The sequence below is a fragment of the Jidongwangia harbinensis genome, from assembly GCF_020216025.1.
GTDB lineage: Bacteria > Actinomycetota > Actinomycetes > Mycobacteriales > Micromonosporaceae > Actinoplanes > Actinoplanes harbinensis.
This window is the reverse complement of the sequence record NZ_JAIWNC010000022.1, coordinates 1-113,696: the sequence shown is the minus strand read 5'-3', so window position 1 is coordinate 113,696 and position 113,696 is coordinate 1. Positions and strand designations below refer to the sequence as shown.

Below are 113,696 nucleotides of genomic sequence, written 5' to 3'. Positions count from 1 at the left end.
CGCGTCGCGGACCGCGGTGTGCCGCAGGTTGGCCGGGCCGCTCACCCGGGCGATCCGGCGGTGCCCCTGGGCGATCAGGTGGTCGGCCACCTCGGTGACGGCGGCCGCGCCGTCGGACCAGACGCCCTGGGTACCGGGGGCGCCGCCGACCACGACGGCCGGCAGGTTCAGTTCCTCCACCGCGGCCATCCGGGGGTCGTCCAGGCTCGGGTTGACGATCAGCACGCCGTCGACCCGTCGCTCGGCGCTCCACCGGCGGTGCACCGCCACCTCCTCGTCGAGGTCCGCGACGAACTGCAGGGCGAGGCCGAAGCCGCGGGCGGAGAGTTCGGTCTGGATGCCGGCGATGAGGTGGCGGTGGAACACCTCGACCGTCACCGCGGCCGACGAGCGCAGCATGACCAGGCCGACCGCGCCGGCCGCGGCGCCGTGCATGGCCAGGGCGGCGCCGTTCGCGCGGTACCCCATCTCGCTGGCGATGCCGAGGATGCGGCTGCGCAGGTGGTCGGACACGCCGGGGCGGTTGTTGATCGCGTACGACACGGCGATGCGGGACACGCCCGCGCGCCGGGCGATGTCGGACATGGTCGGCTGCCGAGCCACCGCGCCTCCCGTCGATCGGTTCCGATGGACATCACGGTAACCGGGTTAGGGTCCCTGGCATGAGCGTGGAGTCCGTGCCGGCGACGATGCACCGGGTGATGGGAACGGCCGACGGGGTCCGGGTCGTCGAGGTGCCGACGCCGGTGCCGGGGCCGGGTGAGGTGCTGGTGCGCACCGCGGTGGCCGGGATCTGCGGCTCGGACACGCATGCGCTGCACGGGCGGCACCCGTTCATCACGTTGCCGTACGCGCCGGGTCACGAGGTCGCCGGACGGGTGGTGGCCGGCGACGGCCGGCCGGCCGGGCAGCGGGTCACGGTCGAGCCGTTCCTGCCGTGCTGGGACTGCAAGCAGTGCCGGGCCGGCCGGCAGAACCTGTGCGAGCGGCTGGGCTTCTTCGGCTGCGCCCACGACCAGGGCGGCATGGCCGAGTATTTCACCGTCGACGCCCGCCGCCTGCACGTCGTCCCGGACGAGCTGGACTGGGCCACCGCGGCGCTGATCGAGCCGCTGGCCACGCCGGTGCACGCGATCCGGCTGGCCGGTGGGGTCCGGGACCGGACGGTGGCGATCCTCGGCGCCGGCACCATCGGGCTGCTGCTCCTGCGGGTGGCCCGGGCGCACGGCGCCCGGCGGATCGTGCTGACCGCCCGCTCCGCGGCGAACCGGGACCGGGCCCTGCGGTTCGGCGCCGACGCGGCCGTCGACGCCACCGCACCGGACGCGATCGATCGGGTACGCCGGGCGCTGGCCGAAGGGACCCCGAGCGCCCGGGGCGGCGCAAGCGGCGAGAGCGCCGACGTGGTCTTCGACTGCGTCGCCGAGCAGGACACCCTGCTCCAGGCGATCGGGATGGCGGACAAGGGCGGCACGGTCGTGGTGGTGGGCGTGCCGCCCGGTGACGTCTCGGTGCCGCTGCCGGTCGTGCAGGACAGCCAGATCCGGATCCAGGGCAGTGCCACGTACCTGCCGGAGGACTTCGCGGACGCGATCGAGTTGCTCCGGGCCGGCACGGTCACGGCCGCCGAGTTCGTCACCGCGGTGTGGCCGCTGGCGGAGGCGGCCGGGGCGTTCCGGGACGCGGCCGGCGGCGGCCAGATCAAGGTGCTGCTGGCCGCGGAGCCGGGGGTGGCGGGGTCGCGCCCGGCCGCTTAACGTTCCGGGCATGCGGGCCGACATCCGGTACGACGTGGTCGTGGTCGGCAGCGGCTTCGGCGGCAGCGTCGCGGCGCTGCGGCTGACCGAGAAGGGTTACCGGGTCGGCGTGCTGGAGGCGGGCCGGCGCTTCACTCCGGAGATGATGCCGCGGACGTCGTGGGACCTGCGCGCCTTCCTCTGGGCGCCGCGGCTCGGGCTGCGCGGGATGCAGCGGATCACGCTGCTCTCCGATGTCCTGGTGCTGTCCGCCGCGGGCGTCGGCGGCGGGTCGCTGGTGTACGCGAACACGCTGTACCGGCCGCCCGCGGCGTTCTTCGCCGATCCGCACTGGTCCGGCATCACCGACTGGGCCGCGGAACTGGCGCCGCACTACGAGCGGGCGTCGGCGATGCTGGGCGTCACCGAGCAGCCGTCGATCACCCCGTCGGACGAGGTGGTCCGGGCGGTGGCCGAGGACATGGGCGTGGGCGGTACGTTCCGGCGTACCCCGGTGGGGGTGTTCTTCGGTGCGCCGGGCCGCACCGTGCCGGACCCCTACTTCGGTGGCGCCGGACCGGACCGCACCGGCTGCCTGGAGTGCGGCGACTGCATGATCGGCTGCCGGTACGGCGCCAAGAACCGGCTCGACCTCAACTACCTCTATCTGGCCGAGCGGGCCGGCGCGGTGATCCACCCGGACACCACGGTGACCGCGGTGCGGCCGGACGGCGCCGGCTGGGTGGTGACGGCCGGGCGCCGGGAGTTCCGGGCCGGGCAGGTGGTGCTGGCGGCCGGCACGCTCGGCACCCAGCGGCTGCTGCACGCGATGCGGGACACCGGCGTGCTGCCCGGGCTGTCCGACCGGCTCGGCGTGCTGACCCGGACCAACTCGGAGGCGTTGCTGGGCGCGCAGGCGGCGGGCGTACCCCGGCGGCCGTTCTCCCGCGGGGTCGCGATCACCTCGTCGTTCCGTCCGGACCCGGACACCTACATCGAACCGGTCCGGTACGGACCGGGCAGCAATGCCATGGGCCTGCTCTCCACGCTGCTGGTGGACGGCGGCGGCCGGGTGCCGCGGCCGGTCCGCTTCCTCGGGCAGGCGCTCCGGCACCCCGGGCGGCTGCTGCGCTCGCTGTCCGTCCGGCGCTGGAGCGAGCGCACGATCATCGCGCTGGTGATGCAGTCGACGGACAGTTCGCTCACGGTACGGCGGACCCGGCGCGGCCGGCTGACCACCGGGCCGGGGCACGGACCGGCGAACCCGCGGTGGATACCGGTCGGCCACGAGGTGGTGCGCCGGATGGCGGCGAAGATCGGCGGGTATGCCGGCGGCTCGCTGGCCGACGTCGTCAACGTGCCGACGACCGCGCACATCCTGGGCGGCGTGACGGTCGGGGCGTCGCCGGAGTCCGGCGTGCTGGACCCGTACCACCGGGTCTTCGGTCATCCGGGCCTGCACGTGGTGGACGGCTCGGCCGTTCCGGCGAACCTGGGCGTGAATCCGTCGCTGACCATCACCGCGCTGGCCGAGCGTGCCCTGTCCCTGTGGCCGAACCGCGGGGACCCGGATCCGCGGCCGGCACCGGGCGACGGTTACCGGCGGATCGAGCCGGTGCCGCCCCGGGCACCGGCGGTCCTGCGCTTCGGACCGGCCGCGCCGCAGTCCTGAGCCGGACGCGACCGCGGCCCTCCCGGAGTCGGGAGGGCCGCGGGGCGGTGCCGGAGGATCAGGCCCGGGCGCAGGTGGCGCCGTTCAGCGTGAACGCCGACGGGGTGGTGAAGCTGCCGGAGTAGCTGCCCTGGAAGCCGAACGACGCGCTCGCACCGGGTGCGAGGGCGGCGTTGTGCGAGGTGTTGCGCACGGTCACCGCGCCGCTGTTGCCGGTGACCGCGGCGTTCCACGAGTTCGTCACGGACTGGCCGCTGGGCAGGGTGAAGCCGAGCGTCCAGCCGTTCAGCGCGCTGCTGCCGGTGTTCGCCACGGTCACGTTGGCGACGAAGCCGTTGCCCCAGGACTCGGTGGCGTAGGTGACCCGGCAACCGGCGGACCCGGACGGCGGCGGCGTGGTGGTGGTCGGCGGCTGCGGGTTGCCGCCGCCCCCGTTGACCGAGGCGGAGAAGTTGTTCACGGCCAGCCCGGCGCCGCCGATCCACGGCTCGAAGCCGGCCTGGATGCTGGTCAGGTACCACGAGTTGGTGATGGAGCCGCGGTTACGCACGTCGCTGATGAAGTCCAGGACGCTGAAGCTCCAGCTGTTGATCGGGGACGGCGCGACGTAGGAGACCACGTTGTTGCCGCCGTTGTTGCCGGTCCAGACCTCCCAGGTGCGCCCGCCGATGGTGGCCGAGCCGTTCCGCGAGCCGATCGGCTGGATGTTGCCCTGGCGGTTGAACCAGATCATGATTTCCATGGCGTTGACGCCGTTGGTGCGCGGCGTCGGGTCGAGCCAGATGTCGTACGACGCGTTGTACGTCGCACCGTTCACGAACGTGTAGTCGATGCTGCTGGTGGCGCTGCTGATCTGGCTGACCTGGATGGGCAGGTTGGTGCCGGGCGAGCAGTTGCTGTAGTGGCAGCCGTAGAAGACCGACGGGTACGACACCGGCGCGCCGCTGGTACTGCCCTGACCCTGCTGGCTGACCACCGAGAATCCGGTGCCGGTCACGTTGATGCACTGCTCCGCCGTGGTGCCCCAGCGGTTGTTCTGCACCACGTAGCGGCCCTGAATGGTGGTCGAGCCGTACTGCTCGCAGATTCGGGTGTCGGCCTGCGCCGGCCCGGCGACAGCCAGGGTCGTGATCGAGGCGGCGGCGAGCAGGAAGGCCGCCGCGATGCCACGGATGGCACGTCTCATGACAGCTCCTTGCGGGGATCCCCAACGGGGACGGGGGTGGATTATGGGAGCGCTCCCACCGAACGTACAACACATCGATAGACGTGAACAGTGTTACGCCGAGGTTTCGCCGTGCCGGCCCGGTGACGCGGGCGGCGTTCCGACTCGTCCGGTTTGACCCGTGCGAAGAATGCGACATGCGGATGCCACAATTTGCACTCGGAACGGCGAGCGGACAGAATGAATACGGCACGAATATCTCGGCGTGAGGACATTCACCGCACGATCGCTAACGCGCCGTCGAGTGTCGACGCCGCGTGTGTAACGTCGTCACGCAATGACACCGTTGTGGGAGCAGGCACATCATGGCCAAGCAGGTAATTACCCTTCTGACCGACGATCTCGACGGCGGTGAGGCCGATCGCACCGTCGAGTTCGGACTCGACGGTGTCAACTACACGATCGACCTGTCGGAAAAGAACGCGGGCAAGCTGCGCAAGGTGCTGGACCCGTACCTGAGCGCGGCCACCCGGGTCGGCCGCGGTGGCGGCGAGGGGCGCGGCGCGCGGCGTACCGCCTCGGCCGGAACCGGCCGGGCCAGCCGCGACCAGAATCAGGCGATCCGCGAGTGGGCCACCAAGAACGGCTACGAGGTCTCCGAGCGCGGTCGCATCCCGAGTTCCATCGTGGAGGCGTACCACAGCCGGCGATAGGCTTATCCAGGCAATCGAAAACGGCGTCGCCGGAGTCCGGCGGCGCCGTTTCGTGAAAGGTGGAGTCGGGTATGGCGGTCATCATCGTCACCGGAGCGTCGAGCGGAATCGGACGGGCCACCGCGGATCGGCTGGGCCGGACCGGAAACACCATCGTGCTGACCGCCCGGCGCGCCGCGGAATTGGCGGAGGTGGCCCGGCGGATCGAGTCGAATGGCGGCACGGCACTGGTGGTGCCGGCCGACGTACGCGATCCGGGCACCGCCGGCACGCTGGTCGACCGGACCCTGGCGGCGACCGGCCGGATCGATGCCCTGGTGAACAACGCCGGGGTCGGCGGCTCCCCCTCGGTGCTCGCCGACGACGCCGAGGTGGACGCCATGCTGGACGTCAACCTGCGCGCCCCGATCCGGCTGATGCGGGCCGTGGTGCCCATCATGCGCGCGCAGGGCGCCGGGTCCATCGTCAACATCGGCTCGGTGGCCGGCGAGATCGGCCTCGCGGGGGTGTACTCGGCCACCAAGTTCGCCCTCCGCGGGCTGACCGACTCGGTCCGCCGCGAACTGGCCGGCACCGGCATCGCCGTGACGCTGATCGAACCCGGCTTCATCGCCACCCCGCTGACCCGCCGCACGAACCTGCCCGGCCCGGAGATCGTGGCCGACGCGGTGGAGAAGGCACTGCGGCGACCACGCCGCCGGATGGTCTTCCCGGTCAAGTACCGCCTCGCCATGACGGCGGCGAGCACGCTGCCGTTCCTCGCCGACCGGATCCTCGCCGGCCGGGCCGCGGAGCGGCACGAACGCGGCCGGTGATTGAACCCGCGCCCCCCGGGTAGGCCGTAGGGATGCGAGTGGTCATCGTCGGCGCCTCCGGCAACGCCGGAACCGCGCTGCTGCAGCGGTTGCGCACCGAACCCGACCTGGATCTGGTCGGCGTGGCCCGGCGGCTGCCGCCGGCGGTCGAGCCGTACGACGCGGCCGAGTGGCACGCCTGCGACATCGGCACCGAACCGGACCGGCTCGCGCAGATCGTCACCGGCGCCGACGCGGTGGTGCACCTGGCCTGGCAGATCCAGCCGAGTCACGACCAGAAGGTGCTGTACCGCACGAACGTGCTGGGCAGCCGCGCGGTCTGCGAGGCGGTGCTCCGGGCCGGCGTACCCACGCTGGTCTTCGCCTCCTCGGTGGGCGCGTACGCGCCCGGCCCGAAGCACGAGTACGTGCCGGAGACCTGGCCCGCGACCGGGATTATCGAGTCGTCGTACAGCCGCCACAAGGCGCTCGTGGAGGCCATGCTGAACCGGATCGAGGCGGACCACCCGACGCTGCGCGTGGTCCGCCTGCGCCCGGGCCTGATCTTCCAGCGGCTCAGCGGCACCGAGATCGGCCGCTACTTCGCCGGTCCGCTGCTCCCCGCCCGCCTGCTGCGCTTCCAGCGGGTCCCGGTGCTGCCGTGGCATCCGTCGCTGCGCGTGCAGGCGGTGCACGCCGACGACGTGGCGGACGCCTACGCCCGGGTGCTGCGCTCCGACGTACGCGGGGCGTTCAACGTGGCCGCCGGGCCGGTCCTCGACACCACCCTGGCCGCGAAGGTCTTCAAGGGCCTGCCGGTGCCGGTGCCCGGGGTGCTGCTGCACGCGGCCGCGTCGCTGTCCTGGTGGCTGCGGCTGCAACCGGTGGACGCGGGCTGGGTCGAGATGGGCCTGAAGGCGCCGCTGATGTCCACCGACCGGATCACCCGCGAACTGGGCTGGCGACCGGCCACCGACGCGGTGTCCGCACTGACCGAACTGGTCGCCGGGATGGCCGACCGGGCGCACACCGACAGCCCGCCGCTCTCCGGCGACCCGGCCCTGCCCGGGCGGTTCGGCGGGCTGGTCCGGGGCCGGCTGCCCGGTTCCGGCAACCCGTACTGACCGCTCAGGCGACGGCCAGCTGCTGCGGCTCGGTCATCCAGGTCAGCGCCTCGGTCGGGCCGATCGGGGACGAGTACAGGTAGCCCTGGCCGTACGGGCAGCCGATGCCGGCGAGCACCTCCAGGTGCTGCGCGCTCTCGATGCCCTCGGCGACCACGGTCAGGTTCAGCGAGCGGGCCAGGCTGATGATGCCGGACACCAGGGTGAGCTGTTGCGGATCGTCCACGATGTCGTCGATGAACATCTTGTCGATCTTCACCACGTCGATCGGGCGCTGCCGCAGATAGCCGAGCGACGAGTAGCCGGTGCCGAAGTCGTCGATCGCGATGCGGACGCCCAGCTCCTGCAGCACCGCGAGATCCGCCCAGATCTGCTCGTCCGCGCCCATCAGCAGGGTCTCGGTGATCTCCAGCATCAGGGCCTGCGGCGGCACCCCGGCGTACTCCAGCGACGCGCGCACCTGGTCGACGAACCCGCTCTGCCGGAACTGCCGCACCGACACGTTGACGCTGACGTACGGCTGCCGGGTCCGGGGCAGGATCCGGCGCCACTGCGCCACCGTGCTCAGCGCCTCGTCCAGCACCCAGCGGCCCATCGGCACGATCAGACCGCTCTCCTCGGCCACCTCGATGAACTGGTCCGGCGCGATCACCCCGCGCACCGGATGGTGCCAGCGGACCAGCGCCTCGAAGCCGACCGCCTCGTCGGTGCCGAGATCCACGATGGGCTGGTACTGGAGCAGGAAATGGCCCTCGTTGACCGCGTGGTCCAGCGCCGACCGCAACTCCAGCCGCTCCACCATCGCGCCGTGCAGGTGGGTCTGGTAGCGCCGCCACTGGCCCTTGCCGGCCCCCTTCGCCACGTACAGCGCCAGGTCGGCCTGGCGCAGCAGCTCCTTCGCGGTGTGCGCCTCGGGCGTGGTGGTGATGCCGATGCTGGCGACCGCCTGCAGCGGCTCGCCGTCCACCAGGATCGGCTCGGTGAGCGCGGCCAGGATGCGCGACGCGGTCTCCTCCACCGCGCCCGGGTCCTGCACGTTCTCCACCAGCGCGGCGAACTCGTCGCCGCCGAGCCGGGCCGCGGTGTCGTCGGCCCGCAGCGCCCCGGAGATCCGCTCCGCCACCGCGACCAGCAACTGGTCGCCGACCGCGTGACCGAGCGTGTCGTTGACGATCTTGAAGTCGTCCAGATCGATGAAGAGCACCCCGACCACCGAACCGTCCCGGCCCGCCCGGGCCAGCGCGTGGTCCAGCCGGTCCGCGAACAGCACCCGGTTCGCCAGCCCGGTGAGCGCGTCGTGGAACGCCTGGTGGGTCAGCTCCCGCTCCAGCCGGCGCCGCTCGGTCACGTCCCGCATGGTGATGACCAGACCGGCCACGGTCTGGTCGCCGCGCAGGTCCCGGCAGTGCAGCTCCAGCGTCACCTCGGTACGCCGCCGGTCCAGCGCGCGGAAGTCCAGTCCCTGATCCGGCACCCGGCCCTCGCGCACCGAGGCCAGCAGGTCGGCCAGCCGCAGCCGGTCCACCGGGTGGATGACCTCGTACAGGCGCACGCCGGCCGGGTCACCGCCGAGGACCGTGGTGGCCGACGGGCTGGCGTACCGGATCCGGTCCTCGTCGTCCACGATCAGGATGACGTCCGAGGTGTTGAGCACCAGCGTCCGGAAGTAGGTCTCGCTGTTGCGCCGGGTCACCTCCTCGCCCAGCTCGATCCGTTCCAGGGCCAGCGCCACCTGGGTGGCCAGCACCTCCAGCGAGCGCTGCAGGCCGGGCAGGGCCCAGGTCGGCGCGCCCACGTGCAGCACGCCCACCAGCGGGTCGCCGGTGGGCCGGTCGCGCAGCACCAGCGGGCAGCGCAGCACCATGTTGAACTGGGTCAGCCGGACCGCCACCGCCCAGTCGACGTCCCGGGTGGCCACCAACCGGGCCGCGGTGCCGGACGCCCGGTCCTCGCCGGCCTGGGCCGCCACCGGGCCGGCCAGCGGCTGATCGGTCTGCGGGACGGCCAGGCCGAGCACCACCCGGTGCGGCACGTCCGCGGGCAGCAGCTGGGCCACGGCGGCCCGCACCGCGTTGCCCACCTCGTCCGCGTCGGTCGCCGACACCAGCGCCGCCGACGCCTCGCGCAGCGCACGTTCCCGGCCCACGGCCAGCCGGTGACTCGACATGATCCCGGCCATCCGCGCCAGCACCAGCAGGAAGGTGAGCGCGCAGAGGCCGCCGACCACGCCCAGGTTGGGCATCCGGCCGCCGCGCCACACCTCGATGATCAGCACGCTCGGGGCGACCAGCGACGCGGCCGCCAGCAACGCCAGCCGGACCGGCCCGATGTCGGTCGCGTGCATCGGCGCCGACCGGGTCAGCTCGGTCATCGACGGATGCAGCGCGGCCAGGCCGGCGACGGCGTACAGCGGGATCCGGCCGAACATGCCCAGGACCGAGTGGTCGCCCTGCGGTTCCAGCAGGTTGTAGCCGAACGCCGCGGTGAGCAGCGCGACCACGCCGACGGCCAGCATGCCGGTCGGCATCAGGCGGCGGCCGGACGTGGTCATCAGGCGGAACAGCAGCCCCAGGCAGAGCAGGTCGCCGATCGAGAACGCCATCCGGAACCACTCGTCGCCGTGCGGGAAGTCCAGGCCGGGCAGGCGCGGAGCGATACCGTACGCCCAGGCCAGCAGCGCCATCCCGGAGGTCAGCGTGAGCGCGTCCAGCACGCCGCCGCGGTCCCGCCGCCCGCCGGACCGGAACCGGATGAACAGCCCCAGCACCAACGCCAGCATCGGGTACACCGCCAGCATCATCCAGTTGCCCACCGCGGGCAGCCAGGACGGGGCGGCGAGCACCGACGACAGCGCGGCCACCACCGTGGTGCCGACGCTGGAGAGGACCACGGTGACCGCGAGCAGGCGCCACGGCACGGTGCGGCTGGGCCGGAACCAGCGCAGGCCCAGCACGATGACCCCGACGGTGGAGGCCCCGGCGACCAGGCGTACCGGCGTCTGCCAGGCGGGAACCAGCGCGAACCCCACGCACAGGGCCGTCATCCATGCGCCGAACAGGACGGCCGCCCACCGTGTCGGCATCCTGCTCCTTCCCGGGTCGTGTTGTCGCCGCGTTCGCCTGATCGGTCGCGAAGACGATCAACTGAGTGAAACCGGGCACAATGGGTGGGTGCTGGACTTCGTCACCGCCCATACCCGGCTCGCGCCGGTGCCCTTCGTCCCGGAACTCGTGCTGTACCAGGCCGACGAGCCGATCGCGCTCTGGGAACGCACCGAGGCCGGCGGCACCGAGCAGCCGCCGCCGTTCTGGGCGTTCGCCTGGGCCGGCGGCCAGGCGCTGGCCCGGCACGTGCTGGACCACCCCGAGCTGGTCGACGGCCGCGCGGTGCTGGACCTGGCCACCGGTTCCGGCCTGGTCGCGGTGGCCGCGGCCCGGGCCGGCGCGCGGCCGGTGACCGCCAACGACATCGACCCGTTGTCGCTGTCCGCGGCAGCGGCCAACGCGGCGGCCAACACGGTCGAGGTACGCACCGTGCAGGCCGACCTGCTGGACACCGACGAGCGGTACCCGGTGGTGCTCGCCGGCGACGTGTTCTACAGCCGCGAGATGGCCGGCCGGGTCCTGCCGTTCCTGCGCCGGGCGGCCGGCCGGGGCGCGCTGGTGCTGGTCGGCGACCCGGGGCGGGCGTACCTGCCGACCGACGGCATGATCCGGCGGGCCGGGTACGAGGTGCCGGTGGCCGAGTCGCTGGAGAGCGTGAATGTGCGGCACACCTCGGTCTGGCAGGTCCGGCCGGCGTGAGGTTACGGTGCGGCCATGGTGATCGAGGCGTACCTCTCCGCGGCGCGTACCGTCTCCGGCCTGCTCCGCGCGCCGGAGCTGGCGGACCGGTGGACTGAGCCCAGCGCGCTGGCCGGGTTCCGGGTCAGCGGCCTGGCCGGGCACCTGGCCCGCGGCGTCTTCACGGTGGAGAAGTACCTGTCCGCCGCCCCGCCGGCCGGCCCGCCGACGGTGGACGCGGCCGGCTACTTCCTGGCCGCCACCGACAGCGACCCCGGTTCCGCGACCAACCGGCAGATCCGGGAACGCGGCGAGGAGGACGCCGGCCCCGGCCCCGGCGACCTCGCCGACCGCTACGACGCGGCGCTGGACCGGCTGGCCGTCCGGCTCGCGCCGCTGGAGCCGGACCGCCCGGTGCCGATGCTCGGCGGCGCCGTGCTGACCCTGGCGGACTGCCTGGTCACCCGCATGGTGGAGCTGCTGGTGCACGCGGACGACCTGGCCCTGAGCATCGACGTGCCGGGCCCGCCGTTCGACGACCGGGCGGCCGACCTGGTGGTCGCGGCGCTGGCCCGGTGCGCGCGGCGGCGCCACGGCACCGCCCCGGTGCTGCGGGCACTGGCCCGCCGGGAGCGCGCGGACCGCCCGATCGCCGCCTTCTAAGGCGTGTTTCGGAGCGAACGGAGCAGAATGCCCGGCGTGACCAGCGTGCTCGGGTGGCGCTGCATGAACGTCACCTCGTCGAATCGCCGGGCCACCACCGGATCGACCTGCGCGGCGTCGACGATCCGGCGGGAGATCCACCGGGTCGCCCGGTACCCGCGCGGATAGGGCCCGTCGATGTGCGGCAGCGCCAGGTCGGCCCGGGTGGAGAACCCCCAGGCCGCGTCCACCACGATCCGCTGCCGCGCGAAGAAGCCGCGGGCCGGGGCCCGGACGTCATCAGAGCGGAGGTACGCGGACAGGCACGCCGCGTGCAGCGCCGCCGAACTCAGCCCCTGCGCGTAGATCGGGTTGAACGACGCGACGGCGTCACCGACGCTCACCACCCCGGCCGGCAGGCGCCGCACCGCGTGGTAGTCGCGGCGCCGGCTCTCCGCCAGGTGGAAGTTGGCCACCGGCCCGAGCATCTCCCCGGACACCACGTGGCCGAACTCGGGCGGGTACTCGTCGCGGCACCGGCGCACGAAGTCGTCCGCGGTCCGCCCGGGGCGGTGGTCCACGAACCCGGCCAGCAGCGCCATCCACCGGTCCCCCTCGACCGCGGCGAACGCCGCCCCGGCCGCCTCCGAGCCGTCCAGGGCGCCCCGCAACGCCAGCGCGGTCTTGGTCGGCGGGTCCGGCTCCGCCCGCCGGAACAGGGCGGTGGCGTAGTTGATCCGGATCGGCATCCGCCGCACCGGCGCCGCCTCCCAGCCGGCCCGCTCCAGCCAGTCACCCAGCCGGCTGGACCGGCCCATCGCGTCCACCACGAAGTCCGCCGGCTCGACCGTCTCGGCGTCCGGGCCGGCGCAGCGCACCCCGGTCACGGCGGCCCCGGTCGCCTCCAGCCCGGCCGCCCGGTGGCCGGCGAACGTCACGTTGGGCAGCGCCGAGGTGCGGCGGCGCAGCAGGTCCTCCAGGAACGGCCGGGTCAGGCTCAACGACTCCACCGGCGCCCCGGCCACCCGGCGGCGCCCGTTGCGGTACCGGGTCCGGGCGCTCGGCTCGACCAGCACGGCGCCCTCCGCCGCCGCCTGCCCGGCGAAGCCGGGAAACCAGCGGTCCAGCTGCGACCGGCCGCCGGGCTGGAGGACGTGCAGCTGGTTGCTGTGCGGCGCGCCGCTCCGGCTGCCGTCCGGGGCCGCCGCCCGGTCCGGTTCGAACACCACCACCTCGCGGGCGTGGTCGGCGAGCACCCGGGCGGCCAGCAGGCCGGCCACGCTGCCGCCGAGGACGACCGCCCGGTCGAACCACACCCGCGGCGCACCGGCGGGACCCGTCCCGCACAGGGCGTCGAAGATCGCGGCCGGGGACCGCCGACGGGCGATCAATCGGCCTCCCCGATCAGCTGGAGCAGGCCGAAGCCGTCGTCCACGGTGGCGTCCGACTCGGGCCAGCCCGCCGGGTCCTCCCGGTCGGTACGCGGCGACCGCATCAGCACCGCCGCCGCCACGTCGGCCCGGCGCGCGCAGAGCACATCGCGGCGCCGGCTGTCCCCCACCATCCAGCAGGACTCCGCCGGCACCCCGAGCGCGTCGGCGGCCAACCAGATCATCTGCGGATTCGGTTTGCGTACCCCGGCCTCGTCGCTGTAGATCTGCGCGCCGAACAGCGTGCCGACGCCGGCCCGGGTGAGAAAGTCGCGGTGCGCGGCGCCGCAGAGCGTGTTGCTCACCACGGCCATCGGAAGCCCCGCCTCGGCCAGCGCGCGCAACGCCTCCGGGATGCCCGGCCGCAGCGCCCACAAGTCCCGCCAGCACCACTCGTAACTCAGCCGGGCGGCGGAGGCCCGCACCGCCGCCCGCGCCGCCCGCGGCCAGTCCGCGGCCACGAACCGGTCCCAGACCTCGGCCTGCGGCAACTCGTCCGGGTGGTCCTCGTCGCGCCACCGCGCATAGGCGGCGTGCCCGGCGGTCAGGGCCCGCTGGATCTCGCCGGGCGGCAGCACCCCGCCGACCAGGTTGTGGATCCGCAGCACCAGATCGGGCGGCGCGGCCTGCTGCGGCGGTGCGTCCGCCAGCACGCCGCCGAAGTCCAGCAGCAGAGCGACGGGGAATGGCGGCATGGTGCCCAACCTATCGAAGTGGATTGACGCCCAGCGCCCATGCCCGGACGCCGCCCACGATGCCCGCCGTGTTCGGCACCACCACCACGTCGTCGCCCATCCGGGCGAGCTGGGCCGGCGTGATCAGCCGCGAGTTGCCGCCACCCAGGTAGACCCGGTCCCAGAGGAACACCGGCCGCAGTCCGTCCACCACGTTGCGGACCCGCCGCGACCAGAGCGCGTCGCCGAGCCGCCGCCGCTCGTGCTCGCCGATGTAGGTGTCGTAGCTCATCCCCCACCGCACCGGCGCCTGCGACATCTCCAGGTGCGGGGCCAGCGCGCCACCGTCGAACAGTGCGCAGCCCAACCCGGTGCCGAGCGTCAGGACCAGCTCGCACCCGGTGCCGGCGACCACCCCGGCGCCGTGCACCTCGGCGTCGTTGAGGACCAGCGTGGGCAGCCCGAACGCCTCGGCCAGCGCGGTCCGCGCATCGAAGCCGTGCCACGCCTCGAGCAGATCCGGGTCGACCTTGGTGCGTGGACCGCTCCGCGTCACGTAGTGCGGCGTCGCCACCACCACCCCGTGCCGCAGCATGCCCGGCATGCCGACCGTGACGCGGTCCGCGGTGGGCAGCCGCTCGCCCAACCCCAGCAGCGTCTTCACAAAAAGATCAGGATGCAGGGGGTACGGCGTCGGCACCCGCAGCGGCTGGGCCCGCATGGTGCCGGCCTCGTCCAGCACCGAACCCTTGATCCCGCCGCCACCGCAGTCGATCGTCAACGTGAATGCCACGTGGCCAGTCTGCAACGAGCACCCACATTTCCGACAGCCGACCGCCCGCTCACCCCGTTCCCCATCGGGCGTGTCGTTGCGGGGTGCGAGGCTCGTCCGTCACGCGACTTCGCCCGATATGCGGCCTCGTCCCGGCGAAATCTTGGAGGCCCGGGCGAATCTTGGAGCCGCAACGCCCCCCGGGGGGCCAGTGCGCGCCAAGATCTGGCCACGCCTCCAAGATCTGGTCGCCGCGGACCCGAGCGAGCGCCTTATCGGACATATCACCCGGGCCACCGGATCGAGCCGCTACCCGACAGCCGATCGGCGGCGCCGCGGCGACCGGTATCCTCGCGCCGATGTCCAGGACGATGCGGGTCACCACGCGAAATGCAAGCTTCCAGCAGTGGCAGGCGCTGCTGGCCAACCGCACCAAGCGGCAGCGGGCCGGCGAGTTCCTGGTCCAGGGCGTCCGGCCGATCACCCTCGCCGTCGAACACGGCTGGCCGATCCGCACCCTGCTGTACGCCGACGACCGGGCCCTGTCCGACTGGGCCCGCGACCTGCTCGACCGCACCGGGGCCACCCCGGTCGCGATGGCCCCGGACCTGCTCCGCGAACTCGGCGAGAAGGACGACGACACGCCCGAGCTGCTCGCCGTGGTGGCGCTGCCCGCGGACCGGCTGGACCGGGTGCCGGTGAGCCCGCGCCTGCTGGTCGTCGTGTTCGACCGGCCGGCCACCCCGGGAAACATCGGCACGCTGATCCGGTCCGCGGACGCGTTCGGCGCCTCCGCGGTGGTGGTCACCGGCCACGCCGCCGACCCCTACGACCCCAAGGCGGTACGGGCCAGCACCGGATCGCTGTTCGCGGTGCCGGTGGTCCGCGCCGACTCGCACCGCGCCGTGCTCGACTGGGTGGACGGGCTGCGCGCCGGCGGCCTGCCGGTGGAGATCGTCGGTACCGACGAGCGCGGTGCCGCCGACGTCGCCGACCACGACCTCACCGGCCCGCGGGTGCTGCTGGTAGGCAACGAGACGCACGGCCTGAGCGCGGGCTGGCGGGACGCCGCGGACACCATGGTCCGCATCCCGATCACCGGCGCGGCCAGTTCACTGAACGCGGCCACGGCCGCGACGGTCGTGCTCTACGAGGCGGCGCGCCAGCGGGCCCGCCTGCCCTGACCAGCCGGGCCTCCCGGGCGGCCCGGCTGGGGTTGCCGGCCCGGCTGGGGTTGCCGGCCCGGCTGGGGTTGCCGGCCCGGCAAGGGTTGCCGGCCCGGCAAGGGTTGCCGGCCCGGCAAGGGTTGCCGGCCCGGCTGGGGTTGCCGGCCCGGCTGGGGTTGCCGGCCCGGCAAGGGTTGCCGGCCCGGCTGGGGTTGCCGGCCCGGCAAGGGTTGCCGGCCCGGCTGGGGTTGCCGGCCCGGCTGGGGTTGCCGGCCCGGCTGGGGTTGCCGGCCCGGCTGGGGTTGCCGGCTCAGCTGACCTCGTCGGCCCAGACCCGCCAGTCGTCGAGGACGCCGTACAGCGCGGGCGTCAGCCAGCCCGGGGCGGACCGGCGGAACACGCCCGGATCCATCGCACCGGCACCGTCCGGCAGCGCCCCGACCAGGTGCGGCGCCAGCTCGCTCAGGTTGGCCCAGTGCACCAGCTCCGGCTCGGCCGGCCAGGCGCCGAGCACCACGCCGGCCGGCACCCCGCGACGGGCCAGCGCCTCCAGCGTCAGCGCGGTGTGGTTGAGCGTGCCCAGGCCGGCGCGTGCCACCACTATGGTGCTCACGCCCAGCGTGGTGGCCAGGTCGGCGAGCGTCCACGGGTCGCCCGACGGCCGGACCCCCATCGGCACCAGCAGCCCACCGGCACCCTCGACGAGCACCAGGTCGTGCTTCTCCGCCTCGGCGCGGATCGCGTCCACCACCTCGTACAGCTCGAGCGGCGGCTGATCGGCCACCCGGGCGGCGGCGAGCGGGGCCAGCGGTTCCGGATAGCTGGCGAGGGTGCGCGCGGTGTGCGGACCAGCGAGCCGGTTCACCAGGTCGATGTCGGTCGGTCCGCCCCCGGCCGTACCGGTCTGCCCCGGCTTGATGACGGCCACCCGCAGCCCGGCGGCCTGCGCCGCGGCGGCCACCGCGGACGTCACCACGGTCTTGCCGACATCGGTGTCGGTGCCGGTGACCAGCACGATGCCGCGCCACTCGCCGGACTCGGCGGGCCGGGCCGCGGGGCGGGCGGCCGGCTCCGGGGACTGGGCAGCGAGTTCGGCGGAGATCTCCTCGCTGAGCTGCTCACCGACCGCCGACGGGCCGGGACCGGCCGGTGCGTCCGGGATCGGCCCGACCGGCGCCGGCGACACCGGGATGGTCTCGGTGCCCGGCGACCCAGGGTCGATGCCCGGAAGTACCGGATCCGTGCCCGGGAGCCCCGGATCGGTGCCCGGCGGCGCCGGTTCCGCCGGTGCGGAGCCCGCGGGCGCCGGTTCCGCCGGAGCGGAGCCCGCGGGCGCCGCTTGCGCCGGAGCCGAACCCACAAGCGCCGCTTGCGCCGGAGCCGAACCCGGGGGTGCCGGGTGCACCGGAGCCGAACCCACAAGCGCCGCTTGCGCCGGAGCCGAACCCGCGGGTGCCGGGTGCGCGTCGGTTGTCACGGTGCACACTCCACGATCACGTCGAGGGCGCGGGCGAAGTCCGCATCCGCTACGCCCGCGTTGAGGGTGAGCCGCAGCCGCGAGGAACCGTCCGGGGTGGACGGCGGCCGGAAGCAGCCCACCGCGATCCCCCGGTCCCGGCAGTCCGCCGCCCAGGCCAGCGCGGCCTCCGGGCCCGGCGCCGGCACCGACAGGACCGCACCCGCCGGCCGGGACACCGCGAAGCCGGCCGCGCCCAGCCGAGCCACCGTCTCGCCGGCCCGGGCGGACAGCACCGCGCGCCGGTCGTCGGCCGCGCGGGCCAAGCGCGCGGCCGCCTGCACCCCGGCCACCACCGCGGGCGGCGGCGCGGTGTCGTAGATGAACGTGCGGCCGGTGTCGATCAGGTGCCGGATCAGCTCCGCCGGCCCGGCCACCACGCCGCCCGCGCCGCCGAGAGACTTGGACAGGGTGGCGGTGACCACCACGTCGGAGGCGCCGGCCAGGCCGGCCGCGTGCACGCCACCGGCGCCCGCCACGCCCAGGACGCCGAGCGCGTGCGCGTCGTCCACCAGCAGCAGCGCGCCGCGGGCCGAGGTCACCTCGTGCAGCGCGGCGAGCGGCGCCAGGTCGCCGTCCACGGAGAACACCGACTCGGTGACCACGACCGCGGGCCGGCCGGGCGCGGAGTCCAGCAGCGCGGCCACCGCGGCCGGGTCGGCATGCGGCGCGACCACGGTCTCGGCGCCGGAGAGCTTGCAGCCGTCGATCAGCGAGGCGTGGTTGTAGGCGTCCGAGACCAGCAGCGTCTCCTTGCCGGCCAGCGCCCGGACCGCGCCCAGATTGGCCAGGTAACCCGACGAGAAGACCAGGGCCTGTTCGGCGCCGAGCCAGCCGGCCACATCGGCCTCGAGCGCGGCATGCGCGTCGGTGGAGCCGCGCACCAGGCGGGAACCGGTGGCGCCCAGACCGTACCCCCGCAGTGCCGTGGCGGCCGCCGCGATCACCTCGGGGTGCCGCGACAGGCCGAGATAGTCGTTGCCGGCCAGGTCGACGACCTGGTCGTCGGCCGTCCGCGGGCGCAGCTGGCGGGTCAGCCCGGCCTTCGCCCGGGTCCGGGCCAGACGGTCCAGCGTCTCCAACCAGCCCGCCACAACGCCCGCCGCCCTTCGCTCCGCGGAACCGCCCCGTCCGGCCGTTCCGCGCCCAGATCGGGAAACTATCACCCGGCACCGACAGTTCCCCGGGACCCGCACGTCTGCGAAACCGTCGCACCCGCGCTGTAGGGTACGGGCATGTCAGCGATCCTCGACCGGGCCCGCGCCCAGGTTCTTGCAGACGGTGTGGGGCTCGACGAGGCGGGTGTGCTGGAGGTGCTGCGGTCGCCCGACGACGACCTGTCGGCGCTGCTGCAACTCGCGCACGAGGTCCGCATGCGATGGTGCGGCCCCGAGGTCGAGGTCGAGGGCATCGTGTCGCTGAAGACCGGCGGCTGCCCGGAGGACTGCCACTTCTGCTCGCAGTCCGGCCTGTTCACCTCGCCGGTCCGGTCGGTCTGGCTGGACATCCCGTCGCTGGTCGAGGCCGCGAAGCAGACCGCCGCGACGGGTGCCACCGAGTTCTGCATCGTGGCCGCCGTGCGCGGGCCGGACGCCCGGCTGATGGCGCAGATGCGCGACGGCGTCGCGGCGATCCGGGCGGCGGTCGACATCCAGGTCGCGGCGAGCCTCGGCATGCTCACCAAGGAGCAGGTCGACGAGCTGGTCGAGATGGGCGTCCACCGCTACAACCACAATCTGGAGACCTGCCGGTCCTACTTCCCCAACGTGGTGACCACCCATTCGTGGGAGGAGCGCTGGAGCACGCTCACCATGGTCCGTGAGTCCGGCATGGAGGTCTGCTGCGGCGGCATCCTGGGCCTGGGCGAGTCCGTCGAGCAGCGCGCCGAGTTCGCGGCCCAGCTGGCCGCGCTCGACCCGCACGAGGTCCCGCTGAACTTCCTCAACCCCCGGCCGGGCACGCCGCTCGGTGACCGCCCGGTGGTCGAGGGCAAGGACGCGCTGCGCGCGATCGCGGCGTTCCGCCTGGCAATGCCGAGGACCATCCTGCGGTACGCGGGCGGCCGCGAGATCACCCTGGGCGACCTCGGCACCCGGGAAGGGCTGCTGGGTGGCATCAACGCCGTGATCGTCGGCAACTACCTGACCACGCTGGGCCGTCCGGCGAACGCCGACCTGGAGCTGCTGACCGAGCTGAAGATGCCGGTCAAGGCGCTCTCCGCGACGCTGTGACCGCGCCGGAGGGCCGCACGGGCACGCCCACCGGCCCGGTGCCGTGGTGCGACCGGTGCGGCGAGGCCGCCGCCCAGGGCGATCACCGGACCTGCGCGGCGGCGCGGGCGCTGGAACCACCCCGGTTCTGCCCGGACTGCCGCCGCCGGATGAAGGTCCAGGTCGTGCCCACCGGCTGGACGGCCACCTGCGTGGAGCACGGTGACCGGCACGGCTGAGCCCGAGCCGCCGCCGCCGCCCGGCACGGCCGAGTCTGGGCCGCTCAAGGGCCGGTGGGTGACCGTGCGGCCGGCGGTGGAGGCCGACGTGCCGCGGCTGGCCGAGATCCGGGCCACCCCCGAGGTGTACGCCCGGTGGCGCGGCGACGACGACCTGGCCGCCGAGATCCGCGGGTCGATGGCCGAGCTGGGCGCCGCCTACCTGGCGATCGAGTGGGACGGCCGGGTGATCGGCGCGATCCAGTGGGCCGCCGAGGAGGACCCGGAATACTCGCACGCCAGCATGGACGTGTTCCTCGACCCCACGGTGCACGGACGCGGGCTCGGCGAGGACGCCGTGCGTACCCTCTGCGCCCATCTCGTCGACGACCACGGCTTCCACCGCCTGGTGATCGACCCGGCGGCCGACAACGCCGCCGCGATCCGCTGCTACACCAAGGTCGGCTTCCGGCCGGTCGGCATCATGCGCCAGTACGAACGCGACCCGCACGGCTGGCACGACGGCCTGCTGATGGACCTGCTGGCCGCCGAACTCGTCCGCTGACCGGGGTGGCTACTCCTCGTCCGACTCCGCGCGGGGCAGCGGACGCAGGCGTACCCGGGTGATGGCCCGGCCGGTCACCTCCACCACCTCCGCGGTGAAGTCGGGCAGCGTCACCACCTCGCCGGGCTCGGTCGGGATGTGCCCGAGCACCGCCAGCACCATCCCGGCGACCGTGGTGTAGTCGCCCTCGTCCGGCACGGTCGTCTCGTACCCGATGTCGGGCAGGTCGTGGATCGGGAACGAACCGGGCATCAGCAGCGCGCCGTCCGGTTCGCGTACCACCGCCTGCACGTCCCGGTCCGTCTCGTCGTAGATCTCCCCGACGATCTCCTCGACCAGGTCCTCCATCGTGATGATCCCGTCGATGGCACCGCGCTCGTCGACCACCAGCGCCAGCTGGTGACGTTCCAACCGCAGGCCCTTCAGCGCGTCCGACACCCGCAGCGTCTCCGGCAGGAACAGGCCCGGCCGCGCCAGGTCGTCCACCGGCCCCTTCGCCTCCACCAGGTCACGCAGGTGCACCACGCCGATCACGTCGTCCAGGCCGGCCGGCCCGACCACCGGCGCCCGGGAATGGCCGCTGTCCAGCAGCGTCCGCAACGCGTCGGGCGCCGGCGTGCCGGTGGGCAGCGTGAGCACGTCGCGGCGGGGCACCAGGATCTCGCGCAGGATCCGGTCGGCGATCTCGAAGGCACCGCTGATGATGGTCCGCTGCTCGGCGGAGAAGTCCTGCTGCGCCGCCACCATGTCGCGGATCTCCTCGGTGCTGACCTCCTCGCGCTGGGCCTTGGGGTCGCCGCCGGTGAGCCGCACCACCAGATCGGTGGCCACACCGAGGAGCCACACCGCCGGGCGGGAGATCACCGACAGAATGTCCAGCGGGCGGGCCACCAGCAGGGCCCATCCTTCGGTACGTTGCATCGCGATCCGCTTCGGCGCCAGCTCCCCGATCACCAGCGTGACGAACGTCAGCGCCATCGTCACCAGCACGATGGCGGCCGGTTCCGCCGCCGCGCCGAGGAAGCCGAGCGGCTCCACCAGCGGCTTCGACAACGACACGGCCGCCGCCGCCGAGGCGAGGAAGCCGGCGAGCGTGATGCCGATCTGAATGGTCGCCAGGAATCGGTTCGGGTCGCGGCTGAGCCGGGCCAGCACCCGCCCGCGCCGGGACTGCCGCTCCAGCCTCTGGACCTGACTCTCCCGCAGCGACACCAACGCCATCTCGCTGCCGGAGAATGCCGCGTTCACCAGGACCAGCACGAGCACGAGCACGACCTGGCCGCCTACGCCGTTCATTCCCCACGTCCCTCGGGAGCATCGATCACGAAGGCACCACGCTAGCGACCGCGGGCCCGGCCCGCCGGGCGGCAGGCGGAGAAGCCCGTCCCGTTTTCCGCCACACCCCGTGCCCGTACGCCGAACCCGGTGGCGCGCCTCTCCCCCGCCGTAGGGCGCAGCCGCGGGTCAGAAGCGGGCGAAGGAGCGGATCGGCATGCGAGGGCCGTAGCGCGGCGCCATGATGCCGCCGGCCGCCAGCAGGTCACACACCCGGCCGCGATGTCCCCGGAACGGCTCCAGCAGCTCCAGCATCCGGGCGTCGGTGCCGCGCGCCTCGCCGGCCAGGGCCCACGCCACCGTGTTCGGGATGTGGTAGTCACCGACGCTGACCGCGTCCGCGTCGCCGTACACGGTGCGGACCACCTCGGCGGCGGTCCACGGGCCGATGCCGGGCAACGCCACCAGCCGGCGGGTGGCGTCGGCCGAGTCGGGGCAGCGTTCCAGCCGGTCCGCCACGAGCGCCGCTCGCAGCAGCGTCTCGGTCCGGCGCTGTTCGACGCCGAACGGGTGGAACGTCCAGTACGGGGTCGCGGCCACGGCGGCCGGGTCGGGCGGCAGGGTGAGGTCGGCCGGGCCGGGCGCCGGTTCGCCGAAGTGCCGGACGATCGCCCGGTACGCCCGGTGCGCCTCGGTACCGGTGACCTTCTGTTCCAGGATCGCGCGGAGCAGCCGGTGGAAGGTCAGGCCGGTGGCGGGCATCCGTACCCCGGCGAAGGTCCGGGCCAGCCGCGCGATCAGCGGGTGCCGCGCGGCGAGGGCCGGGAAGCCGGCCGTCTCGTCGCGCAGGCCGGCGATCGCGTCCGCGCGCTCCACCAGCCAGGCCGCCCCCGGCCCGTGGCCGGTGGCGGTGAGTTCGGTGCGGGAACAGCTCAGGTGGAGGGTGCCGGGCCCGTCGGGGGTACGCGCGGCGAGCCGGAAGTCGCCGCCGTCGATGCGGGCGCACGGGTCGTGGCGTACCGCGATCAGGGAACGGACCGACGGGCCGAACCGGTAGTGCTCCGGCGGCGTCAGCCGTCGGGTCTCCGGTGGCGCGCTCACCCGCGCCACTGTGCCACCGATCCGGCCCGGCGGCCAGACCTGGGTGCGGACATGCCGATGGCCCTGACCGCGCTCCCGGTCAGGGCCATCGGGGGGCGACCGCGGACACCCGAGTTGGTCCGTGTCGCCTCGTACCGGAGCTGTCTTCCCGGCCCGACCGGTCCCGCGCCTCCTTTCGTCAGCCGTTTCCGTTGTCGTGCCGTGCCGCGGTGCCGTCCTCAGGGGGGTGGACGGCGTACCGGTCACCGACGGGGGGTCCCACGCGGTACGGCGACCGACAGGTAACGCCGTACCGCGGGGTTCGGATCCCGGTGCTGCGGCAGTGCTCCGTGTGTTCGGTGGAGGATGCCTGTCTTACCGCTGCCGGCCGCCCTGCTGCTGGCCGCCCTGCTGCTGGCCGTTGTCGCCCTCGGCCTGCTCGTCGCCGGCCTGCTCGTTCTGGCCCTGGTCGCCGCCCTGGTCACCCTGGTCGCCAGCCTGGTCACCCTGGTCGCCGCCCTGGTTGCCCTGGTCGCCAGCCTGGTCACCCTGGTCGCCGCCCTGGTCACCCTGGTTGCCCTGGCCCTCGTCGTCGTTGTTGCCGCCACCGCCGACCTGGATGCGGACCGCATCGAACGCCGGGGTCTGGTTGGCGCGCTCCATCATCGGGATGCGGTGCGAGCCGTCACCGGCCCACGAGGCGCACTGCGCGGTGCCTTCCTCCGGGAGACCCGTCACATTGATGGTGACCTGGTCGGGGGCCGCGCCACCGCGCCGGTCCTCGGTCGCCACGAAGAAGGCGGGTACCGGTGCCGGGTCGGGCGCCTCGTCGGTGCTGGCCAGCATGCGGCAGGCACTGTGGAAGTGGCCGCGGACGAGACCGCCCTGCAGCACCGAGCTCTCCACGTAGTAGCCGCCCTGGCCGGCCGCGAGGAACCGGTCCCGGATCAGGTTGCGGGTGCTGACCTGAATGGTGAACGCCTCACCGACGTTCACCTGCTCGGGCGCCTCGGTGATCAGCAGCGACGGGTTGTTCGCCGCGGCGCCGACCTCACCGAACTCGGTGGAGACGCACCGGTTGCCGATCTGGAAGCCGTCGTGCGGGGCCAGGTCGCTGGTCTCGCAGGTGTTGGTCAGGATGCCGAGACCGGCGCCGGGGGGCGGCTGCGGCGGGTTGTTGCCACCGTTGTTGCCGCCGTTGTTCCCGCCGTTGTTGCCGCCGGGCTGGCCACCGTTCTGACCCTCGCCGGCCGCGGTGTCCGGGCTGGCGCCCGGCGAGGCGTTGCCGCCGGTGTTGCCGCCGTTGTTGCCCTTACCGGCGTTCTGCATGACCCACTGCCGGCACCGGCTACGCATCTGTTCGGTGGTCGGCACGCTGCCGGCACCGTCGTCCGCGTGCTGCGTGGTGCGGCCCTTGTTGGTCTTGTAGGTGCCCCGCTTGGTCTCCGTCGACAACTTGCTCGACTTCGGCGCCTGGATGTTGTTGCAGGCAGCGAGGGCGCGCTGAGTGGAGCGGCGCGTGCTCGCGTCCGACACCTGTGTGACGGTCACGATACCGCCGAACGCCACGAGGGTGGCGACCGCGGCGATGATGCGGCGCCGGCCGGAGAACCACTTCGAGGACGATGATTCGCGCCGGTACTTTGACCTTCGCATGGTGACACCTTTCTTTGACACACGTGGCGGCGTTGGAGCCGGCCGAGGGGTCATGCCGTACGGCCTGGTCGGCTGGCCAGGTCCGGAACCGGACGCGGGCTACCGCGCTCGGACGATGCGCATGGTGGAGATCACGCCGGCGACGAGGGCGACGGCGAGAACGAGGAGAATGACCGACGTGTTCATGCCGGGCACCCCGCCGGTGCCGGTGGCCGCGGCGAGCATCTGCCCGTCCACCGGTACCGGCCCGGAATCCGCCTGCGGCGGAGGCGCCGTCGGCAGCGAGCCGTAGTTGACCAGTCCGCTGCTCTCCAGCAGGGTCAGGTGGGTCATCACGAACTGGTTGGTGTCCTGGGCGAGCTTCCGAACGGCGTCGTTGCGGGTGCTTGCCCGGATCGTCGCGATGGCCGGGAAGATCGCCCCGTGTGCGGCGCGGAGCCGGTCGACGTAGACCTGGTCGAACGTGGTGGCGTTCGCCGCCTTCATCTCCGCGAGCCAGCCCTCCTGCTGCCGGGTCGGCCTGTTCGGCAGCGCCAGGCCCAGCTTCTTGGCCGCGTCGATGGCGAGCTTGTCCAGCACCACGTGCTGCGCGGAGATCGCCTTGCCGATCTCCACGACCCGCGGGTCCTGCGACTTCGCCTGGGCCATGTTGCCCGCCGGAACCTCCCACAGCCCGGCGAGACGCACCTTCACCACGAAGTCACGGTCGGCGGCGGACACCGAGCCGGTGCCCTTGTTCGTCATGCCGGTCCGCGGCGGCACCGGCACGCCGTCCGCCGCGCGGGCCGGGGCCACCGGCGCCAGCAGGAACAGCAGGACGGTTGCCACGGTGCCCACAAGCCAGCGATTCGACCGGCGCGTAGAGCGGGCGGCAAACATCTTTTGACACCTCCGACAATGATTTGCGGACGACTTGAAATCTAAGTTCAGGGCTAACCTAGATCAATAGAAATGCGACGCTCTTAGGTACGACTTAAAGAGGATTTACAGGTTCCGGAAAGTAGCCGATCAGTAGCTGTAGTCAGCTCCGCCGCCACTTTCCTCCGAGTCCTCGTCGTCGTCCGCCGGAGGCGCGACAGGCTTCGAGATCTTGGGCAGGCACGTCAGATTCTTCGTGCCGTCCCCGTTCACCACGAACCATTTCCCACCGACATTCTGGCCTTTCCACGTACCGGCCTTCTTGTCGCCGATGTACCGGTATACCGGCCACTTGCCGATGGTGAGCTGCTTGGTGCCGTCCGCGCGGGTCACGGTGCCCACGTCCTTCGGGTCGACGCCCTTCAGCTTGGGCTTGCCGTCCTCGGTGAGAGCGGGCGGCCACACCTTCGCGCAGTCGCCGTTGCACCGGGACTCGACCGCGGGCTTGATCTTGTCGTCGTCGAACCGGTACAGCACGAAGCCGTCCTGGTCGGTGACGGCGTTGCCCATCCGCTTCACGGGCGCCTCGGTCAGCTCCGTGGTGATCTCGTCGTCATCCAGCTTCGGGGCCTTGGCCTTCTCGGCCGCCTTGTCCTTCTCCTTGTCGGCGGCCTTGTCGGCGGCCTCGGCCTCCTCGGCGGCGTCGTCGTCCTCGGCGACGATGTCGTCCTCGGGTGCGGACGTGGCGTCGACCGCGTTGGCGGCCGGCTCGGCGCCCCCGCCCCCGTAGTCCGCGGCGTTGTACCCCGCGGGCGCGCAGCCGGCCAGGGCGAGCGCCGCCGCGATTGCGGCGCCGACGACCTTCAACTTTCGCTTCTCGGGTACCACGGGAGCCCTCCAGCTTGGATGTCACTGCGTTTCCGGGCTGTAGTACGCGGTACGCCTGCGCGCGGTTGAACAATCGGCGCAATCAATTTCCAGGTTTTTCGGTTGAACCCTTCGAGCCGCCCGTACGTAATTGAACGGACCTCCGCACCACTCGGTCGCCCGCCGTGGTGGCGGACGCGCCGAGCGTCACGAAAAACCCGGCCGCCGTGGCGACCGGGTTTCCGTATTACGTGCGATCAGGATGTGGTGGTGACCAGTGTCTCGGTCTCACCATCCGGCGTGACCGCCTGGATCTGCAGGTGGGCGATTCCGGAACGCGGCAGTGCGGTGACCGCCGGTAGCATCAGCACCTTCGGGTTGGCCGCGGTGCCCCAGCCCTTCTCGCCCACCGTCCAGGTGGACAGGACGTCGGAGCCACCGTCGGTGCGCACCGCCACCAGCCGGCAGGTCAGCGGGCCCTTGATGTTGGAGACGGCGAACTGCACCTGGGTGCCCCAGTCCTTCGGCTGCAGCGCCGCGTCGAGACGCACCCCGCTGCGCGGGTCGGTGCTGCCGACCCGCTCACCGGTCAGGTCCGGGCCGCCGACCCCGGTGCCGTCGCCCAGCGGCAACGGGTCCAGTTGCGCCGGCCCGTTGGGACGCTGCGCCTGGGTCGGGTTCGACCGCTCCTCCGGCGCCAGCCACTCGGCGCCCGCGAACAGGGCACCGATGGAGAGCATCGCGAAGACGACCACGGCGGCGGCCAGCGAGTAGAGGCGCCGGCTGTTGGCCCGGCGGCGTTCCCGCTTCACCTCACCGATCATCGACTTCAGCACGAGGCCGTCGCGGCGCGACTCCTCCGTGGCCACCAGGGCCTCCGCGTCGACGTCGGCGAGGACGTCGGCCACCTGCAGGAAGGACTCCAGCTCGATGGCGCAGGTGCCGCACTCGATGAGGTGGTCCTCGAACCGCGCCGCGTCGTGCTCGTCCAGCACGCCCAGCGCGTACGACGCCACATCGAAGTGCTGATCCTGGGTCATTCCGTCACCCCCCGCTGCTGCAGGGCCGTACGCAGGGCCCGCAGGGCGTAGTACACACGTGACTTCGCCGTCCCCAGGGGCAGGCCAAGCACCTCCGCCGCTTCCGGGACGGTACGCCCGCGGAAGTAGGTCTCGACCAGGATCTCCCGGTGCGACTGACTGAGCGCCTTGAGCGCGTCGGTCACCGTCATCAGCTGCAGCACACGGTCGGTGTCGTCGGCCGAACTCGGGAAACTCTCCAGCTCCCGGTCGTACGTTTCCGGCGGGCGCGCGCTCACGCTGCGGTGGTCGTCGATCGCGATCCGCCGCGCCACCGTCACCAGCCAGGGCCGCAGGGACTGCTGCCCCTGAGCGCCGAGCCGGTGCGCGTTGCGCCATGCCCGCAGCAGCGTCTCCTGCACGATGTCCTCGGCGCGCTGCCGGTCACCGCCGGTCAGCCGCAGCACGAACATCAGCAACGGCCCCGCGTGTTCCTCGTACAGCATCCGGACCAAGGTGTCCTCGTGGTCCGCCGGGCTCGACGCAGCTTCGTGTCGAGGAGCCTGTCGCGGAATCACCGCACCATCATTGTCCGCACCACGGCCTCCGTCGAGAGCCTGCCACCGTCCACCGGATCGCTGCTGCGTCATCACGCACACCCCGTCCGGCGTGAGCCGTTCCATGACTGACGCATGCATCGATTCCTCCTGCCGGTGCTATCCCCGTCACCACAGTTACGGGCGGGGACCACCGGGGGGATCAATGCAAGCGGGAAATTTTCCGGAAACACGGCAGAGCCGCTGGTGAGGGGTGATAGCAAGGTTCCTCCGGGTTCCGGGCAGGGGGCCTACCGGCGCGGAACGATCGCTATCGATCCATGTGCGCCGATATGTGCGGTGGAGCACGCGAATAATACTCAGCAGCGGTCCCAACGCGAAGTGCCACCGCGAACAGTCATCCGGCCGTGGCACAGGGTAGAACCCGGAAGGGTCCGTCACCGCGCCCGCTCAGCGGCCGCGCGCCGTCGCCATGGTCAGCGCCCGGTGCAGGAACCGCACGTCACCCAGCATGCCCCGCAGCCGCCGTTCCAGGCCCGCGATCGGCACCAGATTCTGCGGCGCCCGCGGATCCTTGTACGACGACGACGCGAACCGCGGCAACGTGGCCACCGACAGCCCGGCCAGCTCCACCGCCTGGTCCGCGGTGAGGTCCGGCGAGCACTCCACCCGGACGATCCCGGCCCACGGCGCGCCGCTGGTGCCGGGCAGTCGCAGGTACCACGACCAGCCGCCCCACACCGTACCGAGGTGGAAGACCGGGGTGCGCTGCCCGGCCCGCAGTGACGTCACCACCTGGGTCAGCGCCGCCGACAGGTACTGCTTCTGCTGCGTCTTGACGTACCCGATGGTGCGCGGCAGCTGCCGCCGGTTACGCAGCGGCCCGTCCACCACCAGCAGGTCCGCTCCGTCCGAGCCGTGGTCCCGGGCCGCCGCCGAGACGTCGATCTCCAGCGCGGTCAGCGGCGCCTGGACCGCGGCCGGCAGCTTGCTCGCCTCGCCGGTGCCGCTGACCCGGTGGATCTCGTACCGCACCGAGCCGGCCACCAGTTCCCCGGCGCTCGGGCTGGCGGTGAACAACCCGCGCGAGACCCGGGCACCGGCCAGCTCGGCGACGCCGTTGCGCAGATCGCACCGGACCACCCCGGCCGCGTACGAGGCGGCCAGTCCCGGGTACGAGGTGCCGTCCTCCTCCGCCGTCCACAGCCCGGCGTCGTTGCGCCGCACGCCGTCGACCAGCAGCACCACGTCCGGGCAGCGGATGCCGCGCGGCACGTCGATCGGCGCCCACTGGGCGGCCGGCACCTCGACGTCCGTGTCGACCTGGGCGCTGCTGGGCGACGCCGGCCCGTCCGCCTCGCCACCGGAGAACGACGCCCCGTACGCCGGGTCCCACGCGTCGACGAACATCCGGGTCAAAGGCCGACCCTTTCCACGTACGCGGTCCGCGCGTCCTTGTGCACCTCGAACCGCACCGGCACCCGCTCGGCCAGGGCGTGCACGTGGGTCACCACACCGACCATCCGGTCACCGCGGGCCGCCAGATTCTCCAGGGTCGCCGCCACCACGTCGAGGGTGGCCGCGTCCAGGGTGCCGAAGCCCTCGTCCAGCACGATCGACTCCAGGCTGGCCGCCGTGGTCGACATGCCGGCCAGCTGTTCGGACAGCGCCAGCGCGAGGGCCAGGGAGGCCTGGAACGTCTCCCCGCCGGACAGCGTGCGCACCCCGCGGCGCAACCCGGCGTCGTGATGGTCGACGACGAAGAACTCGCCCTTGTCGTGCATCAGGTCGTACTGGCCGCCGGTCAGCTCCCGCAGGATCCTCGAGGCGCCGTCCACCAGCAGGTCGAGCGCCTCCTCCAGCAGCCAGCGCTCGAAGTTGTTGGCCCGCAGATGCCCGGCCAGCGACTTGGCCACCCGGTTCTCCCGCTGCAACCCGGCCCGCTGCTCGGTGAACTCGCGGGCCTGCTCGCGCCGGTCGACCAGGCGTTGCCAGGCGGCCCCGGCGCGTTCGGCGGCGACCGCGGCGGCCCGGATCAGGTCGGCGTCGGCCCGGCCGGACGGCGCGCTCAGCCCGGCGGCGGTGAACAGCGCCACGATCGCGTCGTGCGCGCGTTCCGTCTCGTCGTGCGCCGCGGCGACCGCCGCGACGGCCGCCGCCCGGTCCTCCTCGCGCCGGCGCCGCTCGGCCTCCGCCCAGGTGACCAGCGTGGTCCAGGCCGCGGTGAGGTCGTCCCGGTCGGCCGGCGGTGGGGCGAAGCGGCCGACCGCGTCGCGGGCCGCGTCGAACGCCCGCCACGCGGACCGCTGCTGCTCGTCCGCCGTGGCCACCGCGGTGCGCGCCCGCCGCTGCTCCTCCCGGGCGGCCCGGACGTCGCCGCCGGCCCGGTCCAGGTGCCGCTGCAGCTTCGCCAGCTCGGCCAGCCGCCGCTGCAGCGCCTCCACCCCCGGCGAGTCGGTGAGCTGCGTCCTGATCTCGGCCAGCCGGGCCAGCTGCTGCTCGTGCTGGGCGCGCTTGCGTTCCAGCCCGCGTTCCAGCTCCCGGGCGACCGCGTCGCGCTGCCGGAACGCGGTCTCGGCAACGTCCGCGGCGGCCCGGGCGGCCTTGCCGGCCTCCTCCGCGGCCCGCACCGCCGACCCGGCCGGCATCGCCGGCACGGTGGCGACGGCCTGCTCGCAGACCGGGCAGTGCTCCCCCGCGGTCAGGTGCGCCCGGAGCGCGGCCGCGCGGTCCAGCGTCTGCGCCTCGGCGTAGTCCGACCGGGCCTGCTCCAGCACCTGTTGTGCACCGGTCCGGGCGCCGGCGGCCAGTTCCGCCGCGGCGAGCGCGTCGCGCCACTCCTCCTCGGCCACCGACACCTCGCCGGCGACCCATTCGGCCTGGCCGGTGAGCCGGTCGAACTCGGTGTGCCGGTCCAGCAGCAGGCTCAGCTGCCCCTGGTCGCCGGCCGCGGCCAGCTCGCCGCGCAGCTTCTCCTCGCGTTCCTCGGCCAGCCGGACGCGCTCGGCCGCGGACTCCGTCTGGGCGCGTGCGGCGGCGACCGCCTCGGCGACCTGCGCGCTGCCGGCCGGCATCCGGATCCCGGCGAGCGTGGCCAGGTCGGCGTCGAGCGCGTCCCGGGCGGTCGCGACCTCGGTCTCCCGCTGGCGCAGCGCGCGCAGCTCCGGCACCGCCCGCTCGACCGCGCCGGTGAGGTCACGCATCGCGGTGAGGTGCCGTTCGGCCGCCTCGACCGCCTCGTCGTCCGCGTCGGCGAGCCCGGCCAGCACCTGGTCGATGGTGCTGAGCTGGGCCTCGGCCCGGGTGGCCCGGGTGGACGCCCGGGCCTGGATCTCCTCGTACACGTGCAGGCCCAGCAGGTTGACCAGGATCTGCTGGCGGGTGGCCGGCTTGGCGTGCAGGAAGTCGGCGAACTGGCCCTGCGGCAGCACCACGCAGCTGGTGAACTGCTCGTACGGCAGCCCCACCGCGTCGATCACCGCGCGGTCCATCTCCGCCGGGGTGCCGGCCAGCACCTCGCCCAGGTCGTCCAGGCTCATCCCGGTGTCCAGCCGGGTCACGTCGAAGCCGGGCGGCATGAGCTGCAGACCGGCGTTCGCCGTCTTGACGTTGCCCCGCCCGTCGCGGCGCACCACCCGGGTCGCGACGTACCGCGAACCGGCCGACTCGAACACCAGCCGGACCCGGGCCTCGGCCGCCGAGGGGGCGAGCGCGTTGACGATGCCTCGGGCGCCGCCCCAGCGCGGCACGGTGCCGTACAGCGCGAAACAGATCGCGTCCAGCACCGTGGACTTGCCCGAGCCGGTGGGCCCGACCAGCGCGAAGTAGTCGGCGTCGGTGAAGTCCACGGTGGTCTCGTCGCGGAAGACCGTGAAGCCGGCCAGGTCCAAGCGGATGGGTCTCATGACGCGGTGCTCACCTCGTCGTACAGCTCGTCGAAGAGTTCCCGGACGCCGTCCTCGGTGCTGTCCCGGCTGTCCAGGTAGTCGCCGAACAACTGCCGGGGCGACCGGCCGGCCCGCTGCGCCATCTGCGCGTTCCTGGTGTCCGGCACCATGTCCGGGTCGATCCGGATCTCCAGCGCGTCGGGCAACAGGGCCTGCACGTCCTCGCGCAGCCCGACCCGCGGCTTCTCCCGGATGAAGACCCGCAGCCAGGCGTCCGGCAGGTCGACCGTGGCGAGCTGTTCCAGCGTGCCGCGCACGGTACGCAACGTGCGCGCACCGCGGACCGGCACGTCGCGGACCCGGGCGGCCTGGTCCACCGCCACGTCCACGATCGCGACCGACGGGATGTTCTCCTCCTCGCCGAAGTCCACCGCCAGCGGGCTGCCGCAGTAGCGCACCGGGCACGGCCCGATGACCTGCTGCGAGCGGTGCAGGTGCCCGAGCGCCACGTAGTGCGCGTTGGTGGGGAACACGGTGGCCGGCACCGCGTACCCCATCACGGTGTGTGCGTCCCGCTCGCCGCCGCCGGTGCTCGCGCCGAAGATGGTGAGGTGCGCGGTCAGCAGGTTGATCACGCCGGGCTGGGCGAACGTCTCGCTCAGCCGCGCGATCAGCCGGGCGATGTGGTCGGCGTAGGTCTGGGTCGCCTCGGCCGCGGTCAGCTCGTACATCTCGGCGGCGCGGATCGCGTAGCGCTGGGAGAGGAACGGCAGCGCGACCAGCTGCCAGCGCTCGCCGGCCGCGGTGCTGCCGGAGATCAGCAGTTCGTCCGGGTCCTTGCCGACCGCGCCGCGCAGCACGATGCCGGCCGCGTCCGCCCACGGGCGCAGCGCGTCCAGCGCCGCGCCGTTGTCGTGGTTGCCGCCGATCGCCACCACCTGGGCGCCGGTCTGCTGCAGCGCCGACAGCGCGCGGGTCACCACCCGGGTGGAGTCCGGGGACGGCGCGGCGGTGTCGTACAGGTCGCCGGCCACGATCACCAGGTCCGGTCGCTCGGCCCGGGCGATCTCGACGACCTGGGCCAAGACGCGGATGTGCTCGTCATGCCGGGTGCGGCCCTTGAGGACCTTTCCGACATGCCAGTCCGAGGTGTGCAGGATGCGCATCGCAGAACCCTAGAACGGGATCTCGTCGTCCGACGAACCGCCGCGGCTGCCGACCACCGCGAACGGGTCGGCGCCCTGCACGATCGAGCGCATCGAGCCCGACGGCGGCGGGCCGGCCTCGGAGAAGCGGGTGGCCCAGGCCGGGAACGGGAACTCCACGCAGAGCGGCACCGGAATGTCCGGCTGGTTGACGAACATGGTGCCGGGCCGCGCCAGCAACGCCCGCTGGCGCATCGCCGGGGGCAGGAAGCCGTACTCCGGGCGGGAGGCCTCGGCCGGGTCCAGCCGCCCGACCACCCGGATCGCCGAGTTGGTGACGATCCGGCGTTCCACCTCGCTGGCGGTCTGCTGCGCGCCGATCAGGATGACGCCGAGCGAGCGCCCGCGTTCCGCGATGTCCAGCAGCACCTCCTTGATCGGCGAAGTGCCCTCCCGGGGCGCGTACTTGTTCAGCTCGTCGAGCACCACGAACAGCAGCGGCTTGGCGGTGCCGGACTTCTCCTTGCGCTCGAACTCGGTCTTCAGCGTCACACCGACCACGAAGCGCTGCGCGCGGTCCGGCAGGTTGTGCAGGTCGACCACCGTGACCTGGGCGCTCTCGGCGGTGCTGATGGCGTGCGGGCGGCGCGCCGCCAGGTCACCGCGGATCAACCGGGCCAGGTCCTTCTTGCTGCCGATCAGCCGGCGCGCGAACGCGTTGACGGTGCCCATGTTGATCGCGCTGCCGGCCCAGGTGGACCGGGTCTCGTCGTCGGTGAGCTGGTCCACCACGTGGTCGACCAGCTCGCCGTACGACCCGAGGCGGACGCCGTCGATGCTGACCCCGCCCTCGGCCGGCACCGCGTGCCGGGCCAGGTGCGCGGCCACCGAGTGCACCACCATCGTGTACTGCTGGCGTTCGTCGTCGGCGTCGGCGAACACGTACGGCAGGAGGCGCTGACCGCAGAACTCCTCGATGGTCCAGTAGAAGCTGTCCACCCCGGTGAGCCGGCTGCTGACGTCCGGGGCGCCGGACGAGTCGCCGACCCGCGGCGGCGCGTAGACCCGGATGTCCGGGAACGGCGTCGCGGGCAGGCCGAGTCGCGCGTAGGCCGCGGTGGTGGCCTCGTCGAGCTTGGTGTTCGGATGGTCGAGGAACAGCAGATCCTCGCCCTTGACGTTGAAGATCAGCGCCTTGGCGTTCACCGCGTCGCCGCCCAGCGTGCCGGAGCGGAACACCGAGTAGAGCAGGAACGTGGCGAAGCTGGTCTTGGTGGCGACGCCGGAGATGCCGGAGATCGACACGTGCGCGCCGCGGGTGCCGTCCAGGAAGTCGGCGTTCAGGAACACCGGCACACCGTCGCGCCCGGTGCCCATCGGGATCCGGCGTTCCATCCGGTCGAAGTGCAACGCGGCGTCGCGGGCCTCGCCGGTGGCCCGGTGCACCACCGCGCCGGGCGACGGCGGGACGTAGAACTCCGGGTCCACCCGGGTGGTGGTGATCTCGGCCGCCTCCTGGACCATCGCCGGCAGCGTGCCGTCGGCGATGGCGAACACGTCCGAGTCGAACTGGGCGCCCTCGTGCCGGGCCCGCACCTGGGTGACCACGCCGGCGATCGTCACCGGCTCGCGGTCGGGCAGCTCCCGGCGGGTCACCACCACGTCGTCGAGCTGCAGGTAGCTGCCCGGCGTGACCGCGGTCCAGAACTGCAGGGGGGTGGCGTCCGCGGTGCCGAGCACCCGGCCGACCGGGTCCATGTCCGGGTTTGCGCTCGGTTTTCCGCCGCGGGGAAGCTCAGGTTCGTCAGACACGCCGATCATGTTGCACCAGAGGTACGACAGAAGACGGACGGCACGTCGGTTGGCACGGGTTATCCACAACTTCTAGTGGTCATCCACAGAGTTGTCCACAAGAACTAGATCTTTCTGGCGTACCTCAGGCAGAGCATGTCGTCGCTGCGCAGAATGTGCCGCAGCGACATCTCCCGCGGCGCGGTGGGCGGGCCGTTCGCGATCCGGCCGGCGTCCCCGCCGGCCAGCAGCGGCGACACGGTCAGGCACAGCTCGTCCACCAGATCGGCCGCGGTCAGCGCGCCGAGCAGCCGCGGGCCGCCCTCGCAGAGCAGCTGGGTGAGGCCGCGCCCGTGCAGGGCGGCGAGTCCGGCCGCCGGGTCGAACTCCGGCGCACCGGCGGTCACCACGTCCGCCACCGCGGCCAGCGCGGCGCGACGGCCGGCGGGCGCGGCCGCACCGGTGAGCACGATCGGGCGGACCGGCGCGTCCGCGAAGACCAGCTGCGCCGGATCGAGATCCAGGGAGCCGGAGACCACCACCATGACCGGGAACTCGCTCAATCCGTGGGATCGGCGCCAGGCTCGCCCGCGCGGTCCGAGACGGAGTCCGTCGTACCCTTCGGTGCGCACCGTGCCGGCCGCCACGACCAGCGCGTCGCACACCGTCCGGAGTACGCCGAAGACCAGTTTGTCCCCCGGACCGGACAGCCCGCCGGAGACGCCGTCGATCGTCACGGCGCCGTCGATGCTCGACACGAAATTGACCCGCAAGATCGGCGCATCGCTCCGTGGATAGCGGCTGACCAGGGCTTCCGCGTCCAGCGACCGGTCGTCCGGCCGCGGCCAGACCTCCTGCACGGTCACGGCGAGGCGGGCCCGGTGACCGGTGGCCGGGGCTCCGGAGGCTGATGCTGGCAGTCGCACCAGGACCCGCCCCGGCAGTCCGAATGCCGGCGTTCCCGGCACGCGCGACAGATCATGGGAACGACCCTATTCGCCCGGGTACAGGCGTGCACAACAAGCCGTCTAACGGATCTTGACCCGGGAGGGGAGAGACACCGGGCCCGTGGAGGGCGATAATGCCGCCATGACGAGGCAGCCGCTCCGCTCTCCGGGCCGACCGACGCTCGATGCCGTCGCCGCGCGGGCCGGGGTCGGCCGCGGCACCGCGTCCCGCGTCCTCAACGGCTCGTCGCAGGTCAGTCCGCAGGCCAAAGCCGCGGTCGAGGCCGCGATCTCCGAACTCGGGTACGTACCCAACCGGGCCGCCCGCTCGCTGGTCACGCAGCGGACGGACTCGGTCGCCCTGGTGGTGTCCGAGTCCGAGGAACGGGTCTTCGGTGAGCCGTTCTTCGCCGGGGTGCTCCGCGGCATCAACTCCGCGCTGATCGAGACTCCGCTGCAGTTGTGGCTCGCCATGGCGGCCAGCCCCGAGCAGCGCAAGCGCATCGAGCACCACCTGACCACCCAGCACGTGGACGGCGTGATGCTGCTCTCACTGCACGACGACGACCCGCTGCCGGCGATGCTGCGCGACCGGGACATGCCGTTCGTCCTCGGTGGCCGGCCGGCCCGCCCCGACCCGGACGACGCCTACGTCGACGTGGACAACCGGGCCGGTGCCTGCCAGGCGGTGGAATACCTGCTCGAACGCGGCGCGCGCCGGCTCGCCACGGTCGCCGGGCCGCAGGACATGGAGGTCGGCCGCGCCCGCCTGGCCGGTTACCGGACCGCGGTGTCCGAGCCACACCTGATCGCGTACGGCGACTTCAGCGAGGCCGGCGGCTACACCGCGATGCAGGAGCTGCTGGCGCGTGAACCGGAGCTGGACGCCGTGTTCGCCGCCTCCGACCTGATGGCCGGTGGAGCGCTGCGGGCGCTGCGCGAGGCCGGGCGCCGGGTGCCGCAGGACGTGGCCCTGGTCGGCTTCGAGGACGCGCCCGTGGCCCGCCAGACCGAGCCGCCGCTCACCACCGTCTACCAGCCCGTCGAGGAGATGGGCCGGCGGATGGCCCAGTTGCTCATCTCGCGGATCCGCCGGGAACTCGTCGAGGATTCGCACGTTCTGCTGGAGACCCATCTGGTCCGTCGAGCATCGGCCTGATTCGGCCTAGGCTCGATGGCGCGCGCCTTATCGACTGGGACATGACTGCGCAACCCGGGTGAAACGCCGTCCTGGCAGGCTGCTGCCAGGGACGGCACTGCGTGCCGTCTTCCAGACGGGAGGAGTTGCATGTTGCTGCGGGTACGGGTCACTCTGCCGGACCGTCCGGGCGCACTCGGCCAGGTCGCGCGCACGCTGGGCGTCGCCGGCGCGGACATCGTCCAGGTGGTGGTGCTCGAGCGACTCGGCGGCCGGGCGGTGGACGACTTCACCGTCGTCTGGCCGGGCGCGGCCCGCGTGGAGCGCCTCCTCGCCGGGCTCGCCGCCATTCCGGGCGTTCAGGTGGACGGGGTCTGGAAGGCCATCGGCGCCCCCGTCTCCGGCGGCCACGACGCCGAGTTGCTGGCCCAGGTCGCGGCGAACCCGGCCGACGGGCTGGCCACCCTGGTCGACGCGGTCCCGGCACTACTGGCCGCGGACTGGGCGGTCGCCGCGATCGTGCCGGCCGACTGGGCCGCGCGCTCCGGCACCGCACACGGCCCCCGTCCGCTGCCCACCGAACCGTCGCTGCGCCTCGGCGGCGAACCCACCACGGCGTACGCGAGCTGGCGCGCCCCGTCCCCGCTGCGTCTGCCGGAGGTCACCCCGCTGCGCGCCCGCCCGATGACCGGACTGGAGGGCACCCGGTACGCGGTCGCCCCGTTCGGCCGCGCCGGCCTGGTCCTGGTGGTGGCGCGCAGTGACGACGACGACCTGTCCCCGGCCGGCTTCCACATCACCGAGGTGGACCGGGTGGCCCAGCTCGTCCGTGCCGCCGCGGTCATCCTGGGTGACCGGCTGGACCACACCGGCGCGCCCACGATCGCCTCGTCTGTGATCGACCCCTCATAGTTCGACCTGGTCAGGCAATGTTCGGGTAACACCGGCGGGGCACGCTTAGATTCGGTTCAGGTGACTCGATCCGGAAAGGAGTGCCCCGCATGGCGCTGTGGCGGATCAGAGCTACGGTCGACGACCGGCCCGGTTATCTCTCCGTCCTGACCGCGAGCCTCGCGTTGCGGTCCGTGAACATCCTCGCCGTCCAGGTGCACACCACCGAGGCCGGCGCGGTCGACGACTTCCTCGTCGACGCCCCCGACACGATGACCGAGGCGGAGTTGCTCGCCGCGGTGCTCCGCGGCCGCGGCCGGGACGCCTTCGTGGCCCGCGCCGAGGCGCAGGGCCTCGCCGATCAGCCCACCCGGGCCCTGGCGCTGGCCGGCCGGCTGGTGCACGACCCGGACGCGCTCGGCGAGGCGCTGGTGAGCCTGCTGGACGCGGCCGAGGTGCGCTGGCGTCCGGAGGGCGCGGTGGTGCACAACGGCTTCACCGGCTCCCGGATGACGCTGGTCGACCCGGCCGGCGGCTCGTACGAGCTGCTGCGCGGCGCGCCCGCCTTCACCCCCGCCGAGTACGCCCGCGCGCAGGCCCTGGTCGAGATCTCCGCGGCGCTGCTGCGCCAGCAGGCCGAACAGACCACGTTGCTGCTGACGGACGGCGCCGAACTGCTGATCCGCCCGGCCGTCGCCGACGACGTCGAGGCGGTCCGCCAGTTGCACGCCCGCAGCTCCGCCACCAGCCGGCAGTGCCGTTACCTGAGCGGCGCCCAGCCACCCGGCGACGCCCGCCTGCGCCGGCTGCTGGAACCGGTCGGCGGCGTCACACTGCTGGCCGTGCACCACGACCCGGCGACCGGCGAGGAGCGGGCGGTCGGCATGGCCAACCTGCTGGCCGAGGGCGATCTGGGCGAGGTGGCCCTGCTGGTGGAGGACGCCTGGCAGCGCCGCGGCATCGGCACCGCGCTGTTGCGCCGGCTGGTGGCGTACGCCCGCCGGGGCGGCTTCGCGGCCCTGGTGGCCCACACCGGCACGGACAACGTGGCGATGCTGCGCACGCTCCGTCGCGTCGGCGCCGGCCCGTCCCACCGCGACGGCCCCATGGTGAGCGTGACGCTGCCGATGGTGCCGGGTCGTCATCCGGCCACCGACTCCACCCCGTCCACCCGCCGCTGACCCGCGTCCCGCCCACCGACGGCCCCGGCGCCGCGCCGACGTCACCGGTACACCAGCGTCGTTATCGGCCGCCAACAACGACGCTGGTGTACCACTGGAGCGCTCCAGTGGTACACCACCGCACGAACCTCAAGCGCGCTCCAGCGCCTCCGCCCGGCGTTCCGGCGCCCGCCCGGCCGGCTGCGCCGGCACCGGCCCCGGCGTGACCGCCGGCACCGATCGGACCACCGGTTCCCCGGCCCGCACCACGATCTCCTCGCCGTGGTGCCGCACGGTGAGCGGATCGCCGGTCACCTCGTAGCGCGCCTCGCCCGGCGTAGCGGTCACGCAGAGCACGCTGTCCCGCCAGCGCAGCCGGAACCGCAACCTCGGCAACCGCCGCGGCAGCCGGGGCGCGAACGACAGCCGCCCGTCCGTGTCCCGCAGCCCGCCCAGCCCCATCACCAGCGCGATCCAGGCCCCGGCGCAGGCCGCGATGTGCAGGCCGTCGCCGCTGGACTCGCCGCCGGCCCGCAGGTCCAGCAGGGCCGCCTCGGCCAGGTAGTCGTGCGCCAGGTCCAGGTGGCCGGTCTCCGCCGCCAGTACCGCCTGGGCCGGGGCGGACAGCGACGAGTCCCGTACGGTCCGGGCCTCGTAGTAGGCGAAGTTGCGGGCCTTCTCCTCGACCGTGAACGCGTCTCCGCGCAGCACCATGGCCAGCACCAGGTCGGCCTGCTTGATCACCTGCTTGCGGTACAGGTCGAGGTACGGGAAGTGCATCATCAGCGGGTAGTCCTCGTCCTTGGTGCCGGCGAAATCCCACTCCTCCAGCCGGGTGAAGCCGGCCGCCTGCTGGTGCACCTCGCGCTTCTCGTCGTACGGCAGGTGCATCCGGTCCGCGACGGTGCGCCACCGGGTGATCTCGTCGGCCGTGACGTCCAGGGCGTGCGCCGGCCCGGGGTACTGCTCGGCGGCCCACGCGGCGCCGCGCAGGTTGCGTTGCGCCATCAGGTTGGTGAAGACGTTGTCGTCGACCAGGGCGGTGTACTCGTCGGGACCGGTGATCCCGGAGATGTGGTAGCCGTCGTCGGCGTCCGCGGTGTGCGCCACCCGGTCCCACAGCCGCGCGGTCTCGACCAGCATCTCGATGCCGCAGTCGCGGAGGAGGTCGTGGTCGCCGGTGGCCGCGACGTAGCGCAGCACAGCGTCCGCGATGTCCGCGTCGACGTGCAGTGCGGCGGTGCCGGCCGGCCAGTAGCCGGAGCATTCCGCGCCGCTGATCGTCCGCCACGGGTACGTGGCACCGGCGAGCCGCAGTTCCGCCGCGCGTTCGCGGGCCTTCGGCAGTGTGGCGTGGCGCCAGCGCAGCGCCAGCCCGACGCAGGCCGGGTGGGTGTACGTGAGCACGGGCAGCACGAACGACTCGGTGTCCCAGAGCGTGTGCCCGTCGTACCCGTTGCCGGTCAGCCCCTTGGCCGCGATCGGGTGCGGCCCGGCCTGGGCGCCCGCCTGGAGCACGTGGAAAAGCCCGAACCGGACGCCCTGCTGCACCTCCGGGTCCCCGTCGATCTCCACGTCCGCGGTGTCCCAGAACTCGTCCAGGTAGGCCCGCTGGCGGGCGGCCAACTCGTCGAAGCCGAGCCGGGCGGCCTCGTCGCGGTCGGCCCGGGCCCGGTCGGCCGAGACGTCGGCGCCCCAGGAGTACGCGAGGATCTTGTCGAGTCGCACGGTGCCCTCGGCGGTGACGGTGCACCGGACCCGGTCCGGCATGACGGCGACCGCGAGGTCGGCGTCGCAGACGTGGGTGACGGCCGCGGCCACGCCGATCCCGCTGCGCCGGGTGCGGTGCCGCAGCAGGCCGCCCGCCGGGTCCGCCTCGTGCCCTTCGGAGCGCAGCGGGTGGTGCAGAGTGGCCGCCGCGCGGGGGTCGTCGCGCTGCTCGGGTTGTTCCTCGTTGGCCAGCAGGTCGGAGTCGATCCGGAGCCGGCGGCCCGGCGCTTCGACCTGGTAGCGGATCGCGGCCACCGACGGGTGCCGGAACGACACCAGCCGGGTACTGGTGATCCGCACCTCGGCGCCGCCCGGCGACACCCACTCGACCTCCCGGCGCAGCGTGCCCGCCCGCAGGTCGAGGACCCGCTCGTGCAGGCGCAGCGTGCCGGTACGCACGTCGAACGGTTCGTCGTCCACGGTCAGCGCGATGAGCTTGCCGTTCGGTGCGTCGACGACCGTCTCGGTGCGTTCCGGGTACCCGTACCCGGCTTCGGGGTAGGTCAGGTCGCGCACCTCGTAGAACGAGTTGAGGTACGTGCCGGGCATCCCGCGCGGGTCGTTCTCGTCCAGGTTGCCGCGCAGCCCGATGTGCCCGTTGGCCAGCGCGAAGATGGACTCGGCCTGGCGCAGTCCGGCGGTGGTGAGCGCGTGCTCGGACAGGCCGGCCTGGCGCACGCTCCACGGCTCCGCGGGGGCGATGTCAGACATGGCGCACCAGTCCGGTCAGGTCGGGCCGGCCGCCGGCGTGCCCGACCGTGGCGGCCGACGCCCGGTTGGCCCAGCGGGCCGCGTCCGGGTAGGACCGGCCGCGCAGCAGCGCGTCGGTCAGCGCCGCCACGAACGCGTCCCCGCCGCCGGTGGTGTCGATCACCGGATCGTCGCCGAGCGGCACCAGGATCTCCCCGCCGGCCCAGACGAACAGGTTGCCGCCCTCGGCGAGTGCCACGGCGATCAGCTTGGGGCCGGCCTTGAGCAGGTCGTGGGCGGCGTCGCGGACCCGGTCCGGGTCGTCGGCCGGCAGGCCGAGCAGCAGTTCGGCCTCCTTGTCGTCCGCGCGGACGACGTCCGCCAGCCCGAGCAGCTCGTCGCGGTCGGCGTCGGCGGGCGCGCCGTCCAGCACCACGAGCCGGCCCGCGTCGCGGCCGATCCGGGCGGCGGCGAGCACGGCTTCCGGTGGTTGCTGCAGTTGCAGGAGTACGGCGTCGGCCCGCCGGATCCGCCCGTCCGCCGCGGCGATGTCGGCCGGGCCGAGCAGTGGCAGGTCCTCCACATAGCGGTACGTGGCGTCGGCCGCGAGTACCTCGACGATCACCCCGGTCAGCGTGTCGCGCCGGCGTACCACCGCGGAGGTGTCGATGCCGTCCCGCCGCGCCTGGTCCAGCAGCACGTCGCCGATCACGTCGTCGCCGGCGACCGCGACCAGCGTGGGGCGTACCCCCAGCTGGGCCAGCGCCACCGCCTGGTTGGCGCCCTTTCCGCCGAGCTGTTCGCGGCGTCCGGTGGCGCTCGCCGACGCGCCGGCGTCGGGCACCCGGTCGACGGTGAGGACGAGGTCACGGGCGAGCTGGCCGACGACGGCGGCGGTGGGTGGGGTCACCCTTCGAGTGATACCCGGAAAGGCCGGTGATCCACAGTGCCGACCGACAGTTTGTGCGACATTCATCTCCGCCGTCGTCACTATGCTCGGGCGTGTGAACAGCAGCCCGGCGTCATGCGACGTCTACGAATATCTGGACACCGCGGGTGAGCAGGAAGCGGCCCGCCTGGCGGCGGTGCGCCGGTACCGGCTGGTGGACCAGCCGGTCGAGGAGGCGTACTCGCGGATCGCGTTCGTGGCCGCGGCCGTCTTCGACACTCCGATCGCGACGGTGTCGCTGGTCGAGCAGGACCGGGTCTGGCTGGCCGCGTGCCAGGGCCTCACCGGGGTACGCGAGGTGGGCAAGGAGCCCGGCCTGTGCGCGTCGGTCATCCAGCAGGACGACGTGTACGTGATCAACAACGCCGCGGTCGACCCGCGCACGCTGGAGCACCCGCTGGTCCGCGGCGGGCTCGGCCTGCGTTTCTACGCCGCCGCACCGATCCGCACCCACGACGGTTACCGGCTCGGCACGGTGAACGTGATCGACAGCCGGCCGCGTGAGGCCACCCCGCGGCAGCTGACCGCGCTGCAGCACCTCGCCTCGATGATCGCCGACGAACTGGAGCTGCGGCTGATGGTGGTGCGCAGCGCGGCGGCCGAGCAACGCATGCGGGAAACGGTGCACTGAGCGGCGGAATGGGTATAGGACTGCCATGCCTATCATCGCGAACCTCATCCGCCGATTCCTGTTCGCCGCCATCGTGGTGCCGCTGGCCGCGGCCGGTGTCCGCAAGGTCAGCGACGTGGTCGAGGCGCGCCGCGGCCCGAGCCGCGCCACCAGCCTGATGCGCAAGGGCGCGGACACCGTGCAAGGTACGTTCGGCCGGCAGAAGAAGCGTCGCCGCTTCTTCTGATCCGCTCCGCCCGCTCGGGCCGCGTAGCCGGGCTGCGTAGAAAGAGGCCCGAGCGGGTAAACGGCGCTGCCATGCAGACACCCCGCAGAGTCGCCGTCATCGCGCACCAGCGCAAGACCATGGGTGGCGGTCTCGACGAGTTGCGCCGCCGGCTCACCGATCAGGGCATCGACGAACTGCTCTGGTACGAAGTGCCGAAGAGCAAGAAGGCACCGAAACAGGTGGCCAAGGCGATCAAGGCCGGAGTGGACCTGATCGTGGCCTGGGGCGGCGACGGCATCGTCCAGCGCACCGTCGACGTGCTGGCCCGGGAGAAGGGCGGCGGGAAGATCCCGCTGGCCATCATGCCGGCCGGCACCGGCAACCTGCTCGCCGGCAACCTGGGCGTGCCGGAGGACCTGCCACGGGCCGTGGAGATCGCGTTCCACGGCGAGCGGCGCCGGATCGACGTGGGCCGGCTCAACGGCGAGCACTTCGCGGTGATGGCCGGCATCGGCTTCGACGGCGCGATGATCTCCGACGCGGACCGCGAGCTGAAGGACCGGCTGGGCAAGCTGGCGTACGTCTGGGCCGGTCTCCGGCACGTCAACGGCGCGGCGCCGCACGCCAAGGTCAAGGTCGACGGCACCACCTGGTTCGACGACGAGGCGAGCTGCGTGCTGGTCGGCAACGTCGGCACCATCACCGGCGGCATCCGCGCGTTCGACGACGCCCGCCCGGACGACGGCTGGCTGGACGTGGGCGTGGCGACCGCCCAGGGCGCGTTGCAGTGGGCCCGGGCGCTGGGCACCATGGCGGTCGGCCGCTCCGACCACTCCCCGTTCGTCCGGATGACCCGCGCCCGCCGGGTGGACGTGAAGCTGGGCTCGAAGCTGGAGTACGAACTCGACGGCGGCGCCCGGGAGGCGGTGAAGCGCCTGACGGTGGAGGTGGCCCCGGCCGCGGTGACCGTGTGTGTGCCCGGCACGGACGGATAGTCGACAGATTTCGGCGCGAAGTCCGTACCCGAGAAGGTGTTTTGTGGGTCTATAAGCCGATGAATCCCCTGGTCTGATAGCCGACCGAGACCCCACACTGGCCTCAGTCCGGCACCGCTACGAAGTCTCCAGGGGGTTGGCCATGCCGTACCACCAGAGTTCCGCAGTGAGCGTCGTTTCCGTCCTCGCCGTCGCCGTCACCGTCGTCGTCTTCGGCTACCGTCTCGGCCGCACGCACGCCGCCTGGCGCGACGTCCGCGCGGCCCGCCGGGCCGTGCTGATCACCCGGCGGACCGCCTGGCGGCACACCGCCGGGCTGGCGGCCGTCATGGTCGCCCTGTTCGCCACGCTGTTCGTCACCGCGTTCGAGATCTCCAAGTAGGTCCCGGCCGGTCAGAGCACGAACGCGTCGGTCCACAGTTGGCGGGACCGGCCGGACAGGGCCTCCATCAGACCCACCGCCTGGCTGTCGGTCAGCGCGGCCACGAAGTCGATGACCGCCCGCCCGCGGGCCCGGCCGAGCCGGTCGCCGGTGCCCTCGGGCAGTTCGGCCTCGGCCAGTTCCACCAGGTCCCGCAGCCGCCGCGGGATGCGCTCCGACTCGTCCGGGTCGGTCAGCCAGGCGAGCAGCGCCTCCACCAGGGAGGCCAGCAGCCGGGCCTGTCCGCGCTGGTGCAGTGCCAGGTCCGGCCGGGCCAGCACGAACCGGTTCTGGACGAACTTCAGCACCTGGACCTCGTGCCACTGGGCCGGTGCCAGCTGTACGTGCCCGGAGCGTACCGCGGGCTGCCCGGCCACCTCGATGGACTCGACCAGGCGCCGGGTCCAGTTCGCCGAGAACGCGGCCACCCGCGCCTCCGCCTCCAGCGACCCGTCGAACGGAATGGCCAGCAGCCCGTCCACCAGTTCCGCGCGGACCTGCTCGACCGCGGCGGCGAACGCGTCGTCGTCCGCCACCCAGGCGTCCTTGCGGTGCAGCTGGCGGCGCAACGACTCGATGGCGCTGCCCGGCCGGGTCTGGTCGTAGTCGTCCGGGAACGAGCCGCGCTGCCAGGCCATCAGCTCGGCCGCCACGGCACCCTGCTGCAGCACGCCCACCCGGTGCACGTCCTCCAGGTCGTGGATGGCGTACGCGATGTCGTCCGCGGTGTCCATCACCGACGCCTCGGGGGTCTGCTGCCAGTCCGCCACCCGGCCGGCGAACGGCGCCCGGGCCTGGAGCATGTCGTCCACCTCGGTGGAGTACGCGCCGAACTTCAGCGAGCCGCCGTCCGGGTCGTCCGGCGGCGCGGCCGCACCGCGCGGCGGCGGTTCCATGAACCGGGGGTGCGGAGCCGGATGGGTACGCCGGGACCACGGGTACTTGAGGATCGCGGCCCGGGTCGCCGCGGTCAGGTTGAGCCCGATGGTGGCCTCGCCGCGAATCTCGGTGCTGGTCACGATCCGGTACGACTGGGCGTTGCCCTCGAATCCGTCGTTCAGCCCGAACCGGTGCCGGGCCAGCTGGTCCAGCACCCGCTCGCCGAGATGCCCGAACGGCGGGTGGCCCAGGTCGTGGGCGAGCGCCGCGGCCTCCACCACGTCCGGGTCGCACCCGCCCAGCTTCTCCAGCACGTCGGCGGTGCGGGGGTCGGCGCCCAGGCGTTCCGCGACGGCGCGGCCCACCTGGGCGACCTTGAGGCTGTGGGTGAGCCGGTTGTGCACCAGCAGGCCGGCGCCACCCGGGCTGATCACCTGGGTGACGCCGCCCAGCCGGGCGAAGAACGGCGAGCCGACGATCCGGTCCCGGTCCACCCGGAACGGGCTGAGCGCGAGGTCCCCCGGCGCGACCAGGCTGTCACCGAAGAGGCGCTGGGCCCGCGGATCATCCATGCCCGCGACGTTACCGGCCCTGGAGCGCGTCCAGGGCCACCGCCATCGCCGCCACCAGGCGACGGTCCAGCTGCGGGTCGTGGACGGTCACCACGTACTTGTCCCGCAGGCCCCACTTCTTCTGCACCGAGAACGCCGGGCGCTCGCCCAGGACGAACTCGAAGTGGTACGGCAGCCAGGACAGCGACTCCACGAAGCGGCGCAGGACCGCCACCACCATGTTCGTCTCCCGGCCGACCATCTCGCCATGCCCGGGCTGCTCCAGGTGCCAGGTGGAGCGGAGCAGGGACTCCTTCCAGTTCTTCCGGAACAGGCCGATCGCGGTGCCGTTGGCGTCGGTGACGTCGTAGGTCGCACCGAGGTCCATCCGCTGCCGGGCCTTGAAGCCGAACACCGGGGTGGTCTTCTGCTCGTCGGTGTAGAGCGTCACCTGTTCCTTGAACGCCATCCGCTTCTGCTGTGCGAAGGCCAGTACGCCGGCTTCCGAGCCGTCCGGCGCCACTGCGTGGATCTCGTACTGATTCACCATGAGACGTACGCGCTGGCGCACGATGAGCTGGTGTTGTGCCTGAAGGGTGTCGGTCGTCACGGGCGCAGTGTGACACAGCCCGCACGATCCGGTGGCGTCCGGTGGCAACCGCCGGTCAGACTTGGCAGGAGTTCGATCGAGGCGAAGGACTACGCATGGCGAAGCAAGCGGACAGACGTCGGGGCCGGACCGGGCCGCTGGTGGCCCTGGGGGTGGGTGCCGCACTGGCGTGGCTCGCCAAGGACATCGCCAAGCAGATGGGCGGCACCGCGAAGGGCGCCCGCCGGCAGCGGATGGAGCGCTCTCCGCAGTACACCGACGGCAAGTTCCACAACACCGTGCCGGCCACCGAGATCGCCGCGGCGTCGATGCCCCGGATCCTCCTGGCCGCGGCCACCGGCCGGGAGCGGCGCCGCCCGCACGCGCCGATCCCGGTGCTCACCCCGGAGTTCGGCGACGACCCGCAGGGCCTCTACGTCACCTGGTACGGCCACTCCACCGCGCTGATCGAGATCGAGGGCCGCCGGGTCCTGGTCGACCCGGTGTGGAGCGACCGCTGCTCGCCGTCGCAGCTGAGCGGCCCGAAACGCCTGCACGAACCGCCGGTGGCACTGCGCGACCTGCCGCCGCTGGACGCCGTGCTGATCTCCCACGACCACTACGACCACCTGGACATGGACTCGATCCAGAACCTGGCCGACCTGCAGGCGGTGCCGTTCCTGGTGCCGCTGGGCGTGGGCGCGCACCTGGAACGCTGGGGCGTACCGCCGACCCGGATCGTCGAACTCGACTGGAACGAGCGGACCAGCGTGGCCGGGATCGAGTTCATCGCCACGCCGGCCCGGCACTTCTCCGGCCGCGGCTTCTCCCGCGACGGCACGCTCTGGTCGTCCTGGGTGATCGCCGGGTCCCGCCGCAAGGCGTTCTACAGCGGCGACACCGGCTACTTCCCCGGCTTCGCCGAGATCGGCGCGGAGCACGGGCCGTTCGACGTCTCGCTGGTGCAGATCGGCGCGTACAACGACGCCTGGCCGGACATCCACATGATGCCGGAGGACGGCGTCGCCACCCACGTCGACGTGCGCGCCGGACTGCTGGTGCCGGTGCACTGGGGCACGTTCAACCTGGCCATGCACGACTGGGCGGAGCCGGCCGACCGGGTCTGGCGGGAGGCGAAGGCCCGCGACGTCCGGCTGGCCGTGCCCCGTCCCGGCGAGCGGGTCGACGTGGACAGCCCGCCCCCGGTCGACGGCTGGTGGCAGGCCATCGCCTGACCCCGCGTTCGCTGTGGGCTTACTCCGCGCGGCCCGTGACGGTGTAATCATGTAATCAGCACACCGTTGGAGGTCGTCATGCGCTTCCGTCCCTCCCCGCCCGGGGCCCGCACCGAACCACCACCCGCCGACGAGGCCGCCGCCTGGATCGCCGGCGCCACCCCCGACCACTGGTTCACCGAGCCGCCGCACGTGGTGGTGGACCGCGACGAGATCATCATCTGGGGCCGGCTGGCCGAACCCGAGCTGGGCGCGGACGCCACCGACGCGGACCGGGCGGCGGCGCAGGCCGGCCGGATCCACCAGTTCCGGGAGGACAGCCGGGACGACCGGATCCGGGTGGCCCGCCAGGTCGAGCATCGCTACCAGCGCAAGGTCGCGTGGGGCCTGCGGTGCGGCGACACCGAGGAGTTGTTCACCCACCTCTCCGCACCGGTGATGACCCGGCTCCGCCAGCCCGAGCGGCAGGTGCTGGACACGCTGGTCGACGCGGGCGTGGCCCGCTCCCGCTCGGAGGCGCTGGCCTGGTGCGTCAAGTTGGTCGGCCAGCACACCGACGACTGGCTGACCGAGCTGCGCGACGCCATGACCCGGGTCGAGGACCTGCGCCGCCGCGGCCCCGACGCCTAGCAACCCCCACAACCATCGGCGGAGTTATTCGTTTTCCATCGGAAAGCCAGGAAATGTGATTCCGTAGCGTTGATCGGTGCGGCCTGCCCGCACCGCGTACAGGTCACGCGCCACGGGGGTGAGCGTGGAATTCGTGCGACGCCTCGGGCGCACGCCGCAGGAGCGCGGCAGCCTGAACAATGCGACGTGCCCGGACATCTTCGAGTTGAGCGACGGCACATTCGCCGTGATCGGTACGGATGCTACCGAGACGCTCGACCCGAGATTACCCGCCGGGGCCGCACGTGCCCATTACGAACGCATCGTCGTCATCACCCGGGAGACGCTGGTCAGCGCCAAGCCCGACATACCTGATCGTTGACAAGTACGCCGCCGTCCCGGGCTAGGCCGTCTGCTGCAACGTCGGACCGTGTTCGGCACGCACCTTCGCCGACGCGACTACCGCCTCGAATTCCCGGCAGGCCGCATCCACCTTCTGAGAAAACGCATACTCCGGACTGTCCGCCGGAAGCGACTCACGGCCGAACTCGGCTGCCCGCCAGTAGCTTCGCATCAAGGGACTGGTGAACAGGTACCGCAGGCTCGCGGTGACTTGCTCATCACTGTAGTTGCCGTCCTGCAGTGCCCGGAACTGGAACTGACAGATGATGTTCGCGTAGAGATATTGACGATTCAGTTCGGGCGGCAGATCGGGTTCGTACGGCGGCCACACCTCGGCCAACTCCGGATCCTCGATGCTGAGCTTCAGTATCTCGAGATGCAGCATCCCCAGATTTGCTGCCGCGGTCCGCTGCAGTTCGAGGTGATTGCTGACCAGGGACTGACGTTGATGTTCCAGCTCCTTGCGACCCTGGCGCATCTCTTGATATTGCATCCGGGCCGTCACGACCACCGCAAGGAGGGTCAATCCCCCAATGATTGAGCTGAACGCACCGAAGGTTTCGCCGACGTCGCTCCATTTGCTCCAATCCGCTACGGCGCCCCGGCTGGCCAGAAGACTGGCGACACTTACTCCGGCCAGTAACGTCACGGCTGTCACCATGCACACGGCCATGCTCCACGCGACGGCCCGGACAGGTATCGGCGTTCGGCGACCGCGCACGCCAGCTTCAGTTGATGTCATGGTGCCTCAATCCACGGCCAACGGAGAAGCCATGGCCGAACTAGGCCACAGCTTTCCCTTGTAGACATAGTGCGTTCTACACCCCTGGAATACCAGAGTCCCGGTCGTAAATGAGTAATCCAACCTGTAGCAGCCATATGGCAAACTGCTTCTTAGCAACCAGTTATGCGGCAACTCACGAAGGTCCGCCGGTCGTTTCTGATCGGCTCAGACTAATCCCGGAACCGACGCGGCTGGCGGGCCCCCGCGTTCTCCTGACCGCGGGGGGCCCGCCGCCCGGCGGGCGCTAGGGTGATCACCGTGCTGCGCCAGGTCACCGCCGTCCGTTACATCACCCCGCTGCGCGAGGGCGGCTCGCTGCCCGGCGTGGTCGAGGCCGACGACCTGGGCACCTACGTGGTCAAGTTCCGCGGCGCCGGCCAGGGCCCCAAGGCGCTGGTCGCCGAGGTCATCGCCGGCGAACTGGCCCGCCGGCTGGACCTCCCGGTGCCGGAACTGGTGGTCACCGACCTGGACCCGGTGGTGGCCCGGGCCGAGCCGGACGAGGAGGTGCAGGCGCTGATCAAGGCGAGCGCCGGCGCCAACCTCGGCATGGACTTCCTGCCCGGATCGCTCGGCTACGACCCGGTCGCCCACCCGGTGGACCCGGAACTGGCCTCCCGGGTGGTCGCGTTCGACGCGTTCGTGGAGAACGTGGACCGCAGCTGGCGCAATCCGAACCTGCTGATCTGGCACGGTCGGCTCTGGCTCATCGACCACGGCGCGACGCTGTACTTCCACCACAACTGGCCGCGGGCGGCGAGCCTGGTGGACCGGCCGTACCGGTGGGACGACCATGTACTGAAGCCGTACGCCACCGCGCTCGGCACGGCCGGTCCGGCGCTGGCCGCCCGGCTCACCCCGGAACTGCTGCGCGACGTGCTCGCGCTGGTGCCCGACGAGTGGCTGGCCGAGTTCGACTTCGACACCGCGGACCAGGCGCGGTCGGCGTACCTCGATCATCTGAGCCGGCGGGCGGCCACGCCCGGGTCCTGGCTGCCGGAGGCGGACCGGGCATGAGAGTCCCCTACGAGTACGCGGCCGTCCAGGCCGTGCCGCGCGTCGAACGCGGCGAGCTGATCAACGTCGGCGTGCTGCTCTACTGCCAGCGCCGCGATTTCCTGGCCGCGGGCATCCATCTGGACGAGGCCCGCCTGCTCGCCCTCGACCCCGGCGCCGACCTGCCCGCGATCCGGTCCGCGCTGGCGTCCTGGCGGAAGACCGCGGACGGCGACGGGGCGTGCGGGACGATGAAGCTGGGCGAGCGGTTCCGCTGGATGGTCGCACCGCGCAGCACGATCCTGCGGGCCGGCCCGGTCCACATGGGTCTGGCCGACGACCCGGCCGCCGAGTTGACCCGTCTCCTCGACCTCCTGGTGCGTTGAGAGGGCAACGGGGAGGCAACCGCCGGTTGCCTCCCCGCCGGGATCACTCCGGTCGGTAGGCCCGGATCACGGTCTGCTCGACCGTGCTCCCTTGGGCCGATTTCGCCCTGGCCCGCAGCGAAACGAACTCCGTGCCCGCCGGGGTGTCCACCGGCACGGCGCCACCGGACACCGACGCAGGTTTCCAGGTCTTGCCGTCGTCGAAGGACACCTCGACGTCGAGTTCCGCGGCCGGAGTCGGCTTGCCGGCCACGTCCCGCACATCGACCGGGAGCTTCCCGGCCGCCGGCGCACCGAAGTGGACCGTGACCAACGGCAACGGCTCCTCCGTGTCGCCCGCCGGACGGGCGGACCGGAACGTCAGCACGGTCGCCGTCCGGATGGCCAGGCCACCGAAGCCACCCTCACTGGTCTGCTCCACCCGATAGTCCGCCGCCTCAGCCGGCTGCCGGTTTGCGCCCACCTCGGCGCGTTCCTCGTCGGCGATCAGTTCGCCGTCGCGGAACAGCTTCGTCCGGGTGGGGAGATCGAAGTGCAGGCCACGGTGCCCGGCCGCGTCGCCGAGCTGCGGCAGGGACACGAACAGGTCGTCACCCAGACGGGTGGAGAGTTCACCGTTGATCGACGGGCCGAACGGTGCCTGCGCCCACACCTGCTTCGTATGCTCGCCGGCCCGGTAGTCCCGCCAAGGTTGCTCGAACTCCGGTCCCCTGAGGAACCCGCTGTCGTTCATCTCCCCGATCTGGAGAACGGTCCGCCAGCGGAGATCGTCGTCGATGCTGTAGTGGTTGATCCGATCCGCTGATCCAGCACGGATGCCGACCTCGATGTCACTCGTGGCGTAGAAGTCCTCGACGGGGTCGGTTCCCGGGCGGCTCTCCGGAGCCGCTTGGACGAGTTGGCTGGCTTTCAGGCCGGCTGCCGGAGCGCGAACGTCCTGCGTTTCGGTGGCGAACTCTTGCTCGGTGTACCGGCGGTGGTAACCGGCCAGGAGCTGATCGCCGGGCATCCGGTCGACGACGAAGTACGCGTACGGACTGTCCTCCTCGGACCCGGGCCGAGTCCAGCGGCTGGTCACCGAGCCGATGACGTCGGTCACGCCTACGCGTGCACCGACCTCCCCGATGCGCAGGCCGTCGAAGCCCTGCTGGCGCACCGCGAACTCCGCGGGTGTGCCGTCGATCTTCATCGTCATGCCGGCGGACGCATGGCCGACCTCGGCGCCGGGCTCGGGAATCCGCTGCGACACCGGCGTGGCACGCCGGGCGTCGAAGGTGACCTCGGCGTCGCGGTCGGCGACCAACGTCGGCTGATACATCAGAGCCGTCTGCGAGAGGTCTCTGCCGGGCGACGTGTCGATGTCCGAGGTCAGCGTGTAGCGGCCCCTGGGCACCCGGACGGTGACCGTGCCGGATTCGTCGTAGGGCATCCCCATCGGAAAGAACGAGGACGGGTCGTCGAAGATCATGAGGAAGTAGTCCGGCGTCGGCTTCCCGTCCAGTCCGATGTTGTGCACAGTGATGTCGTAGCGCTCGGTCTCCTTGACGATGGCCAGCGGCGTCACCACCCGCTGGTCGCCCGCGGCGGCGATCACCCGGGCGGTGTGGGCGGTGTTCTCCGCCGCCTTCGGCAGCTTGACCGTGACCGGGACCGCCGCCGTTCCGCCGGCCGGCACCTCGATCGTGTCGGCGCCGAGTCCGAAGACACCGGCGCCGCTGCCGGTGATCGCCAGTTTCAGCGTGACGGCCTGTTCGCCGTCGTTGCGGTAGGTCAGCTTCCTGGCGATCTCGACGTCCTTCGTGTGTGGCCACTTCGCCAGGCCGTAGGACACCGACGGCGGGTCGGCGACCACGGTCTGCCCCAGCGCCCGCGTCACGTCGACCCGCCCCGCGCCCTGCTCGAACGCGCCGAGCGCCTCGTCAGGCTGAGCGGAGGCCATCAACGTCGCCTTCAGCCGCGACGCCGTCCAGTCCGGATGCGCCTGTGCGAGCAGCAACGCCGCCCCGGCGACGTGCGGCGCGGCCATCGAGGTGCCGCTCATCGAAAGGTAACCGTCCGGCACGCCAGGCTGTGCCGGCGCACCGGTGACGCTGGATGCCTTGGCCGCCACGATGCCCACACCGGGCGCCGTGATGTCCGGCTTGATCGCCGCGTCGCCCACCCGTGGACCACGGCTGGAGAAGTCGGCGAGCTGGTCCTTGTCGTCGACCGCGCCGACGGACAGCGCCGCGTCGGCGGTGCTCGCCGCCTCGACCGTGGAGGTGCCGTCGCCGGTCCTCCCCGCGTTGCCGGCACAGATCACGAACAGCGCTCCGGTCTCCGCGGTCAGCCGGTTCACCGCCTCCTCGAGCGGTCCCTCGCCGGGCTTGTCGGGCTGGCGGAGGCTCATGTTGACGACGCGGGCCTTCCGCTCGACGGCGGCCCACTGCATGCCGGCGAGTATCGCCGAGTCCGGGCAGTCGCCCTGGCCGCAGACGACGCCCGAGAGGATCTTCGCCTCCGGCGCCACGCCCCGATGCCTGCCGCCGGACGCCTTGCCGTCCCCGGCGATCGTCGCGGCCACGTGGGTGCCGTGCGCCTCACCACCGGCCGGCGGCTCGTCCTCGACGAAGTTCCGCACCGTCACCCGGCCGGCCAGATCGGGATGCTCGGCGTCGACCGCGCTGTCCAGCACGGCGACCGTCATGCCCTTACCCGTGTGGCCGGCCGCCCACCCCGCGGGCGCGCCGATCTGCGGCACACTCACGTCGAGCGCCTGCCGGCTGAGGCCATCCAGCCAGATCTTCCGCACCCCGGCCTCGGCGGTCAAGGACTTCCACAACCCCTGCGTACGCGACTTCGGCACGCTCACCGCGCCGCCACGCACCGCCGGCAACTCCCGGGTCACCCTCGCCCCGACCCGCCCGATCGCCCGCTTCACCGGCGCCGCCGACCGGTAACTCACGATCAGCGGAACGGCCGTCCGCTTCTCGTCGGCATAGCCCGACCGGATCAGCTCGGTCACGTCGAACAGGCGCCGATCGATCTTGCCCGTCCGGATCAGGCGTGCGGCATCGCCCGGAATCACCATCAGACGTCCACCCACCACGGAGGTGGAGAAGGACATTCCCTCCCGGCCCTTACCGGGCACGATGCTCGGCCGGGCGCCGGCCGACCCGGAGACGGTCACCCGGTCGCCGGTCACCAGCGTTACGGTCTGGGTTCCAGCGCGCGTAGCGGCGGCCGGGCGCTGCGGACCCTCCTCCGCGCCGGCCTCCGGTCCGGTCAGATAGACCTGGAAGAGCGCTGCGGAAACGGCCGCGAGAGCCGTCGCGCCGGCGATGACCTTCCGTCGCGTCCCTTTTCGATGTTGGCCACTCATAAGGCGCGACCTTAGAAATGGCGCGCAACGAATTAGATAATAAGCAAATCAATCGGACATGACAGTGGCAGCCGCGGCCGGCCGGCTGCTCACCTGCGGCCGGCGTGCCTGACGGCCAGCGAGGCCGCGGCCGTGACGGCGGCCGCCGAGGCACCCAGCGCCGCACCGACGGCGGCCCGCCCCCAGCGTCCCGGGCCGCCCTCGGCCCGGTGCGCGCTGGCGAACACGTTCCCGTTCTCCGGGCCGGTCGCGGTCCCGGACAGCCCGAACCGGCGCATCAACGGCCCCACGATCGCGTCGTACACCCCGGGCAGCGCCACGAAGCCGAACTCGATCAGCCGGTTCGTGGCCCCGACCGACACCTCGGCCCGGGGCTTGTCGGCGAGCCCGACGATGGCCTCGGCCATCTTCTCCGGCGGGTCGACCGGGGGCGGCGGGCGGCCCACGAAGCCCGCGTAGTTCGCCGCACTGGTGTAGATCGGCGTGTCCACACTGCCCGGCGCCACCGTGCACAGGTGGATGTCCGGGGCGTCCCGCAGTTCCTGGCGCAGTGTCCGGATCAGACCGCGCAGACCCCACTTCGCCGTCACGTACGCCGAGATGTACGGCACCGTGACGTGCGCCAGCAGCGAACTGGTCAGGACCAGCGTGCCACTGCCCTGCTCCCGGAACCGGCGCAGCGCGGCCCGGGCCACGTTCGCGGTGCCGAGCAGGTCCGTGGTGACCACCCGGTCGAAGACGTTGACCGGCAGGTCCTCGAAGCGGCCGTACGCCATCACCGCCGCGCTGTCCACCCACACGTCGATCCGGCCGAACCGCTCCACCGCCGCGGCCGCGAGCGCGTCGACGTCCGCGTACCGGGTCACGTCGGTCGGCACCACCAGCGGGTCGCCGCCGCAGGCCGCGGCCACCGTGGCGAGGTCGGCGGCGCCCCGCGCGGCCAGCACCAGCCGGTCGCCGCGCGCCGCGAAGGCGAGTGCCGCGGCCCGGCCGATCCCGCTCGACGCTCCGGTCAGTACCACCACACGTGAGGTCATGGCCAGGTTCTACCCCGGCGGGCCGGATTCACGCCGCCCGTGGATCTCCGGCCGGATGGCCTTCCCTTCCCGGCCGGAAAGGGCAGACTGGGCCGATGGACCTGCCGATCAACCCGCCCGTGAAGCCGATGCTGGCCAAGCCCGTGGCGGACATCCCGCCGGGGCAGATCTACGAACCGAAGTGGGACGGCTTCCGGTCGATCGTCTTCCGGGACGGCGCCGAGGTGGAGATCGGCAGCCGCAACGAGAAGCCGATGACCCGGTACTTCCCCGAGGTGGTGGAGGCCGTGCTGGCCAACTTCCCGGACCGGGCGGTGATCGACGGCGAGGTGATCGTGGCCGACACCGCGCGCAACACGCTCGACTTCGAGGCCCTGCAGCAGCGCATCCATCCCGCGGCGAGCCGGGTCAAGCTGCTCAGCGAGCAGACCCCGGCCGGCTTCGTGGCGTTCGACCTGCTCGCGATCGGCGACGAGGACCTGACCGAGCGGCCGTTCGCGGAACGCCGGGCCCGGCTCGAGGAAGCGCTGGCCGGGGCCAAGCCGCCGGTCTACGTCACGCCGGCGACCAGCGACCTGGAGACCGCGCGGCGGTGGTTCGCCGAGTTCGAGGGCGCCGGCCTGGACGGCCTCATCGCCAAGCTGCCGGACCTGGTGTACCAGCCGGACAAGCGGGTGATGACCAAGATCAAACATCACCGTACGGCGGACTGCGTGGTCGCCGGATACCGCGTACACAAGTCCGCGGAGAACCGGATCGGCTCGCTGCTGCTCGGCCTGTACGACGAGCGCGGCGTGCTGGCCTCGGTGGGCGTCATCGGGTCGTTCCCGATGGCGGTCCGGGAGGAGCTGTTCGTCGAGTTGCAGCCGCTGGTCACCACGTTCGAGGGCCACCCGTGGAACTGGGCGGCGCACGAATCCGGCGAGCGCACACCCCGCAAGAACGAGGTCAGCCGGTGGAACGCGGGCAAGGACCTGTCGTTCGTACCCCTGCATCCGGACCGGGTGGTCGAGGTCCGCTACGACTACATGGAGGGCGTCCGGTTCCGGCACACCGCCCAGTTCGAACGGTGGCGGCCCGACCGGGACCCGCGGTCCTGCACCTACGAGCAGTTGGAACGCCCGGTGCGGTTCAACCTCGCCGAGGTCCTGACCAGCCGATGACCGCGATTGTCAGACCGACCGGCTAGCCTCGTCCGAGCAAGCCCGCCCGCCGGAAAGGTCATCCCGTGCCGCGTCGCCCCCGCCTGCTCGTTGGTCTGCTCGCCGCCGCCGTCATCGCGACCGCGGGCTGCACGCTGCCGGTGATCGCGCCGGACGGTTCGGATTCGGCCGCCCCCGGCGTCACCGGCAGCAACGCGCCGGCGGTGCCCGGCACCCAGCCCGGCTGGCGGCCGTGCCCCGAGGTGCCGCGCGACCTGGTCGGGCAGGGCGCCGCCACCATGACGTACGAATGCGCCTCGGTCGCGGTCCCGCGCAACTGGGCGTCGCCGCAGGGCGAGACCTACGATGTCGCGCTGATCCGCATCCGGTCCCGCACCCAGCAGAACCGGATCGGCTCGCTGGTGCTCAACCCCGGCGGTCCCGGCGCGTCCGGCATCGACACCGCGGTCTACCTCTCCTACGGCGAACGCCTGGGCGGGCTGCCGACCGCGATCACCAACCGGTTCGACATCGTCGGCTTCGACCCGCGCGGGGTGGGCCGGTCCGCCCCGGTCGAGTGCATCGGCGACGCCGACCACGACCGGTCGTTCGCGTTCACCCCGGACCCGGACACCCAGGCCGAGTTCGACGAGCTGGTGACGCTGAACCGCAAGACCGCCGACGACTGCGGCCGGAAGTACGGCGACCAGCTCGTCAACTTCTCCACCGAGCAGGCCGCCCGCGACATGGACGCGATCCGCGCCGCGGTGGGCGACGCCAAGCTGACCTACCTGGGCTACTCGTACGGGACGCTGCTCGGCGCGACGTACGCGCAGCTGTACCCGAAGAACGTCCGGGCCCTGGTGCTGGACGGCGCGATCGACCCGCGGCAGGACCTCATCGCCGGCTCGGAGGCCCAGGCGAAGGGCTTCGAGCGGGCGTTCACCAACTTCACCAACTGGTGTGGCCGCACCCCGGCCCGCTGCCCGATCGCGCCGGACGCCCGCGGCGCGGTCACCGACGCGCTGGCCAAGGCGGAAGCCTCACCGGTACGCGGCAGCGACGGCCGGTCCGCCACCGCCGGCTGGATCTTCGTGGCCGTGGTCTCCTCGCTCTACACCGAGACCGGCTGGGCGGCACTGGCCAAGGCCGTCGACAATCTCCAGGCCGGCGACCCCAAGGGCATCTTCGCGCTGGCCGACCAGTACACCGACCGCACTCCCAACGGCACCTACTCCAACCTGTTCGACGCCAACCTCGCGGTGAACTGCGCGGACGCCGGGACCGCGCCGCCGCTGGAGCGGATCCGGCAGTTGCAGGGCGAGTGGCGCACGAAGTACCCGCTGTTCGGCGCCCCGCTGGCGACCGGCATGATCTCGTGCTCGCTGTGGCCCGGCAAGCGCGACCCGTACCCGACCGGCCCGGCGACGGGCGCGCCGCCGATCCTCGTGGTGGGCACCACCGGCGACCCGGCCACGCCGTACGAGAACACTCCCGCGCTGGCCGGCATGCTGGGCACCGGCCGCGTGCTCACCTGGGAGGGCGAGGGCCACACGGCGTACCCGTCCACGCCGTGCATCGCCAACGCCGTGAACGGCTACCTCATCGATCTGAAGCTCCCCCAGGAGGGCCTGCGCTGTCCGGCACGGTGACGCCCTCCCGCTCGGCGAGCGCCTCCAGCAGCGTCCGCACCCGGCGCAGGTTCTGCTTGAGTTCCTCCTGCTCGTCATGCCGGAACGCGTCCGTGTCCACGATCAACTTGCTGGCGAAGTGCGCCGTGATCAGCGGAATCACCAGCAGCACCATGATCGAGATGAGCACGGCCGCGATGATCCGCGCCTGCCAGCTGTCCGGCGAGATGTCGCCGTACCCGACCGTGGAGGCGGTCACCACGGCCCACCACACCGAGTCCCCGAGCGACACGTCCGGCTCGAACTGGTGGTAGAGCAGACCGCAGGTGACGATCAGCAGGAGATACGACAGAATCAGCGTCCGCGGCGAGTTCGCCAGCCAGACCAATCCCCGGTACGCCGCCCGGAACGGCAGCAACAGCGTTCGCATGGCGTCATCGTGCCCGGTCCGTACCCTCCCCCGGCTCAGCCGTTGGTCCGTGTCACCCCCTCCACGCGTCGCCCCCCGTCCCGCGAACACCGAAGCGAACCCGGCACCCGATGACGGCCGGTTGCTACCCGTTCGTTCCGTCGTACTCCCCGCGTCCGCCGGGGCCAGCACCCAACGACGCTGGCGTACCAGTGGAGCGCTCCAGTGGTACACCAACGTGCTTATCGCCGACGCATAACGACGTTGGCGTACCAGTGGTACACGGGTGCGCTTGTCGCCCGTCACAGCGTTGTGTTCCCGTGATCGTTGCGGTGCGCCCGCGGCCGCTGCCGGAACCGCCGCACGGCCTGATCCGATCACCATCGGCACACCCCGGTCGCAGCGCACCAACCTTCCAGAAACACCGCGACGCCGCAGGCCATCCTGAGATCACTGGAACACCAACGTCGCTGCCGGCGCTCCATAACCACCATGGCGTACCAGTGGAGCGCTCCACTGGTACACCAACGTCGTTATCCGGCCACGGCCGGGCAAGCGCCCGCGCCGTGGTGATCATGGTGAGCGACCGGGCGTGGGACGATGAAGCGCGTGGTGAAATTTCGCATCGCCGACCGGTCGGACGTGCCGGCGGTTCTGGATCTGCTGGACGACGACTCGATCAGCCGTACCCGGGAGCGCCTGGTCCCCGCGGGCGACGACGCGGCCGTGTGGGCGGCGTTCGAGGCGATCGACGCCGACCCGCGCAACGAGCTGATCGTGGCGGACGACGACGGCGCCGTGATCGGGACCTGTCAGCTCACGTTCGTACCGTCGCTGAGCCGGGGCGGCGCCGAGCGGCTGATCGTCGAGGCGGTGCGGGTCCGTGATGACCGGCGCGGGCACGGTGTCGGCCGGGCGATGATGCGGTGGGCGCTGGACCGGGGCCGGGAGCGCGGCTGCCGGCTGGCGCAACTCACCTCGGACAAGCGACGGGTGGAGGCGCACCGGTTCTACGAGTCGCTCGGCTTCACCGCGTCGCACGAGGGGATGAAGCTGACGCTCTAGCGAACCCGAAGAGGCCGCCGGCCACCGCGGACGGCACCCTAGGCCTTGCGGTCGCGGTCCTTCGACGGCTGCACGCGCTTCGGCTCGCCCGGCATCTTCGGGTGGTCCGGCGGGTACGGCATGTCGCCCTGCCCGGCCCTCTCGTCGCGTTCGGACCATTTCAGCAGCGGCGTGATGTCGTGCGCCACGTCGTCGATCGCGGCGTGCGGGTCGCCCACCTCGGCGAACCGCTTCGGCACGGTACGCAGGTCGAAGTCGTCCGGTTCCACGTCGGACAGCTCGTCCCAGGTCACCGGCGTGGAGACGGTGGCCCGGGCGTTGGCGCGCAGCGAGTACGCGCAGGCGATGGTGCGGTCCCGGGCCATCTGGTTGAAGTCGAGGAACACCCGGGTGCCCCGTTCCTCCTTCCACCACGCCGTGGTGATCCGGTCCGGGTTGCGGCGTTCCACCTCCCGGGCCAGCGCGATCGCGGCCCGGCGTACCTGGATGAAGTCCCACTCGGGGCGGATCCGTACGTAGACGTGCACGCCGCGCCCGCCGGAGGTCTTCGGGTATCCGGTCCAGCCCAGGTCGGCGAGGACCTCGCGGACCACGCCGGCGGTCCGCACCACGTCGTCGAAGTCGGTGCCGGGTTGCGGGTCGAGGTCGATGCGCAGTTCGTCGGGGTGGTCGACGGCGTCGCGGCGTACCGGCCACGGGTGGAACACGACCGTCCCCATCTGCGCGGCCCAGGCCACGTGGGCGAGGTCGGCGGGGCAGAGCTCGTCGGCGGTACGTCCGCTGGGGAACGTGATCTTCGCGGTCTGCACCCAGTCCGGGACGCCGCGGGTGGAGATCCGCTTCTGGAAGAACATCTCGCCGTCGATGCCGTCGGGGAAACGCTGCAGCGTCGTGGGGCGGTTGCCCAGTGCGCGCAGGATGCCGTCGCCGACCGCCCGGTAGTACTCGAAGACGTCCCGCTTGGTGTAGCCCTTGCGGGGGAAGCAGACCTTGTCGGGGCTGGTCAGCCGCACGGTGTGGCCGGCGATCTCGATCTCTTCGGCGGCGGCTCTGCTCGGGGACATGATCCGACCCTATGCCACCACCGGCCCGCCTCCGGGGTGACCGCCGGGCACGTCCGGAGAAACGAACAGGCCGCCGGCCACGTCCAGGGAAACGAACGGGCGCCGGGCACGTCCGGGGAACGAACGGGCGCCGGGCACGTCCGGGGAACGAACGGGCCGTCCGGCGGCAGCCGGACGGCCCGGGTAATCCGTTCGGGTGATCAGGCGGTGCGACGGCGCCGGGTGTACCAGACGGTGAACGCACCGCCGGCCACCAGCAGCGCACCCAGCGAGACCGTGGCGGCCATCGGCGCGCCGGTCAGCGGCAGCGTGCCGCCCGCGCTCACCCCGCCGGGCGTGGCCGGCGACGTGGCGGGGCTGACTCCACCCGGCGGCACCGTGTCGGTGGTGCCGGTCGGCGGCGTGGTGGCCGGGCTCTCCCCGCCGTAGCCGGGGTTGCCGCGGTCATCGTCGTCGTCCGCGCCACCGTTGTCGGCACCCGCACCGGGGCCGTTGCCGGACCCGTTGTCGTCCGTGCCGTTGTCGTCGGTCGGGGCCGGGCTCATCGGCGGCGTGGCGGGCGTTTCGTCGTCCGGCCCGTAGCCGTCGCACTTGGTGCGGGGGTCGGGGCACGGCGTCGCCGTCGCGGCGATCTGCCCGGCACGGTCCGCGACGTCTCCGGTGGCATAGGCGGGAGCCCCGGTGAAGGCGAGTGCGGCTAGGGCCGAGACGCCGACCGCGGGCAGTCCTGCGGCCAACCGGCGCGTCAAACTCATGAGGAGTATCCGATCTGTTGCTGTAGGTCCGTTTCCGTCCGGGGGAGTTTAACCACTAATGTCCAATTCCTTGGCATCCGGGCCCCGGCGGGTCGATCAACTGGGTACGCCACCGAAGCGATGACTACGCCAAAGGTGGGACAGCGCGAAGACCTTCATCTCGAACCGCGGGTCGGCCGCGAAGAATTCTCCGGTGTAGGGCGCGGTGAGTTGCTTGCTCGCGCCCGACGACAGATAGACCGAGACGACGGTACGACCGCCGCGCCGCTCGGCCCGCAGATCCACCACCCGGCTCCACGGCTCCACCTCGGCGGCGAACGGCGATTCGGTACGGATGCCGCCCGCGTCCACCACCGTGCCGGCCCGGCGGCGCCAGAGCAGGCCGACCGGCGCACCGGCGAGGCTCGGGCCGAGCGCCAGGAGCAGCCAGCACCGGGTCGGCAGCGACGGTGCGCCCGCCAGCGTGGCGAGCAGCGCGACCGATACACCGACCGCCGAGAGGAGAACGCCGAGGTAGAGGCCACGAGCGAGAGACTGCTGCCAGGTGGGCCGGAAGCTGGCTGCCGATGCATCTTCCATGCCAGGTGTAACGAGGGTGCGCGGACCCGATCTCGCACCCGACGTGCGTCACCGGCGTCCGACGTACCGTGGAGGCATGGCTACCGACGAGACCACCCTGCCCACCACCGAGGACGAGTGGCGGGTCCGCCTCACGCCGGCCGAGTTCCGGGTCCTGCGTCAGGCCGGCACCGAACCCGCCTGGACCGGTGAGTACGTCAGCACCAAGACCCCCGGCATGTACCAGTGCCGCGCCTGCGGTGCCCAGCTCTACCCGAGCGACACCAAGTTCGACAGCAACTGCGGCTGGCCGTCGTTCGACGACGCCATTCCCGGTGCGGTCAAGGAGATCGAGGACCACAGCCTCGGCATGTCCCGGACCGAGATCCGCTGCGCCCGCTGCGACTCGCACCTCGGCCACGTCTTCCGCGGCGAGGGGTTCACCCCGAAGAACACCCGGCACTGCGTGAACAGCCTGTCGATCCGGCTGGACCCGCAGGCCTGACCGCCCGTCCCGGCGCGGTCGTCGCGCTCGCCTGCACCGCCCAGTTCGTCGACGTCGTCGGCGTCACGGTCCTGATCGTGGCCCTGCCACTGATCCAACGCGATCTCGGCCTGGACGCCGGCACGCTGTCCTGGGTGGCGGCCGGCTACGCGCTGACGTTCGGCGGCTTCCTGGTGGCCGGCGGCCGGGCCGCCGACCGCTACGGGCGCCGGCCGATGTTCGCCGGCGGCAACGCGCTGATCGCGGCCGGGTCCCTGGTCTGTGCGCTGGCGCCGGCCGGCTGGGTCCTGCTGGCCGGCCGCGCCGCCCAGGGACTGGGTGCGGCGTTGTCCGTGCCGGCCGCGCTGGCCGCGGTGCTGGCGGTGGTGCCGCCCGGCGTCCGGCGCGGGCGCGCCCTCGGCCTGTGGACCATGGCTGGCGCGGCCGGAGGTGCGTCCGGGTTCGTGCTCGGCGGGCTGATCAGCGAGTACGCCGGGTGGCGCTGGCTGTTCGCGGTGATCGGTCCGCTGACCCTGGCGGCGGCCATGCTCACCCCGCTCGTGCTGCCACCGCCGGTGGCGCCGGACCTGAAGCCCAAGCTGGCCCGGTACGGCAACACCACCACCGCGCGGTACCCGAGCGGCTCGCGCAAGTGGGAGCGGGCGCAGCCGGCGCCGGGCCGGTCCGGACCCGGAGACCGCGGCCGGCTGGACCTGGCCGGCGCGCTGCTCAGCACGCTCTCCGCGGTCCTGCTGATCCTCGGTTTCACGCGCGCCGAGGGCGGCGGCTTCGCCGATCCGTGGGCGTGGGCGCCGCTGCTGCTGGCGCCGCTCGCCGTGCTGGCGTTCCTGGCGGTGGAACGGCGGGTGCCCGATCCGCTGGTACCGCCCGGCATCTGGTCGGTGCGGTCGTTCCGGGCCGGCGCCGCCGTGGCCGCCGTCCTCACCGCGACCACCAGCGGGGCCGCGGTGATCGGCACGCTGTTCCTGCAGGACGTGCTGGAGGTGTCCGCGGCCGCGTCCGGCGCCGGGTTCCTGCTGTTCAGCGCGGGCGTGGTGGCCGCGTCGACGGCCGTGCCCGCGGTGCTGCGCCGGATCGGGCCGGTGTCCGCCATGAGTACCGGCCTCGGGGCGGTGGCGGCGGCGCTCGGGCTGCAGGCCGTGGCCGTGGCGCAGGAGTCGTTTCCGCTGCTGCTCGCGGGCCTGGCCGGTGCCGGGCTGGGGCTCGGCGTGGCGTCGGTGGCCTCCACCACCCATGGCACCGCGACCGTCGACGAGTCCACCGCCGGGCTGGTCGGCGGGCTGCTGAACGCGGCGGCCCAGATCGGCACCGCGATCGGGATCGCGGTGCTGCTGCTGGTGGCGTCGGTCCGGCCGGGACCGGCCGGACAGGCGACCGCCTTCACCGCGGCGTCGGCGGTCGCCGCCCTGAGTGCCCTGACCCTGGCCGTGCGCGCCCGGCGGTGAGCCGGGCGGTCAGCTCGCCCAGGAGTCGCTCATCTCGGAGATCTGATGGTTCATCGCGGCCAGGTCCCGTTGCGGACGGCCGGCGTCCGGGTCGGGCGGGTTCTGCCGCGGCGCGGCCTCGAAACCCAGTTCCGCGCCGAGGTGCTCCCAGCGCTCGAAGAGCACCTGGCCCAACAGCACTTCCTTGACGTCCTTGTGTGCGGCGCGGAGCTCCTCCAGCGCCGACACGTAACGCTCCACCTTTTTGCCCAGGTCAGTAGCCAAGTCAATGGTCATGACCTCAGGCTAGCCAATTATGAAGCCTGCTCAGGTTGATATGCGGAAGTCCGGATTGCGGCGGCGGAGATCCGCCGCCGCGACCCCGTCCGTCAGCTCCGGAGCTTGCCGCCGATCGTGACCACCCGCTGCGCGAGGTGGTCGAGCGCCGCGTGCTGCACCTCGGTCAGCGGGGCGTCGTTGGTGCCGCCGGTGACGTGCGAGACGCCGTACGGGTTGCCGTCCGCGAACTTCAGCGGGTCGGTGTAGCCGGGCGCCACCACGATGCCACCGAAGTGGTGGATCGTGTTGTACAGCGCCAGCAGCGTCGACTCCTGGCCGCCGTGCGCCGTCATGGTGGACGTGAAGCCGGCGTACGCCTTGTCGGCGAGCAGGCCCTGCTGCCACTGCGGCCCGAGCGTGTCCAGGAACTGCTTGAGCTGGCTGGCCACGTTGCCGTACCGGGTCGGCGTGCCGAACAGCACGGCGTCGGCCCACACCACGTCGTCGCCGGTGGCCTTGGGCTCGTCCTTGGTCGCGTCGAAGTGCTGGCTCCAGGCCGCGTTGGAAGCGATCGCCTCGGCCGGCGCCAGTTCCGCCACCTGCCGCAGGCGTACCTCGGCACCGGCCTTCTCGCCGGCCGCGCGCAGCCGCTCGGCCATCGCGTGGATGGTGCCGGTGGACGAGTAATAGATGATCGAAAGCTTGACGTTCGCCACGAGTAGACCCTCCGATGATTGCATCGTCAAACAACGATCGTTCCCCCGCGGGCCGCGATCAAACGCTAGACGCGAAGCTCACTGCCGTGCGGGCCGATCGCGTCGGCGTGCTCGTCGTCCAGCCACACACCGCCCGCGCCCAGATAGCGGAAGCGGTACTCGCCCGGCTCGAGCTGCACGCTGATGGTCCGGGTGCCGTCGCGACGCGCGATCAGCTCGTGCGTGCCGGGCTGCCAGTCGTTGAACGTGCCGACCACGCTCACCGGGCCGGCGGGCTGGTCGGCGGGCAGGCAGAAGGTGATGCGGGTCTTGTTCCCGAACAGCTTGCTGCGCTTGATCATGGTGTCCTCCACACAGGGCCGGGACTCCATGCTGACAACGGACGGTCGACAATGCGTGACGACGCGCCGCTCTACAATGCGGCGATGCACCCCGAAACCACCGATGAGCTGCGCGTTGCCTCGTTCCGCGACCTCGACACCACGACGCTGTACGCGTTGCTGAAGCTGCGCACCGACGTGTTCGTAGTGGAACAGAACTGCGTCTACGCCGACCTCGACGGCCGGGACACCGAGCCCGGCACCCGCCACGTGTGGATCTCCCGTGGCGACCAGATCGCCGGGTACCTCCGGATCCTGGACGACGGCGACGCCCAGCGGATCGGCCGGGTCGTGGTCGCGCCCGCCGCCCGCGGCGCCGGCCTCGCCCAGCGGCTGATGACCGAGGCGCTGACCGTGATCGGCAACCGGCCCAGCGTGCTCGACGCCCAGGCGCACCTGGCCCCCTTCTACGCCGGGCTCGGCTACCGGCAGACCGGACCGGAATACCTGGAGGACGGCATCCCGCACGTGCCCATGGTCAGGGCAGCGCCGCAACCAGCTCGGTGACCGAACGCCGGCGTCCGGTGTAGAACGGCACCTCCTCGCGCACGTGCCGGCGCGCGCCGGACGCCCGCAGGTCCCGCATCAGGTCCACGATCCGGTACAGCTCGTCCGCCTCGAACGCGAGCATCCACTCGTAGTCGCCGAGCGCGAACGACGCCACCGTGTTGGCCCGCACGTCCGGGTACCCGCGCGCCATCCGGCCGTGCTCGGCCAGCATCGCCCGCCGCTCCTCGTCCGGCAGCAGGTACCACTCGTAGGAGCGCACGAACGGGTACACGCAGATGTACGGGCGGGCCGGTTCGCCGGCCAGGAACGCCGGCAGGTGGCTCTTGTTGAACTCGGCCGGCCGGTGCAGCGCCATCTGAGACCAGACCGGTGCCAGGTGCCGGCCCAGCGCGGTGCGGCGGAACAGCCCGTACGCCTCCTGCAGCGCGTCCGGCGACTCGGCGTGCCACCACACCAGGACGTCGGCGTCGGCACGCAGCCCCGCCACGTCGTAGGTGCCCCGCACCACGACGTCCTTGCCGGCCAGCTGCTCGAACAGCGTGTCCACCTCGCCCGCCACGTCCTCCCGCAACGCCGGCAGCGGCGACGCGGCCCGGAAGACCGACCACATGGTGTACCGGATGGTGGCGTTCAGCTCGTTGATCCGGGCGGCGTTGCTCTGCGACTGCTCACTCATGAATCCTCCAGGTACTTGCACAGGTCGTCGGCGGCGCCCTCGCCGCTGGCCACGCAGGCCGGAATGCCCACACCGTCGTACGCCGCCCCGGCCAGCGCCAGTCCCGGAGCCAGGCCGGCCCGGGCGGCGGCGACCCGTTCCGGATGCCGCGGCGCGTACTGCGGCAACCCGCCACCCCAGCGCTGCACCCACGCGGCGGCGGGCGGCGGCAGCGGCCCGCCGGTCAGCCGGCCCAGCTCGTCGTGCGCCAGCGCGATCAGCGTGGCGTCGTCGCGGTGCAGCAGCTCCTCCTCGCCGGCCCGGCCCAGCGACGCCCGCACGATCACCGGACCGCCGTCCCGGCGCAGGTGCGCCCACTTGCGGGTGACGAACGTGGCGGCCTTGACCAGCGTGCCCTCGCCGGGCGGGACCAGGAACCCGGACAGCTCGGGCAACGGCGTGTCCGGCGGAAGCGCCATCCCGACCAGCGCCACGCTCGCGTAGTCCAGCGCGCCGACCGCCTCCGCGCCGGCCACGTCGTGCGCGCTGGCCAGCAGACGCGCGGCGGGCTTCGCGGGCACGGCCAGCACCACCGCGTCCACGTCGTCGGTGTGCGGCGCCGGCACCGGACCGAGCAGCAGCCGCCAGCCGTGCGGAGTGCGGGCCAGCTCGCGTACCGGCAGGCCCAGGCTGATCCGCGCGCTGCTCGCCGCCGCGGCCGCCGCCACCAGCCGGTTCAGCCCGCCCGCGACGGTGGCGAAGACCGGCCGGCCGGGCACCCGCACGGACGCGGCCTGGGCGGTGCGTACCGCGGCGGACAGGGTGTGCTCGGTGCGCGCGGCGGCGGCCAGCGCGGGCAGGGTGGTGGTCAGCGAGAGCCGGTCGGCGCGGCCCGCGTACACGCCGCCCAGCAGCGGATCGACCAGCCGGTCGACCACCTCGTCGCCGTACCGGGCGCGCACCAGCGCACCCACGGTGACATCCTCGTCCGGGCCGAGCAGCGGTCGCCCGTCGTCGTGGTCCGGGCCGTCCCATTCCCGGGGTACGCCCATCAGGGTCCCCGCCGGCACCGGCTCCAGCCGCCCGCCGGTGGCGAACGCGGCCGGCACCGCCGACGGGTGCACCAGCGCGTCGCCCAGCCCCAGCCGCCGGGCCAGCCGCACGGCCGCGGAGTCGGTCCCGTCCGGCGCGCTCACCAGGAACGATTCCGCGCCCCGCTCCACCGTGGCGCCGGCCAGGTCGCCGGTGCGCAGCTTGCCGCCGAGCACGCCGCTCTGTTCGTACACGATGATCTCGGTGTCCCGCGGCGCCCGGTCCCGGATCCGCACCGCGGCGGCCAGCCCGGCGATCCCGCCGCCGACGACCGCTACCCGCTTCCGCACGCTCTCCACAGTCTCAGGTCGCGCACCTCCACGGCCAGCGGGGTCGTCCAGTGTGACGGCCGCCGTCAGCGGGAGTGGATGAACGACACCAGCCGGGTCAGGACGTCGGGGTCGGTCTCCGGGAGCACCCCGTGCCCCAGGTTGAACACGTGACCCGGCGCCGCGCGCCCCTGGTCCAGCACCCGGGCCGCCTCGGCCTGGACCACCGGCCACGGCGCGAACAGCACCGCCGGGTCGAGGTTGCCCTGCACCGCCCGGTCCGCGCCGATCAGCCCGGTGGCCTGGTCCAGCGGGGTACGCCAGTCGACGCCCACCACGTCCGCGCCCGCCTCGCCCATCGCGGACAGCAGGATCGCGGTGCCGACGCCGAAGTGGATGCGCGGTACCCCGGCGCCGGCCAGCCCGCCCAGCACCGCGGCGGAGTGCGGCAGGACGTACCGGCGGTAGTCGGCCTCGGAGAGCGCGCCGGCCCAGGAGTCGAAGAGTTGTACCGCGCTCACCCCGGCCGCCACCTGGACCCGCAGGAACGCCAGCGTGATGTCGGCGAGCAGGCCGCAGAGCGTGTGCCAGAGGTCCGGGTCGCCGTACATCATCGCCTTGGTCTTCAGGTAGGTCCGCGACGGACCGCCCTCGATCAGGTAGCTGGCCAGCGTGAACGGCGCACCCGCGAAGCCGATCAGCGGGGTGGCGCCGAGTTCGGCGACCAGCATCCGCACCGCCTCGGCGACGAAGTCGACGGCACCGGGCTCGAGCGGGCGGAGCCGTGCGACGTCGGCGGCGCTGCGGACCGGCGACTCCACCACCGGGCCGGTGCCGGCCACGATGTCCAGGTCGATCCCGGCCGCGGCGAGCGGCACCACGATGTCGCTGAACAGGATGGCCGCGTCGACGCCGTGCCGGCGGACCGGCTGCAGGGTGATCTCGGTGACCAGATCCGGGCGCCGGCACGAGTCCAGCATGCCGATGCCTGCCCGGATCTTGCGGTACTCGGGCAGGGACCGCCCGGCCTGCCGCATGAACCAGACCGGCGTGTGCGGCACCGGTTCCCGGCGGCAGGCGCGCAGGAACGCGGAGTCGGCGGGGGTGCCCGTGGCAGTCGTCACCCGCGCCATGGTGCCATGCGCCCGGGATGCCCGAAGAAGCGCGGCGCGGCGATCGACGACGGACCGCGGTCATAGGCATACGCTTCTCTGCATGGCCGCCCCGATCGAAGCACCCGAGGCGTTCTCCAACGCGGTCGCCGGGCTGCGCGCGGCCGTACCCCGGGGCGAGATTCTGCTCGAGGAGATCCCCGCGCCGCAGCGGCTGGCGCCGTTCGGATTCGCGTTGAGCGCGACCGTGCTGCGCGCCGGCGACGAGGTGGCCAGCGGCCGGCTGATCCTGCTGCACGACCCGGCCGGGCACGACTCCTGGCGGGGCGATCTGCGCCTGGTCACACTGGTCACCGCGGAACTGGACGCGGACATGGCCGGTGATCCGCTGCTGCCCGCGGTGGCCTGGACGTGGCTGACCGACGGGCTGGACGCGCACCACGCGGAGTACACCGCGATCGGCGGCACCATCACCCAGACCGCGTCCACCCGGTTCGGCGAGCTGGCCGGGCCGGTGCCGACCGCGGACCTGGAGATCCGCGCCTCCTGGACGCCGACCTCGGACGACCTGGGCGCGCACCTGCACGGCTGGTGCGCGATGCTCGCCTCCACCGCCGGCCTCCCGCCGCCGGGCGTCACGTCCCTGCACGACCGGCAACGGGCCGGCGCGAGCTAACAGACCTCGAACTTCGCGCAGGCGGTCTTGACCGGTACGGCCAGGCCGATGCCCTCCGCGTCGCGGGCCTTGGCGGTGGCCAGGCCGACCACCTCGTCGGCCGCGTTCACCACCGGACCGCCGGAATTGCCCGGGTTGATCGGCGCATCGAACTGGATCGTCGGACCGCCGGAGTCGTCCGGCCGGTACGCGCTGACCACGCCGGTGGTGACCGTGTCCTCCAGGCCGAGCGGCGCGCCCACCACCACGATCTGCTGTCCGGGCTTGACCGTCGCGGCGGCCGTACGCAGGCCCTTGATCTCCCGGTCCGCGCGCAGCAGCGCGAGATCCTCGTCGCGGTCGACCCGCACGATGGTCGCGGACACCCGGGTCTTGCCGCGCTCCAGCGAGACCTTGCGGTTGCCGGACTCCCACACCCCCTCGACCACGTGGAAGTTGGTGAGCAGGTTCGCCTTGCCCTTGGCGGCCTTGTCACCGACCGAGAACGCGGTGCCGGTGAAGTCGCCGGCCCGGACCCGGAACACGCTGGGCAGCACCGCCGACGAGATCGACTCCGGGTCGAAGACGCCGGCCAGTTCCTTCTCCAGCCGTTCGGTGCGGTTGTCCAGCGCCGCGGCGCGTTCCTGTTCGGTGGCGAGCACCTCGGCCAGGTGCGCGTTGGCGCCGTCCATCCGGTGCAGCCGCCACGCCAGCAGGCCCGCGACCAGCACGAGCACCAGGACCAGCGGGAGCACCAGCAGCCGGCCGCGGCGCGCCGGCGGGCGCTCGGGCAGGGTCACCACCGGGTACGCGGGCTGCGGCGCCTCCCGGCTCGCCGGTCGCGGGTGCCCGACGTGCTGCACGCGGCGCTGCCCGGCGCGCCACTGCAGGTCCAGCATCCGGCGCTCGGCGGTGTCCCACTGGGACTCGAACACGCGCTGCTGACCGGTGTCCCAGAGCGGGTCCGGACTGTGCTGCCCGTCGCCCGGCGAGAAAAAATCCGATCGGCGGTGTTCGGCCGACGGCTCGTCGAGGGGGCGATACGGGTCATGCGTTGAGCTCATCCGCCGCGGCCTCCTGTTTCTGCTCGGCCGGTAGTACGGGCGGAACGGCCCCTGCGGACGGGTGTCCGGCACATTGATTCCGGAGCGGGAACAGAACCTAGTCGATCGAGAAACGGCGCGCCGGGACCCGGCTGCGCACACCGGGGGCGGTACCCCCGTACGGTTACGGAGTGACCGACGAAGCACCCCTGCGCCGTCGGGACGCGCCGGACCTGGCAGGGGACGGACCGCACGACGTGCCGCCCGACCCGACCGAGCCTGGCGGTCCCGTCCCGCTCACCGCCCCTCGCGAGGGCACACCACGGCCGGTAGAGGCCGACGACGAACTCGCCGACGTGGTGGCCCGCATGGCCGCCGGCAGCGGCCCGGTGGCGGTGGACGCCGAGCGCGCCTCCGGCTACCGCTACACGCAGCGCGCCTACCTGGTACAACTGCGCCGTGCCGGGGCCGGCACGGTGCTGATCGACCCGCTGCCGCAGGCCGACCTGCGCACGCTGGACGCGGCGCTGGCCGACACCGAGTGGGTGCTGCACGCCGCCAGCCAGGACCTGGCCTGCCTGGCCGAGCTCGGCATGAAGCCGCGGCGGCTGTTCGACACCGAGCTGGCCGCCCGGCTCGCCGGCTTCGAGCGGGTCGGCCTGGCCGCGCTCACCGAACAGCTGCTCGGCTACACGCTGGAGAAGCACCATTCGGCGGCCGACTGGTCGACCCGGCCGCTGCCGGAATCCTGGCTGACGTACGCGGCCCTGGACGTCGAGCTGCTCACCGACCTGCGCGACCACCTCGCCGCCGAGCTGGAACGGCAGGGCAAGACGGCGTGGGCGGCGGAGGAGTTCGCCGCGCTGGTGGCGAGCGCCGACCGCCCGCCGCGGCTGCGCCCGGACCCGTGGCGGCGTACCTCCGGCATCCACCGGGTCCGCGGCGCCCGCGCCCAGGCCCGGGTGCGCGCCCTCTGGTACGCCCGGGACGGCGTCGCGGCCCGCCGGGACACCGCGCCCGGCCGGGTGCTGCCCGACTCGGCGATCATCGCGGCGGCCGAACTGGACCCGAAGGACGAGCGCACGCTGCTGGCCATGTCCGGCTTCGGCGGGCGCTCGGTACGCCGGCTGGCCCGGGTGTGGCTGGACGCGCTGGACGAGGCCCGGGCGCTGCCGGACGCCGCGCTGCCGGTGAACCAGCCGGTGGACGGGCCGCCCCCGCCGCACCGCTGGGCCGAGCGTGACCCGGTGGCCGCGGCCCGGCTGGCCCGGTGCCGCCAGGTCGTGGTGGGCACCGCGGAGGCGCACAACCTGCCGCCGGAGAACCTGATCAGCCCCGATTTCGTGCGGCGGCTGGCCTGGGCCCCGCCGGACGAGGTGACGCCGCAGACCGTCGGCGACACGCTGCGCGGCTTCGGCGCCCGGGCCTGGCAGGTCGGGCTGCTGGCGGACGAACTGGCGAAGGCGCTGCCGGAGCCGCCCGCGGTGTGACGATTCGACCGACCTCTGGCGAGCCCTAGTTACCGGCGAGTAGGATTCCATAATCCACGCGCGCTTTGGAGGCTTGCTGTGCCACGTGAAGTCCGGGAGGTCGTCTTCGTCGACGGCGTCCGTACCCCGTTCGGCAAGGCCGGCGGCATGTACGCCGAGACCCGCGCCGACGACCTGGTGATCCGCTGCATCCGAGAGCTGCTGCGCCGCAACCCGCAGCTGCCGCCCGAGCGGGTGGACGAGGTCGCGATCGCCGCCACCACCCAGACCGGCGACCAGGGCCTCACCATCGGCCGCACCGCCGCCCTGCTGTCCGGGCTGCCCAAGACCGTCCCCGGGTACGCCATCGACCGGATGTGCGCGGGCGCGATGACCGCGGTGACGAGCGTGGCCGGCGGCATCGCCATGGGCGCCTACGACATCGCCATCGCCGGCGGCGTCGAGCACATGGGCCGGCACCCGATGGGCGAGGGCGTCGACCCCAACCCGCGGATCCTCGCCGAGAAGCTGGTCGACCCGTCCGCCCTGGTGATGGGCGCCACCGCGGAGAACCTGCACGACCGGCTGCCGCAGGTCACCAAGGAGCGCGCGGACGCGTTCGGCCTCGCGTCCCAGGAGAAGACCGCCAAGGCGTACGCGAACGGCAAGCTGCAGGCCGACCTGGTGCCGGTGGCGGTGCGCGACGCCGAGCAGGGCTGGGGCCTGGCGACCGTGGACGAGGCGCCGCGCGAGACCTCGCTGGCGAAGCTGGCCACGCTCAAGACCCCGTTCCGCCCGCACGGCCGGGTCACCGCGGGCAACGCGGCCGGTCTCAACGACGGTGCCACCGCGGCGCTGCTCGCCAGCGAGCAGACCGCCCGCGAGCTGGGCCTGCCGGTGGCGATGCGGATGGTCTCGTACGGGTTCGTCGGCGTCGAGCCGGAGATCATGGGGTACGGCCCGATCCCGTCCACCGAGAAGGCCCTGCGCCTGGCCGGGCTGACCATCGCCGACATCGGCCTGTTCGAGCTGAACGAGGCGTTCGCCGTGCAGGTGCTGGCGTTTCTCGACCACTTCGGCATCGCCGACGACGACCCCCGGGTCAACCCGTGGGGCGGCGCGATCGCGGTCGGGCACCCGCTGGCCTCCTCCGGCGTCCGGCTGATGACCCAGCTCGCGCGCCAGTTCGCCGAGCACCCCGAGGTCCGGTACGGCGTCACCGCCATGTGCATCGGCATCGGCATGGGCGGCACGGTCATCTGGGAGAACCCGAACTGGGAGGGCGACAAGTGATCGAGAACCCGAACGAGGTCGTCACCAAGGCCCTCGTCCGCCTCGTCGCGGTGCCCGGCCTGGCCAAGAAGGCCGCCCTGATCACCCTGGACAACGGGCTGGACTACAAGAAGCCGAACAGCTTCGGACCGGCCGGCCTGGCCTCGCTGGACGCCGCGATCACCGAGGCCACCGCGGCCGACCCGGCGTTCATCGCGCTCACCGGCAAGCCGTACATCTTCTGCGTCGGCGCCGACATCACCGGCATGCCGCTGATCACCGAACGGTCCCAGGCCGTCGAGCTGGGCCACCTCGGTCACCGGGTGTTCGCCCGGCTCAAGGACTCGACGGTCCCGACGTTCGCGTTCATCAACGGCGCGGCGCTCGGCGGCGGCCTGGAGGTGGCACTGCACTGCCACTACCGCACGGTCTCCGGCGGCGCCGCCGCGCTCGGCCTGCCCGAGGTCGCGATCGGCCTGATCCCCGGCTGGGGCGGCAGCCAGCTGCTGCCGCACCTGATCGGCGTGCCCGGCGCGGCGCAGATCATCCTGCAGAACCCGCTCACCCAGAAGGTGCTCCGGCCGAAGCAGGCCGCCGAGATGGGCGTCGCCGACGTGCTGTTCGAGCCCGCCGACTTCCTGGAACGCTCGCTGGAGTGGGCGGCCGACGTGGTCCAGGGCAAGACCACGGTCACCCGTCCCGAGGTGGACACCGAGATGTGGGACGGCGTGCTGTTCTTCGCCAAGCAGCAGCTCGACGAGAAGCTGCACGGCGCGGTGCCGTCCGCCAACAAGGCGCTCGAGCTGCTGGCGCTGGCCAAGGACGCGTCGTTCGCTGACGGCACCGCCGCCGAGACCGAGGCGCTCGCCGACCTGATCATGGGCGACGAGTCGCGTGCCAGCCTGTACGCGTTCGACCTGGTCCAGCGGCGCGCCAAGCGCCCGGTCGGCGTACCCGACAAGTCCCTGGCCCGGAAGGTCACCAAGGTCGGCATCGTCGGCGCCGGCCTGATGGCCTCCCAGCTCGCGCTGCTCTTCGCCCGGCGTCTCGAGGTGCCGGTGGTGCTCACCGACCTGGACCAGACCCGGGTCGACAAGGGCGTGGACTACGTCCGCGGCCAGATCGACAAGATGGTCGGCCGGGGCCGGATGGGCGAGGGCACGGCGGCGAAGCTGCGCGGCCTGGTCACCGGCTCGGTCGACCAGGCGGTGTTCGCGGACGCCGACTTCGTGATCGAGGCGGTCTTCGAGAACCTGGACCTGAAGAAGCAGATCTGGGCCCAGCTGGAGAAGATCGTCTCCCCCGAGGCGATCCTGGCCACCAACACCTCCTCGTTGTCGATCACCGAGATGGCCGCCGACCTGGAACACCCCGAGCGGGTCGTCGGCTTCCACTTCTTCAACCCGGTCGCGGTCCTGCCGCTGCTGGAGATCATCCGGGGCGAGCGCACCGACGACGCCACGCTGGCCACCGCGTTCGCCGTCGGCAAGGAGCTGAAGAAGTCGTCGGTGCTGGTCTCCGACGCCCCCGCGTTCGTGGTGAACCGCCTGCTCACCCGCTTCACCAGCGAAATCTTCAAGGCCGTGGACGCCGGCACGCCGCTGGCCACGGTGGACACCGCACTCGACCCACTGGGCCTGCCGATGCGCCCGATCGCGCTGCTCCAGCTGGTCGGGCCGGCGGTCGGGTACCACGTCGGCGAGACCCTGCACGCCGCGTTCCCGGACCGCTTCGAGGTCTCGGCGAACCTGGCGAAGATCGTCGAGGCGGGCCTCCCGCTGATGGTGGACGACGAGATCAACCCCGAGGTGGAGGCGCTGCTCGAGGCCGGTTCCACGCCGTTGACCGCCGACGAGGTACGCGGGCGCGCCCTGGACGCGCTGGCCGAGGAGATCCGCGCCATGCTCGACGAGGGCGTGGTCGCCGAGGCGCAGGACATCGACCTGTGCATGATCCTCGGCGCCGGCTGGCCGTTCCACCTCGGCGGCGTCACGCCGTACCTGGACCGCAGCGGCACCTCCGAGCGCGTCACCGGCAAGCGGTTCCTGCCCCCGGGCGTGGCCAGCCTCCCCCGCTGACCCGCCGTTATCAGATATCCGACGCCCCCGTGCGGGAAACGCGCGGGGGCGTCGCGGCAGGCCGGCCGCTCGATAGGCTCCCCGGGCCGAGTACGTCACGCTTGTGGGAGCACACATGTCACAGCCGCCCTATCCGCCCGACCCGTACTCCGGCCAGCCCGGCTCCGAGCCGCAGCCTCCACCCGGCGCGGGCCAGCCGCCGCCCGACCAGGGCGGCAGTCACCCACCACCCGGCCAAAGCGGCTACCCACCGCCCGGCCAGGGCAGTTACCCACCGCCCGGCCAGGGCAGCTACCCACCGCCTGAGCAGGGCAGCTACCCACCGCCCGGCCAGGGCAGCTACCCACCGCCCGGCCAGGGCAGCTACCCACCGCCTGGCCAGGGCAGCTACCCACCGCCTGGCCAGGGCAGCTACCCACCGCCTGGCCAGGGCGGTTACTCGGCACCTGGCGCGGGTGAGTCTGCGTCGCCGCCGGGCCAGGGCGGTTACCCGGCACCCGGCGCGGGTGGGTTCGGGCCGCCGCCCGGCCAAGGCGGCTACCCGGCACCCGGCGCAGCTGGGTTCGGGCCGCCGCCCGGCCAAGGCGGCTACCCGGCACCCGGCATGCCCCAGTACGGCGACCCGCAGTCCGGCGCCCCCAAGAAGAAGTCCTCCGCGCTCAAGATCGTGCTGAGCGTGGTCGCGGTCATCGCCGTGCTCTGCATCGGCGGCGTCGCAGTGACGTTCTTCCTGGCCAAGGACGAGGTCGCCAAGGTCGTCGACGCCTCCCGGATCACCGTGGTGGAGCCGGAGACGCTGGGCGGTCGCCCCAAGATCACCGACCCGACCGTGGCCGGCAGCGTCTCGTCGCTGGACAGCCAGCTGAGCAAGGTGCCCGGCGCCACCGAGTCGGTCGGCGCGGTCTACGGCGACGTCCAGGCCCAGGACCTGGTGATGATCGCCGCGGCGTCCTCGGTGACCGGCTCCCCGCAGGAGCGGTTCGACGAGTTCACGTCCGGCATGACGAGCGGCACCATGCGGGTCAGCAACCTCACCGACACCGACCCGGGCCCGTTCGGCGGCATCGCCAAGTGCGGCGACACGAAGTCGTCCGGCGTGGAGATGGCGGTCTGCGTCTGGTCCGACAACGGGAGCATCGGCCTGATCACGATGCTCTTCAAGGGCAGGGCCGACCTGGAGAAGGAATTCATCGGGATGCGGGGTCAGATCGAGCGGAAGAGCTGACGGCACGGGCGGCGCCGAACCTCGGTTGCGGCGCCGCCTGACCGGTCGGTGCGACACGCCTCGGAGGAACGGGGGACAGCGCCCGCAACCGGCGACAACTAGAGTTCGGCGCCTGTAGCCCGATCGATGGAGCCTCGATGTCGCAGCCGCCCCAACCGCCCTTCTCCGGACAGCCGTACCCGGAACAGCCTTATTCCGGACAGCCGAATCCGGACGTGCCGACATCGGTACCGCCCCAGCCCGGTTTCCCGCCGCCACCGCAGTACGGCGCGCAGCCCGGCTATCCGACCTCGGGCCAGCCCGCATACACGCCGGGCCCGGAGTACGGACAACCCCAGCCGGGGTACGGACAACCACAGCCGGAGTACGGACAGCCCCAGCCCGGGTACGGACAGCCCCAGCCCGGCTACGCGATGATGGGCCCGCCGCAGCCGCCGCAGAAGAAGTCCAAGGCGCTGCCGATCATCCTCATCTCGGTCGCCGTCGCGCTGGTGCTCTGCGTCGGCGGGGCCGCCGTGGTGTTCGTGGCCGCCCGGGACACCGCCGGGGACCTCGTCGACGCCGCCCAGTCCGCGGCCGCGACGCCCGACCCCACGGTCACGGCGGCCGATCCGACCGACGAGCCGGGGCCGGCCCCGACCACCACCGCGCCGAAGTCGACGAAGAACATCAAGATCGTCGAGCCGAAGACGCTCGGCGGCCGCCCGAAGCTGACCGACCCGCAGTTCGCCGGTGCCGCCGAGGAACTGCAGTCCGGCCTCGCCGACGTGCCCGGGGCGACGAACACGGTCGGCGCCCTGTACGGCACCCCGGCCAAGCGCGACATCATCATCATCGCGGGCGTCGAGGCGCCGGTCGACGACCCCGGCCAGGAACTGGACAGCACGTTCCTCGGCGCCGGGGTCGGCGGACTCAAGGTCACCGGCATCACCAAGGTGTCACCCGGCCCGCTCGGCGGCGAGGCGAAGTGCGGCAAGGCCGCCGCGTCCGGCGTCAACATGGTCCTCTGCGGCTGGGCCGACGAGGGCAGCGTGGGCTGGATCATCTGGTACTTCAAGTCGCTCAGCAAGGCGAAGGCCGAGTTTCCGCGACTGCGCGGACAGATCGAGAAGTCGAGCTGACGCGCCGTCCGATGCGGTCACATGATCGCATCGGACGGGACACGAACGGGTCGCGGTTCGGACCGGGGCATGCCGGTGTCACATCGAGCCGTCAGGATGGGCGTTCGCCGGACCGACCGGTCCGGCGAACGACATCTGATCTGGCAAGGAGCGTCCGGTGGTACTCCCCCAGCTGCGTCGTGTCCGCTGGGCCGTGCGAGCAACCCTCGTCCTCGGCGTGGCGGCCTCGGTGGTCGCGAACATCCTGCACGCCCTGGACAACCCGATCAGCCAGGCCATCGCCGCCTGGCCACCGCTCGCCCTGCTGCTGACCGTCGAGCTGATCTCCCGGGTACCGGTACACCGCCGCTCACTGGCGTTCGCCCGGCTGGTCGCCACCGCCACGATCGCCGGGATCGCCGCCTGGGTGTCGTACTGGCACATGGTCGGCGTGGCCGCCCGATACGGTGAGACCGGCGCCTCGCCGTACCTGCTGCCCCTGTCGGTCGACGGCCTGATCGTGGTGGCCAGCATCTGCCTCGTCGAACTGGGCGGCCGGATCGCCACCATCGAAGCCGAGCGCAGCACCCGCCCGACCAGCGCGATCCCCCAGACCCCGGTTCCGAGCACGGTGCCGGAGAGCGCGGAGACGCCGCAGCACGAGGCAGCCATTCCCGGTCTCGTGCCCACGCCGGGCCCCCGCCGCAGCGCACCGGCCGGCCCGCCCACGACTCCCCGCCAGCTCACGGCGGCGGCGTTGGCCGAGGTCGCCGCGGCGCTGCCGAAGAACCCACAGACCTTCACGCCGGCCGCGTCCCGGAGCACCACCGCAGGAATGACTGTCCGCAGCACCGGCACCGGCACCGGCACGGGCGCTGACACCGGCCGCACGAGCACCGGCCGAACCGGCACCGCCGCCGGCCACATTGGCGGTGGCCGCATGGGCGCTGGCCCCACGGGCACCGGAACCGGCCGCACGGGCGCCGGCCGCACGGGCGCCGGCCACACCAACGCCGGCCGCACTGGCGCTGACCGGGGTGCCGACCACACGGATGCCGAGCACGCGGGTGCAGGCCGAACGGGTGCTGGCGGAGCGGGTGCTGGCGGAGCGGGTGCTGGCGGAGGACCCGGTGGTAGCCGGTCCGGTGTTGCTGGCGCGGGTGCCGCATCCGCCGGGCGAAACGCCGGCAAGGCGACGGCGGGCGGTACCGGATCGTCGCCGCGGCCCAGGAACGCCGGCGTCAAGGTGCGCCGCACGCCCGCCGAGACGGTCACGTTGGCGGCCCGCATCAAGGCTGAACGGCCCACTCTCACCGACGCGGAACTCGCCGCCGAACTGGGCATCAGCATCTCGCGCTGGCGCACGGTCCGCCGCGAGGCAGCCCAGGACCGGGACCTCAGCCTGGCCGCCTGACCGCCACCGGGGAGTCGCCCGATTCGGTGCTCGGAGGGACGGGCCTGGCCAGTAACGCCCGCTGTGACCCGGTTCGTCCCCGTTACAGACCCCGGTAAGGACGAGACGGCCCGTCCTGAGCCGCCGCGCCAGCACATTGCGGGACCACTCAGACCGGACGCCTTTCCGGTCACCACCACGCCCGTGTGGAACTAGGGCTCGCAGCGCGCCACAGGTGCACACGCGGCCAGCTCGGCGGCCGCGTGTGCACAGTTGCGGCACGCAGCGCGCCCCAAACACACACGCCAAGCACGGCACGCCAGCCCTGTGCACAGTTGCGGCACGCAGCGCACCCCAAACACACACGCCAAGCACGGCACGCCAGCCCGTGCACAATTGCGGCACGCAGCGCACCCCAAACACACACGCCAAGCACGGCACGCCAGCCCGTGCACAATTGCGGCGCGCAGCGCACCCCAAACACACACGCCAAGCACGGCACGCCAGCCCGTGCACAATTGCGGCACGCAGCGGGGGTGCGATGCGCCTTTTGTCCCCCCAAAGCGGGCCGGGGTCAGGAGGGGGCTACGCCCAGCCGTTTGGGTTGGGGAACTGCGGCGGACGCCGCCACCAGTGGGGTCGTGTCCGCGCCGGGCAGGCTGACCGTGATCTCCAGGCCGCCGCCGGGCTGGGCGGTCGCGGACACCGTACCGCCGTGCGCGTCGCACACCGCCCGGACGATCGACAGCCCGAGCCCGGAACCCCGGGACCCGGTCCGTTCCCAGCCGCCCCGCTGGAACGGCTCGAACAGGCCGGGTACGTCGCCGGGCTCGACCTCGTACCCCGTGTTGCCGACCACCAGCCGGGCCTGGCCGTTCTCCGTGCTGGTGCGCAGCCAGAGCTTGCCCATCAGGTGGTTGTAGCGGATCGCGTTCTCGATCAGGTTGCCGGCCAGCCGGTCCAGCAGGCTGGGGTCGCCCACCACCGGCGCCGGTTGCAGGTCCCGGGTGACGTCCAGTTTCAGCCGTTCCGCCTCGGCCTTCACCGCGGACAGCGCGTTGCAGACGCTGGTCTCCAGGTCGGCCGGCACCTTGCGGACCAGCCGCCGGCCGGACTGTGCCTCGCTGCGGGCCAGCACGAGCAGCGCATCGACCAGGCCGTTGGCGCGCTCGGAGGCGTTGCGCACCACCTTGGCCATTCTGCGGTACTCGGCGACGTCGGCCTCGTCGTCGCTGAGTGTCACGTCGATTTCGGTCCGCATCACGGCCAGGGGCGTTCGCAGTTCGTGGGAGGCGTTGGCGACGAAGCGCTTCTGCGCCTCGAACGCCCCGGCCAGCCGGTCCAGCATGGCGTCGAACGTGCGGGCCAGCTCGGCCACCTCGTCGTCCGCGCCGGCGTACCGGATCCGCTGGTCGAGGGTTTCTTCGCCGAGGCGGCGGGCGGTGGCGGTGACGTTGTGCAGTGGGCGCAGCGCGCGGCCGGCCACCGCGTAGGCGCCGGCGATACCGATCAGGCCGATGGCGAACAGCGCGATCAGGCCCTTGACCAGCAACTCCTGCGAGGCCTGGTCGACCAGGTCGCGCTGCCAGTCCTGGGCGTCCAGCGTCTCGCCGGTGGTGAGCACCACCTGGGTGCCGGTGCGCAGTTCGTCGGCGGGGTGCAGCGCGTCGCCGACCAGCAGCCAGGCCAGCAGCACCAGGATGGCGCCCGCGCCGACCAGCAGGATGCCGTTCAGCAGGGTGAGGCGCAGCCGCAGGGTGGGCCGCAGCTGCATGCGGTCGGTCTTGCGGCCCAGGTAGACGGTCACTCGGGGCCACCGGCCGGGCTCATCACGACCGGGTCGGGCACGCGGTACCCGGCGCCGACGACGGTCTCGATCAGCGGCGGATCGCCGACCTTCTTGCGGAGCGTCATCACGGTCACCCGGACCGTGGTGGTGAACGGGTCGGTGTTGGCGTCCCAGACCCGTTCCAGCAGTTCCTCGCTGGACACCACGCCGCCGCGGGCCTTGATCAGTTCCTCCAGGACGCCGAACTCCTTGTTCGTGAGGTCGATCGGGACGCCGCCGCGGGTGACCACCCGGCGGGTCTGGTCGAGGACCAGGTCGCCGACGGTCAGCACCGGCGGGGCGGCCGGGGTGGCCCGCCGGCCCAGCGCCTGCACGCGGGCGACCAGCTCGTCGAAGGCGAACGGCTTGGGCAGGTAGTCGTCGGCGCCCAGTTGCAGGCCCTCGACCTTGTCCGCGACCGTGCCGCTGGCGGTGAGCATCAGCACCCGGGTGAGGGCACCGGACGCCACCAGCGCGGCGCAGATCTCGTCGCCGTGCATGCCGGGCAGGTCGCGGTCGAGGACGACCACGTCGTACCGGGTCACGTACGCCATCTCGTGACCGGACAACCCGTCGTAGGCGACGTCCACCGCCATGCCCTTGCGGCGCAGGCCGCGTGCGATCGCGTCGGCCATGTTCCGTTCGTCTTCCACCACCAGAACGCGCACCGGGTGTCCTCCATGTTCAAACCCATGCCCGAGGGAAGAGCCTCGTCCATGTCGTGTGAAGAGACCGTAAGAGAAGGCTATCCGAGCCGCCAGATGCCGATCGAGGCGTCGATCCGCCGGCAGACCAGCGCGTGCGGCGTGGCCTGGCAGTCGCCGGTCACCGGTGCGGCCAGGCCGAGCAGCCGGATGGTCCCGGCCGCCGGGTCGAGCAGGGCGTATCGCACCTCGTCGCCGGGGGACTGGGGGCGGATGCCGAGCACGGTGCCGTCGGCGCGCGGGTTGCCCAGCATCTGCCACCGGCCGAGGTCGCCGTGTACCCGGCCGGTCCGCGGATCCACCACGTAAAGCCGCCGCTGCGACTGCGGGCCGGCCTCGTCGCCGGCCACCAGGTAGGCGCCGACCTGGCTGACGTAGGTCCACCGTTGGTGGCTCCACCGCAGGGCACCGGTGGCCGGGTCGAGCACCCGCAGGCCGCCCTGCCAGCCCAGGAGGCAGAGTCCGGGACAGTCGGCCTGCACCCAGTGCGTGGACAGGTCCTCCGGGCTGCGCCAGAGGCGGACCAGACCGGGCAGGGTGTACGCCGTGGTGCCGCCCCCGTCGCCGACCAGCAGCAGGTCGTCCAGCGGCCAGAACGGCAGACCGCCGTCCGTCTGCCGGTGCGGCATCCGCACCGTCGCGCGGGTGACGACCACGCCGGTGACCGCGTCCCGGACCTCGGTGCTGCCGCTCTCGGTGACGCTGACCAGCAGCCGGGGGAACTCGCCGGTGGGGCCGGCCAGGGTGATGAAGCCGCGGTCCGGTTCCCGCGCCGTCCACCGCACCGCGCCGGTGGCGACGTCGACGCCGTGCCAGTCCGCGCCGCCGGCCGGGCGCTGTTCGCGCAGCAGCGCCAGCCCGGCCGGGCGGGACACCCGGAGCAGCCGGGCCGGGCGGCGCCAGAGCACCAGGTCGGTGCCGGGCGCCACCGCCACGGTGGCCTCCGCCCCGCCGGCATCGACCTGACCGGACACCAGCAGGGCCGGCCCGGTCTCGGACACCACGAAGATGGTGCCCGGCAGGTCGACCTGGAAGCGGTGCAGCAGGCGGCCGTCCGGGAGCGCGTACGCGCTGACCGTCTGCCCGTCGCCGACCACGAAGACCCGGTCGTCGGTCACCATCATGGCGTCCCGCAGCTGCGCCCCGATCACCGTCGGCGGAGCCGGCGGCCCGCGGTGCACGGCGCCGCCGGTCAGGCCGGCGAGCACGACGGCCAGAACACCGAGCAGCGGCCGGTACGGCGCCGGCCGGCGCCGCCCGGTGCCGCCGGACAGCGGGTGGCGGTCGGCCGACACGTCGCCCAGATCGATGACCCCGTGGCTCACGTCCTCATCATCCGTGCTGACCGCCGGGTCAGGAACGGTACGCGAAGACTTCGAGTTGGCCGGTGCCGAGGCAGGCGACGAGCGCGGTGGACACCTGGCAGTTCCGCAACATCAGGTCGGAGACGCCCAGCGGCCGGACCGCTTTCGCACCGGCCTGCCGGATGCCGAACGCGGTGCCGCTCTCGTCCTCATGGAAGCGGGACACCAGCACGAGGCCGTCGCGCCCGGACGTCACCGCGGCGTCCCAGGCGCGCAGGTCGGTGCGGACGGCGCCGGTGGTGCGGTCCCGGATACTCACCGGCCGGCCGGTGTCCGTGCCGGATTCGAGCACCTCGTTGCCGACCTGATGCAGGAAGGCGTCCGGATCGGTGCGCCACGCGGTCTGGCCGGTACGCCGGTCGAGCACGGCGATCGCGTCGGCCGTCCGGCGGCACGGCACGCCGCTGCAGATGATCCGGTCGTCCGTCGCGTCGACGGGTTCCGTCCAGCGCGGCTGCAGCGTGTCGAGCCCGTACCCGGTGATCATCGCGCCGCGCCGGACCACCAGCAGGTCGCCGATCGCCTCGGGGAACCAGATTTCCCGCGGGTCGGCCCGGGGCAGGTCCCGGCGGCGCAGCAGCGCCCCGGTGTTGCCGTCGCGGACCTGGATCCCCTGGGCGGACACCACGGTCAGCGTGCCGGTGTCGCCGGTCGCCGGCACCGCGTAGACCGAGCCGCGCTCCTGCATCGACCACAGCCGGCGGCCGGTGGCCAGGTCGACACCGTGCAGGCCGGTGCGCTCCGGCGGGCGCGTGTGCGGTTGCCCGTTCGGCGCGAAGTACAGCTGTCCCGGCTCGCCGCTGGCGTTGTCGTACCGGGTGCCGGGCGCGAACACGGCGTCGGTGACCACGCCGACGCGCGGGCCGATCAGCTGCACCTGGGACGGCCAGGACCACCTGGTGGCGCCGGTGGCCGCGTCCAGGATCCGGGTGTCCGGCTCGGAATACTGCATCAGCAGGCCGCCGGGCAACGGTTCCAGGTAGCTGCCGGTCCGCCGGTCCGGTGCCGCGACGCTCCACACCTGGCGTAGCGGATCGGTGTCCCACGCCGTGGTCACCATCTGATCGCCGGTCACCATCGCGGTGTAGACCCGGTCGCTCCCCGGCGCGTAGATGGCGTCGCCCGAGTTCAGCGGCACCGAGCCGAGGTGCCGCCACACCGTGGGGGTGCTCGCCGCGGCACCGCCGAGCACCAGGGCCAGCACGGCGGCGACGGCCAGCCCCAGCTCCCGGTAACGGTGCAGGCGCGGCCGGATCGGTGCGGGCGGACGCGAGGCGTGGAGATCGAGGTCGATCACCGCCACATTCAGACCTTCTTCCGGTACGCCCACACGGTCAGCTCGCCGGACGACGACCGGCAGGCGAGCCGGTCCGGGACGGCCTGGCAGTCACCGGTGCCCGGGGGTAGTTCGGCGAGCGGACGCAGACCCGCGGTGCCGGGCCCGGCAACCGCGACCATGGTACGGGCGCCGGCCGCGGCCGCTCGCGTGACCAGCACGTGGTCGCCGCCGCTTCCGCCGACGAGCCGCCAGCCGGTCAGGTCGACCAGGACCCGTCCGTTGGCGGGGTCGACGATGCCGATCGGATCGGTCACGTTGATCGAGTTGCCGTACGCCAGCAGCAGCTCGCCGCGCTGCTCGATGCTGCGCCAGCTGGGCTGGTACCACTCCAGCCGGCCGTCGGACGGGCGGATCGCGGTGATCCCGGCCGGCCCGACCAGGCAGGCGAACGCCCCGCAGTTCCGCACCTCGTACGCCCGCTCGGCGGACCGCTGCCAGCGCAGCTGCAACGTCACCGGGTCGTACGCCGACACCACCGGCTCCCAGCGGCCCAGGTGCCGCAGCAGCAACAGCCCGTCGGTGACGGTGGGGTTCTCCGGTCCGTAGTTGGCCGGCGGCAGCTCGGTGCCGGCCAGTTTCCGCCCGGTGGCCAGGTCGTGCACGGCCGCGGTGCGGTCGTCGTGCACCACCAGCAGCCGCGGCGCACCGTCCGGGCCCGGTACGCCCAGCATCACCGCGGTGGACGGTACCGCGATGCGCCAGAGCGGTTTGCCGGTGCGCGCGTCGACGCGTTCGATCGGGCCCTGCACGCGGCGGTTCGAGCCGGAGTTGCTGCGCACCGACGTGACCGCCAGCAGCGCGGACGAGCCGGTGATCGTCATGACCATGCCGGGGTGCTTCCACTGGGACACCCCGGTCGCCAGCGACAGCGCGGTGGTGACCGGCTGGCCCGGACCGTACGTCCACGGGCGCATCAGCACCAGCCCGCCGGCGGTGCGCATCCGGTAGGTGGGGCGTTCCTGGTCGACCTCCCAGATCAGGTCGCCGTCGTCCAGGTCGTACGCGCTGACCGTGCCGACGGTCTGCGCGATGAGCCGCCGCTCCTCGGTCATCGAGTAGGTGTCGGCCGGGCCGACCCGCAGGCTGATCAGCGGGGACAGGGCCGGCGGCAGCGGTGCGGCCGAGGCCACCGACGACAGCAGTACGAGCACCGTGACCAGGACCGGCCGGAACCACCCGGGCACGGTGGACCGGGACGGTGTCGCGTACGTGTCGGGCTCGCCGCGGTCCAGCCCCAGGTCGATGACGACCGTGTTGCTGCCGGCGAAGGTCTCGACGCCCATATCAGCAAAGGTAACGGCGGTATAACGAAAATGCTCGTCCGCCCGGGCAGGTTGGCCTAGAGCGCGGTCTGCCGCTCCGCGGCGGCCTGCTCCTCCAGCTCCGACACCCACTCGGTCACGTCCCGGGCGACGTCCTGCACGGTCAGGCCCAGCGCGGTCAGGATCTGCGCCCGGCTGCCGTGCGCGTGGAAGCCGGCCGGCACGCCGAAGTTCCGCAGCGGCACGGTCACCCCGGCGTCCCGCAGCGTGCTCGCCACCGCGTCGCCGACCCCGCCGGCCCGGATGCCGTCCTCCAGCGTGACCACCAGCCGGTGGTCCCGGGCGAACGCGGCCAGCTCGATCGGCACCGGGCGGACCCAGCGCGGGTCGACCACCGTGACGCCGTACCCCTGCTCGGCGATCCGTTCCGCGACCTCCATGCCCAGCGTGCCGAACGCGCCCACGGCGACCAGCAGCACGTCCCGCCGCTCGTCCTCGCGCAGCACGTCGGTCTGGCCGACCCGGCGCAGCGCCGGGAGGTCGACGGCCACCGAACCGGTGGGGAACCGGACGATCGTGGGCCCGTCGTCCACGGCGACCGCTTCGCGCAGTTCCTCGCGCAGCGTCGCGGCGTCGCGCGGGGCGGCGATCCGCAGACCGGGTACGACACCGAAGACGCTCATGTCCCAGATGCCGTAGTGGCTCGGCCCGTCCGGCCCGGTGATGCCGGCCCGGTCCAGCACGAACGTCACCGGCAGCCGGTGCATCGCGACGTCCAGCAGCACCTGGTCGAAGGCGCGGTTCAGGAAGGTGGCGTACACCGCGACCACCGGGTGCAGCCCGCCCATGGCGAGGCCGGCCGCGGAGGTGGCGGCGTGCTGCTCGGCGATGCCGACGTCGTACACCCGCTCCGGATACTTCTTCGCCAGCGTGGCGATGCCGGTCGGCTCGGCCATCGCGGCCGTGATGCCGACGACGTCCGGGCGCTCGTCGGCGATCGCGACCAGTTCCTCGGCGAACACGTGGGTCCACTTCACCGCCGGCGCGGCCAGCAGCTTGCCGGTCTCGATGCTGAACGCGCCGCCCGGCCCGTGCAGGCAGTCGGCCTCGTCGTCCTCGGCGGGGCGGTAGCCGTACCCCTTGCGGGTCACCGCGTGCACGATCACCGGCGCGTCGAAGCCCTTGGCCTTGCGCAGCGCCGACTCCATGGCCTGCACGTCGTGGCCGTCCACCGGGCCGACGTACTTCAGGCCCAGGTCCTCGAACATCGGCTGCGGGCTGACCGCGTCCTTGATGCCGCGCTTGACCGCGTGCAGCACCTCGTACATCGGCTTGCCCACCATCGGCGTCGAGCCGAGCGCGTCCTTGACCAGGTCGAGCACCTTCTCGTAGCCCGGGTTCAGCCGCAGCGTGGACAGGTGGTCGGCCAGCCCGCCGATCGTCGGCGCGTACGACCGGCCGTTGTCGTTCACCACGATGACCAGGCGGTTCTTCGCGGCCGCGATGTTGTTCAGCGCCTCCCAGCACATGCCGCCGGTGAGCGCGCCGTCGCCGACCACCGCGACCACGTGCCGTTCCTCGCCACGCAGCGCGTACGCCTTGGAGATGCCGTCGGCGTAGGACAGCGCCGTCGAGGCGTGCGAGTTCTCGATCAGGTCGTGCTCGCTCTCCGCCTGGCTCGGGTAACCGGAGAGGCCGCCGCGCTGCCGCAGCATGTCGAAACCGTCCTGCCGGCCGGTCACCATCTTGTGCACGTAGGCCTGGTGACCGGTGTCGAACAGGATCCGGTCGCGCGGCGAGTCGAAGACCCGGTGCAGCGCCAACGTCACCTCGACGACGCCCAGGTTGGGGCCGAGGTGACCCCCGGTGCGCGACACCTTGGCCACCAGGAAGTCGCGAATCTCCGCCGCCAGCAGGGCCAGTTGCTCGGGACTCAGGTGCTTGAGGTCACCCGGAGTGGCGATCGAACCGAGCAGACCGGCCGGGGCGGAGGAAGATTCGCTCATGAGAGCCGAGTGTATCCGCGGGTTGCCCGTCCGCAGCCCTCCCGTTTCCGCCCCGCGATCCGCCACGGTGATCCACCTCACCCCGCAAATCCAGCTAAGCCGCCATCGGCCGCCGCAAACCGGGGCGAATACCGCCGCGCGCTGCGGATCGGACCGGTAACCAGAACCGCTTATGACGGCTCTACCCCGTTGTCGCGCCTGCGCGGCATCCCATCCCGGGTGACGTGGACCCGTGGTGCCGGAACTGGCTCACCAGCCGCACCGCCACGCCCGGAGAGTGGAGTACCGATCGGCCCCTCGGACGTTCAGGACACACGAGATCGCCTCAATATCGCTTGGCGGTCTCGTTCGGCAGAGCAGGTGTCGCGCTCCGGCGAGCGACACCGGAAGCGGTAGGCGCTTTATGGGGCCACCGACATGCGAGGTCGCCAACCCTTTCTCGCGAACCTGAGTTGGCACGATCCAACTTCCTGATGCCATAGTCGATGGAGGGCTTGGTAGGCGAAATGAGACGAGTCGGTCGCTGCACCGCATATCCGTCGTCCTGGTGATCGGGCGCGGCTTGCCGCGGGCTGGTCACGTGCAGCGGGCATAGGTTGGAGCGCTGGCCGTCGAGGTCCGCCGGACGCGGTGGTCACCGCGCAGCCGGTCCGGCCCGCGGTACACCTTCGGGGATGGACAGGGCCGTCAGGTCGGGGGGTCGGCGCGGCGGTGGGCTACGGCGAGTCGGGCTACGGCGAGTCGGGCGGCACTTCGCCGCCAGGATCGGGGAACCTGTGGGAGCCCGTCTTCGGCGTCATCACTCCGAATCGAGATGGAGATCGCAGAGCCGAACCCCCGCAGGACGCGGGTACGTGCCCCCCTTGAGCACACCGATGGAGGCCGCCGTGCCGCATGCCGTCGAGTTGTTCCTTGACGAGCGCGCCGACCACCAGATCAGGCAGATCTGGGCCGCTCTCGACGCATACGGCGTCACGTCGTTGGGCAGCGTCCCGCAGTCCCGGTACCGCCCTCACGTCACTCTGTCGGTGTTCGAGCACGGGAACCCGTCAGAGGTCGCCGATGCGGTCCGGCCGGTGCTCGCCACGTCGGTCGGGCTGACCCTGCCTCTCGCGGCGCTCGGGTTCTTTCTCACCGAGGAGGCGCCCGCCTTTCTCGGCGTCGTACCCTCGTCTCGGCTGTTGGCCGTGCAGCGCGCGGTCCACGACGCCATCGAACCGCTGGTCGACGGCATCTGGCCCTACTACCGTCCGGATGCCCTGCTACCGCACTGCACGCTTGCCGTCGGCGTCACGGACAAGGCCCGAGTCCTGGACGTCGTGACCCGCTTCCCCGCACCGATCCCCGCACGCGCCTCCAGCGCCCACCTCGTCGAGATACCGGGCGGATATTCGAGCATTCAGTTGACCCCGGCGTAGGCGGCGGGCCACCCGGGCGCCCGGGTCGCTGAGACGGTGGGATCAGGGTGGGTCTGCCGGGGTCAGGAGCGCTACGCACTCGATGTGCTGCGTCATCGGGAAGAGGTCGAAGGCGCGCAGCTCCACGGTCCGCCACCCCGATCGGGCGAACGTGGCCAGGTCGCGCGCCAGTGCCGCCGGGTCGCACGCCACGTAGGCGACGGCCCGGGGTGCGGCGGCGACCACGGCCCGGACCACGGCGGCGCCCGCGCCGGAGCGGGGCGGGTCCAGCACCACCAGGTCGACCGGGCCGGTGATCCGGCGCCGGGCCAGGGCGGTCTCCACCCGGGCCGGCACCACCTCGACGCCGGGCAGGTCGGCCAGGTTGGTGCGGGCCGCGGCCACCCCCAGCGGCGCGGACTCGACCACGGTCACCCGGGCCGACGTGCGCCCGGCCAGCGCGGCCGCGAACAGCCCGGCGCCGCCGTACAGGTCCCACGCGGTCTCGCCCGGTGCCGGCCGCAGCAGGTCCAGGACCGCGGAGACCAGCGTGTCGGCGGCGTCCGGATGCACCTGCCAGAAGCCCTCGGCGGGAACCTGCCAGCGGCGCCCGGCGGCCAGTTCGGTGACCTCGGCCGGGCCGGTCAGGACGCGGTCGCTGCGCACCGTCACGTCGCCGCCGGTGGAGGCCACCGCCTCGACGGTGCTCTCGGTCGGCCAGTGCCGGGTGGTGAGGTCGAGGGCCTGCAGCGTGGGGTGGGCGATCCGGCACCGGTCGATCGGCACCACCTGGTGGGAACGGTGCTGCAGCAGGCCCGCGCGGCCGGCCGCGTCGACGGTGTAGCGGATCCGGGTGCGCCAGCCCAGGGTGCCGCCGGGGAGCCGCTCCACGCGTACCCCCAGGCGGTCGATCTCGTCGTCGGTGAAGCCGGCCAGGCGGCTGAGCTGTTCGGAGACCACGGCGGTCTTCCAGGCCAGCTGGGCGTCCTCGGCGACGTGCTGCAGGTCGCAGCCGCCGCACGCGCCGGGCCGGGCGTACGGGCAGGGCGGCGTGACCCGGTCCGGTGCGGCCTCGTGCACCTCGACCGCGTCGCCGCGCAGGTAGCCGCGGTGCAGTTCGGTGATCTCGACCGTGACCCGCTCGCCGGGCAGGGCGTGCCGGACGAACACCACCTGCCCGTGCGGCCCGCCGATCCGGGCCACACAGTGCCCGCCGTGCGCCGGTGCGCCGACCACCACCTCGACGCGGTCACCCTCGACGAGATCCGTCACTGGTCGTCCTCGGCGCCGGAGCGCGGGCCGCGGGCGGGCGCCCGGGTCAGGTCGCGGTCGAATCGGTCCAGGTCCTTGTCCTGGCTGGAACGCAACTGCCAGGGCACGCTGGTGACCATCACGCCCGGCTCGAACAGCAACCGGCCCTTGATCCGCAGCGCGCTCTGGTTGTGCAGCAGGTTCTCCCACCAGCGGCCGACCACGTATTCCGGGACGAAGACCGTGACCACGTCGCGGGGTGAGCCGCGGCGGACGCTCTTGACGTAGTCGATGATCGGCCGGGTGATCTCCCGGTACGGCGAGTCGACCACGGTGAGCGGCACCGGGACCTGGCGGCGCTCCCACTCGGCCTGGATCGTGCGGGTATCCGAGTCGTCCACGTTCACGGTGACCGCGGTCAGCGTGTCCGGACGGGTGGCCTGGGCGTACGCGACCGCACGCAGCGTCGGCAGGTGCACCTTGCTGACCAGCACGATGGCGTGGTTGCGGGACGGCAGCACCGGGCGCTCGTCGGTCGGCGCGAGTTCCGCCGCGACCCGGGTGTAGTGCTTCCGGATGGCCAGCATGGTCACGTAGATGACGGCCATCGCGGCGATCGCGATCCACGCCCCGAGCAGGAACTTGGTGATCAGCACGACGATCAGGACCGCGCCGCAGAGCACCATGCCGAAGCCGTTGATCGCCCGGGAGCGGTACATCTGCCGGCGCCGGTCCGGGTCGCGCTGGGTGCGCAGCAGCCGGTTCCAGTGCCGCAGCATGCCGGCCTGGGACAGCGTGAACGACACGAACACGCCGACGATGTACAGCTGGATCAGCCGGGTCACCTCGGCCTCGAACGCCACGATCAGCACCATCGCGGTGACCGCCAGGAAGACGATGCCGTTGGAGAACGCCAGCCGGTCGCCGCGGGTGTGCAACTGGCGGGGCAGGTAGCGGTCCTGCGCCAGGATCGAGCCGAGCACCGGGAAGCCGTTGAACGCGGTGTTCGCGGCCAGGAACAGGATCAGCGCGGTCACCGCGCCGACCAGGTACAGCAGGATCGAGCCGCTGCCGAAGACCGTCTCGCCGAGCTGCGTGGTCACGGTCTTCTGCACGTAGTTGGGCGGACCGCCGACGATCTGCAGCAGCGGGTCCTCGACGAACTGCAGGTGGGTGGCCCGGGCCAGGGTGATGATGCCGACCAGCAGGAGGATCGCCACGCCGCCCAGCAGCAGCAGCGTGGTGGCCGCGTTCTTGCTCTTCGGCGCCTTGAACGCGGGCACACCGTTGGAGATGGCCTCCACGCCGGTCAGCGCCGCGCACCCGGAGGAGAACGTCCGGAGCAGCAGGAACATGAACGCGAAGCTGGTCAGGTGGTGCTCCTCGGCTTCGATCACCAGGTCCGCGCTGGGCGCGCGCAGGTCCTGGCCGAGGACGAAGACCCGGATCAGGCCGGTGACGATCATGCCGACCATGACGAAGATGAAGGCATAGGTGGGTACGGCGAACAGGCCGCCGGACTCGCGCAGGCCGCGCAGGTTCATCGCGGTCAGCAGGGCCACCGCGGCGACCGCTATGCCGACCTTGTGCTCGGCGACGAACGGCACCACCGAGCCGAGGTTGGAGACCCCGGCGCTGACCGACACCGCCACGGTGAGGATGTAGTCGACGAGCAGCGCGCTGGCCACCGCCACCCCGGCCCGCGGGCCGAGATTGACCGTGGCCACCTCGTAGTCGCCGCCGCCGGACGGGTAGGCGTGCACCGTCTGCCGGTAACTGGCCACCACGGTGATCATCACGACCGCCACCGCCAGGGTGACCCAGGGCGAGTACATGTAGGCCGCGGCGCCGGCGATGGAGAGCGTCAGCAGGATCTCGTCGGGGGCGTACGCCACGCTCGACAGGGCGTCGCTGGCGAACACGGGCAGCGCGATCCGCTTCGGCAGCAGCGTGTGCTGCAACCGGTCGGAGCGGAACGGCCTGCCGAGCAGCAGCCGCTTGGCGAGCGAGGTCGGACTTACCACAAGCGCCAAGCGTACGGCTGGATCACCGGTGCCGTTCGGCGCCCCGGCCAACGGCACTCGCTGCCACGTGGCACGCTCTGGGAGTCAACATCGCGGCGGGAAGGCGTGACGACGGTGCACGTGGTGATCATGGGGTGCGGACGGCTGGGGTCGACGCTCGCCCACAGCCTGGACGCTCGAGGGCACTCGGTGGCGGTGATCGACCAGAACGCCGACGCGTTCCGCCGCCTGGGCGCGGAGTTCACCGGCATCACGGTGACCGGCGTCGGCTTCGACCGGGACGTGCTGCACGCCGCCGGCATCGAGCGGGCCGACGCGTTCGCCGCGGTATCCAGCGGCGACAACTCGAACATCATCTCGGCCCGGCTGGCCCGCGAGACGTACGGCGTGTCCCGGGTGGTGGCCCGGATCTACGACGCCCGGCGCGCCCTGGTCTACGAGCGCCTCGGCATCCCGACCGTGGCGACGATCCGCTGGGCCGCCGACCGGATGGTGCGGCACCTGGTCCCGGAGGGCACGGTCGAGGTGTTCCGCGACCCGACCAGCGCGATCTCCATCGTCGAGGCGCCGGTGCACCGGGACTGGGTGGGCCGGACGCTGCAGTCGCTGGAGGAGGCCACCGGTGCCCGGGTCGCGTACCTGATGCGGTTCGGGATCGGCTCGCTGGCCACCCCGTCCACCGTGGTGCAGGACGGCGACCAGGTGTTCATGCTGGTCACCGACGACACCGTGGAGCCGGTGCTGGAGATCGCCTCGTCCGCCGTACAGGGAGGGCACTGACCATGCGGATCGCCATCGCCGGAGCCGGCAATGTCGGCCGGTCCATCGCCAGTGAGCTGATCGGCAACGGGCACCAGGTGATGCTGATCGAGCGCCAGCCCCGCCAGCTGCGGCCGGAGCGGGTGCCCGAGGCGGAATGGGTGCTGGCCGACGCGTGCGAGCTGAGCAGCCTGGAGGAGGCCGACGTCGCGGGCTGCGACGTGGTGGTCGCGGCGACCGGCGACGACAAGGCCAACCTGGTGGTCTCGCTGCTGGCCAAGACGGAGTTCGCGGTGGCCCGGGTGGTGGCCCGGGTGAACCGCGCGGAGAACGAGTGGCTCTTCACCGAGCAGTGGGGCGTCGACGTCGCGGTGAGCAAGCCGCGCCTGATGGCGGCGCTGGTCGAGGAGGCGGTCACGGTCGGCGACCTGGTCCGGCTGATGACGTTCCGGCAGGGCGAGGCCAACCTGGTGGAGATCACGCTGCCGGCCACCGCGCCGTACGTGGGTGAGCCGGTGCGGTCGGTGCCGATGCCGCGCGACTCCGCGCTGGTCGCGATCCTGCGGGGCAAGCGGGTGCTGGTCCCCACGCCGGACGATCCGCTGGAGGTCGGCGACGAGCTGATCTTCGTGTGCACCGCCGAGGTGGAGGACGCGGTCCGGGCCGTGGTGCTGGGTGACGGCCCGGCGCTGGACTGACCCGGGTCAGCCGGTGACGGCCTCGGCGTGCTGCTCGCGGGTCACCCGGCGCACCGCCCACACGGTGAACGCGAACGTGGCCGCGTAGATCGGCCAGCTGATCAGGATGCGCACGATGCCGATCGCGTTGGCCTGGTCCTGCAGCCACAGCCACCCCTGGACACCGGACCGGACGAACAGCGAGCCGGCCCAGACCAGGGTCAGCCACTGGAACGTGCGGAACAGCCGGGGGTTGTCGAACCAGTCGTGCTTGCCGCCGTTGGCGAGCACGCCCCACACGTACCCGATGATCGGCCGCCGGACCAGCACGGACAGCACCAGCAGCACCACCTGGGCCAGGGTCAGCAGGATGCCGGGCAGGTAGAAGTTCTTCGCGTCGCCGGTCCGGTAGGCCAGGAAGGCGCCGATCGCCACCCCGAAGATGCCGTTGACGGCGTGCCGCACCGCCTCCTTGCGGTACAGCCGGTACGCCCCGATCAGCACCGCGGTGCCCAGCGCGCCACCGATCGCCCAGTACAGCGCGGTGCGCTCGGCCACCTTCAGCACGTCACCCAGCACCACGTTGAGCACGACGAACGCCAGCACCGGGATGCTCGACTCGATCAGCCCGCGGACGCCGCCGAGCTGCTCGGCGACCTGCTCGCTCATCGACGGCATCGGCTCGTCGGCCTCGGCCGCCGGCGCCGGCCGGAGCTCGAGTTCCTCGACGATCTCCTCGGCGACCCGGTCCTCGATGGGCTCGCGGGCGGCGTGACGGGGCTCGCTGCCGGGTGTCACCGGGGCGCCTCCAGCTCGTAGTACGGGTTGTAGATGACCTTACGGTCGTCCCGGATCGCGATCCGGCCCTTGGCGGTGAGCTGTCGTCCCGGCTCGATGCCGGCGATCGAGCGCCGGCCCAGGAAGACGAGCGTGACCACGTCGCTGCCGTCGTACAGGTCGGCCTCGAGGGTCGGCAGGTTGGTGCGGGGAGTGTACGCCACGGTGCGCAGCCGCCCCGACACCGAGACGACCTGCCCCCGGGTGCACTGCCCCGCCAGGGTGGCGCCACACCGGGCGCTGTCCCGTTGCAGTTCCCGGGCCTGCAGCTCCTCCTCGGAGGCGGTCAGCCGCTCCAGGAAGCGGCGCAGGCCGGTGATGCGCTCGTCGGTCGACATGACCTCAGGTCACTCCTCCTCAGGCGCCCGGTCGGGCAGGCCCGGCACGGCGGCCGGCCCGATCCCTCACGGTACGCCCGCGGTGCACGCGACGCCCCCGGTCACGAACCGTCCTGCTGCTGGGCCTGCTCGGCCATCTCCGGCGGCAGCCGCAGCGGCAGCGGCTCGCGGACCGGCCTGGGCTCGTCGTCGCGGGTCACCACGAGTCCCTCCAGGCACTCCCAGAGCGCCGGGGCGGACGCCGGGTCCACCGCACCGGGACCCTGGAACGTGGCCCGGACGAACCACCGTGGACCGTCCACCCCCACGTACCGCACGTCCACCAGGTTGCCCTGCGGGTCGGGCAGCCGGGCCAGCAGCGCGGTGCCGTGGTCGTCGTCCACCTCACGCACGTCCAGGCGCTCGTCGGTCATGTTCTTCAGCATCTCGTCGCGGACCTCGGCCCAGATGCCCTCGGTCCGCGGCGCGGCGAACGCACCCAGCTCGACACCGCTGCCGCCGGACACCAGCACCACGTGCTCGATGGCGCCCTCGGGGCTGGCCTGGACGCGGACCTCGACGCCCTCGATCGCCGGGATCTGCAGGCTGCCCAGGTCGAGCCGCGGCACGCCGTCCGGCGCGTGCCGGATGTCGTACGGGCCGCGGTCGGGCGCGGGGGCCTCGCCGTCGGTGGACAGGCTCTGGGCGAGCGCCGCGGACGGCGGCGCGTCGTCGGGACGCACGTGCCGGGGGCGCTTACGGGAGAACATGACTGTCACCTCTCTGCGTGGGGAACGCCTGGTGCCCGCCGGTCGAGCCGTGACCACCGGCGCCGCGGACGGTCTCCGGCAGCTCGTCCACGACGTGGAACGCGGCACGCTCGACCCGCTGCACCAGCAGTTGGGCGATGCGGTCGCCGCGGGAGATCTGCACCGTGCCGACCGGGTCGTGGTTGACCAGGTTCACCATGATTTCGCCGCGGTAGCCGGCGTCGACCGTACCGGGCGCGTTGAGGACGGTCACGCCCAGGCGGGTGGCCAGCCCGGAACGCGGGTGGACCAGGCCGACGTAGCCGTCCGGAACGGCGACGGCGATGCCGGTCGGCACCAGGCGCCGTTCACCGGGGGCCAGCTTCACGTCCTCCGCGGCGACCAGGTCGGCACCCGCGTCGCCGGGGTGGGCGTACGCCGGCAGCGGCAGATCCGGGTCGAGCCGGCGCACCGGCACGTCCACAGCGTCGAACACGGTGGTTTCCTCACGGTCGATCGGTCCTCGGGCGGGACTCACCCTGCCATCCTGCCGTGTCCGGAGAAGGAGGCGCGCCGTACCCTGCCAGCGTGACACCGTCGCCCGAGGGACGCACGACAGCGGAGTCCGCCACGACGTACTCCGAGCGGCTCCGCGTGCCCTGGTGGGCCTGGCCGTCCGCGCTGGTCGCGGCGCTGCTGCTGGGTGTGGAGATCTGGCTCGGCGGGCCCGGCCTGCGGGCCTGGGTGCCGTTCGCGGTGCTGCTGCCGGCGACCGTCGGTCTGCTGATCTGGCTGGGCCGGATCCGGGTCGCGGTCACCGCCACCGAGTTCCAGGTCGACGACGCCCGCCTCCCGCTCGCCGTGATCGCCGACGTGGTGGCGCTGGACGCCGACGGCAGACGCGAGGTGCTCGGCGTGGGCGCCCACCCGCTGGCGTTCGTGGTGCAGCGGCCGTGGGTCTCCGGCGCGGTGCAGGTGGTCCTGGACGATCCCGCCGACCCGACCCCGTTCTGGGTGGTCAGCACGCGGCACCCGGTGGAGCTGGCGACCGCCCTGCTGGCGGCTAGGCGCTGATCGCCGGGCGCTTGCCGCGGAGGTCCTTCCGCACCTTGTCGCCCAGGGCCCGGGTCGCCCGCCCGTTCAGGTAACTGGCCACGACCGCGCCGGTGAGCAGCGGTCCCATCGTGGTGAGGTTGCGGCCGAAACGGCGCAGCAGCGACGTCTGCAGTTCCCGGCGGGCCGCGGTGCCCAGGACCGCGCCGACGCCGACGCCGGGCAGCAGCGGGTTCACGCCACGCTGCGCGGACCAGGCCTGCACCAGGGCGGTGGCGCGCTCGGCGGTGTTGCCGGTGACCGGCTGGCCGTACACCTGGTGCAGCTCGCCGATCAGCTTGAGCTCGACCGCGACCACGGCGACCGTCTCGGTGGCCAGCAGGACCGGGGCGGACAGCAGGGTCGGCGTGACCGCCCACTCGACCGCGGCGACGCCGCCGCCGGCCGCGCCGATCCCGGCGGTGCCGCGGGAGGCGTTCCGGATCAGGCGGTCGGCCAGGTCGTCGCCGTCCAGCCCGTCGAAATGCCGGCGCAGGGTCTCCAGGTCGCGGACCGGGACGTGCGGTGCGATGTCGCCGACCACGTCGGCCATCCACCGGATGGCGGCCTTGGGCCGGAACATCTGACCCAGGCCGCGGCTTCGGACATCACCGACGAGTCGGGCCAACAGCCGGCGCCGACCGGCCGGCTCCAGGTCGTCGGCGGTCAGCGCGGCCACGGTCGCGCCGATCTCGGCGTCCGGCCGGGCCGGTGCACCGGTCGCGGAGTCGTCGACGTCGGCCGACCCGTCTCCCGGCTGAGAGGTCGGTGCGCCGGTCTCGGGTGTGCTCATCGTCGCCCTCCGCGTCCTGGTACGCCTGTCACCAGTCAAGCAGCCAGATGCACCGCCCGCACGCCGGCCACGCGGTGGTCCGGCGACGGTGTCCCGCCCGGTCGTCGGTGCCGACCGGGTCGCGGTGCGCGGGCGGCCGTCAGGCGCACTCGCGGCAGATCAGTTCCCCGTTGCGCTCGACCGCCAGCTGGCTGCGGTGATGCACGAGGAAACAGCGGGCACAGCGGAACTCGTCATTCTGCATCGGCAGTACCTTGACGGTCAGCTCCTCGTCGGCCAGGTCAGCGCCGGGCAACTCGAAGCTCTCCGCCACCTCGACCTCGTCGACGTCGACCGCGCCGGACTGGGAGTCGGCGCGGCGGGCCTTGAGCTCTTCGAGGCTGTCCTCGCCGAGGTCGACCTCATCGCGACGCGGAGCGTCGTAGTCGGTGGCCATCGGGTTTCACTCTCCTGTATCGATGTGTCACTTGGCGTTAGTAACGCCGGTGACGTCGTTCTGGTTCCCGTTCTCGCGGACTTTTGCTACTCACCCCGTGATGTGGAGAGCGACCGCCGCCGAGGCCTTCCCACCCCTTCGTGAACTGCCCCGGCGAGCGCGGTACCTTACCGCTCCCGCGGGTGGCTTGTACGCGCGCAGGCGGCCAATTGTTCCCGATGTGACTGAGGCGACATCAAGGTAGGGGTACGGACGCGTGGATCATCGTCGGCGCGCCGGAACTATCTCCTGTTTCCGCAGCCGTGGCGGCCAGACGCTAACCTCACTCCAGACCCCGTACCCAGCACCTGCTGAACCACTCCCCGATCCACCCCAGGAGCCAGACCCATGAGCTTTGCGCGCGTCCGAGCGCTCGTCGTGATCGGCGTGCTCGCCGTAGCCGCGGTGGTCTTCGTCGTGGTGGCCCTGGTCCAGGACAGTCAGGGCGACGCGTCGGCCGACGGCGGCTGCCCCGACGGTGCCCCGGTGGCCGACATCACGCTCCCGGACGACCCGGCCGAGGTCAAAGTCAAGGTCTACAACGGCACCCGCAACGCCGGCCTGGCCGAGAAGGTCACCACGGACTTCAAGAACCGCGGCTTCGTGATGCAGGACCCGGGCAAGAGCAAGACCAAGTTCGACAAGATCGCGATCATCCGGTACGGCCCCAAGACGGTCGCCGACGCGCAGCTGCTGAAGGCGTACTTCCTGGGCGACGCGAAGGACGAGTACAGCGCGAAGCGCACCAGCGACGTGGTGGACATCGTCGTCGGCAACGGGTTCCGCCAGCTCGCCACCAGCACCGAGGTCAACCAGTCGCTGTCCCAGCTGGGCGAGCCGGAGCTGCCGTTCGGGGCCTGCCCGGAACCGGCGGACGCCGACAAGAAGGCCAAGTAGCCCGCCGGCTCAGGGACGGCCGGCCCAGGCCCGCCCGCTCCGGGACGGCCCACTCAGGCCCGCCCGCTCAGGCCCGCCGGCTCAGGGACCGCCGTCCGCGTCCAGCTCGACCAGCGCGGCGTGCAGCGGGTCGAACAGCGCCGGCGGCGCGGCCAGGTACATCCGCTCGTCCGCCGGCCGGCCGGACAGCCCGCCGACCCGGAGCCCGGCCTCGGTGACCAGCAGGCCGCCCGCGGCGTGGTCCCAGGGGCTCAGGCCCTTCTCGAAGTACGCGTCCAGCTGGCCCTCCGCGAGCATGCAGAGATCCAGCGAGGCGGCCCCGAACCGGCGGATGTCCCGGACCCGGGTGATCAGTCCGGCGAGCACGGTGGCCTGATGCGCCCGTCGCGCCGGGTCGTACCCGAAGCCGGTGCCGACCAGCGCCTGGTCCAGCGTGCCGCGGGCCGAGCCGTGCAGCCGCCGGTCGCCCCGCCAGGCCCCGCCGCCGAGCGTGGCGGTCCACTCCGCACCGGTCGCCGGGTTGTGCACCACGCCGGCCACCACCACACCGTCCACCTCGGCCGCGAGCGACACCGCGTACTGGGGCAGGCCGTACAGGTAGTTCACGGTGCCGTCGATCGGGTCCAGGATCCACCGCACCGGCCCGGGCGCGGTCCGGGCGGAATCGCCGTACTCCTCGCCCAGGACGCCGTCAGCCGGCCGCTCAGCCCGCAGGGCGGCTACCACCTGACGTTCCACGGCGCGATCGGCAGCGGTCACCACGTCGGTGTCGGTGCTCTTGGTCTGCACGTCGGTGACGCCGTCGGCGCGCATCCGGCGCGCCGTACCGGCCGCCTCGCGGGCGATCCGCACGGCGATCTTCAGCAATTCCTCCGGCGTCGATTTGCCCGGAATATTCATCACGTCATCAGCCCTTTCCACCGGTAACATCTTCCTGCCGGCCCTCCGGCGGACCTTCGCCGACCCCCCGCGGCGTGCCGGTGGAGAGCGGCGGCGGGAGGATCTCGTACGACGGCGCTACAATTCACCCCTGCCCGCGCTTCACGGACGTCCCGCCGATCGGTCGCCCGCGTCTCGGGGGCTCCGACACCACACCGGCCAGCCTCGTCGCCGCGTGCTGCGCCTGGGCACCTGGCCGTGTTTCATCGCCCTCCGGAAGGTCATTCGTGACAGAAGCCCACCAGACCGGTGCCGACGTTCGCTCCCTCACCGAGGCCCTGATCGCCCATGCGCAGGGCGCAGGTGGGCAGATCACGTCGGCCGAGGTCGTGCAGACGGTCGAGTCCGCCGAGGTGACTCCGGCTCAGGCTAAGAAGATCCTCCGCGCGCTCGTCGACGCCGGCGTCACCGTGGTCGTCGACGGGTCCGCCACGACCCGTCGCAAGGTGGCCGCCGCCCGAGCGGCCACCCCCGCCTCCAAGGCCACCACGGCCAAGGCCGCGCCCGCCAAGAAGGCACCGGCCGCGCCGAAGCAGCCGGCGACCGACGACGGGCCCGAGACCGCCGAGGTGGCCAAGAAGGCCGCTCCGGCGAAGAAGGCCGCCGCCAAGAAGGCCGCTCCGGCGAAGAAGGCCGCCGACGGCGCGCCCAAGCCCGGCCCGACCAAGGCCGGCGCTCCGGCCGAGGGCGAGGTGCCGGCGGTCGAGGGCGAGGAGATCGATCCCGAGGAGCTGGCCGCCGAGATCGAGGACGTCGTCGTGGAGGAGCCGCCCGCCCTGGTGCAGGCCGCCGCCACCGACGCCGCCAGTTCGGCCACCGACGGCGACTTCGAGTGGGACGACGAGGAGTCCGAGGCGCTGAAGCAGGCGCGCCGCGACGCCGAGCTCACCGCGTCCGCCGACTCGGTCCGGGCCTACCTGAAGCAGATCGGCAAGGTCCCGCTGCTGAACGCGGAGCAGGAGGTCGAACTCGCCAAGCGGATCGAGGCCGGCCTGTACGCCGCGGAGCGACTGCGCGCCTGCGACGAGGGCGAGGAGAAGCTCGAGCGCACGATGGAGCGCGACCTGCGCTGGATCGGCCGGGACGGCGAGCGGGCCAAGAACCACCTGCTCGAGGCGAACCTGCGTCTGGTGGTGTCGCTGGCCAAGCGCTACACCGGTCGCGGCATGGCGTTCCTGGACCTGATCCAGGAGGGCAACCTCGGCCTGATCCGCGCGGTCGAGAAGTTCGACTACACCAAGGGCTACAAGTTCTCCACGTACGCCACCTGGTGGATCCGCCAGGCCATCACCCGCGCCATGGCCGACCAGGCCCGCACCATCCGCATCCCGGTGCACATGGTGGAGGTCATCAACAAGCTCGGCCGCATACAGCGTGAGCTGCTCCAGGACCTGGGCCGCGAGCCCACCCCGGAAGAACTCGCCAAGGAAATGGACATCACGCCGGAGAAGGTGCTGGAGATCCAGCAGTACGCGCGTGAGCCCATCTCGCTGGACCAGACGATCGGCGACGAGGGCGACAGCCAGCTCGGTGACTTCATCGAGGACTCCGAGGCGGTCGTGGCGGTCGACGCGGTCAGCTTCTCGCTCCTGCAGGATCAGCTCCAGCAGGTGCTGCAGACGCTCTCCGAGCGCGAGGCCGGCGTGGTGCGCCTGCGGTTCGGTCTCACCGACGGGCAGCCCCGCACCCTGGACGAAATCGGTCAGGTGTACGGCGTGACACGCGAGCGGATCCGGCAGATCGAGTCGAAGACCATGTCGAAACTGCGACACCCGTCCCGTTCGCAGGTTCTCCGCGACTACCTTGACTAAGTCTTGTAGTCAACCTTTCGTGTCGGAATGGTCACCACACGTACATCGTCGGGTGGTGATCAGACCGTTGTAGGGAAGAGATCGTTGACGTGGCACCCTTGAGGCACGGCACACTTGCCGGACAGCGTGTGACTTGGGTCCCCCCGGGGCACAGTGGGAAGGCCTCAACGAGCACGGGTGTTGCACGATGAGTGAGCAGTAGCCGAGGAACAAGTTCATCGGTGACGACCAGAGGAGGAAGGCGATGACCCCGACCCTCACGCCGCCGGCGGGAAGTGTGGCCGGCCAAGCTGCCGATGAACGGTGCGACCGCTGCAATGCAGCGGGAAAGCTCCGTTTGACCCTGGCGGGCGGAAGTGAGCTCGTGTTCTGCGGCCACCACGCCAACCGGTACGCCGAAGACCTGGTGAAGATCGCGGTCCAGTACAACGCGGACCCCGAGTTCACCTGGCGCGGCGCGGACATGATGTCCAACGCCAACTGAACATCCCCCGATAGACGTACTCAGGGGCGCCCGCGGTGTGGGGCGCCCCTTTCACGTGCCCGAAAGGCCCCGGCGGGCGGCCCGGAGGGGTCAGAGGGTCTGGATCGTCGCGATCCGTTCCTCGAGCTGCTCGATGGTGGCCTGCGCGCTCGGCGGGCCCCCGCACAGCCGGCGCAGCTCCGCGTGGATCTTGCCGTGCGGCAGCCCGGTGCGGTGGTGGTGCGCCGCGACCAACGTGTTGAGCTGCCGCCGCAGGGTCACCCGCCGCTCCCCCGCGCTCAGCACCACCGGCGCGCGCGGCGGCGGAACCGCCTCCGCCACCTGCTGCCGTTTCTGGGCGGCCAGCTGCTCGGTCTGGCGCCGGTTCAGCAGGACGGCCACCTGGTCCGGGGTCAGCAGGCCCGGCAGCCCCAGGTATTCCTCCTCCTCCGGGGTGCCGGTCCGGGCGCCGGTGCCGAACGACGTGCCGTCGTAGATCACCTGGTCGAGCTCGGCGGTGGCGGACAGCGCCTCGAACCGCTTCTCCAGCTCACCCTCGGCGTCCTCGGTGCGCTGGGCCCGCTCCAGCAGGGCGTCGTCCAGGCCGTCCGGATCCTTGGGCTTGCCCAGCACGTGGTCGCGCTGGGCCTCCATCTCGCTGGCCAGCCCGAGCAGGTGCGGCACGCTGGGCAGGAACACGGTCGCGGTCTCGCCCTCGACCCGGGCCCGGACGAACCGGCCGATCGCCTGGGCGAAGTAGAGCGGGGTGGAGGCGCTGGTGGCGTACACCCCGACGGCCAGCCGCGGAATGTCCACGCCCTCGGAGACCATCCGCACCGCGACCAGCCAGCGCTGCTCGGACCGGGCGAACTCGGCGATCCGCGCGGACGAGCCGGCGTCGTCGGAGAGCACCACCACGGCCGGCTCACCGGTGATCTCGCCGAGCAGCTTCGCGTACGCCCGGGCGGTCTGCTGGTCGCTCGCGATGACCAGGCCACCGGCGTCGATCATGCCGTGCGAGCGGAGCCGGGACAGCCGCGCGTCGGCGGCCCGCAGCACCTGCGGCATCCAGTCGCCGCGGTGGTCCAGCGCGGTGCGCCAGGCCTGCGCGACCAGGTCCTTGGTCATCGGCTCGCCGAGCCGGGCGGCCAGCTCGTCACCGGCGTTGGTGCGCCAGCGGGTCTCCCCCGAATACGCCATGAACAGCACCGGGCGCACGACCCCGTCGCGCAGCGCGTCGGAGTAGCCGTAGGACGAGTCGGAACGGGACCGCTGCAGGCCGTCCTGGCCGCGCTCGTACGACACGAAGGGGATCGGGTTGTCGTCGGAGCGGAACGGGGTGCCGGTGAGCATCAGCCGCCGCACCGCCGGCTCGAACGCGTTCTTCACGCCGTCGCCCCAGGTGCGCGAATCACCGGCGTGGTGGATCTCGTCCAGGATCACGAACGTCCGGCGGGTCATGGTGCGCCGCCGGTGCACCGCCGGAGCCATGCCGACCTGCGCATAGGTCAGGACGGCGCCGTGGAAGTCGCGGGAGGAGTGCACGTCGGCGTTGCGGAACGAGTGATCCAGCTGGATGCCGACCCGGGCGGCCGCCAGCGCCCACTGCGTCTTCAGGTGCTCGGTCGGGCAGACCACGGTGACCGCGTCGACGGAGCCGTCGACGAGCAGCTCGGCGGCGATCCGCAGCGCGAACGTGGTCTTGCCGGCCCCCGGCGTGGCCACCGCCATGAAGTCCGGAGAGCGCCGCCGCAGATACTCCACCAGGGCCTTGCGCTGCCATGCCCGCAGGGGCGGGAAAGTCTCCAGATCAGGCAATGGCGGACTCAAGCGGAACGGTCCCTTCTCACGAAAACGCCCCCGCGTGCGGCCGCGGAGGCGGATCCCAGCATAGCGGCGGGCACCGACATGTCCGCCGACACGGCAACGCGACCACCGGCACGCCGGCATCCAGAGCCATCAGCGTGCCGGTCACGGTGCACCGGCCGGGCCGGTGAGGGTCAGTGCTTCATCGACTCGTAGATCTCCTTGCACTGCGGGCACACCGGCGAACCGGGCTTCGGCGACTTCGTCACCGGGAACTTCTCGCCACACAGCGCGATCACGAAGGTGCCCATGACGGCACTCTCGGCGATCTTCTCCTTGCGCACGTAGTGGAACATCTCCGGCCCGGTGTCGGCGTCCGTGGTCTCCGGGCGCTCCAAGATCTGCGTGCTCACGGCATCTGCCTTTCCGTCGCGTATGCACAACCGCGTGCCCCCCGGTCACCGCGGTGCCCTAGTCCTGCCATGCCCCGTCCGCCGCACCAGGCGCACGGCCGTGGCAGATGGGGCTCCAACCGCCAAGTTTGACACCTAACGCCTGGTCGGTCCAACGACAAGCGCTCACCAGGGCACCGTACGGTAGCCGTCGTGACCGACTTCGCAATTCAGTACGGCGAACACGTGACCCGGGCGCGCCGCGACGGCCGACCGATCGTGGCGCTGGAGAGCACCATCGTCTCGCACGGGCTGCCCCGCCCCGACAACCTGCGGGTGGCCCGCGAGATCGAGCAGGCGGTACGCGACAACGGCGCCGTACCCGCCACCATCGGAATGATCGGCGGCCGACTCGTCGTCGGTCTCACCGACCCCGAGATCGAGCACCTGGCCGGCTCCGACACCGTGGCCAAACTCTCCGTCCGGGACCTGGCGGTCGCCGCGGCCACCGGCGCCGACGGAGCTACCACGGTCGCCGCCACCAGCGCCGTCGCCGCCGCGGCCGGCATCGGCGTGTTCGCCACCGGCGGCCTGGGCGGGGTGCACCGCGAGGCGGGCAGCACGTTCGACGAGTCCGCGGACCTGGCCACGCTGGCCCGTACCCCGATCGTCGTGGTCTGTGCCGGAGTCAAATCGATCCTGGACGTCGGCGCCACGCTGGAGCGGATGGAGACGCTCGGGGTCGCGGTGGCCGGCTACCGGACCCGCCGGTTCCCCGGCTTCTTCATCACCGACGGCGGCTTCGACCTGGACTGGGAACTCACCTCACCGGCCCAGGTCGCCGCGGTCGCCAAGGCCCGCACCGAGCAGGGCGTCGGGGCCGGCGCGCTGGTGCTGGCGAATCCGCTGCCGGCCGACCAGCAACTCGACCCGGAGGTGCACGACCGGGCGCTGCACGAGGGGCTGGACCTGCTGGCCCGCGAGCACGTCACGGGCAAGGCGGTGACCCCGTTCCTGCTGGCCCACTTCCACTCCAGCACGCACGGCGAGAGCCTGGCGGTGAACGTCCGGATCATCCTGCGCAACGCCGCGCTGGCCGCCCAGGTCGCCGCGGCCGCCGCCCCGGCGGGGGCCCCGCTCGGTTTCGCGGTCCCCTGAGTGGACCGGGAGGCGCTGGGCCGGCGGCTGGCGGACGATCGGGGGACGACCGCGCCGGAACCGGCACCGGTGGAGACCACGTGACCGGGCCGGCTCCAGGCCCGGACACTCCAGCATCCGGGCTGGCCGGACCGGCGCCGGTCGGCCGCATTCTGGTCGTCGGAGATCTCGTCACGGACGTGCTGGTCGTCCACGACGGGCCGGTGCAGCCCGGCTCGGACACCGCCGCCCGGATCACCGTGACCGGCGGGGGCCAGGCCGCCAACACCGCCGCCTGGCTGGCCCACGCCGGCACGCCGGTCACGCTGATCGCCGCGGTCGGCGCGGACCCGGCCGGCCGGGAGCGGACCGCGGAACTGACCGCCGCCGGCGTGCGCTGCGCGGTCCGGGCCCATCCCGGCGTACCCACCGGCAGCATCGTCGTGCTGGCCTCGGCGGACGAGCGCACCATGATCACCGACCGGGGCGCCGCCGTGCTGCTCGCCCCGGACGACGTCACGGCCGCGGTGCGGGAGGCAGCGGACGCCGTACACCTGCATCTGTCCGGTTATCCGCTGCTGGACCCGCGCTCCCGGCCGGCCGGACTGGCCGCGCTCGCCGCGGCCCGCGAGCGCGGGCTGACCACCAGCGTGGACGCGGCCTCGGCGGCCCCGTTGCGGCAGGCCGGCGACTTCCTGGACCGGGTACGCGGTACCGACCTGCTCCTCTGCAACGCCGACGAGGCCGCGGTCCTGGCCGGCCCGGGACGTGCCGAGGAGCAGGCGACGGCACTGACCACGGCGGCCCGCAACGTAGTCGTCAAGCGGGGCGGCGCCGGGGCGGTCTGGGCCGGCTCGGTGACGTCGTCGGTGGCCGGGACCCGGGTACCGGTGCGCGACCCGACCGGGGCGGGTGACGCCTTCGCGGCGGGGCTGCTCCGGGTCTGGTGCGCCGGCGGTACGGCGGCGGACGCGCTGGCGGCCGGGGCCGAGCTGGGGGCCGCGGCGGTGACCCGGGTCGGCGCGCGGCCCAGCCGATCCCCGCACGGCTCCTGATCCCCCGACAGCGCGCTGGTGTGCCACTGGAGCGCTCCAGTGGCACACCAGCGTCGTTCTGGATCAACCGGCGTGGCGGCTTGCCGACGTGGGGGCGTGAGGCGGGGCAAGGAATGTGATGCATCGTGCAACCTGCAGCCCCCTCACTCCGGCGTCACGGCGAGGTGCGCCGGGAGGGCACGTCGCACCTGAAGCACCCACACGCCGTCAGCCATCCACTCGCGTGCGGAGTCCCGGCGCGCTCCGCACCCGAACCCCGCACACGCCGCCGCCCCTCAAACCGCGTGCGGAAACCCGGCGCCCTCCGCACCCGAACCACCCACACACCGCCGCCCCTCAAACCGCGTGCGGAAACCCGGCGCCCTCCGCACCCGAACCACCCACACACCGCCGCCCCCGCGTGCGAAAACCCGGCGCGCATCGCACCCGAACCACCCACACGCCGCCGCCCCCGCGTGCGAAAACCCGGCGCGCATCGCACCCGAACCACCCACACGCCGTCGGCCACCCCACCCGCGCGCAGCAACGCCGGCGCTCACCGGCGCCAACAGGCCGGAACCGTCCCGACCGCCGCCGCTACTGCTCGGCGTCGATGGTGCGGGCCTTGATGTCCTCGGCGTCGTGCTGGGCCAGCGCCCGCTGTGCCGGCTGCGGGGTCGCCGCCCGGCGTTCGGCGCGGGACTTGGGTGGACGGTCGTTGGCGATCAGCACCGCGGCCCACGGCAGGAAGACCATGCCGGCCGCGCACAGCGTCAGCCACAGCGGGAGCAACGGCGGGCGCACGCTGATCAGCACCGCGCCAAGGATCAGGCAGCCGGCGCGCATGGCCATCATGGTCACGTAGCGGATCTGCCGGCTGCGGAGTTGATCGCTGGGGCTGCGGGCGGCATTGGTGATCAACACCGGCTGCTTCTTCACGCTCTCTCCGATCGACTCCTCATCCTTGCACCGTTCACCGGTGGATGCCCACAATCGACGCGGCCGTCGCGTACCACGCGCGTGGTACGCTCCCCCGGTGGGCAGCCGGTACAGCTTCACCGAGGAGGCTCTGGCGAACCTGCGACTGTTCGGGGTCACGCCCGGCGAGGTCTGGGAGGCGCTGCACAGTTCGCGGCGCGTCATCCGGCACCTCGGCGACGACGTGATGGTGGTCTACGCGACCGATCACCGCGGGCGGCATCTCGCGGTGCTGCTGGCCGAGGCGGACCACACCGACAACGACTGGGACGTGCTGTCCGCCCGCGAGCTGAGCGACAGCGAGACGAAGAGGTACGAGGAAGCTATCCGCCGGAACCCGTAGGAGGCGTGGCAGTGGACAGGACCGACGCGCTCAAGCAGTTCCACGACGGCGGCGACGCGCTCGCCGACGTCATCGGTGACCGGCCGCAGGTCGACCTGCCGGTGCCCGACTCGGACGTGCCGATGGTGAGTCGCTCGGTGCGGTTGCCGCTGGACACGTACGAGCGGGTGCGCGAGGCCGCCGACGCCCGCGGGCTCGGTGTGACCACGCTGATGCGGCAGTGGATCGAGGCCGGCCTCGCCGACCTGGACGACACCACGACCGTGTCGCTGGCCGACGTACGCCGCGCCCTCGCCGCGCTCGCCCAGCACCCCACGGCGGCCTGACCGCTCAGCCCTTGGCCGCCGCCTTCATCTCCTTCTTGTAGGCCCGCACCCGGGTCAGCGACTCGTCGTCGACGATGTCCGCGACCGAGCGGTACGAGCCCTCCTCGCCGTACGCCCCGGCGGCCTCCCGCCAGCCGTCCGGCCGCACGCCGAACTGCTTGCCGAGCAGCGCCGCGAAGATCTGCGACTTCTGCTTGCCGAAGCCGGGCAGCGACGCGATCCGCTTGACCAGGTCCTTGCCGTCCGCCACGTCCCGCCACAGCCCGGCGGCGTCGCCGTCGTAGTCCGCCACCAGCGCCCGGCAGACCTCCTGCACGCGGGTCGCCATGGCCTTGGGGAACCGGTGCAGGGCCGGCGGCTTCGCGAAGATCGCGATCAGCTCGTCGGTGTCGTACCCGGCGATCTCGTGCGCGGTGGGCGGGTGGCCGAGCCGTTGCGCCAGCACGTACGGCGACGTGAACGCCTTCTCCAGCTTGTCCTGCTGGTCCAGCGTCATCCCGATGAGCAGCGCCAGCGGATCCCGGCTGAGGAGATCGTTCGCCTCGGCGGGGATGGGCAGTGAGGTTGCCATGAACGTCATCCTGCCTCCTCCGGCGGCAGAACGCGTACCCGGTGCGCCCAGGTGTGTCCCCACTCGCGCAGCGCCGTCGCCTCGGGCGAACCGTCCGCCGGCACCCGGTCCAGACAGGCCAGCACCGCCGGTACGTGCCGGGCGGTCAGGTGCGCCTGCTGGCGACGCAGCGCGCCGAGCCACCGCACCAGGTCGGCGACCGGCACCCGGTCCGCGTCGCGGGCCAGGGAGCGGAGCACCACCGTGTACGTGTCCGCCACGCGGTCCGCCGGCGTCCCGGTGCTCCACCGGTCCGGCGCGGAGAGCGCTGCCACCACCCGGTCGTACGCCCGGACCAGCCCGGCCGGGTCGTCGTCGAGCAGCGATGCCAGCCAGAGGGCCAGCAGGCCGTGGCCGATCGACTCGGCGTCGCCCCGCTCGTGCACGGTGAAGTGGGTGAGCGTGTCCGGCAGCCGGTCGAGCACCGGCTGCACGGCGTGCCGCAGCAGGTCGTCGCTGCGATGGTCGCTGAGGTGCATGGACCGCAGCGCCCGGATCAGCGGGGTGAACGCGGAGAATCCGGTGCCCGGCGGGGCGTCCGGGCGGCCGTACGACCAGAGCGGGTCGACCGGTTCCGCGTCGGCACCGGCGCCGGGCCGGAGGATCACGTCGCGGCGGCCGTCGGCCCAGGTGCGGTGCACGGTCAGGATGGCGAGGGTGTCCAGCCACATGCCGCTGGGCACCGCGCTGCGCCACATCTGCGCGGCCGCCCGCAGCCACGCCGCCGGGTCCCTGGCCTGCCGGAACAGCTCGCTCGCGCGCAGCGGTTCGCCGCAGGCCAGGGTCAACAGCACGAGATTCAGCGAGTACGTGCCCATCCACTGATCGGCCCGTTTCCGCGCCGGACGGTACGCCCGCGGCACGTAGGCCGGCTGCAGCAGCGCGGTCCGCAGCCGTTCGAGCAGGCGCTCCCGGATCTGCGGCCGGTCGGAGTCGTCGAGCAGCGCCGCGGTGAAGGCCAGCACGGTGTGCCGGGTGGTCAGCGGCTGGAAGCCGAGCAGCGACTCCAGCAGTTCGCCGTCCGCCGGGTTCCGGAGCAGGCCGACCAGGAGGCGGCTGACCAGGTACTCGCCGAACGTGGCGTGCAGGAACTCGTACGCCTGCCGGATCCGGCCCCCGGCCCGCGCCTGCGCCCGCTGGATGAAGAAGAACCGGCCGACCAGTTCCTGGCCGGCGGTCAGCGGGCTGCGGAACGCCTTCGGCGGTGCCGACCGCGCCGGGGCGATGCCGAGCCCGGTCAGGTCGTCGTCGACCTCCTCCTCGGTCACCCACTGGCGGCCCCGGTTGAACATCGCGAACGCGACCACGGAGAGCCGGTTCAGCTCCGCCTCCACCAGGTCGGCGACCACCTCGTCGGGCTGCCCGACGTGCAGCCGGCGCACCTCGCGGCGGGTGAAGTCGCCGAGCAGGCGTTCGTACAGGTCGGTGACGCCGAGCGTGGCGCCGGCGTCGCGCAGGGCTCCGGTGCCGGCGTCGTACAGGGCCAGCATGAGCAGCAGCAGCGGCTGGCTGGACAGGTCGGCGAAGCGCCACACCACGTGCACCGGCAGGTCCGCCGCGGTGACCGCGTTCCAGGTGTCCAGCCACTGCCGCACCTGGAACCGGTCGAACGGGTCGAGGCGCACGGCGAGGCCGTCGGGGGGCAGCCGGGCCCGGTCGGCCACCGCCACCCGGCTGGTCACGATCACCGCGACCGGCCGGCCCTGCACCGCTTCCCGGCTCTGGAACGCGGCCACCCGCCGCAGGTAGTCCGACTGGTGCACGCCGGTGGCCTGGAGCAGCTCGTCGAAGCCGTCCAGCAGCACCACCGGCATCGCACCGGCGGCGCTGCGGGCCAGGTCGGCCCACGCGACCGACTCGCCGATGGCGGACCGCAGCGCCTGTTCGATCTGGTCCTGGATCTCCGCCTCGGCGGGCACCTCGCGCAGCACCACGCGCACCGCCAGGAAGTCGGCGGCCGGTAGCCGGGCGGCCAGGATTGTCAGCAGCGAGGACTTGCCGGCTCCGGGGTGGCCGAGCAGCAGCATCGGGGCGGCCGCGGCGCGCGGGGTGGTGAGGTACGCCGCCAGGAACCCGGCCACGTCGGTGCGCGGTTCGGCGGTCCACCAGTTCTCGTCGCCGGGCCGGGCGTCCGGTCCGGCCTCCTGGGCCCGGAAGATCGGGTCGACGTACGCCTCACCCAGCCGGGGCAGCGTCACCCCGCCGTCGTCGGTGCCCAGGATGGGCCGGTCCAGGTCGGCACGGTACGCCGCGGCCAGCGCGGCCCGGTGCCGGTCCGGGTCACGTCCGGAGGTGGCCCGGCGCAGCGTCGCCTCCAGCGCCGCCAGGCCCCGGCCGGCCGCCTGCGACTCGGTGCGGTGCAGCCAGACCGCGAACTCGGGTACGTCCACCGCCAGCCGCCGGTGCACCTCCTGGTACCGGGCGACGGCGTCCTCCGGCAGGCGGACGGTGAGCAGGCGCAGCACCTCCGCCCGGGTCCGGTCGTCGGCCGCGTCCCACACCGCGAGCCCGCGCAGGTGGTCGAGGAACCGGGCGGCCGCGTCGGAGAACCAGGCGGACAGGTCCCGCACCAGCTGGGCGTAGGACCGTTCCGGGGACGGCACCGGCAGCGGCGCGGAGAGCAGCCGGTGCAGCCAGTCGCCGTCGACCCGGGTGCCGGCGGCCAGCCGGATCTCGTCGTCCCGGGTGAGGTCCGGTGCGGGCAGCGCGGTCGGCCGGATCGCCGCGTCGAACGCCTCGAAGAAGCTGGTGACCACGAGGATGCCGTGGGCGGCCTGGAGTCGCTGGGTGCGGTCGTAGCGCCCGAGGCCGCGTACCGAATCGTTGATCCGGCCGGCCACGACGTGGCCGAGCCGGACCATCTCGGCCTTCGCGTCGAACAGGCCGAGAGCCACGTCCGAGCCACCCGCGGTGGCGATGGTCAGGGCGCTGCCGAGCAGGTTGTCCACGGCCTGACCGGCCGGGCTCAGCCCGCCGAGGAGTTTGACGGCGTCGGCGTAACGCAACCGCTGAGGCATCGCACCATGATGGGGCAGCCGCGGCGCGTTTGGTGACCCGGGCGGCGGGCACTGCAGTGACCATGAGTGACAACGAACAGGAGCTGTCCAGCACGCTGCCCGCGGGCACCGACGTCGACCAGCTCCGCGACGGCGGACCGCAGCTCACCCCCGGCGTGATGACCACGACCGGCGGGACGGCCGGGCCGAACAGCTTCCGGACTCCGCCGCGTTCCGGACCCGGCGTGGCGAACACGACCACCGGCGACGCCACCACCGGCGCGATGAACCCGCCGGCCGACGAGCCGATCGAGTGATCCGCTAAATTCTGCTGATCATGCGGGCGCTGGTGCAGACGGTGAGCAGGGCCGCGGTGACGGTGGACGGCGAGGTCGTCGGAGCCGTCACCGACGGGCTGCTGGTCCTGCTCGGGGTCACCCATACCGACACCGCGGCGACCGCCGGGACGATGGCCCGCAAGGTGCACGAGATGCGGATCCTGGACGACGAGGCGTCGGCGGCCGAGCGGGGCGCGCCGCTGCTGGTGGTCAGCCAGTTCACGCTGTACGGCGACGCCCGCAAGGGCCGCCGGCCGACCTGGTCGGCGGCGGCACCCGCGGAGGTCGCGGAACCGCTGGTCACCACGTTCGTGGAAGCACTGCGCGCCCGGGGAGCGACGGTGGAGACCGGCCGCTTCCGGGCGCACATGCTGGTGGAGAGCGTGAACGTGGGACCGTGCTCGGTCCTGCTGGAGCTGTGACGGGCTAGAAGAACAGCCCCCGGCGCTGCGCGGACTGCCGCAGCCAGCCGTCCAGCTGGGCGGCCCAGTCGGTCTGGTCCACGGTGCGGTAGTCGATGTCGAACCGGCCGAACGCGTCGTGACCCTCGGTGAACAGGCCGCCGCGCTTGTCCACCTCCAGCACCACCTGCAGCTTGTGCGGCGTGGGCAGGAAGGTCAGCTCGAGCTGGTTGATCCCGCTCGCGTACGCCGACGGCGGATAGAACTCGATCTCCTGGTAGAACGGCAGCTGCTGCTCGACGCCGTACACCCGGCCGCGCTCCACATCGGCCCGGCTGAACCGGAACCCGAGGCGCAGCAGCGCGTCCAGGATTCGTTCCTGGGCGGGCAGCGGGTGCACCGCCACCGCGTCCAGGTCGCTCTTGTCGACCGCGCGGGCCACCTCCAGCTCGGTGGCGAGTCCCATGGTCATGCCGTGCAGGTGCTGGCCGTACACCTCGGTGATCGGGGTTTCCCACGGCACGTCGAACCGGAACGGAATGTCGTGGCGCGCGCCCGGGTCCAGCCGGAAGGAACCGGTCAGCCGCTGGCGGTGGAATTCCTGATCGGTGTTGTACTCGCTGTCGCCGGATTCCACCTCGACGCGGGTCATCAGGCCGACGGCGACGTACTCGATGTCGGTGGCGTGCTCGCCACCCATCACCTGGACGGTGCCCTCCAGGAAGCCGCCGGGGCGGCAGTTGGGGTTGGTGAGCACCGTTTCCACGGACGGTCCCCCGACGCCCATCGCCTGCATCAACCGCTTGAAGACCACGTGGTTTCCCTTCTCGTTCCTGCTGAGAACCAGATTATGGGTCACGAGCCAGTCCGATGGAATTGCCACGCGATTGGGATAAGTCCAATCATTCCGGGTGGGCTGTCGGGTTCTCGACCTCAGGGTTCTCCCCGATTCATGCCACCTGGACGCTTGCCTTACCTCCGCTTAACGCTCCGCACGCCAATCTAGTGATCACCGGCACGACGTGTCGGCAAGACACGACTCGGTGATCGCGGGGAGGGGACTGAAAGGTGGTCCTGCAGATGAAGGCGACGGAGTCCGCGGCGGCAGCCGCCGACCACATGATGGCAGACGGTGTCGAGCCCCTGGCCGACCTGGACGCCACCGACGAGCGGGGCGTTTCTGCCGACCTGGTCCGGGCGTACCTGAACGGCATCGGCCGCACCCGCCTGCTCACCGCGGTCGAGGAGGTGACGCTCTCCAAGCGCATCGAGGCCGGCCTCTACGCGGAGGAGAAGCTCCCCGAGGCCGGCGACGACCTGGCCCCGCTGCTCCACATCATCATCGCCGAGGGCAAGGCCGCGAAGAACCACCTGCTCGAGGCGAACCTGCGGCTCGTGGTCAGCATCGCGAAGCGCTACACCGGTCGCGGCATGGCGTTCCTGGACCTGATCCAGGAGGGCAACCTCGGCCTGATCCGCGCGGTCGAGAAGTTCGACTACACCAAGGGCTACAAGTTCTCCACGTACGCCACCTGGTGGATCCGCCAGGCCATCACCCGCGCCATGGCCGACCAGGCCCGCACCATCCGCATCCCGGTGCACATGGT

Annotated in this window: 108 protein-coding genes and 1 pseudogene (1 of these 109 running past the window's edge); 50 read left to right on the top strand and 59 right to left on the bottom strand. The window is 72.5% G+C overall.

The window, feature by feature from the left end; all coding sequences use genetic code 11:
* Positions 1-585, bottom strand: partial view of a LacI family DNA-binding transcriptional regulator gene (locus tag LDL48_RS25410; protein WP_225257802.1) — the 5' portion only. It extends 402 nt beyond the left edge of the window; 585 of the gene's 987 nt are visible here — the first part of the coding sequence; the start codon lies at positions 583-585; the stop codon falls past the left edge of the window.
* A gap of 77 nt (positions 586-662) precedes the next feature.
* Here LDL48_RS25410 and LDL48_RS25405 point away from each other — a divergent pair, with 77 nt between their 5' ends.
* Both LDL48_RS25405 and LDL48_RS25400 read left to right on the top strand, forming a co-directional pair.
* A complete protein-coding gene (locus LDL48_RS25405) occupies positions 663-1,757 on the top strand; it encodes a zinc-dependent alcohol dehydrogenase (RefSeq protein WP_272493091.1) in 1,095 nt (364 codons plus the stop codon).
* Between the two features lie 22 nt (positions 1,758-1,779).
* Positions 1,780-3,408 carry an FAD-dependent oxidoreductase gene (locus LDL48_RS25400; protein WP_308016490.1) on the top strand — a complete coding sequence of 543 codons (1,629 nt, stop codon included), beginning with the start codon at positions 1,780-1,782 and terminating at the stop codon, positions 3,406-3,408.
* Positions 3,409-3,466: 58 nt separating this feature from the next.
* Here the strand turns inward: LDL48_RS25400 and LDL48_RS25395 are convergent, their stop codons facing one another.
* Positions 3,467-4,594 carry a glycoside hydrolase family 12 protein gene (locus tag LDL48_RS25395; protein WP_225257724.1) on the bottom strand — a complete coding sequence of 376 codons (1,128 nt, stop codon included), beginning with the start codon at positions 4,592-4,594 and terminating at the stop codon, positions 3,467-3,469.
* Between the two features lie 344 nt (positions 4,595-4,938).
* Between LDL48_RS25395 and LDL48_RS25390 the strand changes: the two genes are divergently transcribed.
* The 3 genes from LDL48_RS25390 (at position 4,939) to LDL48_RS25380 (ending at position 7,204) form a co-directional block, all read left to right on the top strand.
* Positions 4,939-5,286, top strand: a complete 348-nt coding sequence (locus LDL48_RS25390; protein ID WP_225257723.1) for a histone-like nucleoid-structuring protein Lsr2 — start codon at positions 4,939-4,941, stop codon at positions 5,284-5,286.
* Between the two features lie 71 nt (positions 5,287-5,357).
* Entirely contained in the window at positions 5,358-6,101 is a 744-nt protein-coding gene (locus LDL48_RS25385) for an SDR family NAD(P)-dependent oxidoreductase (protein WP_225257722.1), read from the top strand.
* A 32-nt stretch (positions 6,102-6,133) separates the two neighbouring features.
* Positions 6,134-7,204, top strand: coding sequence for an NAD-dependent epimerase/dehydratase family protein (locus tag LDL48_RS25380; protein ID WP_225257721.1), 1,071 nt, complete (start codon positions 6,134-6,136; stop codon positions 7,202-7,204).
* A 4-nt stretch (positions 7,205-7,208) separates the two neighbouring features.
* Here LDL48_RS25380 and LDL48_RS25375 read toward each other — a convergent pair whose 3' ends face one another.
* Complete coding sequence (locus LDL48_RS25375) at positions 7,209-10,286, bottom strand: putative bifunctional diguanylate cyclase/phosphodiesterase (RefSeq protein ID WP_225257720.1); 3,078 nt, start codon at positions 10,284-10,286, stop codon at positions 7,209-7,211.
* A gap of 88 nt (positions 10,287-10,374) precedes the next feature.
* Here LDL48_RS25375 and LDL48_RS25370 point away from each other — a divergent pair, with 88 nt between their 5' ends.
* Positions 10,375-11,007 (top strand): class I SAM-dependent methyltransferase, encoded by a 633-nt coding sequence (locus tag LDL48_RS25370; protein WP_225257719.1) that lies wholly within the window; start codon positions 10,375-10,377, stop codon positions 11,005-11,007.
* A gap of 15 nt (positions 11,008-11,022) precedes the next feature.
* Positions 11,023-11,649 (top strand): maleylpyruvate isomerase N-terminal domain-containing protein, encoded by a 627-nt coding sequence (locus LDL48_RS25365; protein ID WP_272493090.1) that lies wholly within the window; start codon positions 11,023-11,025, stop codon positions 11,647-11,649.
* Here LDL48_RS25365 and LDL48_RS25355 read toward each other — a convergent pair.
* The 3 genes from LDL48_RS25355 to LDL48_RS25345 are packed head-to-tail and all read right to left on the bottom strand — an operon-like array spanning position 11,646 to position 14,525.
* Positions 11,646-13,019, bottom strand: coding sequence for an FAD-dependent oxidoreductase (locus LDL48_RS25355; RefSeq protein ID WP_225257718.1), 1,374 nt, complete (start codon positions 13,017-13,019; stop codon positions 11,646-11,648). The two genes, LDL48_RS25365 and LDL48_RS25355, sit on opposite strands and share 4 nt — an antisense overlap.
* A complete protein-coding gene (locus LDL48_RS25350) occupies positions 13,016-13,753 on the bottom strand; it encodes an HAD family hydrolase (RefSeq protein WP_225257717.1) in 738 nt (245 codons plus the stop codon). The genes LDL48_RS25355 and LDL48_RS25350 overlap by 4 nt, the downstream gene beginning before the upstream one ends.
* Before the next feature lie 10 nt (positions 13,754-13,763).
* Positions 13,764-14,525 (bottom strand): ROK family protein, encoded by a 762-nt coding sequence (locus tag LDL48_RS25345; protein WP_225257716.1) that lies wholly within the window; start codon positions 14,523-14,525, stop codon positions 13,764-13,766.
* 338 nt (positions 14,526-14,863) lie between these two features.
* Between LDL48_RS25345 and LDL48_RS25340 the strand changes: the two genes are divergently transcribed.
* Positions 14,864-15,688 (top strand): TrmH family RNA methyltransferase, encoded by an 825-nt coding sequence (locus LDL48_RS25340; protein WP_225257715.1) that lies wholly within the window; start codon positions 14,864-14,866, stop codon positions 15,686-15,688.
* Positions 15,689-15,980: 292 nt separating this feature from the next.
* Here the strand turns inward: LDL48_RS25340 and bioD are convergent, their stop codons facing one another.
* The gene (bioD, locus tag LDL48_RS25335) at positions 15,981-16,688 is read right to left on the bottom strand and encodes a dethiobiotin synthase (protein ID WP_225257800.1); all 708 of its coding nucleotides are present in this window, start codon (positions 16,686-16,688) and stop codon (positions 15,981-15,983) included.
* A 455-nt stretch (positions 16,689-17,143) separates the two neighbouring features.
* A complete protein-coding gene (locus LDL48_RS25330) occupies positions 17,144-18,280 on the bottom strand; it encodes an 8-amino-7-oxononanoate synthase (protein ID WP_225257714.1) in 1,137 nt (378 codons plus the stop codon).
* Positions 18,281-18,421: 141 nt separating this feature from the next.
* Here LDL48_RS25330 and bioB point away from each other — a divergent pair, with 141 nt between their 5' ends.
* The 3 genes from bioB to LDL48_RS25315 are packed head-to-tail and all read left to right on the top strand — an operon-like array spanning position 18,422 to position 20,179.
* Positions 18,422-19,417, top strand: a complete 996-nt coding sequence (gene bioB / locus LDL48_RS25325) for a biotin synthase BioB (protein ID WP_225257713.1) — start codon at positions 18,422-18,424, stop codon at positions 19,415-19,417.
* The gene (gene bsaP / locus LDL48_RS25320) at positions 19,414-19,635 is read left to right on the top strand and encodes a biotin synthase auxiliary protein BsaP (RefSeq protein ID WP_225257712.1); all 222 of its coding nucleotides are present in this window, start codon (positions 19,414-19,416) and stop codon (positions 19,633-19,635) included. Before bioB ends, bsaP begins: the two co-directional genes overlap by 4 nt.
* Positions 19,619-20,179 (top strand): GNAT family N-acetyltransferase, encoded by a 561-nt coding sequence (locus LDL48_RS25315; RefSeq protein ID WP_225257711.1) that lies wholly within the window; start codon positions 19,619-19,621, stop codon positions 20,177-20,179. Before bsaP ends, LDL48_RS25315 begins: the two co-directional genes overlap by 17 nt.
* Before the next feature lie 9 nt (positions 20,180-20,188).
* Here LDL48_RS25315 and LDL48_RS25310 read toward each other — a convergent pair whose 3' ends face one another.
* The 12 genes from LDL48_RS25310 to LDL48_RS25255 all read right to left on the bottom strand — a co-directional run bounded on the left by LDL48_RS25310 (position 20,189) and on the right by LDL48_RS25255 (position 35,234).
* Positions 20,189-21,475 carry a hemolysin family protein gene (locus LDL48_RS25310; protein ID WP_225257710.1) on the bottom strand — a complete coding sequence of 429 codons (1,287 nt, stop codon included), beginning with the start codon at positions 21,473-21,475 and terminating at the stop codon, positions 20,189-20,191.
* Positions 21,476-21,643: 168 nt separating this feature from the next.
* Complete coding sequence (locus LDL48_RS25305; RefSeq protein WP_225257709.1) at positions 21,644-22,555, bottom strand: DNA-3-methyladenine glycosylase family protein; 912 nt, start codon at positions 22,553-22,555, stop codon at positions 21,644-21,646.
* A gap of 354 nt (positions 22,556-22,909) precedes the next feature.
* Entirely contained in the window at positions 22,910-24,190 is a 1,281-nt protein-coding gene (locus tag LDL48_RS25300; RefSeq protein ID WP_225257708.1) for a Pecanex-like protein 1, read from the bottom strand.
* A gap of 99 nt (positions 24,191-24,289) precedes the next feature.
* Positions 24,290-25,027: a DUF4142 domain-containing protein gene (locus LDL48_RS25295; RefSeq protein ID WP_308016489.1), complete on the bottom strand. Its 738-nt coding sequence runs from the start codon at positions 25,025-25,027 to the stop codon at positions 24,290-24,292.
* Positions 25,028-25,198: 171 nt separating this feature from the next.
* Entirely contained in the window at positions 25,199-25,915 is a 717-nt protein-coding gene (locus tag LDL48_RS25290; protein WP_225257706.1) for a COG4315 family predicted lipoprotein, read from the bottom strand.
* Positions 25,916-26,172: 257 nt separating this feature from the next.
* Positions 26,173-26,955 carry an anti-sigma factor gene (locus tag LDL48_RS25285; protein ID WP_225257705.1) on the bottom strand — a complete coding sequence of 261 codons (783 nt, stop codon included), beginning with the start codon at positions 26,953-26,955 and terminating at the stop codon, positions 26,173-26,175.
* The gene (locus tag LDL48_RS25280) at positions 26,952-27,632 is read right to left on the bottom strand and encodes a sigma-70 family RNA polymerase sigma factor (RefSeq protein WP_225257704.1); all 681 of its coding nucleotides are present in this window, start codon (positions 27,630-27,632) and stop codon (positions 26,952-26,954) included. The genes LDL48_RS25285 and LDL48_RS25280 overlap by 4 nt, the downstream gene beginning before the upstream one ends.
* Before the next feature lie 309 nt (positions 27,633-27,941).
* Complete coding sequence (locus LDL48_RS25275; protein ID WP_225257703.1) at positions 27,942-28,910, bottom strand: hypothetical protein; 969 nt, start codon at positions 28,908-28,910, stop codon at positions 27,942-27,944.
* Positions 28,907-31,396 carry an AAA family ATPase gene (locus tag LDL48_RS25270; protein WP_225257702.1) on the bottom strand — a complete coding sequence of 830 codons (2,490 nt, stop codon included), beginning with the start codon at positions 31,394-31,396 and terminating at the stop codon, positions 28,907-28,909. The genes LDL48_RS25275 and LDL48_RS25270 overlap by 4 nt, the downstream gene beginning before the upstream one ends.
* A complete protein-coding gene (locus LDL48_RS25265) occupies positions 31,393-32,544 on the bottom strand; it encodes an exonuclease SbcCD subunit D (RefSeq protein WP_225257701.1) in 1,152 nt (383 codons plus the stop codon). The genes LDL48_RS25270 and LDL48_RS25265 overlap by 4 nt, the downstream gene beginning before the upstream one ends.
* Before the next feature lie 9 nt (positions 32,545-32,553).
* Positions 32,554-34,281: an ATP-binding protein gene (locus LDL48_RS25260; protein WP_225257799.1), complete on the bottom strand. Its 1,728-nt coding sequence runs from the start codon at positions 34,279-34,281 to the stop codon at positions 32,554-32,556.
* 158 nt (positions 34,282-34,439) lie between these two features.
* Positions 34,440-35,234 (bottom strand): pyrimidine reductase family protein, encoded by a 795-nt coding sequence (locus LDL48_RS25255; protein WP_372472199.1) that lies wholly within the window; start codon positions 35,232-35,234, stop codon positions 34,440-34,442.
* Between the two features lie 169 nt (positions 35,235-35,403).
* Between LDL48_RS25255 and LDL48_RS25250 the strand changes: the two genes are divergently transcribed.
* From LDL48_RS25250 to LDL48_RS25240, 3 genes are all read left to right on the top strand, one after another.
* Positions 35,404-36,420 (top strand): LacI family DNA-binding transcriptional regulator, encoded by a 1,017-nt coding sequence (locus LDL48_RS25250; RefSeq protein WP_225257700.1) that lies wholly within the window; start codon positions 35,404-35,406, stop codon positions 36,418-36,420.
* A gap of 129 nt (positions 36,421-36,549) precedes the next feature.
* Positions 36,550-37,311, top strand: a complete 762-nt coding sequence (locus tag LDL48_RS25245) for an ACT domain-containing protein (protein ID WP_225257699.1) — start codon at positions 36,550-36,552, stop codon at positions 37,309-37,311.
* A gap of 89 nt (positions 37,312-37,400) precedes the next feature.
* The gene (locus tag LDL48_RS25240) at positions 37,401-38,471 is read left to right on the top strand and encodes a GNAT family N-acetyltransferase (protein ID WP_225257698.1); all 1,071 of its coding nucleotides are present in this window, start codon (positions 37,401-37,403) and stop codon (positions 38,469-38,471) included.
* A gap of 129 nt (positions 38,472-38,600) precedes the next feature.
* Here the strand turns inward: LDL48_RS25240 and LDL48_RS25235 are convergent, their stop codons facing one another.
* Positions 38,601-40,931, bottom strand: coding sequence for a glycoside hydrolase family 65 protein (locus LDL48_RS25235; protein WP_225257697.1), 2,331 nt, complete (start codon positions 40,929-40,931; stop codon positions 38,601-38,603).
* Positions 40,924-41,820: a ribokinase gene (locus LDL48_RS25230; protein ID WP_225257696.1), complete on the bottom strand. Its 897-nt coding sequence runs from the start codon at positions 41,818-41,820 to the stop codon at positions 40,924-40,926. Before LDL48_RS25230 ends, LDL48_RS25235 begins: the two co-directional genes overlap by 8 nt.
* Positions 41,821-41,914: 94 nt before the next feature.
* Here LDL48_RS25230 and LDL48_RS25225 point away from each other — a divergent pair, with 94 nt between their 5' ends.
* The 4 genes from LDL48_RS25225 to LDL48_RS25210 all read left to right on the top strand — a co-directional run bounded on the left by LDL48_RS25225 (position 41,915) and on the right by LDL48_RS25210 (position 44,075).
* Positions 41,915-42,490, top strand: coding sequence for a GAF domain-containing protein (locus LDL48_RS25225; protein ID WP_225257695.1), 576 nt, complete (start codon positions 41,915-41,917; stop codon positions 42,488-42,490).
* A 25-nt stretch (positions 42,491-42,515) separates the two neighbouring features.
* Entirely contained in the window at positions 42,516-42,716 is a 201-nt protein-coding gene (locus LDL48_RS25220) for a hypothetical protein (protein WP_225257694.1), read from the top strand.
* Positions 42,717-42,787: 71 nt separating this feature from the next.
* The gene (locus LDL48_RS25215) at positions 42,788-43,693 is read left to right on the top strand and encodes a diacylglycerol/lipid kinase family protein (protein WP_225257693.1); all 906 of its coding nucleotides are present in this window, start codon (positions 42,788-42,790) and stop codon (positions 43,691-43,693) included.
* A gap of 166 nt (positions 43,694-43,859) precedes the next feature.
* Complete coding sequence (locus LDL48_RS25210) at positions 43,860-44,075, top strand: hypothetical protein (protein ID WP_225257692.1); 216 nt, start codon at positions 43,860-43,862, stop codon at positions 44,073-44,075.
* Between the two features lie 11 nt (positions 44,076-44,086).
* Here the strand turns inward: LDL48_RS25210 and LDL48_RS25205 are convergent, their stop codons facing one another.
* Positions 44,087-45,565 (bottom strand): deoxyguanosinetriphosphate triphosphohydrolase family protein, encoded by a 1,479-nt coding sequence (locus tag LDL48_RS25205; RefSeq protein WP_225257691.1) that lies wholly within the window; start codon positions 45,563-45,565, stop codon positions 44,087-44,089.
* A gap of 10 nt (positions 45,566-45,575) precedes the next feature.
* Positions 45,576-46,154, bottom strand: a complete 579-nt coding sequence (locus tag LDL48_RS25200; RefSeq protein ID WP_225257690.1) for an LURP-one-related family protein — start codon at positions 46,152-46,154, stop codon at positions 45,576-45,578.
* Between the two features lie 95 nt (positions 46,155-46,249).
* Between LDL48_RS25200 and LDL48_RS25195 the strand changes: the two genes are divergently transcribed.
* The 3 genes from LDL48_RS25195 (at position 46,250) to LDL48_RS25185 (ending at position 48,359) form a co-directional block, all read left to right on the top strand.
* Positions 46,250-47,368, top strand: coding sequence for an MBL fold metallo-hydrolase (locus tag LDL48_RS25195; RefSeq protein WP_225257689.1), 1,119 nt, complete (start codon positions 46,250-46,252; stop codon positions 47,366-47,368).
* Positions 47,369-47,446: 78 nt separating this feature from the next.
* On the top strand, positions 47,447-47,998 hold the full coding sequence (gene abmR / locus LDL48_RS25190) for an ATP-binding transcription factor AbmR (protein WP_225257688.1): 552 nt from the start codon (positions 47,447-47,449) through the stop codon (positions 47,996-47,998).
* Between the two features lie 124 nt (positions 47,999-48,122).
* Positions 48,123-48,359, top strand: coding sequence for a hypothetical protein (locus LDL48_RS25185; RefSeq protein WP_225257687.1), 237 nt, complete (start codon positions 48,123-48,125; stop codon positions 48,357-48,359).
* 21 nt (positions 48,360-48,380) lie between these two features.
* On the opposite strand, the gene LDL48_RS25180 is transcribed toward LDL48_RS25185, so the two are convergent.
* Complete coding sequence (locus tag LDL48_RS25180) at positions 48,381-49,028, bottom strand: DUF6082 family protein (RefSeq protein ID WP_225257686.1); 648 nt, start codon at positions 49,026-49,028, stop codon at positions 48,381-48,383.
* Positions 49,029-49,421: 393 nt separating this feature from the next.
* Here LDL48_RS25180 and LDL48_RS25175 point away from each other — a divergent pair, with 393 nt between their 5' ends.
* Together LDL48_RS25175 and LDL48_RS25170 are read left to right on the top strand one after the other, a co-directional pair.
* A complete protein-coding gene (locus LDL48_RS25175) occupies positions 49,422-50,180 on the top strand; it encodes a HipA family kinase (protein WP_225257685.1) in 759 nt (252 codons plus the stop codon).
* Positions 50,177-50,545 (top strand): DUF3037 domain-containing protein, encoded by a 369-nt coding sequence (locus LDL48_RS25170; protein ID WP_225257684.1) that lies wholly within the window; start codon positions 50,177-50,179, stop codon positions 50,543-50,545. Before LDL48_RS25175 ends, LDL48_RS25170 begins: the two co-directional genes overlap by 4 nt.
* A 43-nt stretch (positions 50,546-50,588) precedes the next feature.
* Here LDL48_RS25170 and LDL48_RS25165 read toward each other — a convergent pair whose 3' ends face one another.
* Positions 50,589-53,729, bottom strand: a complete 3,141-nt coding sequence (locus tag LDL48_RS25165) for a S8 family serine peptidase (protein ID WP_225257683.1) — start codon at positions 53,727-53,729, stop codon at positions 50,589-50,591.
* Between the two features lie 266 nt (positions 53,730-53,995).
* Positions 53,996-54,943, bottom strand: coding sequence for an SDR family NAD(P)-dependent oxidoreductase (locus tag LDL48_RS25160; protein ID WP_225257682.1), 948 nt, complete (start codon positions 54,941-54,943; stop codon positions 53,996-53,998).
* A gap of 95 nt (positions 54,944-55,038) precedes the next feature.
* On the opposite strand from LDL48_RS25160, the gene LDL48_RS25155 reads away from it, so the two are divergent.
* The gene (locus LDL48_RS25155) at positions 55,039-56,106 is read left to right on the top strand and encodes an ATP-dependent DNA ligase (protein WP_225257681.1); all 1,068 of its coding nucleotides are present in this window, start codon (positions 55,039-55,041) and stop codon (positions 56,104-56,106) included.
* A 65-nt stretch (positions 56,107-56,171) separates the two neighbouring features.
* On the top strand, positions 56,172-57,737 hold the full coding sequence (locus tag LDL48_RS25150) for an alpha/beta hydrolase (RefSeq protein WP_372472196.1): 1,566 nt from the start codon (positions 56,172-56,174) through the stop codon (positions 57,735-57,737).
* Here LDL48_RS25150 and LDL48_RS25145 read toward each other — a convergent pair.
* Positions 57,688-58,146: a potassium channel family protein gene (locus tag LDL48_RS25145; RefSeq protein ID WP_225257680.1), complete on the bottom strand. Its 459-nt coding sequence runs from the start codon at positions 58,144-58,146 to the stop codon at positions 57,688-57,690. The two genes, LDL48_RS25150 and LDL48_RS25145, sit on opposite strands and share 50 nt — an antisense overlap.
* 579 nt (positions 58,147-58,725) lie before the next feature.
* Here LDL48_RS25145 and LDL48_RS25140 point away from each other — a divergent pair.
* Positions 58,726-59,190 (top strand): GNAT family N-acetyltransferase, encoded by a 465-nt coding sequence (locus LDL48_RS25140; protein WP_225257679.1) that lies wholly within the window; start codon positions 58,726-58,728, stop codon positions 59,188-59,190.
* Between the two features lie 38 nt (positions 59,191-59,228).
* Here the strand turns inward: LDL48_RS25140 and ligD are convergent, their stop codons facing one another.
* The 3 genes from ligD to LDL48_RS25125 all read right to left on the bottom strand — a co-directional run bounded on the left by ligD (position 59,229) and on the right by LDL48_RS25125 (position 61,588).
* Positions 59,229-60,254, bottom strand: coding sequence for a non-homologous end-joining DNA ligase (gene ligD / locus LDL48_RS25135; protein WP_225257678.1), 1,026 nt, complete (start codon positions 60,252-60,254; stop codon positions 59,229-59,231).
* 200 nt (positions 60,255-60,454) lie between these two features.
* Positions 60,455-61,009 carry a hypothetical protein gene (locus LDL48_RS25130; RefSeq protein ID WP_225257677.1) on the bottom strand — a complete coding sequence of 185 codons (555 nt, stop codon included), beginning with the start codon at positions 61,007-61,009 and terminating at the stop codon, positions 60,455-60,457.
* A 96-nt stretch (positions 61,010-61,105) separates the two neighbouring features.
* Positions 61,106-61,588, bottom strand: a complete 483-nt coding sequence (locus tag LDL48_RS25125) for a hypothetical protein (RefSeq protein ID WP_225257676.1) — start codon at positions 61,586-61,588, stop codon at positions 61,106-61,108.
* A gap of 76 nt (positions 61,589-61,664) precedes the next feature.
* Here LDL48_RS25125 and msrB point away from each other — a divergent pair, with 76 nt between their 5' ends.
* Together msrB and LDL48_RS25115 are read left to right on the top strand one after the other, a co-directional pair.
* Positions 61,665-62,072 carry a peptide-methionine (R)-S-oxide reductase MsrB gene (msrB, locus tag LDL48_RS25120; protein WP_225257675.1) on the top strand — a complete coding sequence of 136 codons (408 nt, stop codon included), beginning with the start codon at positions 61,665-61,667 and terminating at the stop codon, positions 62,070-62,072.
* The gene (locus LDL48_RS25115; RefSeq protein ID WP_225257796.1) at positions 61,958-63,517 is read left to right on the top strand and encodes an MFS transporter; all 1,560 of its coding nucleotides are present in this window, start codon (positions 61,958-61,960) and stop codon (positions 63,515-63,517) included. Before msrB ends, LDL48_RS25115 begins: the two co-directional genes overlap by 115 nt.
* A 9-nt stretch (positions 63,518-63,526) precedes the next feature.
* Here the strand turns inward: LDL48_RS25115 and LDL48_RS25110 are convergent, their stop codons facing one another.
* The 3 genes from LDL48_RS25110 to LDL48_RS25100 all read right to left on the bottom strand — a co-directional run bounded on the left by LDL48_RS25110 (position 63,527) and on the right by LDL48_RS25100 (position 64,832).
* A complete protein-coding gene (locus LDL48_RS25110) occupies positions 63,527-63,793 on the bottom strand; it encodes a hypothetical protein (RefSeq protein ID WP_225257674.1) in 267 nt (88 codons plus the stop codon).
* Positions 63,794-63,885: 92 nt separating this feature from the next.
* Complete coding sequence (wrbA, locus tag LDL48_RS25105; RefSeq protein ID WP_225257673.1) at positions 63,886-64,491, bottom strand: NAD(P)H:quinone oxidoreductase; 606 nt, start codon at positions 64,489-64,491, stop codon at positions 63,886-63,888.
* A 65-nt stretch (positions 64,492-64,556) separates the two neighbouring features.
* The gene (locus LDL48_RS25100; protein ID WP_225257672.1) at positions 64,557-64,832 is read right to left on the bottom strand and encodes an isoamylase early set domain-containing protein; all 276 of its coding nucleotides are present in this window, start codon (positions 64,830-64,832) and stop codon (positions 64,557-64,559) included.
* An 84-nt stretch (positions 64,833-64,916) separates the two neighbouring features.
* Here LDL48_RS25100 and LDL48_RS25095 point away from each other — a divergent pair, with 84 nt between their 5' ends.
* The gene (locus tag LDL48_RS25095) at positions 64,917-65,378 is read left to right on the top strand and encodes a GNAT family N-acetyltransferase (protein WP_225257671.1); all 462 of its coding nucleotides are present in this window, start codon (positions 64,917-64,919) and stop codon (positions 65,376-65,378) included.
* On the opposite strand, the gene hemQ is transcribed toward LDL48_RS25095, so the two are convergent.
* From hemQ to hemE, 3 genes are read right to left on the bottom strand one after another with little or no spacing between them, the layout of a single operon-like run.
* A complete protein-coding gene (gene hemQ, locus LDL48_RS25090) occupies positions 65,350-66,057 on the bottom strand; it encodes a hydrogen peroxide-dependent heme synthase (RefSeq protein WP_225257670.1) in 708 nt (235 codons plus the stop codon). The two genes, LDL48_RS25095 and hemQ, sit on opposite strands and share 29 nt — an antisense overlap.
* Entirely contained in the window at positions 66,054-67,427 is a 1,374-nt protein-coding gene (hemG, locus tag LDL48_RS25085; RefSeq protein ID WP_372472195.1) for a protoporphyrinogen oxidase, read from the bottom strand. The genes hemQ and hemG overlap by 4 nt, the downstream gene beginning before the upstream one ends.
* A 56-nt stretch (positions 67,428-67,483) precedes the next feature.
* Positions 67,484-68,530, bottom strand: coding sequence for a uroporphyrinogen decarboxylase (gene hemE / locus LDL48_RS25080; RefSeq protein ID WP_372472194.1), 1,047 nt, complete (start codon positions 68,528-68,530; stop codon positions 67,484-67,486).
* A gap of 82 nt (positions 68,531-68,612) precedes the next feature.
* Between hemE and LDL48_RS25075 the strand changes: the two genes are divergently transcribed.
* Positions 68,613-69,185: a DUF3000 domain-containing protein gene (locus LDL48_RS25075; protein WP_225257667.1), complete on the top strand. Its 573-nt coding sequence runs from the start codon at positions 68,613-68,615 to the stop codon at positions 69,183-69,185.
* On the opposite strand, the gene LDL48_RS25070 is transcribed toward LDL48_RS25075, so the two are convergent.
* Positions 69,182-70,228 carry a S1C family serine protease gene (locus LDL48_RS25070; protein WP_225257666.1) on the bottom strand — a complete coding sequence of 349 codons (1,047 nt, stop codon included), beginning with the start codon at positions 70,226-70,228 and terminating at the stop codon, positions 69,182-69,184. The two genes, LDL48_RS25075 and LDL48_RS25070, sit on opposite strands and share 4 nt — an antisense overlap.
* A gap of 170 nt (positions 70,229-70,398) precedes the next feature.
* On the opposite strand from LDL48_RS25070, the gene LDL48_RS25065 reads away from it, so the two are divergent.
* The 6 genes and pseudogenes from LDL48_RS25065 to LDL48_RS44650 all read left to right on the top strand — a co-directional run.
* Complete coding sequence (locus LDL48_RS25065; protein WP_225257665.1) at positions 70,399-71,697, top strand: ribonuclease D; 1,299 nt, start codon at positions 70,399-70,401, stop codon at positions 71,695-71,697.
* Positions 71,698-71,775: 78 nt separating this feature from the next.
* Positions 71,776-72,969, top strand: coding sequence for a thiolase family protein (locus tag LDL48_RS25060; RefSeq protein ID WP_225257664.1), 1,194 nt, complete (start codon positions 71,776-71,778; stop codon positions 72,967-72,969).
* Positions 72,966-75,026 carry a 3-hydroxyacyl-CoA dehydrogenase NAD-binding domain-containing protein gene (locus tag LDL48_RS25055; RefSeq protein ID WP_225257663.1) on the top strand — a complete coding sequence of 687 codons (2,061 nt, stop codon included), beginning with the start codon at positions 72,966-72,968 and terminating at the stop codon, positions 75,024-75,026. The genes LDL48_RS25060 and LDL48_RS25055 overlap by 4 nt, the downstream gene beginning before the upstream one ends.
* A 115-nt stretch (positions 75,027-75,141) precedes the next feature.
* Positions 75,142-76,251 carry a hypothetical protein gene (locus LDL48_RS25050; RefSeq protein WP_225257662.1) on the top strand — a complete coding sequence of 370 codons (1,110 nt, stop codon included), beginning with the start codon at positions 75,142-75,144 and terminating at the stop codon, positions 76,249-76,251.
* 215 nt (positions 76,252-76,466) lie between these two features.
* Positions 76,467-77,372, top strand: a complete 906-nt coding sequence (locus LDL48_RS25045) for a hypothetical protein (RefSeq protein ID WP_225257661.1) — start codon at positions 76,467-76,469, stop codon at positions 77,370-77,372.
* Positions 77,373-77,529: 157 nt separating this feature from the next.
* Positions 77,530-78,057: pseudogene (locus LDL48_RS44650) on the top strand (DUF2637 domain-containing protein); the annotation flags it as partial.
* Positions 78,058-79,318: 1,261 nt separating this feature from the next.
* On the opposite strand, the gene LDL48_RS25035 reads toward LDL48_RS44650, so the two are convergent.
* The 6 genes from LDL48_RS25035 to dxs all read right to left on the bottom strand — a co-directional run bounded on the left by LDL48_RS25035 (position 79,319) and on the right by dxs (position 87,247).
* A complete protein-coding gene (locus LDL48_RS25035) occupies positions 79,319-80,518 on the bottom strand; it encodes a sensor histidine kinase (protein ID WP_225257795.1) in 1,200 nt (399 codons plus the stop codon).
* Between the two features lie 29 nt (positions 80,519-80,547).
* Positions 80,548-81,240: a response regulator transcription factor gene (locus tag LDL48_RS25030; protein WP_225257659.1), complete on the bottom strand. Its 693-nt coding sequence runs from the start codon at positions 81,238-81,240 to the stop codon at positions 80,548-80,550.
* A 77-nt stretch (positions 81,241-81,317) separates the two neighbouring features.
* Entirely contained in the window at positions 81,318-82,601 is a 1,284-nt protein-coding gene (locus tag LDL48_RS25025) for a PQQ-like beta-propeller repeat protein (protein ID WP_225257658.1), read from the bottom strand.
* 28 nt (positions 82,602-82,629) lie between these two features.
* Positions 82,630-83,943 carry a PQQ-binding-like beta-propeller repeat protein gene (locus LDL48_RS25020; protein WP_225257657.1) on the bottom strand — a complete coding sequence of 438 codons (1,314 nt, stop codon included), beginning with the start codon at positions 83,941-83,943 and terminating at the stop codon, positions 82,630-82,632.
* A gap of 2 nt (positions 83,944-83,945) precedes the next feature.
* The gene (locus LDL48_RS25015; RefSeq protein ID WP_225257656.1) at positions 83,946-85,262 is read right to left on the bottom strand and encodes an outer membrane protein assembly factor BamB family protein; all 1,317 of its coding nucleotides are present in this window, start codon (positions 85,260-85,262) and stop codon (positions 83,946-83,948) included.
* 56 nt (positions 85,263-85,318) lie between these two features.
* A complete protein-coding gene (gene dxs, locus LDL48_RS25010) occupies positions 85,319-87,247 on the bottom strand; it encodes a 1-deoxy-D-xylulose-5-phosphate synthase (RefSeq protein WP_225257655.1) in 1,929 nt (642 codons plus the stop codon).
* Positions 87,248-88,122: 875 nt separating this feature from the next.
* Between dxs and LDL48_RS25005 the strand changes: the two genes are divergently transcribed.
* Positions 88,123-88,665, top strand: a complete 543-nt coding sequence (locus LDL48_RS25005; protein ID WP_225257654.1) for a 2'-5' RNA ligase family protein — start codon at positions 88,123-88,125, stop codon at positions 88,663-88,665.
* A 42-nt stretch (positions 88,666-88,707) separates the two neighbouring features.
* Here the strand turns inward: LDL48_RS25005 and LDL48_RS25000 are convergent, their stop codons facing one another.
* Entirely contained in the window at positions 88,708-89,916 is a 1,209-nt protein-coding gene (locus LDL48_RS25000; RefSeq protein ID WP_225257653.1) for a class I SAM-dependent RNA methyltransferase, read from the bottom strand.
* A complete protein-coding gene (locus LDL48_RS24995; RefSeq protein ID WP_225257652.1) occupies positions 89,913-91,919 on the bottom strand; it encodes an APC family permease in 2,007 nt (668 codons plus the stop codon). The genes LDL48_RS25000 and LDL48_RS24995 overlap by 4 nt, the downstream gene beginning before the upstream one ends.
* Before the next feature lie 114 nt (positions 91,920-92,033).
* Between LDL48_RS24995 and LDL48_RS24990 the strand changes: the two genes are divergently transcribed.
* Positions 92,034-92,699: a potassium channel family protein gene (locus LDL48_RS24990; protein ID WP_225257794.1), complete on the top strand. Its 666-nt coding sequence runs from the start codon at positions 92,034-92,036 to the stop codon at positions 92,697-92,699.
* Positions 92,696-93,376 carry a potassium channel family protein gene (locus tag LDL48_RS24985; RefSeq protein ID WP_225257793.1) on the top strand — a complete coding sequence of 227 codons (681 nt, stop codon included), beginning with the start codon at positions 92,696-92,698 and terminating at the stop codon, positions 93,374-93,376. The genes LDL48_RS24990 and LDL48_RS24985 overlap by 4 nt, the downstream gene beginning before the upstream one ends.
* Before the next feature lie 6 nt (positions 93,377-93,382).
* On the opposite strand, the gene LDL48_RS24980 is transcribed toward LDL48_RS24985, so the two are convergent.
* From LDL48_RS24980 to dut, 4 genes are all read right to left on the bottom strand, one after another.
* Positions 93,383-94,153: a DUF3159 domain-containing protein gene (locus tag LDL48_RS24980; RefSeq protein ID WP_225257651.1), complete on the bottom strand. Its 771-nt coding sequence runs from the start codon at positions 94,151-94,153 to the stop codon at positions 93,383-93,385.
* Positions 94,150-94,530: an OB-fold nucleic acid binding domain-containing protein gene (locus tag LDL48_RS24975; protein WP_225257650.1), complete on the bottom strand. Its 381-nt coding sequence runs from the start codon at positions 94,528-94,530 to the stop codon at positions 94,150-94,152. The genes LDL48_RS24980 and LDL48_RS24975 overlap by 4 nt, the downstream gene beginning before the upstream one ends.
* A gap of 101 nt (positions 94,531-94,631) precedes the next feature.
* Positions 94,632-95,279: a DUF3710 domain-containing protein gene (locus LDL48_RS24970; protein ID WP_225257649.1), complete on the bottom strand. Its 648-nt coding sequence runs from the start codon at positions 95,277-95,279 to the stop codon at positions 94,632-94,634.
* Positions 95,266-95,754 (bottom strand): dUTP diphosphatase, encoded by a 489-nt coding sequence (gene dut, locus LDL48_RS24965; protein ID WP_225257648.1) that lies wholly within the window; start codon positions 95,752-95,754, stop codon positions 95,266-95,268. Before dut ends, LDL48_RS24970 begins: the two co-directional genes overlap by 14 nt.
* Before the next feature lie 92 nt (positions 95,755-95,846).
* On the opposite strand from dut, the gene LDL48_RS24960 reads away from it, so the two are divergent.
* Positions 95,847-96,332, top strand: a complete 486-nt coding sequence (locus LDL48_RS24960; RefSeq protein WP_225257647.1) for a DUF3093 domain-containing protein — start codon at positions 95,847-95,849, stop codon at positions 96,330-96,332.
* Here LDL48_RS24960 and LDL48_RS24955 read toward each other — a convergent pair.
* Together LDL48_RS24955 and LDL48_RS24950 are read right to left on the bottom strand one after the other, a co-directional pair.
* Positions 96,322-97,143: a hypothetical protein gene (locus LDL48_RS24955; protein WP_225257646.1), complete on the bottom strand. Its 822-nt coding sequence runs from the start codon at positions 97,141-97,143 to the stop codon at positions 96,322-96,324. The genes LDL48_RS24960 and LDL48_RS24955 overlap by 11 nt on opposite strands.
* 139 nt (positions 97,144-97,282) lie before the next feature.
* Entirely contained in the window at positions 97,283-97,579 is a 297-nt protein-coding gene (locus LDL48_RS24950) for a DUF4193 domain-containing protein (protein WP_196411809.1), read from the bottom strand.
* A 387-nt stretch (positions 97,580-97,966) separates the two neighbouring features.
* Here LDL48_RS24950 and LDL48_RS24945 point away from each other — a divergent pair, with 387 nt between their 5' ends.
* Positions 97,967-98,515 (top strand): LytR C-terminal domain-containing protein, encoded by a 549-nt coding sequence (locus LDL48_RS24945; RefSeq protein ID WP_225257645.1) that lies wholly within the window; start codon positions 97,967-97,969, stop codon positions 98,513-98,515.
* 81 nt (positions 98,516-98,596) lie between these two features.
* Here the strand turns inward: LDL48_RS24945 and LDL48_RS24940 are convergent, their stop codons facing one another.
* Positions 98,597-99,415, bottom strand: a complete 819-nt coding sequence (locus tag LDL48_RS24940; protein ID WP_225257792.1) for an inositol monophosphatase family protein — start codon at positions 99,413-99,415, stop codon at positions 98,597-98,599.
* A 266-nt stretch (positions 99,416-99,681) separates the two neighbouring features.
* Here LDL48_RS24940 and LDL48_RS24935 point away from each other — a divergent pair, with 266 nt between their 5' ends.
* Complete coding sequence (locus LDL48_RS24935) at positions 99,682-101,265, top strand: RNA polymerase sigma factor (RefSeq protein WP_225257644.1); 1,584 nt, start codon at positions 99,682-99,684, stop codon at positions 101,263-101,265.
* 244 nt (positions 101,266-101,509) lie between these two features.
* Positions 101,510-101,749: a DUF7455 domain-containing protein gene (locus tag LDL48_RS24930; RefSeq protein ID WP_225257643.1), complete on the top strand. Its 240-nt coding sequence runs from the start codon at positions 101,510-101,512 to the stop codon at positions 101,747-101,749.
* A gap of 90 nt (positions 101,750-101,839) precedes the next feature.
* On the opposite strand, the gene LDL48_RS24925 is transcribed toward LDL48_RS24930, so the two are convergent.
* Both LDL48_RS24925 and LDL48_RS24920 read right to left on the bottom strand, forming a co-directional pair.
* Positions 101,840-103,558, bottom strand: coding sequence for a DEAD/DEAH box helicase (locus LDL48_RS24925; protein WP_225257642.1), 1,719 nt, complete (start codon positions 103,556-103,558; stop codon positions 101,840-101,842).
* A gap of 170 nt (positions 103,559-103,728) precedes the next feature.
* A complete protein-coding gene (locus LDL48_RS24920) occupies positions 103,729-103,947 on the bottom strand; it encodes a DUF3039 domain-containing protein (protein ID WP_225257641.1) in 219 nt (72 codons plus the stop codon).
* 192 nt (positions 103,948-104,139) lie between these two features.
* Here LDL48_RS24920 and LDL48_RS24915 point away from each other — a divergent pair, with 192 nt between their 5' ends.
* On the top strand, positions 104,140-105,084 hold the full coding sequence (locus LDL48_RS24915) for a pseudouridine-5'-phosphate glycosidase (protein WP_225257640.1): 945 nt from the start codon (positions 104,140-104,142) through the stop codon (positions 105,082-105,084).
* 122 nt (positions 105,085-105,206) lie between these two features.
* Entirely contained in the window at positions 105,207-106,118 is a 912-nt protein-coding gene (locus LDL48_RS24910) for a carbohydrate kinase family protein (protein ID WP_225257791.1), read from the top strand.
* A 576-nt stretch (positions 106,119-106,694) separates the two neighbouring features.
* Here LDL48_RS24910 and LDL48_RS24905 read toward each other — a convergent pair.
* A complete protein-coding gene (locus tag LDL48_RS24905) occupies positions 106,695-107,036 on the bottom strand; it encodes a DUF3099 domain-containing protein (protein ID WP_225257639.1) in 342 nt (113 codons plus the stop codon).
* 97 nt (positions 107,037-107,133) lie between these two features.
* On the opposite strand from LDL48_RS24905, the gene LDL48_RS24900 reads away from it, so the two are divergent.
* Entirely contained in the window at positions 107,134-107,418 is a 285-nt protein-coding gene (locus LDL48_RS24900; RefSeq protein ID WP_225257638.1) for a hypothetical protein, read from the top strand.
* An 11-nt stretch (positions 107,419-107,429) separates the two neighbouring features.
* Positions 107,430-107,744: a YlcI/YnfO family protein gene (locus tag LDL48_RS24895; RefSeq protein WP_225257637.1), complete on the top strand. Its 315-nt coding sequence runs from the start codon at positions 107,430-107,432 to the stop codon at positions 107,742-107,744.
* Between the two features lie 4 nt (positions 107,745-107,748).
* Here LDL48_RS24895 and LDL48_RS24890 read toward each other — a convergent pair whose 3' ends face one another.
* Both LDL48_RS24890 and LDL48_RS24885 read right to left on the bottom strand, forming a co-directional pair.
* Positions 107,749-108,315 (bottom strand): HhH-GPD-type base excision DNA repair protein, encoded by a 567-nt coding sequence (locus LDL48_RS24890; RefSeq protein WP_225257790.1) that lies wholly within the window; start codon positions 108,313-108,315, stop codon positions 107,749-107,751.
* 5 nt (positions 108,316-108,320) lie between these two features.
* Positions 108,321-111,371 (bottom strand): NACHT domain-containing protein, encoded by a 3,051-nt coding sequence (locus tag LDL48_RS24885; RefSeq protein WP_225257636.1) that lies wholly within the window; start codon positions 111,369-111,371, stop codon positions 108,321-108,323.
* A gap of 62 nt (positions 111,372-111,433) precedes the next feature.
* On the opposite strand from LDL48_RS24885, the gene LDL48_RS24880 reads away from it, so the two are divergent.
* Positions 111,434-111,667, top strand: a complete 234-nt coding sequence (locus LDL48_RS24880) for a hypothetical protein (RefSeq protein ID WP_225257807.1) — start codon at positions 111,434-111,436, stop codon at positions 111,665-111,667.
* Between the two features lie 20 nt (positions 111,668-111,687).
* On the top strand, positions 111,688-112,110 hold the full coding sequence (gene dtd, locus LDL48_RS24875) for a D-aminoacyl-tRNA deacylase (protein ID WP_225257635.1): 423 nt from the start codon (positions 111,688-111,690) through the stop codon (positions 112,108-112,110).
* 4 nt (positions 112,111-112,114) lie between these two features.
* Here the strand turns inward: dtd and LDL48_RS24870 are convergent, their stop codons facing one another.
* Entirely contained in the window at positions 112,115-112,903 is a 789-nt protein-coding gene (locus tag LDL48_RS24870) for a sporulation protein (RefSeq protein WP_225257634.1), read from the bottom strand.
* A 266-nt stretch (positions 112,904-113,169) separates the two neighbouring features.
* Between LDL48_RS24870 and LDL48_RS24865 the strand changes: the two genes are divergently transcribed.
* Positions 113,170-113,696 (top strand): sigma-70 family RNA polymerase sigma factor (locus LDL48_RS24865; RefSeq protein ID WP_372472193.1); only part of this gene is annotated, 527 nt, incomplete at its 3' end.

Excerpts from the sequence above, each read along its gene's own strand:
- LDL48_RS25195 (WP_225257689.1), top strand. The coding sequence starts at position 46,250 with ATGGCGAAGCAAGCGGACAGACGTCGGGGCCGGACCGGGCCGCTGGTG.
- LDL48_RS25285 (WP_225257705.1), bottom strand. The coding sequence starts at position 26,955 with ATGACCCAGGATCAGCACTTCGATGTGGCGTCGTACGCGCTGGGCGTG.
- LDL48_RS25365 (WP_272493090.1), top strand. The coding sequence starts at position 11,023 with ATGGTGATCGAGGCGTACCTCTCCGCGGCGCGTACCGTCTCCGGCCTG.
- LDL48_RS24940 (WP_225257792.1), bottom strand. The coding sequence starts at position 99,415 with ATGAATATTCCGGGCAAATCGACGCCGGAGGAATTGCTGAAGATCGCC.
- LDL48_RS25110 (WP_225257674.1), bottom strand. The coding sequence starts at position 63,793 with ATGACCATTGACTTGGCTACTGACCTGGGCAAAAAGGTGGAGCGTTAC.
- LDL48_RS25350 (WP_225257717.1), bottom strand. The coding sequence starts at position 13,753 with ATGCCGCCATTCCCCGTCGCTCTGCTGCTGGACTTCGGCGGCGTGCTG.
- LDL48_RS25075 (WP_225257667.1), top strand. The coding sequence starts at position 68,613 with ATGGCCGCCCCGATCGAAGCACCCGAGGCGTTCTCCAACGCGGTCGCC.
- msrB (WP_225257675.1), top strand. The coding sequence starts at position 61,665 with ATGGCTACCGACGAGACCACCCTGCCCACCACCGAGGACGAGTGGCGG.
- LDL48_RS25145 (WP_225257680.1), bottom strand. The coding sequence starts at position 58,146 with ATGCGAACGCTGTTGCTGCCGTTCCGGGCGGCGTACCGGGGATTGGTC.
- LDL48_RS24890 (WP_225257790.1), bottom strand. The coding sequence starts at position 108,315 with ATGGCAACCTCACTGCCCATCCCCGCCGAGGCGAACGATCTCCTCAGC.
- LDL48_RS25250 (WP_225257700.1), top strand. The coding sequence starts at position 35,404 with ATGACGAGGCAGCCGCTCCGCTCTCCGGGCCGACCGACGCTCGATGCC.
- dxs (WP_225257655.1), bottom strand. The coding sequence starts at position 87,247 with ATGAGCGAATCTTCCTCCGCCCCGGCCGGTCTGCTCGGTTCGATCGCC.
- LDL48_RS25160 (WP_225257682.1), bottom strand. The coding sequence starts at position 54,943 with ATGACCTCACGTGTGGTGGTACTGACCGGAGCGTCGAGCGGGATCGGC.
- LDL48_RS24955 (WP_225257646.1), bottom strand. The coding sequence starts at position 97,143 with ATGAGCACACCCGAGACCGGCGCACCGACCTCTCAGCCGGGAGACGGG.
- LDL48_RS25385 (WP_225257722.1), top strand. The coding sequence starts at position 5,358 with ATGGCGGTCATCATCGTCACCGGAGCGTCGAGCGGAATCGGACGGGCC.
- LDL48_RS24930 (WP_225257643.1), top strand. The coding sequence starts at position 101,510 with ATGACCCCGACCCTCACGCCGCCGGCGGGAAGTGTGGCCGGCCAAGCT.
- LDL48_RS25070 (WP_225257666.1), bottom strand. The coding sequence starts at position 70,228 with ATGAGCTCAACGCATGACCCGTATCGCCCCCTCGACGAGCCGTCGGCC.
- LDL48_RS25405 (WP_272493091.1), top strand. The coding sequence starts at position 663 with ATGAGCGTGGAGTCCGTGCCGGCGACGATGCACCGGGTGATGGGAACG.
- dtd (WP_225257635.1), top strand. The coding sequence starts at position 111,688 with ATGCGGGCGCTGGTGCAGACGGTGAGCAGGGCCGCGGTGACGGTGGAC.
- LDL48_RS24945 (WP_225257645.1), top strand. The coding sequence starts at position 97,967 with ATGAGCTTTGCGCGCGTCCGAGCGCTCGTCGTGATCGGCGTGCTCGCC.
- LDL48_RS25390 (WP_225257723.1), top strand. The coding sequence starts at position 4,939 with ATGGCCAAGCAGGTAATTACCCTTCTGACCGACGATCTCGACGGCGGT.
- LDL48_RS25050 (WP_225257662.1), top strand. The coding sequence starts at position 75,142 with ATGTCACAGCCGCCCTATCCGCCCGACCCGTACTCCGGCCAGCCCGGC.
- LDL48_RS25140 (WP_225257679.1), top strand. The coding sequence starts at position 58,726 with ATGAAGCGCGTGGTGAAATTTCGCATCGCCGACCGGTCGGACGTGCCG.
- LDL48_RS25260 (WP_225257799.1), bottom strand. The coding sequence starts at position 34,281 with ATGGACCCGGTCGGCCGGGTGCTCGGCACCGCGGACGCCACCCCCCTG.
- LDL48_RS24970 (WP_225257649.1), bottom strand. The coding sequence starts at position 95,279 with ATGTTCTCCCGTAAGCGCCCCCGGCACGTGCGTCCCGACGACGCGCCG.
- LDL48_RS25130 (WP_225257677.1), bottom strand. The coding sequence starts at position 61,009 with ATGAGTTTGACGCGCCGGTTGGCCGCAGGACTGCCCGCGGTCGGCGTC.
- LDL48_RS25245 (WP_225257699.1), top strand. The coding sequence starts at position 36,550 with ATGTTGCTGCGGGTACGGGTCACTCTGCCGGACCGTCCGGGCGCACTC.
- LDL48_RS25215 (WP_225257693.1), top strand. The coding sequence starts at position 42,788 with ATGCAGACACCCCGCAGAGTCGCCGTCATCGCGCACCAGCGCAAGACC.
- LDL48_RS24975 (WP_225257650.1), bottom strand. The coding sequence starts at position 94,530 with ATGTCGACCGACGAGCGCATCACCGGCCTGCGCCGCTTCCTGGAGCGG.
- LDL48_RS25220 (WP_225257694.1), top strand. The coding sequence starts at position 42,516 with ATGCCTATCATCGCGAACCTCATCCGCCGATTCCTGTTCGCCGCCATC.
- LDL48_RS25125 (WP_225257676.1), bottom strand. The coding sequence starts at position 61,588 with ATGGAAGATGCATCGGCAGCCAGCTTCCGGCCCACCTGGCAGCAGTCT.
- LDL48_RS25205 (WP_225257691.1), bottom strand. The coding sequence starts at position 45,565 with ATGGATGATCCGCGGGCCCAGCGCCTCTTCGGTGACAGCCTGGTCGCG.
- hemQ (WP_225257670.1), bottom strand. The coding sequence starts at position 66,057 with ATGAGTGAGCAGTCGCAGAGCAACGCCGCCCGGATCAACGAGCTGAAC.
- LDL48_RS25310 (WP_225257710.1), bottom strand. The coding sequence starts at position 21,475 with ATGAACGGCGTAGGCGGCCAGGTCGTGCTCGTGCTCGTGCTGGTCCTG.
- LDL48_RS25235 (WP_225257697.1), bottom strand. The coding sequence starts at position 40,931 with ATGTCTGACATCGCCCCCGCGGAGCCGTGGAGCGTGCGCCAGGCCGGC.
- LDL48_RS25270 (WP_225257702.1), bottom strand. The coding sequence starts at position 31,396 with ATGAGACCCATCCGCTTGGACCTGGCCGGCTTCACGGTCTTCCGCGAC.
- LDL48_RS25280 (WP_225257704.1), bottom strand. The coding sequence starts at position 27,632 with ATGCATGCGTCAGTCATGGAACGGCTCACGCCGGACGGGGTGTGCGTG.
- hemE (WP_372472194.1), bottom strand. The coding sequence starts at position 68,530 with ATGGCGCGGGTGACGACTGCCACGGGCACCCCCGCCGACTCCGCGTTC.
- abmR (WP_225257688.1), top strand. The coding sequence starts at position 47,447 with ATGCGCTTCCGTCCCTCCCCGCCCGGGGCCCGCACCGAACCACCACCC.
- LDL48_RS24950 (WP_196411809.1), bottom strand. The coding sequence starts at position 97,579 with ATGGCCACCGACTACGACGCTCCGCGTCGCGATGAGGTCGACCTCGGC.
- LDL48_RS24880 (WP_225257807.1), top strand. The coding sequence starts at position 111,434 with ATGAGTGACAACGAACAGGAGCTGTCCAGCACGCTGCCCGCGGGCACC.
- LDL48_RS25300 (WP_225257708.1), bottom strand. The coding sequence starts at position 24,190 with ATGCGAAGGTCAAAGTACCGGCGCGAATCATCGTCCTCGAAGTGGTTC.
- LDL48_RS25100 (WP_225257672.1), bottom strand. The coding sequence starts at position 64,832 with ATGATCAAGCGCAGCAAGCTGTTCGGGAACAAGACCCGCATCACCTTC.
- LDL48_RS25375 (WP_225257720.1), bottom strand. The coding sequence starts at position 10,286 with ATGCCGACACGGTGGGCGGCCGTCCTGTTCGGCGCATGGATGACGGCC.
- bioB (WP_225257713.1), top strand. The coding sequence starts at position 18,422 with ATGTCAGCGATCCTCGACCGGGCCCGCGCCCAGGTTCTTGCAGACGGT.
- LDL48_RS25015 (WP_225257656.1), bottom strand. The coding sequence starts at position 85,262 with ATGGGCGTCGAGACCTTCGCCGGCAGCAACACGGTCGTCATCGACCTG.
- LDL48_RS25380 (WP_225257721.1), top strand. The coding sequence starts at position 6,134 with ATGCGAGTGGTCATCGTCGGCGCCTCCGGCAACGCCGGAACCGCGCTG.
- LDL48_RS25240 (WP_225257698.1), top strand. The coding sequence starts at position 37,401 with ATGGCGCTGTGGCGGATCAGAGCTACGGTCGACGACCGGCCCGGTTAT.
- LDL48_RS25340 (WP_225257715.1), top strand. The coding sequence starts at position 14,864 with ATGTCCAGGACGATGCGGGTCACCACGCGAAATGCAAGCTTCCAGCAG.
- LDL48_RS24885 (WP_225257636.1), bottom strand. The coding sequence starts at position 111,371 with ATGCCTCAGCGGTTGCGTTACGCCGACGCCGTCAAACTCCTCGGCGGG.
- LDL48_RS25005 (WP_225257654.1), top strand. The coding sequence starts at position 88,123 with ATGGAGGCCGCCGTGCCGCATGCCGTCGAGTTGTTCCTTGACGAGCGC.
- LDL48_RS25035 (WP_225257795.1), bottom strand. The coding sequence starts at position 80,518 with ATGCAGCTGCGGCCCACCCTGCGGCTGCGCCTCACCCTGCTGAACGGC.
- ligD (WP_225257678.1), bottom strand. The coding sequence starts at position 60,254 with ATGTCCCCGAGCAGAGCCGCCGCCGAAGAGATCGAGATCGCCGGCCAC.
- LDL48_RS25155 (WP_225257681.1), top strand. The coding sequence starts at position 55,039 with ATGGACCTGCCGATCAACCCGCCCGTGAAGCCGATGCTGGCCAAGCCC.
- LDL48_RS25265 (WP_225257701.1), bottom strand. The coding sequence starts at position 32,544 with ATGCGCATCCTGCACACCTCGGACTGGCATGTCGGAAAGGTCCTCAAG.
- LDL48_RS25395 (WP_225257724.1), bottom strand. The coding sequence starts at position 4,594 with ATGAGACGTGCCATCCGTGGCATCGCGGCGGCCTTCCTGCTCGCCGCC.
- LDL48_RS25095 (WP_225257671.1), top strand. The coding sequence starts at position 64,917 with ATGCACCCCGAAACCACCGATGAGCTGCGCGTTGCCTCGTTCCGCGAC.
- LDL48_RS25170 (WP_225257684.1), top strand. The coding sequence starts at position 50,177 with ATGAGAGTCCCCTACGAGTACGCGGCCGTCCAGGCCGTGCCGCGCGTC.